This is a genomic window from Psychroflexus aestuariivivens, from assembly GCF_004010055.1.
In the GTDB taxonomy this organism is placed as follows: Bacteria; Bacteroidota; Bacteroidia; order Flavobacteriales; family Flavobacteriaceae; genus Psychroflexus; species Psychroflexus aestuariivivens.
This window is the reverse complement of record NZ_RQVT01000001.1, coordinates 1-115,343: the sequence shown is the minus strand read 5'-3', so window position 1 is coordinate 115,343 and position 115,343 is coordinate 1. Positions and strand designations below refer to the sequence as shown.

At 33.2% G+C, this 115,343-nt stretch carries 100 protein-coding genes and 1 other RNA gene (1 of these 101 running past the window's edge); 62 read left to right on the top strand and 39 right to left on the bottom strand.

The window, feature by feature from the left end; genetic code table 11:
- The 6 genes from EIG86_RS00495 to EIG86_RS00470 all read right to left on the bottom strand — a co-directional run.
- Positions 1-118, bottom strand: partial view of a hypothetical protein gene (locus EIG86_RS00495; RefSeq protein ID WP_127844198.1) — the start only. Its footprint begins 389 nt before the window's first position; the window shows 118 of its 507 coding nt (coding positions 1-118); the start codon lies at positions 116-118; the stop codon falls past the left edge of the window.
- A 20-nt stretch (positions 119-138) separates the two neighbouring features.
- Entirely contained in the window at positions 139-633 is a 495-nt protein-coding gene (locus tag EIG86_RS00490) for a GreA/GreB family elongation factor (protein ID WP_127844197.1), read from the bottom strand.
- 50 nt (positions 634-683) lie between these two features.
- Positions 684-2,789, bottom strand: a complete 2,106-nt coding sequence (gene recG / locus EIG86_RS00485; protein ID WP_127844196.1) for an ATP-dependent DNA helicase RecG — start codon at positions 2,787-2,789, stop codon at positions 684-686.
- A 105-nt stretch (positions 2,790-2,894) separates the two neighbouring features.
- Positions 2,895-4,181 carry an amidohydrolase family protein gene (locus EIG86_RS00480; RefSeq protein WP_127844195.1) on the bottom strand — a complete coding sequence of 429 codons (1,287 nt, stop codon included), beginning with the start codon at positions 4,179-4,181 and terminating at the stop codon, positions 2,895-2,897.
- 1 nt (position 4,182) lies between these two features.
- Positions 4,183-7,179 carry an amidohydrolase family protein gene (locus EIG86_RS00475; protein ID WP_127844194.1) on the bottom strand — a complete coding sequence of 999 codons (2,997 nt, stop codon included), beginning with the start codon at positions 7,177-7,179 and terminating at the stop codon, positions 4,183-4,185.
- Between the two features lie 15 nt (positions 7,180-7,194).
- Entirely contained in the window at positions 7,195-8,268 is a 1,074-nt protein-coding gene (locus EIG86_RS00470; protein ID WP_127844193.1) for a DUF3810 domain-containing protein, read from the bottom strand.
- A gap of 148 nt (positions 8,269-8,416) precedes the next feature.
- Between EIG86_RS00470 and purL the strand changes: the two genes are divergently transcribed.
- The 7 genes from purL (at position 8,417) to EIG86_RS00435 (ending at position 20,378) form a co-directional block, all read left to right on the top strand.
- Positions 8,417-12,070 (top strand): phosphoribosylformylglycinamidine synthase, encoded by a 3,654-nt coding sequence (gene purL, locus EIG86_RS00465; RefSeq protein WP_127844192.1) that lies wholly within the window; start codon positions 8,417-8,419, stop codon positions 12,068-12,070.
- A gap of 3 nt (positions 12,071-12,073) precedes the next feature.
- Positions 12,074-12,574, top strand: coding sequence for a cupin domain-containing protein (locus tag EIG86_RS00460; protein WP_127844191.1), 501 nt, complete (start codon positions 12,074-12,076; stop codon positions 12,572-12,574).
- A 107-nt stretch (positions 12,575-12,681) separates the two neighbouring features.
- On the top strand, positions 12,682-14,667 hold the full coding sequence (gene acs / locus EIG86_RS00455) for an acetate--CoA ligase (RefSeq protein WP_127844190.1): 1,986 nt from the start codon (positions 12,682-12,684) through the stop codon (positions 14,665-14,667).
- Between the two features lie 97 nt (positions 14,668-14,764).
- Positions 14,765-15,901 (top strand): hypothetical protein, encoded by a 1,137-nt coding sequence (locus EIG86_RS00450; RefSeq protein ID WP_127844189.1) that lies wholly within the window; start codon positions 14,765-14,767, stop codon positions 15,899-15,901.
- A gap of 30 nt (positions 15,902-15,931) precedes the next feature.
- Positions 15,932-17,539: a BCCT family transporter gene (locus EIG86_RS00445; RefSeq protein WP_127844188.1), complete on the top strand. Its 1,608-nt coding sequence runs from the start codon at positions 15,932-15,934 to the stop codon at positions 17,537-17,539.
- A 6-nt stretch (positions 17,540-17,545) separates the two neighbouring features.
- A complete protein-coding gene (locus EIG86_RS00440) occupies positions 17,546-18,415 on the top strand; it encodes a universal stress protein (RefSeq protein ID WP_127844187.1) in 870 nt (289 codons plus the stop codon).
- Positions 18,416-18,605: 190 nt separating this feature from the next.
- Entirely contained in the window at positions 18,606-20,378 is a 1,773-nt protein-coding gene (locus EIG86_RS00435) for an AMP-dependent synthetase/ligase (protein ID WP_127844186.1), read from the top strand.
- A 76-nt stretch (positions 20,379-20,454) separates the two neighbouring features.
- Here the strand turns inward: EIG86_RS00435 and EIG86_RS00430 are convergent, their stop codons facing one another.
- From EIG86_RS00430 to EIG86_RS00415, 4 genes are all read right to left on the bottom strand, one after another.
- Complete coding sequence (locus EIG86_RS00430) at positions 20,455-20,874, bottom strand: hypothetical protein (protein WP_240032144.1); 420 nt, start codon at positions 20,872-20,874, stop codon at positions 20,455-20,457.
- Between the two features lie 45 nt (positions 20,875-20,919).
- Complete coding sequence (gene hutH, locus EIG86_RS00425) at positions 20,920-22,410, bottom strand: histidine ammonia-lyase (RefSeq protein ID WP_127844184.1); 1,491 nt, start codon at positions 22,408-22,410, stop codon at positions 20,920-20,922.
- 33 nt (positions 22,411-22,443) lie between these two features.
- Positions 22,444-23,970, bottom strand: a complete 1,527-nt coding sequence (locus EIG86_RS00420; RefSeq protein ID WP_127844183.1) for an NAD(P)H-hydrate dehydratase — start codon at positions 23,968-23,970, stop codon at positions 22,444-22,446.
- A gap of 447 nt (positions 23,971-24,417) precedes the next feature.
- Positions 24,418-24,771: a 4Fe-4S dicluster domain-containing protein gene (locus tag EIG86_RS00415; protein WP_127844182.1), complete on the bottom strand. Its 354-nt coding sequence runs from the start codon at positions 24,769-24,771 to the stop codon at positions 24,418-24,420.
- A gap of 63 nt (positions 24,772-24,834) precedes the next feature.
- Between EIG86_RS00415 and EIG86_RS00410 the strand changes: the two genes are divergently transcribed.
- From EIG86_RS00410 to corA, 11 genes are all read left to right on the top strand, one after another.
- Positions 24,835-25,872, top strand: a complete 1,038-nt coding sequence (locus tag EIG86_RS00410; protein ID WP_127844181.1) for an acyl-CoA reductase — start codon at positions 24,835-24,837, stop codon at positions 25,870-25,872.
- An 11-nt stretch (positions 25,873-25,883) separates the two neighbouring features.
- A complete protein-coding gene (gene serC / locus EIG86_RS00405) occupies positions 25,884-26,954 on the top strand; it encodes a 3-phosphoserine/phosphohydroxythreonine transaminase (RefSeq protein ID WP_127844180.1) in 1,071 nt (356 codons plus the stop codon).
- Positions 26,955-26,965: 11 nt separating this feature from the next.
- A complete protein-coding gene (locus tag EIG86_RS00400; RefSeq protein WP_127844179.1) occupies positions 26,966-27,919 on the top strand; it encodes a D-2-hydroxyacid dehydrogenase in 954 nt (317 codons plus the stop codon).
- Positions 27,920-27,921: 2 nt separating this feature from the next.
- Positions 27,922-28,692, top strand: coding sequence for a septal ring lytic transglycosylase RlpA family protein (locus EIG86_RS00395; protein ID WP_127844178.1), 771 nt, complete (start codon positions 27,922-27,924; stop codon positions 28,690-28,692).
- A 13-nt stretch (positions 28,693-28,705) separates the two neighbouring features.
- Positions 28,706-29,113 carry a DUF6146 family protein gene (locus EIG86_RS00390; protein ID WP_127844177.1) on the top strand — a complete coding sequence of 136 codons (408 nt, stop codon included), beginning with the start codon at positions 28,706-28,708 and terminating at the stop codon, positions 29,111-29,113.
- Positions 29,114-29,132: 19 nt separating this feature from the next.
- Positions 29,133-29,456, top strand: coding sequence for a DUF6787 family protein (locus tag EIG86_RS00385; RefSeq protein ID WP_127844176.1), 324 nt, complete (start codon positions 29,133-29,135; stop codon positions 29,454-29,456).
- A gap of 62 nt (positions 29,457-29,518) precedes the next feature.
- The gene (locus tag EIG86_RS00380) at positions 29,519-29,830 is read left to right on the top strand and encodes a hypothetical protein (protein WP_127844175.1); all 312 of its coding nucleotides are present in this window, start codon (positions 29,519-29,521) and stop codon (positions 29,828-29,830) included.
- A gap of 50 nt (positions 29,831-29,880) precedes the next feature.
- Positions 29,881-32,292 (top strand): TonB-dependent receptor, encoded by a 2,412-nt coding sequence (locus tag EIG86_RS00375; protein WP_127844174.1) that lies wholly within the window; start codon positions 29,881-29,883, stop codon positions 32,290-32,292.
- Positions 32,293-32,309: 17 nt separating this feature from the next.
- On the top strand, positions 32,310-32,882 hold the full coding sequence (locus tag EIG86_RS00370; protein WP_127844173.1) for a type 1 periplasmic binding fold superfamily protein: 573 nt from the start codon (positions 32,310-32,312) through the stop codon (positions 32,880-32,882).
- A gap of 335 nt (positions 32,883-33,217) precedes the next feature.
- A complete protein-coding gene (locus tag EIG86_RS00365) occupies positions 33,218-33,622 on the top strand; it encodes a glyoxalase (protein WP_127844172.1) in 405 nt (134 codons plus the stop codon).
- Positions 33,615-34,712 carry a magnesium/cobalt transporter CorA gene (gene corA / locus EIG86_RS00360; protein ID WP_192901690.1) on the top strand — a complete coding sequence of 366 codons (1,098 nt, stop codon included), beginning with the start codon at positions 33,615-33,617 and terminating at the stop codon, positions 34,710-34,712. The genes EIG86_RS00365 and corA overlap by 8 nt, the downstream gene beginning before the upstream one ends.
- A gap of 5 nt (positions 34,713-34,717) precedes the next feature.
- Here the strand turns inward: corA and EIG86_RS00355 are convergent, their stop codons facing one another.
- Together EIG86_RS00355 and EIG86_RS00350 are read right to left on the bottom strand one after the other, a co-directional pair.
- Entirely contained in the window at positions 34,718-35,497 is a 780-nt protein-coding gene (locus tag EIG86_RS00355) for a tRNA pseudouridine synthase A (protein WP_127844170.1), read from the bottom strand.
- A gap of 13 nt (positions 35,498-35,510) precedes the next feature.
- Entirely contained in the window at positions 35,511-36,911 is a 1,401-nt protein-coding gene (locus EIG86_RS00350) for an alpha/beta hydrolase family protein (protein WP_127844169.1), read from the bottom strand.
- 253 nt (positions 36,912-37,164) lie between these two features.
- On the opposite strand from EIG86_RS00350, the gene EIG86_RS00345 reads away from it, so the two are divergent.
- The 12 genes from EIG86_RS00345 (at position 37,165) to EIG86_RS00290 (ending at position 54,509) form a co-directional block, all read left to right on the top strand.
- A complete protein-coding gene (locus EIG86_RS00345; protein ID WP_127844168.1) occupies positions 37,165-37,620 on the top strand; it encodes a MarR family winged helix-turn-helix transcriptional regulator in 456 nt (151 codons plus the stop codon).
- A gap of 9 nt (positions 37,621-37,629) precedes the next feature.
- Positions 37,630-40,035: a 3-hydroxyacyl-CoA dehydrogenase/enoyl-CoA hydratase family protein gene (locus tag EIG86_RS00340; RefSeq protein ID WP_127844167.1), complete on the top strand. Its 2,406-nt coding sequence runs from the start codon at positions 37,630-37,632 to the stop codon at positions 40,033-40,035.
- A gap of 43 nt (positions 40,036-40,078) precedes the next feature.
- Positions 40,079-40,432 carry a four helix bundle protein gene (locus tag EIG86_RS00335; RefSeq protein ID WP_127844166.1) on the top strand — a complete coding sequence of 118 codons (354 nt, stop codon included), beginning with the start codon at positions 40,079-40,081 and terminating at the stop codon, positions 40,430-40,432.
- A gap of 44 nt (positions 40,433-40,476) precedes the next feature.
- Positions 40,477-41,664, top strand: a complete 1,188-nt coding sequence (locus EIG86_RS00330; RefSeq protein ID WP_127844165.1) for an acetyl-CoA C-acyltransferase — start codon at positions 40,477-40,479, stop codon at positions 41,662-41,664.
- A 73-nt stretch (positions 41,665-41,737) separates the two neighbouring features.
- A complete protein-coding gene (locus tag EIG86_RS00325; RefSeq protein WP_127844164.1) occupies positions 41,738-42,052 on the top strand; it encodes a four helix bundle protein in 315 nt (104 codons plus the stop codon).
- 78 nt (positions 42,053-42,130) lie between these two features.
- The gene (locus EIG86_RS00320; protein WP_127844163.1) at positions 42,131-43,936 is read left to right on the top strand and encodes an acyl-CoA dehydrogenase family protein; all 1,806 of its coding nucleotides are present in this window, start codon (positions 42,131-42,133) and stop codon (positions 43,934-43,936) included.
- 81 nt (positions 43,937-44,017) lie between these two features.
- Positions 44,018-44,719 carry a hypothetical protein gene (locus EIG86_RS00315; protein ID WP_127844162.1) on the top strand — a complete coding sequence of 234 codons (702 nt, stop codon included), beginning with the start codon at positions 44,018-44,020 and terminating at the stop codon, positions 44,717-44,719.
- A gap of 145 nt (positions 44,720-44,864) precedes the next feature.
- Positions 44,865-47,705, top strand: a complete 2,841-nt coding sequence (gene uvrA, locus EIG86_RS00310) for an excinuclease ABC subunit UvrA (protein WP_127844161.1) — start codon at positions 44,865-44,867, stop codon at positions 47,703-47,705.
- A gap of 2 nt (positions 47,706-47,707) precedes the next feature.
- Positions 47,708-48,394, top strand: coding sequence for an LOG family protein (locus EIG86_RS00305; protein WP_127844160.1), 687 nt, complete (start codon positions 47,708-47,710; stop codon positions 48,392-48,394).
- Between the two features lie 7 nt (positions 48,395-48,401).
- A complete protein-coding gene (locus EIG86_RS00300; RefSeq protein ID WP_127844159.1) occupies positions 48,402-49,634 on the top strand; it encodes a T9SS type A sorting domain-containing protein in 1,233 nt (410 codons plus the stop codon).
- Complete coding sequence (locus EIG86_RS00295; RefSeq protein WP_240032143.1) at positions 49,631-52,438, top strand: gluzincin family metallopeptidase; 2,808 nt, start codon at positions 49,631-49,633, stop codon at positions 52,436-52,438. The genes EIG86_RS00300 and EIG86_RS00295 overlap by 4 nt, the downstream gene beginning before the upstream one ends.
- 277 nt (positions 52,439-52,715) lie before the next feature.
- A complete protein-coding gene (locus EIG86_RS00290; RefSeq protein WP_127844158.1) occupies positions 52,716-54,509 on the top strand; it encodes an SLC13 family permease in 1,794 nt (597 codons plus the stop codon).
- 199 nt (positions 54,510-54,708) lie between these two features.
- Here the strand turns inward: EIG86_RS00290 and EIG86_RS00285 are convergent, their stop codons facing one another.
- A complete protein-coding gene (locus EIG86_RS00285; protein WP_127844157.1) occupies positions 54,709-55,230 on the bottom strand; it encodes a hypothetical protein in 522 nt (173 codons plus the stop codon).
- A 326-nt stretch (positions 55,231-55,556) separates the two neighbouring features.
- Here EIG86_RS00285 and EIG86_RS00280 point away from each other — a divergent pair, with 326 nt between their 5' ends.
- The 3 genes from EIG86_RS00280 (at position 55,557) to EIG86_RS00270 (ending at position 61,415) form a co-directional block, all read left to right on the top strand.
- The gene (locus tag EIG86_RS00280) at positions 55,557-56,006 is read left to right on the top strand and encodes a hypothetical protein (protein WP_127844156.1); all 450 of its coding nucleotides are present in this window, start codon (positions 55,557-55,559) and stop codon (positions 56,004-56,006) included.
- Positions 56,007-56,639: 633 nt separating this feature from the next.
- Positions 56,640-59,702, top strand: coding sequence for a T9SS type A sorting domain-containing protein (locus EIG86_RS00275; RefSeq protein WP_240032142.1), 3,063 nt, complete (start codon positions 56,640-56,642; stop codon positions 59,700-59,702).
- Between the two features lie 132 nt (positions 59,703-59,834).
- A complete protein-coding gene (locus EIG86_RS00270) occupies positions 59,835-61,415 on the top strand; it encodes an NAD(P)/FAD-dependent oxidoreductase (protein WP_127844155.1) in 1,581 nt (526 codons plus the stop codon).
- 9 nt (positions 61,416-61,424) lie between these two features.
- Here EIG86_RS00270 and EIG86_RS00265 read toward each other — a convergent pair whose 3' ends face one another.
- Positions 61,425-62,237 (bottom strand): lysophospholipid acyltransferase family protein, encoded by an 813-nt coding sequence (locus tag EIG86_RS00265; protein ID WP_127844154.1) that lies wholly within the window; start codon positions 62,235-62,237, stop codon positions 61,425-61,427.
- Positions 62,238-62,272: 35 nt separating this feature from the next.
- Positions 62,273-62,914 carry an NUDIX hydrolase gene (locus tag EIG86_RS00260; protein ID WP_127844153.1) on the bottom strand — a complete coding sequence of 214 codons (642 nt, stop codon included), beginning with the start codon at positions 62,912-62,914 and terminating at the stop codon, positions 62,273-62,275.
- On the opposite strand from EIG86_RS00260, the gene EIG86_RS00255 reads away from it, so the two are divergent.
- Positions 62,902-63,621, top strand: coding sequence for a peptidylprolyl isomerase (locus EIG86_RS00255; RefSeq protein WP_127844152.1), 720 nt, complete (start codon positions 62,902-62,904; stop codon positions 63,619-63,621). The genes EIG86_RS00260 and EIG86_RS00255 overlap by 13 nt on opposite strands.
- On the opposite strand, the gene EIG86_RS00250 is transcribed toward EIG86_RS00255, so the two are convergent.
- On the bottom strand, positions 63,622-64,251 hold the full coding sequence (locus EIG86_RS00250; RefSeq protein ID WP_127844151.1) for a trimeric intracellular cation channel family protein: 630 nt from the start codon (positions 64,249-64,251) through the stop codon (positions 63,622-63,624). It abuts the gene before it with no gap.
- On the bottom strand, positions 64,251-64,964 hold the full coding sequence (locus EIG86_RS00245) for an RDD family protein (protein WP_127844150.1): 714 nt from the start codon (positions 64,962-64,964) through the stop codon (positions 64,251-64,253). The genes EIG86_RS00250 and EIG86_RS00245 overlap by 1 nt, the downstream gene beginning before the upstream one ends.
- Before the next feature lie 31 nt (positions 64,965-64,995).
- Between EIG86_RS00245 and EIG86_RS00240 the strand changes: the two genes are divergently transcribed.
- The 10 genes from EIG86_RS00240 (at position 64,996) to EIG86_RS00195 (ending at position 74,985) form a co-directional block, all read left to right on the top strand.
- Entirely contained in the window at positions 64,996-65,964 is a 969-nt protein-coding gene (locus tag EIG86_RS00240; RefSeq protein WP_127844149.1) for a stage II sporulation protein M, read from the top strand.
- Positions 65,945-66,826 carry a hypothetical protein gene (locus EIG86_RS00235; RefSeq protein WP_127844148.1) on the top strand — a complete coding sequence of 294 codons (882 nt, stop codon included), beginning with the start codon at positions 65,945-65,947 and terminating at the stop codon, positions 66,824-66,826. Before EIG86_RS00240 ends, EIG86_RS00235 begins: the two co-directional genes overlap by 20 nt.
- Before the next feature lie 5 nt (positions 66,827-66,831).
- Entirely contained in the window at positions 66,832-67,578 is a 747-nt protein-coding gene (locus EIG86_RS00230; RefSeq protein ID WP_127844147.1) for a hypothetical protein, read from the top strand.
- Complete coding sequence (locus tag EIG86_RS00225; protein WP_127844146.1) at positions 67,571-68,773, top strand: DUF4350 domain-containing protein; 1,203 nt, start codon at positions 67,571-67,573, stop codon at positions 68,771-68,773. The genes EIG86_RS00230 and EIG86_RS00225 overlap by 8 nt, the downstream gene beginning before the upstream one ends.
- Before the next feature lie 3 nt (positions 68,774-68,776).
- On the top strand, positions 68,777-69,769 hold the full coding sequence (locus EIG86_RS00220; protein WP_127844145.1) for an AAA family ATPase: 993 nt from the start codon (positions 68,777-68,779) through the stop codon (positions 69,767-69,769).
- A complete protein-coding gene (locus EIG86_RS00215; RefSeq protein WP_127844144.1) occupies positions 69,769-71,100 on the top strand; it encodes a DUF58 domain-containing protein in 1,332 nt (443 codons plus the stop codon). Before EIG86_RS00220 ends, EIG86_RS00215 begins: the two co-directional genes overlap by 1 nt.
- The gene (locus EIG86_RS00210; protein WP_127844143.1) at positions 71,100-71,690 is read left to right on the top strand and encodes a non-canonical purine NTP diphosphatase; all 591 of its coding nucleotides are present in this window, start codon (positions 71,100-71,102) and stop codon (positions 71,688-71,690) included. The genes EIG86_RS00215 and EIG86_RS00210 overlap by 1 nt, the downstream gene beginning before the upstream one ends.
- A 50-nt stretch (positions 71,691-71,740) precedes the next feature.
- Positions 71,741-73,477: a DEAD/DEAH box helicase gene (locus EIG86_RS00205; protein ID WP_127844142.1), complete on the top strand. Its 1,737-nt coding sequence runs from the start codon at positions 71,741-71,743 to the stop codon at positions 73,475-73,477.
- A gap of 61 nt (positions 73,478-73,538) precedes the next feature.
- Entirely contained in the window at positions 73,539-74,309 is a 771-nt protein-coding gene (locus tag EIG86_RS00200; RefSeq protein ID WP_127844141.1) for a carboxypeptidase-like regulatory domain-containing protein, read from the top strand.
- Position 74,310: 1 nt separating this feature from the next.
- Positions 74,311-74,985 carry an SIR2 family NAD-dependent protein deacylase gene (locus EIG86_RS00195; RefSeq protein WP_127844140.1) on the top strand — a complete coding sequence of 225 codons (675 nt, stop codon included), beginning with the start codon at positions 74,311-74,313 and terminating at the stop codon, positions 74,983-74,985.
- 128 nt (positions 74,986-75,113) lie between these two features.
- Here the strand turns inward: EIG86_RS00195 and EIG86_RS00190 are convergent, their stop codons facing one another.
- Positions 75,114-76,319: an NAD(P)-dependent oxidoreductase gene (locus EIG86_RS00190; protein WP_127844139.1), complete on the bottom strand. Its 1,206-nt coding sequence runs from the start codon at positions 76,317-76,319 to the stop codon at positions 75,114-75,116.
- A 317-nt stretch (positions 76,320-76,636) separates the two neighbouring features.
- Here EIG86_RS00190 and ssrA point away from each other — a divergent pair.
- Positions 76,637-77,038: a transfer-messenger RNA gene (gene ssrA / locus EIG86_RS00185) on the top strand.
- Between the two features lie 532 nt (positions 77,039-77,570).
- Here the strand turns inward: ssrA and EIG86_RS14150 are convergent.
- The 6 genes from EIG86_RS14150 to EIG86_RS00160 form a co-directional block, all read right to left on the bottom strand.
- Complete coding sequence (locus tag EIG86_RS14150) at positions 77,571-77,720, bottom strand: hypothetical protein (protein WP_192901689.1); 150 nt, start codon at positions 77,718-77,720, stop codon at positions 77,571-77,573.
- On the bottom strand, positions 77,720-78,403 hold the full coding sequence (locus EIG86_RS00180; RefSeq protein ID WP_127844138.1) for a hypothetical protein: 684 nt from the start codon (positions 78,401-78,403) through the stop codon (positions 77,720-77,722). Before EIG86_RS00180 ends, EIG86_RS14150 begins: the two co-directional genes overlap by 1 nt.
- Before the next feature lie 209 nt (positions 78,404-78,612).
- The gene (locus EIG86_RS00175; RefSeq protein ID WP_127844137.1) at positions 78,613-80,169 is read right to left on the bottom strand and encodes a DNA primase family protein; all 1,557 of its coding nucleotides are present in this window, start codon (positions 80,167-80,169) and stop codon (positions 78,613-78,615) included.
- 3 nt (positions 80,170-80,172) lie between these two features.
- Positions 80,173-80,475 carry a helix-turn-helix transcriptional regulator gene (locus EIG86_RS00170; protein ID WP_127844136.1) on the bottom strand — a complete coding sequence of 101 codons (303 nt, stop codon included), beginning with the start codon at positions 80,473-80,475 and terminating at the stop codon, positions 80,173-80,175.
- A 96-nt stretch (positions 80,476-80,571) separates the two neighbouring features.
- A complete protein-coding gene (locus EIG86_RS00165) occupies positions 80,572-81,459 on the bottom strand; it encodes a hypothetical protein (RefSeq protein WP_127844135.1) in 888 nt (295 codons plus the stop codon).
- A 56-nt stretch (positions 81,460-81,515) separates the two neighbouring features.
- The gene (locus EIG86_RS00160; RefSeq protein WP_127844134.1) at positions 81,516-82,832 is read right to left on the bottom strand and encodes a phage integrase SAM-like domain-containing protein; all 1,317 of its coding nucleotides are present in this window, start codon (positions 82,830-82,832) and stop codon (positions 81,516-81,518) included.
- Positions 82,833-83,361: 529 nt separating this feature from the next.
- Between EIG86_RS00160 and EIG86_RS00155 the strand changes: the two genes are divergently transcribed.
- Complete coding sequence (locus EIG86_RS00155; RefSeq protein ID WP_127844133.1) at positions 83,362-84,474, top strand: T9SS type A sorting domain-containing protein; 1,113 nt, start codon at positions 83,362-83,364, stop codon at positions 84,472-84,474.
- Positions 84,475-84,799: 325 nt separating this feature from the next.
- On the opposite strand, the gene EIG86_RS00150 is transcribed toward EIG86_RS00155, so the two are convergent.
- Positions 84,800-85,897 (bottom strand): serine hydrolase domain-containing protein, encoded by a 1,098-nt coding sequence (locus EIG86_RS00150; protein WP_127844132.1) that lies wholly within the window; start codon positions 85,895-85,897, stop codon positions 84,800-84,802.
- An 81-nt stretch (positions 85,898-85,978) separates the two neighbouring features.
- On the opposite strand from EIG86_RS00150, the gene EIG86_RS00145 reads away from it, so the two are divergent.
- The 3 genes from EIG86_RS00145 to EIG86_RS00135 all read left to right on the top strand — a co-directional run bounded on the left by EIG86_RS00145 (position 85,979) and on the right by EIG86_RS00135 (position 87,507).
- A complete protein-coding gene (locus EIG86_RS00145) occupies positions 85,979-86,371 on the top strand; it encodes a hypothetical protein (protein WP_205030446.1) in 393 nt (130 codons plus the stop codon).
- 234 nt (positions 86,372-86,605) lie between these two features.
- Positions 86,606-87,049 (top strand): SRPBCC family protein, encoded by a 444-nt coding sequence (locus tag EIG86_RS00140; RefSeq protein WP_127844131.1) that lies wholly within the window; start codon positions 86,606-86,608, stop codon positions 87,047-87,049.
- A 203-nt stretch (positions 87,050-87,252) separates the two neighbouring features.
- The gene (locus EIG86_RS00135; RefSeq protein ID WP_127844130.1) at positions 87,253-87,507 is read left to right on the top strand and encodes a PH domain-containing protein; all 255 of its coding nucleotides are present in this window, start codon (positions 87,253-87,255) and stop codon (positions 87,505-87,507) included.
- 2 nt (positions 87,508-87,509) lie between these two features.
- Here EIG86_RS00135 and EIG86_RS00130 read toward each other — a convergent pair whose 3' ends face one another.
- A complete protein-coding gene (locus tag EIG86_RS00130; RefSeq protein WP_127844129.1) occupies positions 87,510-88,862 on the bottom strand; it encodes a T9SS type A sorting domain-containing protein in 1,353 nt (450 codons plus the stop codon).
- A gap of 326 nt (positions 88,863-89,188) precedes the next feature.
- On the opposite strand from EIG86_RS00130, the gene EIG86_RS00125 reads away from it, so the two are divergent.
- Positions 89,189-89,608, top strand: a complete 420-nt coding sequence (locus tag EIG86_RS00125; RefSeq protein WP_127844128.1) for an ABA4-like family protein — start codon at positions 89,189-89,191, stop codon at positions 89,606-89,608.
- Positions 89,609-89,627: 19 nt separating this feature from the next.
- Here EIG86_RS00125 and EIG86_RS00120 read toward each other — a convergent pair whose 3' ends face one another.
- Both EIG86_RS00120 and EIG86_RS00115 read right to left on the bottom strand, forming a co-directional pair.
- Positions 89,628-89,822, bottom strand: coding sequence for a helix-turn-helix transcriptional regulator (locus tag EIG86_RS00120; protein WP_127844127.1), 195 nt, complete (start codon positions 89,820-89,822; stop codon positions 89,628-89,630).
- The gene (locus EIG86_RS00115; protein WP_192901688.1) at positions 89,819-90,208 is read right to left on the bottom strand and encodes a hypothetical protein; all 390 of its coding nucleotides are present in this window, start codon (positions 90,206-90,208) and stop codon (positions 89,819-89,821) included. The genes EIG86_RS00120 and EIG86_RS00115 overlap by 4 nt, the downstream gene beginning before the upstream one ends.
- A gap of 324 nt (positions 90,209-90,532) precedes the next feature.
- Between EIG86_RS00115 and EIG86_RS00110 the strand changes: the two genes are divergently transcribed.
- The 5 genes from EIG86_RS00110 to EIG86_RS00090 all read left to right on the top strand — a co-directional run bounded on the left by EIG86_RS00110 (position 90,533) and on the right by EIG86_RS00090 (position 97,954).
- The gene (locus EIG86_RS00110; protein WP_127844125.1) at positions 90,533-91,423 is read left to right on the top strand and encodes a DUF808 domain-containing protein; all 891 of its coding nucleotides are present in this window, start codon (positions 90,533-90,535) and stop codon (positions 91,421-91,423) included.
- 216 nt (positions 91,424-91,639) lie between these two features.
- Positions 91,640-92,836: a hypothetical protein gene (locus EIG86_RS00105; RefSeq protein ID WP_127844124.1), complete on the top strand. Its 1,197-nt coding sequence runs from the start codon at positions 91,640-91,642 to the stop codon at positions 92,834-92,836.
- A gap of 6 nt (positions 92,837-92,842) precedes the next feature.
- On the top strand, positions 92,843-93,415 hold the full coding sequence (locus EIG86_RS00100; RefSeq protein WP_127844123.1) for a condensin complex protein MksE: 573 nt from the start codon (positions 92,843-92,845) through the stop codon (positions 93,413-93,415).
- The gene (locus tag EIG86_RS00095; protein WP_127844122.1) at positions 93,399-97,106 is read left to right on the top strand and encodes an ATP-binding protein; all 3,708 of its coding nucleotides are present in this window, start codon (positions 93,399-93,401) and stop codon (positions 97,104-97,106) included. Before EIG86_RS00100 ends, EIG86_RS00095 begins: the two co-directional genes overlap by 17 nt.
- Entirely contained in the window at positions 97,106-97,954 is an 849-nt protein-coding gene (locus tag EIG86_RS00090) for a DUF7281 domain-containing protein (protein ID WP_127844121.1), read from the top strand. Before EIG86_RS00095 ends, EIG86_RS00090 begins: the two co-directional genes overlap by 1 nt.
- Positions 97,955-97,963: 9 nt before the next feature.
- On the opposite strand, the gene EIG86_RS00085 is transcribed toward EIG86_RS00090, so the two are convergent.
- Together EIG86_RS00085 and EIG86_RS00080 are read right to left on the bottom strand one after the other, a co-directional pair.
- On the bottom strand, positions 97,964-98,824 hold the full coding sequence (locus EIG86_RS00085; RefSeq protein ID WP_127844120.1) for an HIT family protein: 861 nt from the start codon (positions 98,822-98,824) through the stop codon (positions 97,964-97,966).
- Positions 98,825-98,828: 4 nt separating this feature from the next.
- Positions 98,829-99,866, bottom strand: a complete 1,038-nt coding sequence (locus tag EIG86_RS00080; RefSeq protein ID WP_157983089.1) for an HNH endonuclease domain-containing protein — start codon at positions 99,864-99,866, stop codon at positions 98,829-98,831.
- Positions 99,867-100,417: 551 nt separating this feature from the next.
- On the opposite strand from EIG86_RS00080, the gene EIG86_RS00075 reads away from it, so the two are divergent.
- Positions 100,418-100,798, top strand: a complete 381-nt coding sequence (locus EIG86_RS00075; protein ID WP_127844118.1) for an HU family DNA-binding protein — start codon at positions 100,418-100,420, stop codon at positions 100,796-100,798.
- Positions 100,799-101,633: 835 nt separating this feature from the next.
- On the opposite strand, the gene EIG86_RS00070 is transcribed toward EIG86_RS00075, so the two are convergent.
- From EIG86_RS00070 to EIG86_RS00060, 3 genes are read right to left on the bottom strand one after another with little or no spacing between them, the layout of a single operon-like run.
- Positions 101,634-103,958, bottom strand: a complete 2,325-nt coding sequence (locus EIG86_RS00070) for a DUF2309 domain-containing protein (RefSeq protein WP_127844117.1) — start codon at positions 103,956-103,958, stop codon at positions 101,634-101,636.
- Between the two features lie 5 nt (positions 103,959-103,963).
- On the bottom strand, positions 103,964-105,430 hold the full coding sequence (locus EIG86_RS00065; RefSeq protein WP_127844116.1) for a proton-conducting transporter transmembrane domain-containing protein: 1,467 nt from the start codon (positions 105,428-105,430) through the stop codon (positions 103,964-103,966).
- Between the two features lie 28 nt (positions 105,431-105,458).
- On the bottom strand, positions 105,459-105,767 hold the full coding sequence (locus EIG86_RS00060; protein WP_127844115.1) for a hypothetical protein: 309 nt from the start codon (positions 105,765-105,767) through the stop codon (positions 105,459-105,461).
- Between the two features lie 92 nt (positions 105,768-105,859).
- On the opposite strand from EIG86_RS00060, the gene EIG86_RS00055 reads away from it, so the two are divergent.
- The gene (locus EIG86_RS00055; RefSeq protein WP_127844114.1) at positions 105,860-106,777 is read left to right on the top strand and encodes a LysR substrate-binding domain-containing protein; all 918 of its coding nucleotides are present in this window, start codon (positions 105,860-105,862) and stop codon (positions 106,775-106,777) included.
- A 28-nt stretch (positions 106,778-106,805) separates the two neighbouring features.
- On the opposite strand, the gene EIG86_RS00050 is transcribed toward EIG86_RS00055, so the two are convergent.
- Positions 106,806-107,507 carry a flavodoxin family protein gene (locus EIG86_RS00050; protein ID WP_127844113.1) on the bottom strand — a complete coding sequence of 234 codons (702 nt, stop codon included), beginning with the start codon at positions 107,505-107,507 and terminating at the stop codon, positions 106,806-106,808.
- Positions 107,508-107,808: 301 nt separating this feature from the next.
- Here EIG86_RS00050 and EIG86_RS00045 point away from each other — a divergent pair, with 301 nt between their 5' ends.
- The 5 genes from EIG86_RS00045 to EIG86_RS00030 all read left to right on the top strand — a co-directional run bounded on the left by EIG86_RS00045 (position 107,809) and on the right by EIG86_RS00030 (position 110,735).
- A complete protein-coding gene (locus EIG86_RS00045; protein ID WP_127844112.1) occupies positions 107,809-108,096 on the top strand; it encodes a hypothetical protein in 288 nt (95 codons plus the stop codon).
- Between the two features lie 319 nt (positions 108,097-108,415).
- The gene (locus EIG86_RS14055) at positions 108,416-108,568 is read left to right on the top strand and encodes a hypothetical protein (protein WP_157983088.1); all 153 of its coding nucleotides are present in this window, start codon (positions 108,416-108,418) and stop codon (positions 108,566-108,568) included.
- A 244-nt stretch (positions 108,569-108,812) separates the two neighbouring features.
- Positions 108,813-109,418 (top strand): class I SAM-dependent methyltransferase, encoded by a 606-nt coding sequence (locus tag EIG86_RS00040; RefSeq protein WP_127844111.1) that lies wholly within the window; start codon positions 108,813-108,815, stop codon positions 109,416-109,418.
- 1 nt (position 109,419) lies between these two features.
- Entirely contained in the window at positions 109,420-110,115 is a 696-nt protein-coding gene (locus EIG86_RS00035) for an acetolactate decarboxylase (protein ID WP_127844110.1), read from the top strand.
- Complete coding sequence (locus EIG86_RS00030; RefSeq protein ID WP_127844109.1) at positions 110,112-110,735, top strand: class I SAM-dependent methyltransferase; 624 nt, start codon at positions 110,112-110,114, stop codon at positions 110,733-110,735. Before EIG86_RS00035 ends, EIG86_RS00030 begins: the two co-directional genes overlap by 4 nt.
- Before the next feature lie 88 nt (positions 110,736-110,823).
- Here the strand turns inward: EIG86_RS00030 and EIG86_RS00025 are convergent, their stop codons facing one another.
- The 5 genes from EIG86_RS00025 to EIG86_RS00005 form a co-directional block, all read right to left on the bottom strand.
- Positions 110,824-111,045, bottom strand: coding sequence for a hypothetical protein (locus EIG86_RS00025; protein ID WP_127844108.1), 222 nt, complete (start codon positions 111,043-111,045; stop codon positions 110,824-110,826).
- Positions 111,046-111,051: 6 nt separating this feature from the next.
- Positions 111,052-113,550, bottom strand: a complete 2,499-nt coding sequence (locus EIG86_RS00020) for a T9SS type A sorting domain-containing protein (protein ID WP_127844107.1) — start codon at positions 113,548-113,550, stop codon at positions 111,052-111,054.
- Between the two features lie 156 nt (positions 113,551-113,706).
- Positions 113,707-114,429 carry a hypothetical protein gene (locus tag EIG86_RS00015; RefSeq protein ID WP_127844106.1) on the bottom strand — a complete coding sequence of 241 codons (723 nt, stop codon included), beginning with the start codon at positions 114,427-114,429 and terminating at the stop codon, positions 113,707-113,709.
- A 445-nt stretch (positions 114,430-114,874) separates the two neighbouring features.
- The gene (locus EIG86_RS00010) at positions 114,875-115,090 is read right to left on the bottom strand and encodes a hypothetical protein (RefSeq protein ID WP_127844105.1); all 216 of its coding nucleotides are present in this window, start codon (positions 115,088-115,090) and stop codon (positions 114,875-114,877) included.
- A gap of 6 nt (positions 115,091-115,096) precedes the next feature.
- The coding region (locus tag EIG86_RS00005) for a T9SS type A sorting domain-containing protein (RefSeq protein ID WP_157983087.1) at positions 115,097-115,343 on the bottom strand (247 nt) is incomplete at its 5' end.

Here is a 115,343-nt window from a genome sequence, read left to right as displayed (position 1 = left end):
AGATAATTTTAAATCGTGTTTTAAATACTTTTCTACCTTTGGTTATAAACCCAATAATCAGATACAAAAAATATACAAGTATTAATACGTTTAAAATCGACCAAATTAAATGTATCATAGATTAAAATACTTTTGAACCTAATATTCTATCGCTAAAATTTCAATAGATTTTGTTTCAGTGCCGAGCGAAAATTCAAACGAGTTACCAACTTTATGACCTGTCATCGATTTTGCAATTGGTGAAGTAAAAGCGATTTTTTTCTGTTTGACATCAGCTTCATCCACGCCAACAATTTGAAATTCCTGTTTGTTAGCATTCATTCTAAAAGTCACTTTTGCACCGAATCTAACTTCATCTTGCGGTTGATCTTTCGGCTGAATAAGTTGCGCCGAGTTCAACCGATCTTGAAGTAATTTTAACTTGCCATCTATGACTGTCAGCGCTCTTCTTCGCTCAGTATCATCGTCAACATTCAACTCTGAACGCGATTGTTGAAGTTCAGTTTTTTCGTTCTCCAACATGTCTAAACCTTTAGGCGTAACATAATTAATTTGACCCTCAGGTAAAGCTGCTCTTGGCGGTATTATCGGCGCTTCTTCTTGATCACTTTCTTTTACAAAACCTCTGCTCATATTCTTTATTTACATAAAATCAAGATTTAATATAAGTAAAAATAAAGACATTAACTTATATAATTCCAAATTGTAGTGTCTTTAAACAGATTTCTGAAAGTGATGTTGATATTTTTGTGCTCTGGTAATTTGAAATTTGGATCGGCTTTAATGACGTGTTGTGCGTAACTTCTAGCGATTTTCAAAATCTGATTGTCTTTTACTAAATCTGCGATTTTCAAATCCAAAATGCCGCTTTGTTGAGTTCCCATTAAATTGCCTGGACCACGTAATTTCAAATCGACTTCTGCAATTTTAAAACCATCGTTGGTTGCCGTCATGGTTTCCATTCGGGTTCGGCCTTCGTTGCTTAATTTTTTGCCAGTGATAAGAATACAATAACTTTGTTCTGCGCCACGCCCTACTCGACCACGCAATTGGTGAAGCTGAGACAGGCCAAATCGTTCTGCACTTTCTATAATCATCAAACTGGCATTTGGCACATTTACACCGACTTCTATTACGGTTGTTGCTACCATAATTTGCGTTATCCCTTGGACAAATCTGTCCATTTCATAAGCTTTGTCTTCAGGTTTCATTTTGCCATGAACAATTGAAATTTGATATTTTGGTTTAGGAAATTCGCGTTCAATGCTGGCGTAACCGTCCATCAAATCTTTATAATCGAAATTGGCTGATTCTTCAATTAAAGGATAAACCACATAAACTTGTCGACCTTTTCCGATTTCATCTTTGATAAATCGAAACACTTTCAATCGGTTGCTATCGTAACGATGAACTGTCTTGACAGGTTTTCTACCGGGCGGCAATTCATCTATGACGGAAATATCTAAATCGCCATACAAACTCATAGCTAGAGTTCTTGGAATTGGCGTTGCCGTCATCACTAAAACATGTGGCGGTAATGTATTTTTCTTCCAAAGTTTGGCACGTTGAGCCACGCCAAAACGATGTTGTTCATCTATAACTGCAAACCCTAGATTTTTGAAAACGACTTTGTCTTCAATCAACGCATGTGTGCCAATCAATATATGGAGTTCTCCATTTTCTAATTTTTCATGTAAAATTTTACGATTTTTCTTTTTTGTAGAACCTGTTAAGAGAGCAACTTCAACATTCATGGCTTCACACAATTCTGAAATCCCTTCGTAATGTTGTGTTGCTAGAATTTCTGTTGGTGCCATCAAACAGGCCTGAAATCCGTTATCCAAAGCCATCAACATGCTCATCAATGCCACAATGGTTTTTCCTGAACCCACATCGCCTTGTAAAAGTCGATTCATTTGAGCATTACTACCCAAGTCTTTTCTAATTTCTTTCAGTACTTTTTTCTGCGCGTTAGTCAATTCAAACGGCAACACGTTTTTGTAGAAATCATTAAAATAATCGCCAACTTGTTCAAATCTAAAACCTTTAATTTTTGATTTATGAACTGCATTTTTTCGCAAAAGCTGAAGTTGAATGTAAAAAAACTCTTCAAATTTCAATCGAAATTGTGCTTTGGCTAAATTTTCTGAAGAAGTTGGAAAATGAATATTAAAAACAGATTCCGCTTTAGGCATCAGTTTCAAATCTGATATAATATTGTCGGATAACGTCTCATGAATTTGTTTGCCGTAAGATTTCAACAATTCAAAAACCAAACTACTCATCATTTTATTGGAAATGCCACGTTTGTTTAATTTTTCGGTTGAAGGATAAACTGGTTGCATTTTGACATTCGATTTTTGCTGATGTTCAGACAACAATTCAATATCTGGATGAGGCATAGAAAACGTGCCTTTGAAATAATTCAGCTTTCCAAAAATTACGTAAGGCACATTTGTTTTTAGATTTTCTAAAATCCACTTATGTCCGCGAAACCAAACCAACTCCATCGTTCCGGTATCGTCGTAAAACTCAGCAACCAAACGTTTTCCACGTTTCATCGGAACAGATTTTACACTGGAAATTTTACCTAAAATTTGAACTTCTGCACTATTGTTTTGTAAATCTTTAATCTTATAATATTGAGATTTATCAATATATCTAAACGGAAAAAATTCCAACAAGTCTTGAAATGTATGAATTTGCAACTCCGTTTTCAGCAAATCTGCACGTTGCGGACCGACACCTTTTAGGTAAACGATTGGAGTTTGAAGCGTTTTAGAATTCATGAAACGAATATAGTATAATTCAAAAAAAATTTACAAATCTTCCTTCTAAAAACGAAAAAAGCTGCTTCAAAATGAAACAGCTTTGATTAATTTTAAAATTAAAAATTAATCGTCGTATTTATCAGAATAACGTTGATACAATTCCGTTTGATGAGTTTCTAAACTGATGTTTCTACCTTGGATAAATGCTTGAATCAATTTGTTTGTTTTCATGTCTAAAGCATCGCCTTCACTGATAAATAACGTAGCATCTTTGCCCACTTCCAAACTTCCAATTTGATTGTCTACACCAAGAATTTTAGCTGTATTCAGCGTAATCATTTGCAAGGCAATTTCTTTATCTAAACCAAAAGCCGCAGCGGTTCCGGCATAAAATGGTAAATTTCTGGAATTCATACGTTCCATGCTTCCGCTGCCTTCCAAAGCGACCAAAACACCTGCATCATGAAGTATTTTGGGTAATTTGTATGGTAAATCGTAGTCATCGTCTTCAAAAGTTGGTGTAGAATGCACACGCTGAATCAATACTGAAATATTTTCGGATTTCAATAATTTGGCAAGTTTATGACTTTGATAAGCGCCGACAATCGTCAATTGATCAAAATTCATTTGTTTCTTAAAACTAATCACATCTTGAATTTCTTTTTCACCATCAACATGAACAAATAATGATTTAGAACCCTCAAAAAGGCCCTGCATGGCTTCAAATTCTAAATCTTTTTCATCTGAATTGTAGACTTTCGCATTTTGAAAATATGTAATCAGGTTTTCAACTTCTGAATCATATTTTTTATTTTGTTCAAAAGGACGTTCTGCATCATACCAACTGCCGCTTCTTTTGAAACTGCTTGGCCAATTCAAATGAATGCCATCGTCTTCCTTGATGATTGCATCTTCCCAGTTCCAAGCATCGAAATGAACAATGGAAGAGGTTCCTGAAATTCGTCCGCCACGAGGCGCGATTTGTCCCATCAACACCCCATTTGGTCGCATACTTTCTACAATTTTACTTTCTGTGTTATACGCAATGATACTTCTTACATGTGGTAACATTTTACCCAATTCATCTTCATCATCCGTAGCTTTTACCGCATCGATTTCAACTAAACCTAAAGTGGCATTTGGCGCAATGAAACCAGGATAAATGTGATTGTTTTCTGCTGAAATTTGTTTCCCTTTTGCCTGAGTTTTATCGGTTCCTACATAAGTAATTTTTCCATTATCAAAAACAATAACGGCATCTTCTATCACTTCGCCATTGCCAATGTGAGCCGTTCCACCTACAATTGAAATTGTTTCATTTTGCTCTGGAGCTGGCGTTTGTTGCGCCATTGTCGAAATTGAAATCAACAAGGCGATTAGAATCTGTATGGTATTTGAAAAATTTTTCATTTTATTCGTGTGTATGGTTGAGTTCATCTAAACTATCGCAATGCAAAAATTCTTTTTCTTTCTTTTTGATCGGTTGTGTTTTTAAACCTTTGTTTTTTGCTTTCATCATTTTGTTAATGAGAAAATTTCGCTCCTCTTTTATAGATTCCCTCATGGCTAAATCTTTCTCTAAATCGAAGTAAATTTGACCTTCAATCATAGTTTTTTCTGGTTTTGCATAAACTGAAAGCGGATGCACATTCCATAACACAAGATCGGCATCTTTACCTACTTTGATACTACCGACTCGATCTTCAATATGCAATAATTTGGCAGGGTTTAATGTTACAAATTTCCAAGCTTCATCTTCTGAAACATCACCATATTTAATGGTTTTGGCGGCTTCTTGATTCAATCTTCGAATCATTTCGCCATCATCACTATTTATCGCAACAGTGATTCCTTGATTGTGCATGATTGCCGCATTAAATGGAATTGCATCATTAACCTCGTATTTGTAAGCCCACCAATCGCTGAAGGTGGACGCGCCAGCGCCGTGTGCTTTCATTTTGTCAGCAACTTTATAACCTTCTAAAATGTGCGTAAACGTGTTGACTGTAAAACCAAATTGTTCAGCCACTTTCATCAACATATTGATTTCACTTTGAACGTAAGAATGACAACTGATAAAACGTTCGCCATTGATGATTTCCAGTAAAGTTTCCATTTCTTCGTCTTTACGGTATGTTTCACCAGAATTCTTTTTGTGTTCATATTCTTTGGCTCTTGTAAAATAATCTATAAACACCTGCTCTACGCCCATTCTACTTTGTGGAAAACGAGAATTTCCGCCCCAGTTGGACTGCTTCACATTTTCACCCAAAGCGAATTTGATGAATTTTGGAGAATTGTCGTAAATCATATCTTCAGCATCTTCGCCCCATTTTAATTTTAAAATGGCAGATTGACCACCAATTGGATTGGCAGAACCGTGTAGTAACTGAACGCTAGTCACACCACCAGCTAAAGCTCTATAAATGCTTATATCGTCGGGATTGACAGCGTCTTCCATTGTGACTTCCGCAGAAGAATTATGACCGCCTTCATTGACAGAACTAGCTGCAATATGTGAATGTTCATCCACGATTCCAGCTGTTAAATATTTACCTTCACCTTCAATGACTTCAGCGCGACGGTCGTTTAGGTTTCGATCGATTTTTTCGATTTTTCCGTCGATCACCAAAACATCCGTATTTTCTAAAGTTCCTTCGGATTCTCCAGTGATTACCGTGGCGTTTTTAATCAAAAGTCGATGGGATTCTTTGGTTTTATCTTTTAAACCATAAGCCATATTTGGATATCTGACGTTCAAAAGTTTTGCATCACTTTCATCCTCTTTTTCTTCATCTTTATCCTCATCTTTATCTTCACTTTCTTTATTTGTAGCTATAGTTGCTGTGAATTTAGTTTCATCGCCATTTGGTAAAATAGCTTTCCCTGAAATTGCTTTATTTGATGTGTCAATTTTAGAGGTCAGCAAAACATATTTGTCGCTGTCTTTGTCGGTTTCAGTGAGAATAAGGTTTAACCAGCCTTTTTCATAAGTTAATTTGCTGCCTAATTTCAAAGTGTCTTGCTTAACTTCAGCAGAATATTTTTCAGCTTCATTTTTGATGTTTAGTTCGTAGGTTTCACCTTCAAAAGTTAAGTTGTATTGACCTGAAATATCTATAACATCGATGTCTTCGAAAATATGGCGTTCACCTTGTACCCAATTTTCATAGATTTTGAAATCATCTTCAAATAAAGCTTTCGATGAGATGAAAAAGTTTGCTATTTTACCTTTTTCCAAAGTTCCGAGTTGGTCAGATTTACCGATAATTTCTGCAGGAACTTCGGTTAAAGCAGCTAAAGCTAAATTTTTATCCAAACCTAAATCGATAGATTTTCTAAGATTTTTCAAAAGTTCATCTGGAGACTCCAAACCTTTGCTTGTGAATGCAAAAGTAATGTCATTGTCAGCTAAAATCTTTGGATTAGCAGGTGCGTGATGCCAATGTCTCATCTCTGATAATGACAAGTAGTCTCTCAAATGCGGATTTTCTACATCGAAAGCCTCTGGAAAATCTAAAGGCAAAATGAATTTTGCTTTGGTATCTTTAATCTCTTGAACACGTTTATATTCATCTCCACTACCAATTATTGTGTATTGAACGCCAAACTGATCTCCAATTTTGTCAGCACGCAAAGCATTTAAATAATTATCAACATTAAAAATTTGTGGTAAATTTTTATTGCCAATAAAAGCTTCAATTGCTAAATCTTTGTTGTCAATCAAACCGTTTTGATAAGCTTCGGTATCCAAATAAAACTGTCTTAGCAAAGCTGTGAAACCCATAATAGAGCTTGGATAGGCTTGTCGAGATTGTTTGCTTTTGTCAAACGCAAAATATTGTGCAGAATGTTTAGACAGTAAATTTTCATTCACATTTTCACTTTCGTTCAATGCAAATAAAGCTGAAGTTCCTCTTACAAAGCCATCTGTAATGTGCGTGTTGACGACACCAAAACCTGATTTTCTTAGTTTTTCAGCTTCAGAATCATCGAATTCAAAATGAGAAATGGCGTTTTGGTCTGGTCTAACGTGGTCATTCCAATAATAACCTTTTCGGTTTGGATCGTATTGGGGTTGAGATTGTCTTGGTGCAGATTCAATCTTTTTGATTCCGAAATCAGAATAAACCTCGATAAATGATGGATAAATATGCTTTCCTTTAGCATCAATTTTAATTGTGTTTTCAGGTAATTTTACTGATTTCCCAACATCTATTATTTTACCATTTTTAAACAAAATCGTCGCATATTCAATAGTTTTTTTTGATGATACGTGAATCGTTGCCGAATGCAAAGCCACGAAATTTTCAGATTTGGTTTTTACCGCTTGACTATCGGGAAAATAGTCCTGAGAGGAGGCTAAAAAACCAATAAAAAATAATAAAATTAAAACATTGTGTTTCATTGAAATTGATTTTAGTTATTCAAAAATATTAAAGCTTTTATGGTAGTTCACAAGTAAAGCAACAACATAATTATAGCTATCCATACCTTTCGGTTGGTTGTTGATTTTTAGATAATTACCATACATCATTTCCATAAATAGTTCAATAGGACCACGATACTTATCCCAAAAACCCTGAACTTCTTTATAATTCTTCATTACCCCAGGATTCAATTCAGAAATTAGAACTTGAGATAATTCAGGGTCACTTTTATAAATATCAGTTAGACTATATTTTAAGGCAAAAGTTAAACCCGAATATCTCACATGTGGGTTTTTATCATGAATACTTAAAATTGACGCAATAAAATTGGCTTCATTTTCTTTGGAATAGCCTAATTGATGGCCGATTTCATGAGCAATCGATGTTGGTAATTTATAAGTTGGTATTTTGTAATTATACTGCGCTTCATTTGTAAATGGATTTACGTAACCACTGAATCCTGCATATGAAAGTGGTAAAGAAAATAATGAAGGCTTTACATTTTCTCTTTCATATTTGAAATGAAACTTTTCGTTTTCAAAATTTTGATAAGCATCAAAAACTAAATCTTGCAACTCTTTTTGTTTAAAATTGAAGTCGACTTTAGTTGAATCGTGACTAACTAATTTTCGATGTGCAATATTGGTTCTTTGAATCAATTCACATGTAAAATCTACCAATTCAGTTTTAGAATATTCTGTTCCAATCTTTAAATTTTTATGTAAAGGCAATCTATAGTAATTCAAACCCCAAAAGAAATGGAATAAGAAGTAAAATACAGACAAAAATGCCAATACTTCTAACAACTTGATTTTGAAATTTTTGAATTTATTTCGAAAAAGTTTGAAAATCCAGAATAAAATCCAAATAACTATAAAAGCGTATAATAAATCACCAAATGAAAATGGAATCCAGGACAGTAAGAAATGTTGAGTTTTGGAGATGACAAAAAACAGATTTTGGCTATAATATTGTTCAATAAATTTAGGAAATAATTTCAATATCGAAATCAACGCAATTTGGATAGGTAATAAAATAGCTAAAAATTTGAGTGTGAAATGTTTCAAAACTGAATTTAGTTAAAGTTGAAAACCAATGATAAATTGGAATTTTATTATTCATGAAAATTAAATTCAAACTTAACCAAAAATCTGAAATACTCATATATTTATCGTAATTTTGAAGGCGTCAAAACACAACTTAAATAACTCAGAAATGATTATCTTCTTCAAAACTGACTCGGCGCACTTTTATGCTGTTTCTTTGGACAAACGTCCTGATTATGAAACCATCAAAAAACTAAAATGGCTATTTGGCGATGCTACATTTGTAGATGAAAAACAAATCGATGGACATTTTATTGGGCCTCGTCGGGTAATGATTACACCCTGGAGTACAAATGCGGTAGAAATCACCCAAAACATGGGAGTTCCAGGGATTTCTAGAATTGAAGAGTTTCATGAAACCGATAAAAACTCATCAGATTTTGACAAAATGTTGTTTCAAAAATACGACGGCTTAGACCAGAATATTTTTCAAATTGACATTAAACCGGAACCCGTATTAGAAATCGATGATATTTCTGAATATAATGCGAAAGAAGGTTTAGCTCTAAATGTAGAAGAAGTAAAATATCTTGTGGATTTGTCCAACAAAATTGGTAGAAAACTAACTGATGCTGAAGTTTTTGGATTTTCTCAAGTCAATTCTGAACACTGTCGCCATAAAATTTTCAATGGCACTTTTATTATTGATGGACAAGAAAAAGAAGAATCATTGTTCAAAATGATTAAGAAAACTTCACAAAAAAACCCAAATTCGATTGTCTCTGCATACAAAGACAATGTGGCATTTATAGAAGGACCAAAAGTTGAACAATTTGCCCCAAAACGGGCTGATATTGCAGATTTTTATCAAAATTCTGAGTTTGAATCAGTCATCTCTTTAAAAGCTGAAACACACAATTTTCCCACTACAGTTGAACCATTCAACGGTGCAGCAACTGGAAGTGGCGGTGAAATTCGAGACAGATTAGCTGGCGGAAAGGGTTCACTTCCATTGGCAGGTTCAGCAGTTTACATGACTTCCTATTCTCGAATAAATAATCAAGATTGGGAGCAAAACATTCCGCCAAGACCTTGGCTTTACCAGACGCCTTTGGATATTTTAATCAAAGCTTCCAACGGCGCTTCCGATTTTGGTAATAAATTTGGACAACCGTTAATCACTGGTTCTGTGTTCACTTTTGAACATAAAGAACACGATAGAACTCTGGCCTACGATAAAGTTGTAATGTTGGCTGGTGGCGTTGGCTACGGTAAAAAATCGCAAGCTATTAAAGATTTGCCGAAAGAAAACGATGACATCATCATTCTTGGTGGCGACAATTATAGAATTGGAATGGGCGGCGCTGCCGTGTCTTCTGCAGATACAGGAGAATTCGAAAGTGGAATAGAATTGAATGCTGTTCAACGCTCCAATCCTGAAATGCAAAAAAGAGCGGCTAACGCTATTCGCGCCATGATAGAAGCTGATAAAAACCCTATTAATTCTATTCACGATCATGGAGCCGGCGGACATTTGAATTGTTTGAGTGAACTTGTTGAAGACACTGGCGGACATATTGATATTGACAAACTTCCTATTGGCGATCCTACGCTTTCTGCTAAAGAAATTATCGGCAACGAATCTCAAGAACGCATGGGTTTAGTGATGGGAGAAAAAGATGCAGATACACTTCAAAAAATTGCTGAAAGAGAGCGCGCTCCGATGTATCGTGTTGGAAAAGTTACCAATGATCATCAATTTGTCTTCAAAAATCAAAATACTGGAGAAACGCCATTAAATCTTCAACTCGATGATATGTTTGGCAGTTCGCCAAAAACAATCATGACCGATGAAAGTATTGAAAGAAACTACAGTAAAATAGAAATTGAAAAATCTAAAACTTACAATTACGTTGAGCAACTACTTCAATTGGAAGCTGTGGCAAGCAAAGATTGGTTGACGAACAAAGTTGACCGTTGCGTTAGCGGTCGCGTTGCCAAACAACAAACTTTGGGCGCGCTTCAAATTCCACTAAATAATTGTGGCGTTGTGGCTTTGGATTACAATGGCAAAGAAGGCGTTGCGACTTCAATCGGTCATGCACCAATTTCAGGTTTAATTGATCCAATCGCTGGCGCTAAAAATTCAATAGCTGAAGCTTTGACTAACATCATTTGGGCACCGTTGAAAGACGACTTAAAATCTGTCTCATTGTCTGCCAACTGGATGTGGCCTTGTAAGAATGAAGGCGAAGATGCCAGGCTTTATGAAGCTGTGAAAGCAGTTTCAGAATTTTCAATAAATTTAGGCATCAACGTTCCTACCGGAAAAGACTCTTTGTCGATGAAACAAAGATATAAAGATAAAGAAGTCATTTCTCCTGGAACAGTAATCATTTCTGCTGCAGGAAATTGCAATGATATTTCAAATGTAATAGAACCTGTTTTTCAATTGAATGCCGGACCAATTTACTACTTAGATTTTTCTGGCGATGATTTTAAACTTGGGGGTTCATCTTTTGCGCAAATTTTAAATAAAGTTGGTGAGAGTGCGCCAAGTATTAAAAATGACGACGCCTTCAAAAGTAAATTCAATGCGATTCAAAATTTGATAAAAGCAAATAAAATCGCTAGCGGACATGATATTTCTTCGGGTGGAATGATTACAGCTTTATTGGAATTGTGTTTTGCTGAAAACAATCTTGGTGCTGAAATCGATTTATCGAATCTAAATGAAACTGACCTATTTAAGATTTTATTTTCAGAAAACAGTGGTATTATTTTCCAAGGGAATTCCGAACTTTCAAAAGAATTAGAATCGCTGAATATCAAAGCAATTCAAATTGGAACAGTAACAAATTCAGGTGAATTGAAAATTCAGCATCAGCGACAAAAACTTCAATTCAATATTGATACTTATCGAGATTTCTGGCGAAAAACCTCTTATGAATTTGACAAGCACCAAAGTGGCGAAGAAAAAGCTAAAGAACGCTTTGAAAATTTCAAAAACAACGGACTGAATTTCAAATTTCCTGAACATTTTGACGGAAAATTGAAACTTGACCATTCACCAAAAATAAAAGCAGCAATCATTCGTGAAAAAGGATCGAATAGCGAGCGAGAAATGGCTAGAGCCATGCATTTAGCTGGTTTTGATGTTAAAGATATTCACATGACAGATTTAATGTCTGGACGAGAAAATCTGGAAGATGTCCAATTTATTGCAGCAGTTGGTGGATTTTCAAATTCAGATGTTTTGGGAAGTGCGAAAGGCTGGGCTGGCGCTTTTAAATATAATGAGAACGCAAATTTGGCGCTTAAAAATTTCTTCAACAGGGAAGACACCTTGTCTTTAGGCGTTTGTAATGGTTGTCAACTTTTTGTGGAATTGGGTTTAATCACGCCAGAACACGATGAAAAGCCAAAAATGCTTCATAACGATTCTGGAAAATTCGAATGTCAATTTACAGCAATCGATATTCAAAAATCGAATGCGGTGATGTTGAAAAATTTGGAAGGCAGCCGACTCGGCATTTGGGCAGCGCACGGTGAAGGTAAATTCAACTTACCGAAAACTGAATCTGAATATAACATTCCAGGCAAATATTTCAGAGAAGAATTTCCTTGCAATCCGAATGGTTCAGATTATAACGCCGCTATGCTTTGCGATGATTCTGGTAGACATTTGGTAATGATGCCACACTTGGAACGTTCGACGTTTCCTTGGAATTGGGCGTATTATCCAAAAGATCGACAAGATGAAGTTTCACCTTGGTTGGAAGCTTTCAAAAACGCAAAAACTTGGTTGAACAAAAATATTTAAGCAATGACTAAAGCTGAAATTATAAGCAAATTGAAGTTAGAAAAACATCCAGAAGGTGGCTATTTCAAAGAAACATACAGAAGCGCATTAACTGCTGAAAGTGCGCTTCTTCCCTCCTATTTTGATGGTTCGCGGAGTTTTTCAACTTGCATTTATTTTATGCTGACTTCCGATTCTTTTTCTGCATTTCATCGGGTGAATCAAGATGAAATTTGGCATTTCTACACCGGACAAACCATCCTTTTACACATGATTTCTGAAAATGGTGATTATTCAAAAGTGAAAATCGGTAATCGTTTTGATCAAGGTGAAATTCCACAGTTTGTGGTTCCAGCAAAAGTTTGGTTTTCTGCTGAAATTATCTCTTCTGAAGGTTTTGCTTTGGTAGGTTGTACGGTTTCACCAGGGTTCGATTTTAAAGATTTTGAACTGGCCAATCGAAAGGATTTAGTGAAAAAATTTCCAAATCATAAAGACATTATTTCGAAATTGACAAGAGTTTAGTGTTTATAAGAGGATTATGATTTCTTAAAGTTTATAACTGAGATATTTTAGACTTTGGAAATGGTTTTTTTTGTATTTTTCAAAACAAACTAAAAAATCATTTTCAAATGAGTTCAAAATCTTATTCAGAAGCCCACGAAAAGGAAGTCGCAGAATATTTAAAAAAAATCACTCACTCTTACTACAATATCAATTCATTACCAGAATATTTTGATATTTATAGAATTTCCAAAAATGATCCAGATGATTTTTGGAATACTATTGCTGAAAATAATTTTGAATGGCGCCAAAAATGGGATAATGTCATGTCTTGGGATAAAGAGAATGTTGACATCAAATGGTTTGAAAATGCAAAACTAAACATAACAGAAAATTGTATAGATCGGCATTTAGAAAAATTAGGCCATCAAAACGCTATAATTTGGGAACCTAATGATCCCGAAGAAGAGACGCAGTACATTAGTTATAATGATTTGCACAAGCGCGTCAACAAAATGGCAAATGTTTTGAAAAATCACGGTATTCAAAAAGGCGATCGCGTTTGTGTGTATTTACCAATGATACCAGAATTGACAATTACAGTTTTAGCTTGTGCAAGAATCGGTGCTATACATTCTGTAGTATTTGCAGGATTTTCAGCTTCAGCATTAGCTTCACGAATAAATGATGCTGAATGCAAAATGTTAGTTACAGCAGACGGAGGATTCAGAGGTGGTAAAACTATTGATTTGAAATCTATTGCAGATGAAGCTCTAAAAGAAACACCAAGTATAGAAAATGTTTTAGTTGCCAAACGAACACAATCTGACATTAATTTTGAAATCAATAGAGATGTTTGGCTTCATGAAGTTTTAGGTCAAGCTTCAGAAGAATGTTCTGCTGAAGTTATGGATGCTGAAGATCCTCTATTTATTTTATATACTTCTGGTTCTACCGGCAAACCGAAAGGCATGGTTCACACAAGTGCTGGCTATATGGTTTATACTGCATATACATTCAAAAATATCTTTCAATATCGACCAAAAGATGTGTATTGGTGTACGGCAGATATTGGTTGGATTACTGGACATTCCTATATTGTTTACGGTCCACTTTTAAACGGAGCAACAACTCTAATGTTTGAAGGCGTGCCATCTTATCCCGATTTTGGAAGATTTTGGGAGATTGTAGAAAAACATAAAGTCAATCAATTTTACACTGCGCCAACCGCAATTCGAGCACTTGCAAAACAATCTATAGATTTTGTAAATAAATACGATTTATCTTCATTAAAAGTTTTAGGAACTGTTGGTGAACCGATTAATGAAGAAGCTTGGAATTGGTATAATGATAATATTGGCAAAAAACAATGTCCAATTGTAGATACGTGGTGGCAAACTGAAACTGGAGGAATCATGATTTCTCCAATTCCTTTTGTAACACCAACCAAACCAACTTATGCAACGCTTCCGTTTCCTGGAATTCAAGCTTGTTTAATGGATGAAGAAGGCAACGAATTGGAAGGTTATCCTGCAAATGGCAGATTATGTATCAAGCATCCTTGGCCAAGTATTGCTAGAACAGTTTATGGCGACCATGAACGTTACAAAAACACCTATTTTTCTACATATAAAGATAAATATTTTACTGGGGATGGCGCTCTGAAAGATGAAGTCGGCTATTACAGAATAACTGGTCGCGTGGACGATGTTGTAATCGTGTCTGGTCATAATCTTGGTACTGCTCCAATTGAAGATGCCATAAATGAACATCCTGCTGTAGCAGAATCTGCTATTGTTGGTTTCCCACATGAAGTCAAAGGTAATGCTTTGGCTGGTTTTATTATTCTGAAAGAAGAAGGAGAAACTAGAAAACATGATAATGTCCGCAAAGAAATCAATCAACTGATTTCTAGTAAAATTGGTCCAATTGCAAAATTAGATCGCATTCACTTTGTGTCTGGATTACCAAAAACACGAAGTGGCAAAATTATGAGACGAATTTTAAGGAAAGTCTCTTCACAAGAATTTGACCAGCTTGGAGACACATCTACCTTACTCGATCCCGAAATTGTTGATGAAGTCATTGATAAAGTGAAATCTGCTTTAAAGTAAAAAGTTAAATTATTAGAAAATGAAAATCCAAATAGAAGTTTTTCTATTTGGATTTTTTATTTAATTTTAGAAATAATAAAATTGAAAACTCTCAGAAATGAAAGAAAAATTTTTATTTTTCATCTTAATCCCTATTTTTAATTTTGCTCAAGATAAACCTATTGTTGATGTAGGAGGCGCATTACGTTACAATTATTTAATGAGTTCGTGGAATTCAGAGCAAAAAGATATCGGCGGAGATTTTGTATATGACTTTTTCAGAATTAATGCAGAAGCAAAATATAAAAATGTTTATTTAAATGCTGAGTATAGAGAATATTCTAGCGCTTTTGGTGGTGGATTTATGAAGCAAGGCTGGTTAGGCTATTCTATTAATGAACAAGAAGATGTTCATCTAGGTTTAACCCAAGTTCCGTTTGGAATTCAAACTTATAATTCTCACAATTGGTTTTTTAACTTGACGTATTATGTTGGTTTAGAAGATGACCATGATTTAGGTGTGAAATACATGAATATCGGTAATAAATTTGAATATCAATTGGCATTTTTCAAAAACTCAGAATTATTAGATTTGGGCGGTTCAAATGAAGTCAGCACCAATAGGTATGCCTATGATATTGTTGGAACTAATAAAGAAATCAATCAAGTCAATGGTAAATTTGTTTACAAAACTGGCGAGAAATTCAATCATCGGTTAGGTTTATCAGCACAATATGGCGGCTTGTATAATATTGAAACCAAGCAAACAGGAAATCATCATGCGCTGGCGCTTCATCACGAAATTTTCTATAAACGATGGAATCTTAAAACCGAATTGATTTCAGCACGTCATAACCCAAAAAATCCTGAAGGTGAACGTCGAGATGTTGTCAGAATGGGCGCTTACGGATTTCCTTATGATATCGCTTCAGATTTTGAAATGTACACAGCAGCAATTTCTTATGGCCTGCCCGTTGAAATAGGACCGATAAGCAAACTTACATTTTACAATGACTTTGGTTATATGGATAAAAAAGCAACTGGTTTCAAAAATTCTGCAATGAATGTGACAGGCGTTTTAGTTACAGCTGGCGATGTTTATATTTATATAGATTATGCAGCTGGGTATAATCATTCCTGGTTTGGAGGAGATTTTACCAACGAATTGGGTGAAGGAAACCCAAACTTAGATTGGGAAGCTAGATTCAATATCAATTTTGGATATTATTTTCTAACGGACAACAAATCCCGATAATTTTTTTTAATTTTCTAAAAACTAAATTTTATGTCTCAGAAAGTTACTAGAAGTGATGAAAAAAAATCCATTTTTGGGTTAGAAGTGAATGGTCCTGTTTTTTTCACTTCAACTATTTTAATTGTTCTAGGAATTATACTAACTCTAGTTTTCGAGGACTCTGCCAAAGATTTTTTTAATGAAACACAAAATCAAATTGCCGAATGGGGCGGTTGGTTTTTTGTGTTAAGCGTCAATGTTTTTTTAATTTTTGTGCTTTTCGTTGCCTTTAGTAAATTTGGTAAAATACGATTAGGCGGAAAAGATGCTGAGCCAGAATTCAAAACTGTTTCTTGGTTTTCGATGCTTTTTAGCGCTGGTATGGGTATTGGACTTTTGTTTTGGAGTATAGCCGAACCAATTACACATTTTGCCACTCCGCCAAGTGCAGATGCAAACACAATTGAAGCTGCCAAAGAAGCTATGAATTTCACTTTTTTACATTGGGGATTTCACGCTTGGGGCATTTATGCTTTAGTAGGCTTGGCTTTGGCATTTTTCACTTATTCCAGAGGCTTGCCATTAACTATTAGAAGTGTGTTTTATCCCTTTTTTGGTGATAAAATTTATGGAATTCTAGGAGATATTATCGATATTTTTGCAGTTTTAGCCACTTTATTTGGCTTGGCAACTTCACTTGGACTTGGTGTACAACAAGTTGCAGCAGGTTTGGAACACGTTTTTGAAATTAGCGGCGGTAAAACTACACAAGTTTTGTTGATCGGGGGAATTACTCTTGTCGCAACTATTTCTGTGGTTTTGGGGGTTGATAAAGGCGTAAAAGTTTTGAGTGAGTGGAATATTCGCATTGCTGTGGTACTTTTGGTTTTGGTTTTAATTCTAGGACCAACTCTTTTTATTTTTGAAAGCTATCTTGAAAATGTTGGGAATTACTTTAGTAGTGTTGTTGAAATTTCTACTTGGAATGAAAGTTTCACGGGTGGAGATTGGCAGAACGATTGGACATTATTTTACTGGGGTTGGTGGATTGCTTGGTCTCCTTTTGTAGGAACTTTTATAGCTAGAGTGTCCAAAGGTCGAACTGTAAAAGAATTTATTCTTGGCGTTTTGGTAGTGCCGAGTTTAATTACATTTTTTTGGATAACTGCCTTTGGAAGCTCAGCATTAGATTTGGTGATGAATGGAAACGATACAATTATGCAGGCTGTAGATGATGATGTCGCTACTGCCCTATTTGTGTTTTTCGAAGATTTTCCTTTAGCAACAGTTTTGAATATTGTAGGCATTATATTAATTATTGGATTTTTCATCACATCTTCAGATTCAGGATCACTCGTTATTGATAGTTTAACCTCCGGAGGGAAAATTGAAGCGCCCGTTGGTCAACGTATTTTTTGGGCTGTAACAGAAGGTGCTGTAGCTGCAGTTTTACTTATCGGTGGTGGTTTAGGTGCTTTACAAACCGCTTCAATAGCAACTGGATTGCCATTTGCACTAATTTTGTTGATTATGTGTTATTCGCTATATAAAGGATTAAGTGATGAAGTGAAAAAACATGAAAAGAAAAAAGAAACTCAACAAAAAGAGGATTACGAAAAAATTGTAGGTAAAATTATTCAGAAAAGAAATAAAAAATAAAATATTATGAGTGTTGTAAATAAAATTCTTGTCGGTTTAGACTTGTCCAGTATCGATGTTAAGTTGATTCAATACACAGCTTATTTTGCTGAAATTATGGATGTTGAAAAAGTTTATTTTGTTCATAACATCAAGAAATATGAAATTTCTGAAATGCTGGAAAAAGAAATTGAAGATGTTGATTTAGAACAAGTTATTTCAGAAGAAATCCAAGAAATTGTAGAAGAAAATTTCAAAAAAGAAATTGAGTGGGAAGTCCTTATTTCTGACGACCCTTATACAGAATCTTTGATGAGTTATATCGTCAACAAATATGAAATAGATTTACTTGTTTTAGGAAATAAAAATAACGATGAAGGTTCAGGAATATTAGCTTTTAAACTTATAAGAACTTTGAAATGCCAATTTTTATGGATTCCTGAAAATGTAAAATATAAACTCGATAAAATTTGGATTGGGACTGATTTTTCAAACGCTTCAAAAAAATGCTTTAGCTTTAGTAGCTTGCTTCAATCCAAGAAAAATATTGAAGTTGAAGCTGTTCACGTTTACAGCTTGCCAGTTCACTTTTCACCTTACATCAATGACTCCAAAATTGAGCCTAAAGTCGAAAAGTATATTGATAAAAAATTTGACCAATTCTTCGATAAATTGAATTATAAAGGTGCTCTTAAATATCACAAAATATCTGGACGTGAAGCCAATGTTGCTAGCAAAATAAAAAAAGAAGCTTATAAAAATGATGTAGATTTACTAATTGTAGCAGATAAAGGTTCTAATACATTTTCAACTTTAACCTTAGGTAGTGTCACCGAAGATTTATTCAATCGTGAGTTAAAAATCCCGCTTTTGGTTGTCAAAGAAAGTCTAAATTAAAAGTAAAATATCTGATTTTGGCTATTTAATTTTGAAAAAATGATAGTTGGAATTTTTCACAAAAATGCTGAGATTTAGTAAACTAATAATGAAAACATTGTCTTATTAACAAATTGAAAAATATAGAATGATATTTCATTAGAATTTTATCAAATTTATTTATATTTTGCAGTGTTTTAAATTTGAAGCTATGAAAACGATTAAGCGTTTATTTGACTTTCCATATTACCAATTAGAAAAATTTAATCTTGAAGAGGCACTAGTTACCAAATACGATGGTAAATGGGTTTCTACCTCTACCAAAAGCTATGTTGAAAAATTGAACAAAATAAGTCGTGGCTTACTTCAACTAGGCGTTCAACCCAACGACAAAGTCGCTCTGATTTCTACTAATAATAGAACAGAATGGAACATTATGGATGTTGGAATTATGCAACTTGGTGCACAAGATGTCCCAATTTATCCTACCATTTCAGAAGAAGACTACGCGTACGTATTAAATCATAGTGAATCCAAATTTTGCTTTGTTTCAGACAAAGAAGTCTATGACAAAGTCATCGCAATTAAAGCTCAAGTTTCAAGCTTGAAAGAAGTTTATACTTTTGATGAAATTGAAGGTGCAAAAAACTGGTCAGAAGTACTTCAACTTGGTGAAGACGACAGCAATCAATCTGAAGTTGAAGCTATTATGGAGAAAGTCACAGAAGATGATTTAGCGACTTTAATTTACACTTCAGGTACAACAGGTCGTCCAAAAGGTGTAATGCTTTCTCATAAAAATATTGCAAGTAATGCTATCAATAGTGCGACAAGATTGCCTTTAGACGAAGGCAGCGCCAAGTCTTTAAGTTTTCTTCCTGTTTGTCATGTTTATGAACGTATGCTACAATATATGTATCAATATAGTGGCGTCAGCATTTATTTTGCTGAATCTATAGAAACTATTAGTGATAATTTAAAGGAAGTAAAACCTGATGTCATGTCTGCAGTTCCAAGACTTTTAGAAAAAGTTTATGACAAAATTATTGGCAAAGGTGCTGATTTAACTGGCGTCAAGAAAAAACTGTTTTATTGGGCAGTTGAATTAGGTTTAAAATATGAGCCATACGGTCAAAATGGTTGGTGGTACGAAACCAGATTGAAACTAGCAAGAAAACTGATTTTTAGCAAATGGCAAGAAGCTTTAGGCGGAAATTTAAGCGTAATTGCTTCAGGAAGTGCTGCATTGCAACCACGACTTGCTAGAGTTTTCAATGCAGCAGGAATGGGTGTTATGGAAGGTTATGGTTTAACTGAAACTTCACCGGTTGTTGCTGTTAATGACATGCGAGACGGTGGCTTCAAAATTGGTACTGTTGGTCGACCGATTCCTGAAACTGAAGTGAAAATTGCAGAAGATGGTGAAATATTAGTCAAAGGACCACAAGTTATGATTGGTTATTATAAAGATAAAGCCAAAACAGACGAGGTACTTAAAAACGGCTATTTTCATACTGGTGATATTGGTGAAATTGATAAAGACGGATTTTTAAAAATCACTGATCGTAAGAAAGAAATGTTCAAGACTTCAGGAGGCAAATACATCGCTCCTCAAATTATAGAAAATACTATGAAACAGTCTCGATTTATCGAGCAAATTATGGTAATTGGCGAAGGTCAAAGAATGCCAGCCGCTTTAATTCAACCTAACTTTGAATTTATCCGAGATTGGGCACAGCGAAAACATATGAAAGTTGGAAATACCGACGCTGAAATTTCAGAAAATGAAGAAGTGATCAAAAGAATTCAGGAGGAAGTTGATTTCCACAATGAAAAGTTTGGTAAGTGGGAAAAAATCAAAAAATTTGAACTTACACCTGAAATCTGGAGTATAGAAGAAGAACACCTTACACCAACTATGAAACTCAAAAGAAGAGTTATAAAAGAGAAATATAAAAAATTGTACGATAAAATATACAATTAAACTTAAATTTTAAACATATAAAAAACCTCATAATTTTTAAAAAATTATGAGGTTTTTTATGCTATATTTTTTATCTCTACTTCATCGAAATCTCTTCAGAAGACAAAATAACCTGACTTCCTGGTTCATTATTAGAAGATGAATTTTCTGCCGTTATCAAAATTCGCTTTGGTTTGTAAGGGGAAACTGTTTTCAAACTTCCACTCCTAGTTCCAGAGAACATTCCTTTTGAAATCTCTAAACGTCCTAAATTTTTTGTTCCTCTTTCGGTTTCAACCCAAACTACATACATTTCTTTTGGTGGTTCTAGACGATCTGGTGAAGTCAAATTCTTAACTTTCAAATCGATTTCATAATTATCATTATTATCAGTTTTTATTTTGGCTTCTACCTCTGCACCTGGTACGACATTGGAAACTGGAAAAGCAACTTTTTGGGCACATGCCATCATTAAAAAAACACTCACTAAAACTAAACCTAATTTTGAATATTTCATTATCATAAATTTTTTCACGAAAATAGAATTATTTAATAGAAATAATTAAAATTTATGATTATTTAAGAAAATTATTGATTTTTCTATTTCATCTGACATGATTTTATCTTCTTTCACTACAGGCACAACTTTTCTAAATTTTGAAAGGATATTTTCAACTTGAGTTGAACTTTTTAAGGGATGTCTGAAGTGCAGAGCTTGTGATGCATTAAAAATTTCAATAGCAAGAATGCGTTCCAAATTATCTAAAACACGAACCAGTTTTGTTGCAGAATTTGCACCCATACTCACGTGATCTTCTTGGCCGTTAGAAGATACAATAGAATCTACGCTTGCCGGTGTGCAGAGTTGCTTGTTTTGGCTTACAATACTGGCAGCCGTGTACTGTGGAATCATAAATCCGCTATTTAGACCAGGAGAATCAACCAAAAAATCGGGCAAACCCCTCAAACCAGAGACAAGTTGATATGTTCGTCTTTCAGAAATATTGCCGAGTTCACTCAAAGCAATTGCCATAAAATCCAAGGCTAAAGCCATAGGCTGCCCGTGAAAATTTCCTCCAGAAATCACTTTATCTTCATCAACAAATACATTTGGATTGTCAGTGACACTGTTTATTTCAGTTTTTACAGTTTGAAAAACATAGTGTAAGGCATCTTTACTAGCGCCATGAACTTGAGGTACACAACGGAAAGAATATGGATCTTGAACATTGGTTTTATGTCTTTTAGCAATCTCACTGTCATCTAAAATTTCCAAAATCCGTTGCGCAGTCTTTATTTGTCCACGGTGAGGGCGCACATCGTGTACCAACTCATCGTAAGGCGACATATTGCAATCAAATGCATCGATAGAAATGGCCGAAATAAAATCTGCTTGACTAGACAATCGTTTGGTTTTCAAAATTGAAAACACTCCGTGAGCACTCATAAACTGAGTTCCATTCAACAATGCTAAACCTTCTTTAGATTGAAGTTGAATCGGTTTCCAATTGAACTCATTCAAAACTGCTTCTGCAGATTTTTCTTCACCTTTATATATCACTTTACCTTTACCAATAAGTGGCAGAGACAAATGAGCTAAAGGCGCTAAATCGCCAGATGCGCCAAGGGAGCCTTGTTCAAAAATAACTGGTAGAATATCCTTATTAAAAAAATCTATCAGACGTTGAACCAATGCAACACTCACACCAGAATTGCCATAACTTAGGGACTGTATTTTTAGCAAAAGCATTAGTTTCACTATAATCGGACGAACGCGCTCACCTGTTCCACAAGCGTGAGACATGACTAAATTTTCTTGCAACTGTGTTAACTGGTCTTCAGCAATTTTGATATTACAAAGTGAACCAAATCCAGTATTGACACCATAAATAGGCTTGTCTCTGTCTTGCTGTTTTTGATCTAAATAGTGTCTCGCTTTATTGATTTTACTTTCGGCTTCTTCGCTTAAAGCCAAATGATAATTTTCGTCTAAAATTTTTTCTATAGTTTCAAAATCTAAAACTGAACTATCTATATAATGGATTTTACTCATAATTGTGACATTTTTAAAGTGTCACAAAATTAGTTATTTTTTTACATTTGTTCGGGGCTTTATTTCCGAAAATGCCAATCCAAAATAATCTATGAGATCCGAAGCCACCAAACTTTCTTCTGAAGTTACTCGCGCTGCCAAATTTCCAGCTAAACCATGAAGATACATTCCTAAAACTGCTGCGGATTTTGGTTCATAATTTTGTGCCAACAAACTTGTGATAAGTCCCATTAGCACATCGCCACTTCCAGCAGTAGCCATTCCTGAATTTCCTGTAGAATTCACGAAAACTTCATCTCCATTTACACAAATTGAAAATGAATCTTTAGCTAAGATAATAAGTTGAAATTTCTTTGAAAAAGATTTGATTTTTTCAATTTTATCAAAATCATCTGACCAATTTCCAATCAATCTTTTCAATTCTCCAGGATGTGGAGTCAAGATAGAATTTTTTGGAATTAGCTGAAGTAAACTCTCATTTTCTGAAATTAAATTTAAAGCATCTGCATCAATGACCATTGGTTTTTTTGAATTTTCCAACCAAAATTTTAAGGCAGTTTCAGCTTCTGATTCCATGGAAATACCAACCCCAATTCCAATAGCATTTGGTTCAAAATCCAAATTTTTTTCTGAAATAAAGTCTTCAGATTCGTGAGGAACAAGCATTACTTCTGGTCTATGGTTGATCATATTTTGGTGTCCGATTTTCGGCATCAACACACTGGTTTTGCCGACTCCAGAACGCATACATGAACTTGCTGATAAAATAACACTTCCTAACATATATCGGCTTCCACCAATAATTAAAGCGTGACCAAAAGTTCCTTTATGTGAAAATCGAGATCTTTTCTGAACATAAGTTGAAGCTAAATTTTGGTTTAAATACTCCACTTTTGCTTCAATTGAATCAATGGTTTCTTGGTCAAGACCAATGTCAATAATTTCAAGTTTACCAACATTAAAACCCACTTGTGGCAAGAAAAACGGCAGTTTTGGCAATTGAAAAGTTAATGTAAGATCTGCATTGAAAATCTCTTCATCTTCTTTGGGAATTCGATCTAAATACACGCCACTTGGCACATCTATAGCAATCCTAAAAGTTTGACTTTGATTGATTTCTTTAATCAATTTCTGAACAAAATCTGGCATTGGGCGATTTAAGCCAAATCCAAAAATGGAATCTATGCAAAAATCATTTGGGTTGAGTTCTATTTGAAAATTTTCATCTGAAACAGAGATAATTTCTAGCTTTGTTTTTGATTCTAAGCGTTCAAAATTTTTAGCATTATCATCAGATTTTGAGTCGGCGTATTCTACCAAATAGACTTTGACATTATTATTTTCTTGGGTTAGAAAATAAGCAATTGCCAATCCGTCGCCACCATTATTACCAATTCCAGCAAAAATATGAATGCATTGCTGCTTAGAAGAAGTGTAGGATTTCATTGATTCAAAAGCCTTTTTAGCAGCACGTTCCATCAAATCCCATGACGATATATTTTGCTTTTTAATTGTATTTTCATCGACTTCAGCCAATTCTTTTGCGTTCAGAATTTTCATTGTTAAGATTTTTAATTAAAAATTAGTTTAATAAAAATATTTTAAGTTTTCTGATATTCAAATAAATAAAGTTCAATTGATTTTTAGAATTCTAATAAATATATAGAATTTATAAAACTATTCAAAAACCATTTCTTCAAAATCTTGAACAGTTTAAAATTGAATCAGCTGATTTTTTTTAAAACGCATTTAAAAGTAAACTCAATCAAATTCTAAAAAAAGCCTAGAAATTCTTTAAGTTGAAAAGATACTTGATTTAAGGTTTTAAACAAAAATATAGAACTTTAAAATGAATTTGATAATACAACCAGTTTACCCCAATTTAATTGGCAAACATATAAGACTGAAATCCGTGAAAGATAAATTCAAAAAAAATAACGAAGTACAAAATCTTCGTTATTTTTAAAATTTAATATTGGTAAATAAGTTTCAATTGCTTCTGAAACTTTAGTCTTCTTTATGCATAAAAGATTGTTTTCCTAGGAGTTCTTCTTCAGTTTCTTCATGCTCTTCGTCTGGAACGCAACAATCTACAGGGCAAACTGCAGCACATTGTGGTTCTTCATGAAAACCCATGCATTCTGTACATTTGTCGGCAACAATGTAGTATAACTCGTCGCTCAATGGTTCTTGTGCTTCTTCAGAATTTGCCTCCTTGCCATTCGGCAACACGATATCACCTTCTAGATCGGTGCCATCTGCATAACGCCAATCGTCTGCACCTTCATAGATAGCAGTGTTTGGACATTCAGGTTCACAAGCACCACAATTGATACATTCGTCTGTTATTTTTATAGCCATTTTTTATTTTATTTGTGTAAGTTTGTTTAAAAATAGCAACACTTAAACGCTTAACCAAATCTTATGACTTTAGATGCGCGTATCGATGCTTTTTCTGAACTTGGTTCACTGTTACAAAATTACTTAGAATCTTCTGACCAGACGGCTAATTTTTCACAAAAATTAATTAATAAAATTCGCCAAGCTGAAATTCAAAATGCTTGGTTTACGCCAAGTCAAGTCAATCACGCGATTACAGCTTGGGCTGAAATTTTGAATTCTCAAAATTTAAAAAATTGGACTAGCGTTTACGATTTCCAAGTTAAAAGCCCTAAAAATGTGGCGATTATTATGGCTGGAAATATTCCTTTGGTTGGGTTTCACGATTTTTTATCAGTTTTGATTTCTGGTCATAAAGTATTGGCAAAATTATCTTCGAATGATAAAGTTTTACTCCCTTTTTTAGCCGAAACTTTAATAGATATTCAACCTGAATTCAAAGATCGCATCCGTTTTACTGAAAACAAATTGGAAAATTTCGATGCAGTTATTGCTACAGGCAGCAACAATACAGCTAGATATTTTGAATATTATTTTAAAAATAAACCCAGTATCATTCGGAAAAACAGAAACTCTGTGGCGGTTTTGTCCGGAAATGAATCAGAAAGTGAACTAAAAACTTTCGGTGAAGATATATTTAGGTATTTTGGTTTAGGTTGTCGAAATGTCTCAAAATTGTTTGTGCCCGAAAACTACAAATTTGATACCTTTTTCGAATCAATTTTCGAATATAAAACTTATATTGACCATCATAAATATGCCAATAATTATGATTATAACAAAGCGGTGTATTTGATGAGCAGTGTAAAATTATTAGATAACAATTTTCTTATTTTGAAAGAAGATTCAAGCTACGCCTCGCCTATTGGTTGTTTATTTTACGAAACCTATAAAAACGAGGAGCAACTTCAAAATAAATTAGAATCTGACAAAAATAAAATTCAATGTAAAGTTGGACATTTTGACTTTACAGAAACTGATTTTGGAGAAAGCCAAAATCCTAGTTTATCAGACTATGCCGATGGCGTAGATACTTTAAAATTTTTATTAGCATTGAACTAAACCAAAATAATATGTCAAGAAAACACAATTTTAGCGCTGGTCCATGTATTTTACCTAGCGAAGTTTTTGAAAAAGCATCTCAATCTGTTATCGATTTAGACAATTCTGGTCTATCGATTCTAGAAATTTCTCACCGAAGTCCAGCTTTTGTCGAAATTATGGAAAAAGCCAGGCAATTGGCTCTAAAACATTTAGGATTAGAAAACCAAGGTTACCAAGCTTTGTTTTTGCAAGGTGGAGCCAGCATGCAATTTATCATGAATGCTTTCAACCTTTTGGAAAATAAAGCAGCATATTTGGATACAGGCTCTTGGTCGACAAAAGCCATTAAAGAAGCTAGAATCCTTGGTGATGTTGAAGTTGTAGCCAGTTCAAAAGATAAAAACTTTAATTTTATTCCTAAAGACTTTACAGTGCCTTCTGATGCTGATTATTTCCATTGTACCAGCAACAATACTATTTTTGGAACACAGATGAAATCTTTTCCAGACACTGGAAATGTTCCAATGATTTGCGACATGAGTAGCGATATTTTTTCACGTCAAATGGATTTTTCTAAATTCGATTTAATTTACGCTGGCGCTCAGAAAAATATGGGTCCTGCTGGCGCAACTTTGGTCGTTGTTAAAGAAGATATTCTCGGTAAAGTTTCTCGCCAAATACCATCTATGCTGAACTACCAAACAATGATTAGCAAAGACAGTATGTTCAATACGCCACCGGTATTTTCGGTTTACGTTTCTATGCTAACTTTAGAATGGTTGGAAAGAAATGGTGGTATTTCTGCAATAGAAAAGAAAAATCAAGCCAAAGCAGATTTAATTTACAGTGAAATTGACAGAAATCCATTATTTAAAGGATTTGCAGAACAAGAAGACCGTTCAATGATGAATGCGACTTTCACACTGAATGAAGAATCCTTGAAAGATAAATTTGACTCGCTATGGAAAGCTGCAGAAATCAATGGTGTGAGCGGTCACAGAAGTGTTGGCGGCTATCGCGCATCAATGTATAACGCATTGCCACTAGAAAGCGTTCAGGTTTTGGTCAATGTAATGAAGGAATTAGAAAATCAAGCTTAAAATAATTTAAAATGAAAATATTAGCAAACGACGGTGTTTCTGAGAGTGGTGTGAAAAAACTTAAGGATGCCGGACATGAAGTCATCGAAAAAAAAGTAGCTCAAGAGCAACTCATCGACTATATCAACGAAAATGAAATTAATGTCATCTTGGTTCGTAGCGCCACCAAAGTCAGAAAAGATATTATTGATGCCTGCGATAGTTTGAAAATTATTGGACGCGGTGGTGTTGGTCTGGATAACATAGATGTGGATTATGCCCAGTCAAAAGGCATAAAAGTCATAAATACACCAGCCGCATCTTCAGAAAGTGTTGCGGAATTGGTTTTAGCCCATATTTTCAGTGGTGTGCGTTTTCTGAAAGATGCCAATCGCGAAATGCCTTTGGAAGGAGACAAAAAATTTAAAGTTTTGAAAAAAGCTTATGCTAAAGGTTCTGAATTGAAAGGCAAGACTTTAGGAATCATCGGTTTTGGCAGAATTGGTCAGGAATTAGCCAAAAAAGCAATTGGTTTGGGCATGAAAGTAAAAGCTTTCGACGTTCAAGAATTTTCAGTAGACCTACAATTGGATTTCTATGATGGACAAAGTTTGACTTTTTCGATTTCTACTGAAAAAATGGACTCAGTTTTAGCAGAATCCGATTTCATAAGTGTTCACGTTCCAGCTCAAAAAGAATATATCATTGGCAAAAAAGAGATTGAAAAAATGAAAACTTCAGCTGCAATTATAAATACTGCCAGAGGTGGCGTTATTGATGAAGTTGCCCTTGTTGAAGCTTTAGATGAAAACAAATTGTCTTTCGCAGCTTTAGATGTTTTCGAAAACGAACCTGAACCGCCTGTTCAATTATTGATGAATCAAAAATTATCTTTAAGTCCACACATTGGTGGCGCGACGGTTGAGGCTCAAGATCGAATCGGAGTAGAATTGGCAGACCAAATCATCAGCATCTCAAACTCATAATTATGAAATCTTTGTTTTCAATTCTTATTTTATTGATTTGTTTTTCTTCAATGAGTCAAACTCAAAGTGGGAAAGCTTCTTTTTACGCCGACAAATTTGAAGGTCGTGAAACCGCAAGCGGAGAAATATATCGCCATGCTGAAGCAACCGCCGCTCACAGGAAACTGCCTTTCAACACAAAAGTAAAAGTTACCAATTTAAATAATAATCGAAGTACAATTGTAAGAATAAACGACCGCGGACCTTTTATTCGCGGTCGTATTATCGATTTATCAAAATCTGTTGCAGAAGAACTCGGCGCTTTAGAATCTGGTATTATTGAAGTTACAATTGAAGTGCTTGGTAAAGACAGCGATTTAAATCAAGTTGAAATCCAAAAACCCGAAAAGGAACTTCCTGTTGAAAAAAGTAATCGGAAAGTTACTGAGATTGCTCAACCTGAAAATGTAAATAATCAGCTTCAAAAAAAATCGAGTCAAGCGCCAGTAATTAAAGAATTATATAAATTAAACATCGAAAAAATTGAACCAGATTTTTATGGTGTTCAGATTGGAAGTTTTAGAGAAAACTCAAACCTGCTTAGGTTGGCTAGCAATCTAAAAATCAGTTATGATGAAACTGCAATAATTCAAATCAAAGAATTAAACGACAGTAAATTATACACTTTAATTTTGGGACAATTCAAAAATAGAACAGCAGCAGAAAAATTCTTATCAAAAATTGATAAAAAATATCCTGACGCTTTCGTCATCACATTGAAAGATAAGGAGTAATTCAAATGAAAGTATGAAATTCATTTATATCATTATACTAGCCGTTTTGTTGCATAGCTGTTCGGCTACAAAAGAAAATTCCAATGAAAATTCTTCAATTTCAAAATCTGCTGAAGACACTATTCGTATCGCGAATGATTCATTAGAATATGAAATTATTATTGTGGAGCCTGGTTTCAATGCTTGGCTGCAAACCCAAAGACCAAGAGGTTATTATTCTCAAAGTTTTTTGGAATTGAAAAATAAATTTTACGTTACAGAGTTCAATTCCAGAGTTAATTCTTCCATAGATTGGGATCCAAATTTGTACAGTTGGCGCATAGATTACAACCCAAGAATAGATTATGGTTACGAAGTAAATTACCTTTTGTATCACTATTTTTTATTTTTTGAAGAGAAATACAATCAAAATTTACTTTAAAGATTGTAATTTTGCATTTATGAAAAAATTAAAAGAACGCTGGGACATAGACTCCAACTTTCAATTGGTTATCATTTTTATTGTTTTTTCCATCACTGGCTCCTTGTCGGCTTATTTGGCTAAACCCGTTTTAGAACTTTTAAATTTATCAAGAACTGCGTTTCCTGAACATTTTTTTGGTGGTTTCGTATATTATTCCCTTCGTATTTTACTAATTTTTCCTATTTATCAGGTTTTATTAGTTTTAATTGGAACTTTATTTGGTCAACATAAATTCTTCTGGAATTTTGAAAAAAAGATGCTATCTAGGCTTGGACTTGGATTCTTATTTTCTAAATCCTAGATTTTAACACTTTCAACTTTTCTTCAAATGTTTTTATTACATTCGCAAAAAAATAGTAAACATTGAAAATTAAACAAATACTAAGCCTATTTTTAATCATGTTATTGACATCTACTTTTGTCAATACACATGCGCTTAGTCACTTGTTTGATCAAGACGAAGTTTCAGATATTGAAAATTGTGAATTTTGCGATGAATATGTTGTAAATCACAAACAAGATTTCGATTTTGACTTCACTCCTACTTATCCTAAATTTGAAATAACCGAAATTTCAAAAACTGTAACTCTTCAGTTTATTTCAACCTCAGTACTCTTCAATTCTAAGCCAAAAGGCAAATTTTACAACAAGCCTCCACCGACTTTAGAAGTCTAAATTCAATCAATTCTTTCAAAATTATTTTTACTTTTTTCAATTAAACATTTATGTTTCAAATGAGAATTTTGGTGTTTTGCCTAATGGCATTCACAAGTTTTACATATTCACAAAACTGTTCACTAAACATTAGTGGACAAGTCATTGATTTGCATGACAATTCCCCATTATTTGGTGCTGTTGTTCAAATTGAATCTCTAAATAAAGTTGTCTACACCAACGAAAAGGGCCATTACAAAATCGAGGATATTTGTGAAGGTCTTTTGGAAATTAAAGTATCTCATCCTTTTTGTGAACCAAAAACTAAAAGTTTAAATCTAAAATCGAATACGGAAATAAACTTCAGGTTAGAACATCATTTAGAAGAATTGAATGAGGTTTTGCTAAAAGGAAAACTTTACAATAACGAAAATAACTCTTCAATATCAAATCAAATCAAAACTGAAACGCTTGAAGAATTTAGTAACGCTTCACTTGGAGATGCGCTAAAAAACATCAGTGGCGTTTCCAGTTTGAACACCGGAAATGCTATTGTAAAACCGATAATTCAGGGTTTGCATAGCTCACGGGTTTTGGTGATTAATGACAATGTTAGACTTCACGATCAACAATGGGGCGTAGATCACGCACCAAATGTGGACATAAATTCTGCTGCAAATATTACTGTAATAAAAGGTGCATCTGCACTAAAATATGGCGGCGACGCTGTTGGCGGGACTATTGTTGTTGAACCAAAAAAGGCACCTATTAAAGACACTTTAATCGGCAAAACAATTGTAACTGGAGCAACAAATGGCCGTGGTGGAACTTTAGCTTCAAACTTAATAAAAGCTTATAACAATGGTTTCAATTATAGAATTCAAGGCAGTTTGAAGCGTTTGGGCGACTTTAAATCTCCAGATTATCAATTGAGCAATACTGGTTCACGAGCCAATAATTTATCGCTTGGTTTAGGTCTTAATAAAATAGATTACGGAATTGATTTCAGTTACAAATTGACGGATTCAGAAATTGGTATTTTGCGTGCTTCGCATATTGGAAATACCAGAGATTTGGTAAATGCTATTAATCGACAAACACCCTCTTTTGTTGATGATTTTTCATACGATATCAACAATCCAAAACAAAAAGTAACACATCAAATCTATAAATTGAAAGCTTTCAAAAAACTGAAAAATATCGGAGAATTGAGCCTGCAATATGCGTTTCAAAATAACAGAAGAAAAGAATTTGACGTTCGTCGTGGTGGCAGAAGTGATTTAGCAGCTTTGGATTTAGAATTAAAAACACATACAATATTAGCAGAATTGGAATGGGATCAAACAGAAAACTTTGATTCGAATTTTGGTGTTGAATTCAATGCGCAAAACAATTTTCCTAATCCAAGAACTGGCGTCCGCAGATTGATTCCAGATTATGAAATGCTCAGTTTTGGCACTTATGCAACGAGTCTATTTCAACTTTCTGATACTTGGGAATTCGACGCTGGTATTCGTTACGATTTCAGTAGAATCGATGCTGTGAAATATTATATCACAAGTCGATGGGAAGATCTGAATTATGATGAAACATTTCCACAATTTGAAGTGGAATATATTGGCAATCAAATTGAGACTAATCCAAAATTCGATTATCATAATTTTTCAGCCACATTTGGTGCTACACACCAATTATCTGAACAAATGAAACTGATTATGAATCTGAGTTCTGCTAGTCGTGCTCCCAATCCTTCGGAATTGTTTAGCGACGGATTGCACCACAGTATTTCCAGCATTGAGCGTGGTGACTTGAGCCTAAGTCCTGAACAATCATATAAATTTGGCGTAGGTTTTCAAGGCAGTTATAAAAATTTTGGTTTCAATTTTCAGCCGTATGCAAATTTCATCAATAATTATATTTTGATGCAACCTGAAGACATTGAAAGAACAATTCGAGGCGCATTTCCTGTTTATCAGTATTCTCAAACCAATGCCAGACTTTTAGGATTTGACTTAACTGCAAATTATAAATTTCAAAAACTTGATTTCAGAACGAATTTGGCTTATATCCATGGTGAAGATATGAGCAATAATGAAGCATTGATTGATATGCCTCCAACTAATTGGTCAAATACTGTCAGGTATGAGTTTGATAAGTTTCAGAATTTATATTTAGAATTGAACAGTCAATTTGTTTTTAAACAAAATCGATTTCCAAATAACAATTTTGAAGTAGAGATTCTCAACACAGAAACTGGCACTTTTGAAGATGTTTTGGTTGACATTAGCACGCCTCCAGAAGCCTATCATTTGTTGAATTTTTCAAGTGGAATGGATTTCAAACTAGACAAAACTAAATTCAATATTAATCTAAGAATCAACAATTTATTCAATACAAATTATAGAAATTATTTAAATAGACAAAGGTATTATGCAGATGAAATTGGTACGAATGTCATGTTACAACTGAAAGTAAATTATTAATCTAAAAATTATTCAAAATGAAAACAATCAAATTATTTAGTTTAAGCTTAATTGCAGCAATTACACTGAACTCATGTTCAGATGACGATAGCTCTCCAGAGCCTATCATTGAGCAAGAAGTTATCACAACAATTAATATCGAGTTAGAAGATGTCGATAATCCTACAAATACAGCGACTTTTTTGTGGAGCGATTCAGATGGTGATGGTCTGGAAGACCTAGTAAATGTAGACAATTTGACTGCAAATACGACTTATTCTGGAGCGATTACTTTCCTAAACGAGTTGGAAAATCCAGCTGAAGATATTACCCAAGAAATCTTGGCTGAGGATGAGGAACACCAAATCTTTTATATTCCAAATACGACTTTAGATTTAACCACATCTTACGACGATGTTGATAATGTCGGCAATCCTGTTGGTTTAGATTTCACACTTACCACTGGAGACGCTAGCAATGGTGTCTTGACTGTGTTTTTAATACACGAAGGAAACAAATTTGCTGAAGGCGCTAGTGAAGGTGTCTTAACTGATGGCGTTGGTGGCGAAACAGATATTGAAGTCAATTTTGATGTAAATATCGAAGACTAAATTTTGTAACGTCGTCCAATTTCAGCATAAAAATAGCTGTCCGAAATGTTGTATTTAATTTAAAGTCTACCTAGAAATTAGAGCTTTAAATCACTGTAAAACATGAAGTGGACAGCTTTTTTATTTTGCTAATTTAAGTAAAATTGATGATTTCAGATTGTATCGATTACAACATTCAATTTATTATATATTTTGAATTTATTTTTAACAGAAGAAAAACTTCGAATATTTAATTTGTAAAAAATATCACGATCACATAAGTAAAGCCTAGTTTTTCTTTTTATAAATATAAAATTGACTTTGCAAAAGAATTCTTACTTTAGACAAAAAAAGTTATGAATGCTAGAGATGAGCAATTGAAGTCCATCAGACCTGAAATTCCAAATGCTGAAATCAAATCAAGGACTGCTGAAATGGAACGGTTTCAAAATCTAACATTGAGGCCAATTGCAAAATTTCAAAACGACATTTTGCTATCCATTTTTTCGAATTATATAGAAAAATACAAGAATATATTTCATAAACTAGGTCAAAACGAAAAACTGAATTATATTGAAAATAGTTTGAAAAAAGATAGTAAGTTTAAAAATCTAATTCGTGGTATTTTCATCGCTCATTTCACTTCAGAAGAATATAAATTTTACAGTGAAAACATATCTTCTGCGAATAAAAGAATTGTAAATTTAGTTAAAGAACGACTGCAAAGTCAAATGCAATATTTTGAATCAGAACATGCGTAAAAAACTTCCAAATTTAAAATACCCGAAACGCTTAAAAATAAAAAAGCATAAAATCCAGAACCAAATTCCTGGACAAATCACATTCATTGGTGAAAAAACCACAGATGTTACTGAAATTGATGTGATTAGCTATAATGTTGATAGAGTAAAATATCATTACAATTGTACAGTTGACAAAGTGGTTGAATTGGTAACTCACGAAAAAGACTTTAAGCACTGGATCAACTTTTCTGGACTTCATGACGTTGAAAAACTTGGCAATCTTGGAAAGTCGCTCGACATTCACCCTTTGGTTTTAGAAGATATTGCAAACACAAAGCAGCGCCCAAAACTTGATGAGTTTGACGATTATTTGTTCATGGCTTTGAAAATGTTGTACTATACAACAGAAAATATCTTTGTAAAAGAGCATTTTGGAATTATATTACATGATTCTTATATAATTACTTTTCAACAACATAAAGACGATGTATTAAATTTTGTCCGTGAACGCGTTCAGAATAAAAAAGGGAGAATCCGAACACATAACACAGATTACTTGTTTTTCGCCATCGTAGATGCAGTCATTGACAATTATTACAACATTACTGAAACCGTTGAAGAAAAAACTGAATTCTTAGAAGATAAAATTTTATCAGACGCCAATAATGCAAGTTCAACAGAAATTCAATTGTTAAAACGCGAAATTCTAAGTATCAGAAAATCTGTAGCACCAACTAAAGAGTTGATTAACAGATTGCAGAATTCTAAACACAAATTATTTGATAAATCGACGAGGTTTTATCTAGCAGATTTATACGACCACATTTTACAAGTCACTGAAAATGTAGATATTTATAGAGAAATCACTTGGGGACTTTTGGACATGTATATGAGTAGCATCAGTAATAAGATGAACGAAGTTATGAAAGTACTCACAATTATGTCTACTATTTTTATTCCGTTGACCTTTATCGTTGGAGTTTACGGGATGAATTTTGAATATATGCCTGAATTAGAGGCTAAATCTGGGTATTTTATAGTTTGGGTTGTGATGATTACAATAACTATTTTACTTATATTTTATTTTAAAAAGAAAAAATGGTTTTGAAATTATTATAGTTCAACTTTATTTAGAATCAAACCAGAAGCTTGCGCAATATGTTCAAGTTTTATTCGGTTTTTGCCATTTATAGTTTGTTTCAAAAAATCCAAATCTATTTTGTGACGACCTAAATCAATTAGTGCGCCCATCATCAAGCGAATTTGTTGGCGTTTGAATCCTTCACCTACTACACGTAGGACAAAACTTTGCACTGGAAAGAAATTGGCTGTATAAATGTCGTTTTCTTTGAGTTCACAACTTACAATTTCTCCATCAGTTATAGTTCCAGAGTTTGGTCGAAAAGTGAAGGAATAAAAATCATGTTCACCTTCAAAATACTTCGCTCCTATCATCATTAATTCAATGTCTAAATCTTCCTGAATATTTACCATAAATGGCGCACAAAATGGATGCATTTTTTCTTTTATGGTAAAAAAATATAAATATTCTTTCAATTTAGGATGTTGAATGATATTGAAATCTGCACTGGTTTCTTCAATTTCTAAAGCCCGAATATCTGGCGGTAAATTCTTGTTGAATTCAGGGAAAAAAGAATCGATTTCCAAAGCATCTTCATAAATAAATAATTCGGCATAAGTTTGATTGACGGAAACCATCGCATCTGTTCGACCTGCAGCAATAACTTTAAAACGTTTGCCTTCCAATACATAATTCAATGTTTTGTTCAACATGTGTTCCACCGTTAAAACATCAGGTTGCTTTTGCCAGCCATGATATCTGAAACCTAAATATTGAAGTTTAATGAGGTAATAAAAACGTTTGTACTGCATAGAAAGTCAAAAATTATTTCACCTGAATCAAAATCCATTCTGAAATATCTTCTAAAACATAAGGCGCAATGGTTTGTTCAATTTTTGCATATTCCGATGGCGCACCCGTTTTACTTTCTTGAAAAAGGTGGTTCAAATTCGGATATTCTATCGTTGTAATATTTTGATTACCGCCAGTTTTCAAAGATTTTTCAATCGCTTGTAAATTTTCTTTTGGGGGCACTTGCAAATCTTTTTCACCATTTATAGCCAAAACAGGACAGTTAACCTTTTGTAATATATCTGCTGGATTTGTGTTTATAAAAGTCTGAAACCAAGGCGTAGCAATTTGAGAAACCACCAGATCAATATATTCTTCATCTGTCATATTAGATGGTTTTTGCGGATCTGGATTTTCTTTTAAAGCCTTTTGATAAAAACTTTTCAACTTTGATTTTGCTTTAGTTATATTTTCCGAATTAGATAAAATCTTATAAGCTTGTTTATTGTTTTCAACACTATTTTCAATTTGAATTTCACTTAAACCTGAGACTTCACCAATAAGCTTTTGCTGTAAATAAAGCAATTCATCGCCGGGAATTCCCGTGCCAGCCATCAACACAATAAATGCAACAGCTGAATTATCCCTAGCAACTATTGGAGCAATTAAGCCACCTTCGCTGTGACCGATTATTCCAATATTTTCAGAATCAATGTTTTTATGAGATTTTAAAAATTCTACAGCAGCTTCTGCATCTTTAGCAAAATCTAAGGTAGTTGCTGAACCAAAATCACCTTCAGATTCAGCAAAACCACGATCATCGTAACGCAAAACTGCAATGCCCTGACGAGTTAAATAATCTGATAACACGAGAAAAGGTTTATGACCTAAGATGGATTCGTTTCTATCTTGAGGACCACTGCCAGAAATTAATACCACTGCAGGAAATTTCTCGGTTTGGTTTGGTAAAGTCAATGTTCCTGCAAGCTTTATTTTAGCGTTTTTATTTTTGAATTTGACCGTTTCAGAATGATATGGAAAAGGTTCTTCTGGCTCTTGTGGTCTTTTCAACTCAGATTTTTGAATTTTATTTTTGGTTAAATTCATTTTGAAAACCATGCCATTTTGAGAAAAATTTCCTTCAACATCTCCTGTATCATTTAGCACTCCAATATATTCAATACCTGCATTTTTAACTTTCAATGTTAGAGTATCGTTTTTAAATTCAGTAGATGTTACTGGAATTCCAGAGACATTTTGATCCGGACTATCCATTATGGACGCAAGACCTTCTTCGGTGTTTTCAATATGAAAAACCAACCTCATTTTCATGCCTTGCACGTCCAAAACACCATTCCAATCTCCAGTAATATTTTGTCCAAATGTTGCTAGACCTGAAATCGCGACTAAATAAGTTAAGAATATTTTTTTCATTTCAATTGTAAATTACAGAAGCTCCAAATTTAATTAAAGCATTTCTTATTTTGAACAAAGTCAATATTTATTTAAAATATCAAAATCATTAACTTTTACAAGTTCTTAAAAAATACTATTAAAAACTGACTAAATCTCTTGATATCAATGAATTTGTTAGGGAATATTTAAATGAATATTAAATTTTGAAAATAATTCAATTTTACTATGCATGCATAGTATATTTTATTACATTTGAAATATAAATTTCGTCATGAAAGAAAAAACAATAGATTATATTTTAAGGTCAACTTGGATTGCAGTTGCGAAAATGTACAATGAAGAAGCTGCAAAAAAAGATAGTACGATGGCTACTGGTTTTGCTTTGCTAAGTATTGATCCTGAAACTGGTACACCTTCTACGGCTTTAGGACCTAAAATGGGTGTAGAATCTACCAGCGTTTCCAGAACCTTAAAAAACATGGAGGACAAAGGATTAATTCGACGTGAAAGGAATCCAAAAGATGGAAGAAGCGTCCTTATTCATCTCACAGAATTTGGTAGGGAAATGCGAGAATATTCTAAAAGTGTCGTCCTTACATTCGACAACAAAGTAAAAGAAAATATCAATTCTAAAGATCTTGAAACCTTCATTAGAGTGGCGGAAACCATTTCAGATATGATTTCAGAAAAAACAATTTTTAACGAAAAATCTTACACAAATCGATAATCTAAGCATATGAAAAGAAGAATCAAAAAAGTAGCAGTCATTGGTTCAGGTATTATGGGAAGTGGCATTGCTTGCCATTTTGCCAACATAGGTGTAGAAGTTATACTTCTTGACATCGTTCCAAAAGAACCTAATGACAAAGAAAAAAAACAAGGCAAAACCTTGGAAGATCCTTCGGTTAGAAACCGAATTGTTAATGATGCTTTACAAAATTCATTAAAGTCTAACCCTTCGCCGATTTATCATAAAGATTTTGCAAAACGCATTGAAACTGGAAATTTAGAAGATGATATTTCTAAAGTTGCAGATGTCGATTGGATTATTGAAGTCGTTGTGGAAAGACTAGATATCAAAAAACAAGTCTTTGAAAATTTAGAAAAACACCGCAAAAAAGGAACGCTGATTTCTTCCAACACTTCTGGTATTCCTATTAAATTTATGACTGAAGGTCGCAGTGACGATTTCAAAAAACATTTCTGCGGAACGCATTTCTTCAATCCGCCGAGATATTTGAAACTTTTGGAAATTATCCCAGGTCCTGATACTTCAACTGAAGTTTTAGAATTTTTGAATGATTATGGTGAAAAATTCTTAGGAAAAACTACAGTCGTTGCCAAAGATACCCCAGCTTTTATCGGAAATCGAGTTGGTATTTTTAGCATCATGAGCTTGTTCCATATGGTTAAAGATATGGATATGACGATTGAAGAAGTTGACAAATTAACCGGTCCGGTAATCGGTCGTCCAAAATCGGCAACTTTTAGAACAGTTGATGTTGTTGGATTAGACACTTTAGTTCATGTAGCCAATGGTTTATATGAAAATGTTCCCAACGATGAACGTCACAACTTGTTCAAACTTCCAGATTTCATAGAGTCTATGATGGAAAATGAATGGTATGGAAGCAAAACAGGACAAGGTTTTTATAAAAAAATTAAAAACGATGATGGTTCAAGCGAAATCAAATCACTGGATTTAAATTCATTAGAATACAGAGAAAAAAAATCTGCCAAATTTGACACTTTAGAAAAAACAAAATCTGTTGATGTAGTTGCAGATCGTTTTCCTATTTTAATTGAAGGCAAAGATAAAGCTGGTGAATTTTACAGAAAAAATTTCGCTGCACTTTTCGCTTATGTGCAAAACAGAATACCAGAAATCACAGATTCACTTTACAAAATCGATGATGCTATGAAAGCTGGTTTTGGCTGGCAACATGGACCATTTCAAATTTGGGATGCCATTGGTTTAGAAAAAGGAATCCAGTTGATGAAAGACGAAGGTTTTGAAATTTCAGATTGGGTGAAAAAACTATCCGAGTCCGATCAAAAATCTTTCTACCACGTTAAATCTGGTAAAACTTATTTTTACGATATCGACAAATCAGCCCATGAAAAAATTCCTGGTCAAGATGCCTTTATCATTTTAGATAATATCCGAGAAAGCAATGAAGTTTTCAAAAACAAAGATCTTGTCGCTGAAGATTTAGGCGACGGTATTTTGAATATTGAATTCCGAAGTAAAATGAATTCTATCGGTGGCGATGTACTGAACGGCATTAACACAGCGATGGATATTGCAGAAAAAGATTTTAATGGCGTCGTTATTTCGAATACCGGCGATAATTTTTCTGTAGGTGCCAATATCGGAATGATTTTCATGTTCGCTGTTGAACAAGAATATGAAGAATTGAATGGCGCCATCAAATATTTTCAGGATACAATGATGAGAATGCGCTACTCCTCTATTCCAACGGTTGCTGCTCCACATCAACTGGCACTTGGCGGCGGTTGCGAATTGTCTATGCATGCCGATAAAATTGTTGCTCACGCCGAAACTTATATCGGTTTAGTTGAATTTGGTGTTGGCGTAATTCCTGGTGGCGGTGGTTCTAAAGAAATGACACGTAGAGCTGCAAAAACCTTCCAAAAAGATGATGTTGAATTGAATAGATTAAGAGAAAACTTCTTGACTATAGGAATGGCTAAAGTTGCCAAATCTGCTCATGAAGCTTACGATTTGAATATTTTGGAACGCGGCAAAGACATTGTTGTGGTGAGTCGAGACCGACAACTTGCCATCGCAAAACAACACGCCCAATTGATGTCAGAAAACGGATATTCTCAGCCTGTAAAAACCAACGATATCAAAGTGCTTGGTCGTCAAGCTTTAGGTGCATTTTTGGTTGGAACAGACCAAATGAAAGCAGGAAATTACATCAGTGAGCACGATCAGAAAATTGCCAACAAATTGGCTTACGTCATGTCTGGCGGTGATTTATCTGAAGCCAGTTATGTTTCTGAACAGTATCTTTTAGATCTTGAACGCGAAGCTTTCTTATCACTTTGCGGTGAAAAGAAAACTCTAGAACGTCTTCAACACATGATTAAGAAAGGGAAACCGCTTAGAAATTAGAAAGTAGATTTGAGATATTAGATATTAGACAAAATCTTTTGCGATGCATAATTATAAGGAACTGAAAATTTGGCAGAAATCTATTGATTTAGTTGAAAACGTATTCCAACTAATTGCTGATTTTCCTAACTCTGAAAAGTATGGCTTAGTAGATCAAATTAAAAGAAGTGCTATTTCAGTTCCTTCAAATATTGCGGAAGGTGCTGGAAGGAATAGCAACAAAGATTTTGGAAGATTTTTATCGATTTCTAAAGGATCTTTAAATGAACTTAATACTCAACTTATTATTAGTAATCGCTTAAATTTTATTAGCAACGATAAACTCAATAAGTTAGAGAAGGATATTAATGAAATACACAAAATGATTTATAAATTTAATCAAGGCTTAGAAAAATAAGAATCATTAATCTTATATCTAAGTTCTAAAATCTAAAATCCAATATGAAAACAGCATACATAGTAAAAGGATACAGAACAGCAGTAGGAAAAGCTCCAAAAGGTGTTTTTCGGTTTAAGCGTCCAGACAATTTAGCGGCGGAAACCATCAATTATATGATGGGACAACTACCCGAATTTGACAAATCACGTATCGATGATGTGATGGTTGGAAACGCCATGCCAGAAGCAGAACAAGGCTTAAATGTCGGTCGATTGGTTTCACTGATGGGTTTAAAAACTGAAGAAGTTCCTGGCGTAACCGTCAATCGTTATTGCGCATCTGGAATAGAAACCATCGCCATGGCGAGTGCAAAAATTCAAAGTGGCATGGCCAATTGCATCATTGCTGGTGGTGCAGAGAGTATGAGTTACATTCCAATGGGAGGTTACAAACCTGTCCCAAATTATAACGCTGCCAAAGCTGGTAACGAAAGTTATTATTGGGGAATGGGTCTCACAGCAGAAGCTGTAGCAAAGCAATATGAAATTTCAGCAAAAGATCAAAATGAATTTGCTTACAATTCTCATCAAAAAGCGATTAAAGCTCAAAAAGAAAATCGATTTCAAGACCAAATCGTACCGATAGATGTAGAAGAAGTTTTTGTTAATTCTAAAGACAAAAAAGAATCAAAAACTTATACAGTTAATCAAGATCAAGGTCCAAGAGCAGATACTTCAGAAGAAGTATTGAATAAACTCAGACCTGTTTTTGCTGAAGGTGGAAGTGTAACAGCTGGAAATTCATCTCAGATGAGCGATGGCGCAGCCTTTGTTATGGTAATGAGCGAAGAAATGGTCAAAGAACTTAATCTTGAACCAGTAGCTAGAATGGTAAGTTATGCAACTGTTGGTGTAGAACCGAGAATTATGGGAATTGGTCCAGTAAAAGCAATTCCAAAAGCATTGAAACAAGCTGGACTCAAATTGAATGACATCGAACTTATTGAACTTAATGAAGCTTTTGCTTCTCAATCTTTGGCTGTCGCTAGAGAGTTAGGCATCAATCAAGATATTTTGAATGTAAATGGTGGTGCTATTGCTTTAGGTCACCCATTAGGTTGTACTGGAGCCAAACTTTCAGTTCAGATTTTTGATGAAATGAAAAAGAGAAACCTAAAAGATAAATATTCTATGGTCACTATGTGCGTAGGAACTGGACAGGGAGCAGCTGGGATTTATGAGGTGTTTTAGTAGTAACTAGAGCAAAGAGTCAGGAGTCAGGAGTCAGGAGTCAGGAATTAAGAGTAATAATTATGAAAATTCAATGCATAACTTCAAAAAATTAAAAATCTGGCAGGAAAGTAAAGACTTAGTAAAAGAAATTTATGCTTTAACTAGGACTTTCCCTGATTTTGAAAAATTTGGTTTAGTATCTCAAATGAATAGATGTTCAGTTTCGATTCCTTCAAATATTTCAGAAGGAACGAGTAAAAGTACAAATAAACATTTCAATTCTTATTTGGAAAATAGTTTAGGTTCTGCTTTTGAATTAGAAACTCAATTAATTGTTGCTTTTGATCAAAATTATCTGAATGAGGAAAAATTTATAGAATTAGAAACTAAAATTATTTACATATAAAAAATAATATCAAGATTCAAATCTGGACTTAAGTTATAGTCATGGTTCTTGCATCTTGATTCATATAATCTAAAACAAATGGAAACAAATAAAAAAGACGACATGATCCGTGGAGGTCAGTTCATCGTTAAAGAAACAAAAGCAGAAGACATTTTCACACCTGAAGATTTTTCTGAAGAACAAATTATGATGCGCGATTCTGTCAAAGAATTCGTAGATCGAGAAATATGGGCAAAGAAAGAAGAATTCGAAAAGAAAAATTATGCTTTAACTGAAGAAGTGATGCGTAAAGCAGGAAAGCAAGGATTTCTTGGCGTTGCAGTTCCTGAAGAATATGAAGGCATGGGGATGGATTTCGTTTCTACCATGTTGGTTTGCGATTATATTTCAGGAGCAACAGGATCTTTCAGTACGGCTTTTGGAGCGCATACAGGCATTGGCACTTTGCCGATAACACTTTATGGTACTGAAGAACAAAAGCAAAAATACATTCCAAAACTTGCTAGTGGCGAGTGGTTTGGTGCTTATTGCTTAACAGAACCTGGCGCTGGATCTGATGCAAATTCTGGTAAAACAAAAGCTGTTTTGTCTGAAGACGGTTCACATTACAAAATTACTGGGCAAAAAATGTGGATTTCAAACGCAGGTTTCTGTGATATATTTATTGTATTTGCCAGAATCGAGGACGATAAAAATATTACGGGCTTTATTGTTGAAAAAGACCTCACAAATGGAATTACTTTAGGAGACGAAGAGAAGAAACTTGGAATTCACTCCTCCTCTACTCGACAAGTATTTTTTGAAGAAACCAAAGTTCCTGCAGAAAATCTACTTGGTGAACGAAACGGAGGTTTCAAAATTGCGATGAATGCATTGAATGTTGGTCGTATAAAGCTTGCTGCTGCTTGTCTAGATGCTCAACGACGCGTGATCGATTCTGCAGTAAGATATGCTAACGATCGAGTTCAATTCAAAACACCAATCTCAAAGTTTGGTGCTATTCGCTCCAAAATAGCAGAAATGTCTACAGCAGCTTATGTCGGCGAATCGGCGTCTTATCGTGCTGCAAAAAATATTGAAGATAGAATTAATTTCAGAAAAGAAAGTGGAAACTCTCATCAAGAGGCAGAACTCAAAGGCGTAGAAGAATTTGCCATTGAATGTTCAATTCTTAAAGTTGCAGTTTCTGAAGATATTCAGGAATGTTCTGATGAAGGCATCCAGATTTATGGCGGAATGGGCTTTTCTGCCGATACACCAATGGAATCGGCTTGGAGAGATGCTAGAATCGCTAGAATTTATGAAGGCACCAATGAAATCAATAGAATGTTAGCTGTTGGTATGCTTGTAAAAAAAGCCATGAAAGGTCACGTCGATTTACTTGGCCCAGCCAAAGAAGTTGAAGATGAATTGACCGGAATTCCTTCTTTTGACACGCCAGATTATTCCGAACTTTTAGCTGAAGAAAAAGCCATGCTCAGAAAGTTGAAAAAAGCTTTCTTGATGGTTGCTGGAAGTGCAGCACAAAAATATGGCGAAGAACTTGAAGAACATCAGCAGCTATTGTTAGCTTCAGCCGATATTTTAATTGAAATATATATGGCAGAATCAGCTATTCTTCGTGCTGAGAAAAATGCCAAAAGATTTGGTGAGGACAAACAAAAAGAGCAAATCGCTATGTCAAAACTGAATTTATATCATGCTGTAGATAAAATCAATCAAAAAGGAAAAGAAGCAATTGTTTCTTTTGCCGAAGGTGATGAACAAAAAATGATGCTAATGGGCTTGAAACGCTATACAAAATATGATAATTACCCAAATGTGGTAGAACTCAGAAATACCATAGCAAACAAAGTTACAGAAGAGAATACTTATCCATTTTAAGTATAATTTAGGTTGAGAAAAATCCGTAGCATTTATTATATTGCTACGGATTTTTTGTTTTTAAAATAAATCTTTCAAAATATGAAAACTACCTTTTTACTTTTAACGCTTCTAGTTTATTCTCTTACTTTTTCTCAAAACCTTACTGGTGCATGGCAAAAAGTAGATAACTCTAAATTTAAAACCATCAAATTATACAGCAATCATTATTTTACTTCGGCAACTTATGATGAATCAGACGGAGAATTCATCGAAGCTTCTGCTGGCACATTCACCAAAAACGATTTCGATTATATAGAAAATATTGAAACCCATTCAGAGTCAACTTCACTCGCTGGAACTTATATCAATTTCAACTATGAAATTAAAAATGATACTTTAAAAATAAAAGACAAAAACTCTCGACATGAGGAAACTTGGGTGAAAATTGATGAAGCAAAAAAAGAACATGTAACTTGTTATAGAATTCATGAAGTATTTAGAGATTCAAAATGGCAAACTATAGGTTACAAACCACGAAAAACCATAAAAATGCTGAGTGATAATTACTATCAAGTGATTGCTATCAATTCTCAAACCGGTGAATTTTTTGGTTCAAGTGGCGGAAAATGGACTTCTTTAGACGATAAACATCAAGAACACATCAAATTCTTTTCAAAAAATCAATCTATGACTGGAGTCACTTTAGAATTCAGAAAAAATATCGAAGGTGATATTTGGCACCATGATGGTAAAAGCTCTAAAGGCGAATACATTCAAGAAAGATGGATCAAGTATAAATAAATTTTCATCTATTTTTTGATTTAAAAAAATTACATCCTATCGCGTTTTCTATTAAGCTTCATCTCTGCTTAAACAAACTCCAAGCAAATTATATAATGAGTGAAAATCTCATTTTCTTTACCTAAATTTGCAAGCTGAAATTGCTATGAAAAAAAACGAAGAATACATTAAAGTTCTGGGAGCTCGCGTCCATAATTTAAAAAATATTGACGTCAGGATTCCTAGAAATAAGCTTGTTGTTATCACTGGTTTATCTGGCTCAGGAAAATCTTCTTTGGCTTTCGACACCATTTATGCTGAAGGCCAAAGACGCTATATCGAAACTTTCTCTGCTTACGCCAGACAATTTTTAGGTGGATTGGAACGTCCAGATGTCGATAAAATTGAAGGCTTATCCCCTGTCATTGCTATTGAACAAAAAACAACTTCTAAAAGTCCGCGAAGTACCGTTGGTACAATTACAGAAGTTTACGATTTTATCAGATTGATGTTTGCAAGAATTGGCACGGCTTTCAGCTACAAAACTGGAGAAAAAATGGTCAGTTATAGCGATAGTCAAATTCAATCTAAAATAATTAATGAGTTTGAAAATCGAAAAGTCAATATTTTAGCTCCGATTGTCAGGTCCAGAAAAGGTCATTATCGAGAATTGTTTGAACAAATCGCCAAACAAGGTTTTGTGAAAGTTAGAGTTGACGGTGAAATTCGTGATATTGAAAAAGGAATGAAAATCGATCGTTACAAAATCCATGACATTGAAATTGTCATCGATCGGTTAAAAATTACACAAGACAAAAACACACATAAACGCTTAGAAGAAAGCATTGACACTGCAATGAAACATGGTGACAATGTGTTGATGATTTTGGATCATGAATCAGATCAACCTAAATTTTTTAGTCGAAATTTAATGTGTCCAACTACTGGAATTTCATACCCAAATCCAGAACCCAATAACTTTTCATTTAACTCGCCAAAAGGTGCTTGTCCAAAATGCAATGGACTTGGTGAAGTTTACGAAATCAATGTGGATCGTATAATTCCAGACCTCTCACTTTCAATAAAATCTGGCGGTCTAGAACCTCACGGCAAGGAAAAGAAAAATAACTGGGTTTTCAAGCAATTACGTGCCATTGCAGAACATTTTGAATTTGACTTGAATGATCCGATAGAATCCATTCCAAAAGAAGCGATGGATGTAATTTTATATGGCGGTAATGCTAGTTTCAAAAAATTTAGTGAAACATCTAAAGTCAGTAAAAGTTTCAGCTATAATTTTGAAGGCGTAGCAGAATTTATTTCAACGACATTTCACCAGAAAGAATCTTCTGCATCTTTAAAACGTTGGGCTAAAAAATATATGGACAAAAAGCCTTGCGAAACTTGCCAAGGCAGTCGCCTGAACAAAGAAGCTTTGTACTACAAAGTCGATGAAAGTAGTATTGCCGACATCATCAATATGGATATTGATGAATTGCTAACATTCTTTGAAAATCTTACCAAAAGATTGTCGAAAAACGAGCAAAAAATCGGAGAAGAAATCATCAAAGAAATAAAAACACGTTTGTCCTTTTTAGCAGACGTAGGATTGAATTATTTGAATCTGAATCGAGGTTCCAAAACGCTTTCAGGTGGTGAAGCACAACGAATTCGATTAGCAACACAAATCGGTTCTCAATTGGTTGGTGTCCTATATATTTTAGACGAACCAAGCATTGGTTTGCACCAAAGAGACAACGAAAAGCTAATCAATTCCTTGATATCACTGCGTGACGTAGGCAATTCTATTATCGTAGTTGAACACGACAAAGACATGATTGAACGCGCTGACCACGTGATTGATATCGGTCCTTTTGCTGGAAAAAACGGTGGAAAAATCATTAGTGAAGGAAAACCTAAAGATATTCTGAAACATCAAACATTGACTGCAGATTATCTTTCAGGGAAAAAAACCATAGCGATTCCAAAGAAAAGACGGAAAGGTAACGGCAAGCATTTGCATTTACTTGGAGCAAGTGGAAATAATTTAAAAGAGGTTTCCATTAAAATTCCTTTGGGTAAATTAGTTGTTGTCACAGGCGTTTCTGGTAGTGGAAAATCTACACTTATAAATAAAACTTTGTATCCGATATTAAACAATCATTTTTTCAACGGTGTTAAAGAACCTTTGCCATACAAAGGTATTCGAGGTTTAAAACATTTAGACAAAGTCATCGACATCAACCAATCACCAATTGGTCGTACCCCAAGATCGAATCCAGCGACATACACTGGCGTTTTTGGAGAAATCAGAACTTTGTTTACCAAAACTCCAGAAGCACAGATTCGTGGTTACAAACCTGGTAGATTCAGTTTCAATGTAAAAGGTGGACGTTGCGAAACTTGTGGTGGCGCTGGATTGAGAGTTATAGAAATGAATTTTCTGCCAGATGTTCATGTCGAATGCGAAACTTGTATGGGAAAACGATTTAACAGGGAAACTTTAGAAATTCGATACAAAGGAAAATCCATCAGTGATGTTTTGGAAATGACAATCGATGAAGCGACAAGTTTCTTTGAACCGATCCCGAAAATTTATAGAAAACTGAAAACCATTCAAGATGTTGGTTTGGGCTACATCACTCTTGGGCAGCAAAGCACGACATTGTCAGGTGGTGAAGCTCAGCGCATAAAACTCGCCACAGAATTATCGAAAATCAGTACTGGAAATACGTTTTATATTTTAGATGAACCTACAACTGGACTCCATTTTGAAGACATCAATGTTTTGATGGGCGTTTTAGAAAAACTGGTTGAAAAAGGTAACACCGTTATGATTATTGAACATAATATGGACGTCATCAAACTTGCTGATTATATTTTCGATATTGGTTACGAAGGTGGTAAAAAAGGCGGACAGCTTGTTGCCAAAGGTACACCAGAAAAAGTAGCTAAAGATGAAAAAAGTTATACTGCAAAATTTTTACAAAAAGAATTAAACTTATAAAAATGACAGAAAAACACAATAAAAACTGGAATGAAATCAAAACCAACGACTCTTGGGCGCTTTTTAAAATTATGAGCGAATTTGTTGATGGTTATGAACGCTTGAGCCAAATCGGACCTTGCGTTTCTATTTTTGGATCTGCTAGAATGAACCCGGGCGACAAATTTTATGAATTGGCTGTGAAAGTTGCTAATAAAATTGTAGATCAAGGTTATGGTATCATTACAGGTGGCGGACCAGGCATCATGGAAGCTGGAAACAAAGGTGCAAATATTGGAGGTGGAACCTCTGTTGGATTGAATATTGAATTGCCATTTGAGCAGCATGACAATCCGTATATAGATCGTGACAAAAATTTGAATTTCGATTACTTTTTTGTCAGAAAAGTTATGTTTGTGAAATATTCCCAAGGTTTTGTGGTTATGCCTGGTGGATTTGGTACTTTAGATGAATTATTTGAAGCCATTACACTTATTCAAACTGGAAAAATTGATAAGTTTCCTATAATTTTAGTAGGAAAAAAATATTGGACTGGATTATTGGATTGGATCATTGCGACGATGAGTGAAAAATTTGGAACCGTCAATTCAGATGATTTGAAATTAATTGAGCTTGTTGATAATGAAGATGAAGTGATTGAAATTTTAGATAAATTCTACAATCAATTTGATTTAAGTCCAAATTTTTAATCCCTGAATGAAAAAATTCTTATTTTTTATTGCCTTTTTGTGTTTTGGTATTCAAATGTCTTTTGGACAGACGAATATCAAAACTATGTTTTATAATTTACTCAACTTCTCCACTGCTCCACCAGAAAACAGAGCAGAAATCCTAAATGATATTTTGGCCAATTACGAGCCTGATATTTTTATGGTTTGTGAGCTAGAACTTCCCCAGGATGGAGGCGAAATATTGACAAATTCATTTAATTATACAACTGCAAATATTCAGTCTGTTCCATTTCAATTCAATACTTCGGGAATTTCAACAATTCATCAATTGGTTTATTATGATGCCGATAAGTTGACTTTTGTAGATTCTGAAATCATCCAAACCAATATTAGAGATATTAACCATTATCAATTTCAATTGAATACAAATTCAGAGACGATTTTGGATGTTTTTGTAGCGCATTTCAAAGCCGCTCAGGGTTTTTCAAATGAACAACAACGCTTGTTTGAAGCCAATCAATTTATAAACTATGTTGAGACTTTACCAGCAGATTCTAATATTATTTTTGGAGGAGACTTCAATTTGTATTCAGCACTAGAACCGGCTTTTCAGGTGATTACCTCAGGCACTGAAGATATTAATTTTCTTGACCCAATCGATGAAATTGGTGCTTGGAATAACAATTCGCAATTTGCCCAAGTCCACACGCAAAGTACAAGAAGTAGCAATGATGATTTTGATGATTTTGGTGCTGGTGGCGGTTTGGATGATCGTTTTGATTTTATTTTTATTTCAGATAATCTCAAAAATCAGAATAACCCAATTCGATATGTCGAAAATTCTTATGCGGCATTTGGCAACAATGGCAATTGCTTCAATGATAATATAAGTGACAATGATTGTTATGGTGCATACAACCAAAATTTGAGAAATTTACTCTATCTTATGAGTGATCACTTGCCAGTAGTAATGTCTTTAGAAATCGATGAAAATTTTCTAAAATCAAAAGATTTTGACATAGAAGATTTAATTTCATTTTCGAATGGAAATATCGTTCAGGATATTTTAGCTTTGAACTTCAATACCAATGTTCAGAATAAAAAATTTAGCATTTATAATGCTTTAGGACAAGAAATTCACCAAAGTAGCGTTATAGCAAAACATGTAGAAGTTGATGTTTCAGAATACTCCGTTGGGGTATATTTTCTGAAACTTGAAGGAGTAAATCACGCATTAAAATTCTTAAAATCAAATTGATAAAATATTTAGTTGTTATAGCTTGTTGTTGTTTTAGTATGTTGGGTTTCGCTCAACATGATATTTCAGCCGAAATAAAAGCTACCGAAAATTTGAAAAGCCTGGAGGTTTCACAAAATATTGTGTTCAAAAACAATACTGAAACTGCATTAAGCGAAGTTTATCTATACGACTGGATTAATGCTTTCTCAGATAAAAATAGTCCACTCGGAAAAAGATATGCTCAGGAATACGTGAGAAAATTTCACTTTGCTACAGATCAGGAACGTGGTGGAACGACTATAGAAAAGCTAAATATTAACGGCATTCAATCCAACTGGAGTCGTGTTGAAAACCAACCAGATATTATTAAAGTTGAATTGAAAAAAAAATTGGAACCAGGTGAATCTATCGTATTAAATTTAGATTATAAACTCATAATTCCTGATGCAAAATTTACTGGATTTGGATGGCTACAACGTGAATTAATTCTAAAAGAATGGTTGATTAAGCCAGCAATTTACAAAGAAGATTGGATTATTTACAGTCATAAAAATTTGAATGATTTCCCTTTTCAAAAACTAAATTATGATCTGAAAATTTCTGTACCAAACCAATACAAAGTAACTTCTACTTTAATGCAAAGTGAAGTTGAGTCGCAAGCATTTGATTATAAAACCTTTAGATTACAAGCGGATAATCACATTGGTTCTGATTTGTACGTGACTAGAATTGAGAAATTTAAAACCACCAAAACAGATTTGGTTGATGTGAAATCCAGTATGATTTCTGAAGGTTTACGCCCTGAGATAGAAGCTTTAATCACAGATAGGATTGTATTTTTTCTAAAAGAGGAAATGGGTGATTTCAGTTTTGAAGAAATTTTAATTTCTGAAGAGGATTACCTGAATTCTCCTGTGTATGGTTTGAATCAATTACCGGATTTCATTCGGCCTTTTCCCGACGGATTTCAGTTTGATATCAAACTTTTAAAAACAACGGCAGATCAATTTTTAAGAAAATCATTACTAATTAACACACGCGAAAATCAATGGTTTTTGGATGCTATCTTAGTAAAAATCATGATGGATTATGTCGAAAAATATTATCCTGAAGTCAAACTTTTAGGAAGTTTCGCAGATTTTTATGGTGTAAAATGGTTTCATGCAGCAGAGTTAAAATTCAATGATCGCTACCAGTTTATTCATGAAACGATGATTCGACAGAATTTGGGTCAACCTGTAGATTTCCCACAAGACAGTTTGTTGAAGTTCAATCAAAAATTATCAAACCCCTATAAAGGTGGCATCGGTTTTAAATATTTGGAAGATTATCTTGGAAAAAATGTTGTTGATGAAAGTTTAAAAATTTATTTTGAAACTTATCATGCAAAATTTTCTGATCCTAAAGATTTTTTCGAAATTCTTCAAAAACAAAGTCAAAAAGAAATCAGTTGGTTTACCGAAAATTATCTCGGTAGCAAAAAAGATATTGATTTTACAATTGATTACATCAAAACTGATGATGATTCCATTTCTGTGAGAATTTTAAACAAAACTCAAAATGCAATGCCCGTTGCTGTTTATCAAATTAAAGATAAAATTGTGTTGTCTAAAACTTGGGTAGATGCATTTGAAAAAGATACAATAGTCAAACTTAAAGATTTGGATAGCGATCGGTTAGCTGTAAATTATGAACAGATTATTCCGGAGTTCAATCAAAGAAATAATTTCAAAAGTCGAGGGAAAATACTAAACAAACCACTTCAGTTTAGAATAATTGATGATATTGAAGATCCAAAATACAACCAATTGTTTTTAATTCCTGAATTCACATACAACCTGTATGATGGTATTGCTCTTGGTCCAAAATTTTATAATAGTTCAATTTTACCAAAGCAATTTGAATACAAAATGACACCAAAATATGGATTAAGAAGTCAGACTTTGGTTGGTGATGGTTCTGTGAGTTACACACATTTTTATAAGAATGAAGAGATGTTTGCATTAAGTTACGGCTTAAGTGGATCTCGATATTCTTATGATGAAGATTTGTTTTACAACAGATATTCTGGATATTTAAGTATGACTTATCGTCCTGAAGATTTGCGAGATAATCGAAGACATGGTTTAAGTTTAAGGACGGTAAACGTTGATCAAGATGAAAGTCCTTTGGTGGAAACAGATGAACCGAATTACAATATTTTCAATATCCGTTATACTTTTCAGAATAAAAATTTAGACCGTTTTTTTACAACATATTTAGACTACCAAATTGCAAAAAAATTCAGTAAAGTCTCTGGAACTATGCATTTCAGAAAACTTTTCAACAACAACCGGCAAATAAATATGCGTATTTTTGCAGGTTTATTTTTGTATAATGACACTCAAGATTCAAATTATTTTAGTTATGCTTTAGATCGTCCTACAGATTACTTATTCGATTATAATTATTATGGAAGAAGCGAATCTAGTGGTCTATTTAGTCAGCAATTTATTATGGCAGAAGGTGGCTTTAAGTCGCAATTTGACCAAAGATTTGCAGATGAATGGCTTTTATCGACCAATGTGAGTACGACGATATGGAACTGGATTTTTGCTTATGGAGATGCTGGCGTTTTCAGCAACAGCTCGACAAGTCCGCAATTTGTTTATGATTCTGGAATAAGATTGAATTTTGTTGAAGATTATTTTGAACTATATTTCCCTATGTATTCTAGTAATGGCTGGGAATTCGGCAACGGAAATTATGATGAAAAAATAAGATTTGTCGTGACTTTGGATATTTCAACGCTCTTGAAGTTATTCAAGCGCAAGTGGTATTAAAATTTGAAATTTAATTTAATAACTATAAATTTTTCATCTCGGGAATTATCAATTTTTATTAGATAAAAACTCAAAAACCTACTTTTTTCTGTTTGTATTTGTGATTTTTTTACAATAAAATCAGTAAAATATTTTTTTTCAAAGCTTAATCAATAACTTATACTTTTGAAAAGTTTATAAAAAACTTTTATCTTTAAAAAGTCACAGAAAATAACGCTTGAAAAGTTGAAACACTTATTGAACATAAGTTTCAGATGCTAAAAATTTAAAATAAATAATGACGGTAGACGTGATTATAACCTTGTGCGTAATTGCTGGAGCAATGGTTCTCTTTGCTACCGAAGTTATTCGTGTAGATTTGGTAGCACTTCTAATTATAGTTGCTTTAGTGATAACAGGTGTAATAACCCCACAGCAAGGCGTCGAAGGTTTTAGTAACAATGCGACTATCACGGTAGCTTTTATGTTTGCCCTGAGTGCCGCGATGCTTCAAACTGGTGCATTACAATTTCTGGCACAAAAATTATCTAAAGTATTTGAGAATAATTTCAATCAGGGAATGATTTTAATGATGATTCTCATCGCCGTAATATCTGCTTTTATTAATAATACTCCAGTTGTCGCTGTTTTTATTCCGGTAGTCATAAAGATTGCTAATTCTTCTGGTTATCCGCCTAACAAGCTACTTATCCCTTTGTCTTTTGCTTCCATCTTTGGTGGGACTTGCACTTTGGTGGGAACTTCAACAAATATTTTGGTCAGCGGCATTGCTGAAAAAGAAAATCTGGAGCCTATTTCTATGTTTCAACTTACTCCAATAGGACTAATATTTCTTGTTGTAGGCATACTTTACATGTTATTTATAGGAATACGCTTAATCCCAAAGAAAAAAGAAGAGAAAAACCTGAGTGAGAAATTTGGAATGAAAGATTATCTGACTGAAATAAAACTAGCAGAATTAAAAGATAACGAAAAAGAAGGGAAACCTGAGATTTCTGAATTGATAAAAATGAATCTAGATAGCTTAGAAGTAAGCCGAGGTGATAAAAACTTTTCTCTACCTTCAAAAGAGATGCAACTTCAGGAAGGTGATATTATAAAGGTAAGATGCTCAGGTGATAAAATAAAAAAACTGAAAAAATGGGCAGAAAAAAATGATTACTTTAAAATTGATATTACTAACGTAGAAGAGGAAATGAAAAACTCTTCTCTCATGGAACTAATCATTGTTGCAAATTCGCCGCTGGCAGGAAAAAAACTGGGTGATACCAACTTCAAAGGTCGTTTCAGAGCTATTCCATTAGCTGTGAGACAACGCAAAGGAGTAACTAATGAAAATCTTTCTGATATCAAACTTAAGGCTGGTGATGTTATTCTGGCTGAAGTTAGGAATAGTTTTAAAGAAAATATCGAGGAAATGGCTAAAGAAGCTGAAGCACCTCTTGCTATTCTTTCTGAAGACAAAATCGTTTCTTTCAATAAAAGGAACTTTTATATAGTTTTAGCAGTAATAATTGGAGTTATTGGTTCTGCAAGCCTTGGTTTCTTAGACATAATGACAGCAGCAATTGCGGGAGTTTCAATGCTAGTATTACTAGGAATTCTTAATATGAAAAAACTTTATAAAGCAATTGATTGGAAAGTGATTTTTCTTCTAGCAGGAGCTCTGAGTTTAGGAACTGCAATGGCTAATTCTGGGCTAGATCAACTTATAGCTGAAAGTATGTTTCAGCGTCTAGATCTTTGGGGACCTATCGCAGTGTTGTCAGGCTTATATTTACTTACTTCATTGCTTACTGAACTTATGACTAATAACGCTGCTGCAGCCCTTTTAGCTCCAATAGCTATTGCTACTGCTAATAGTCTTGACTTAAGTCCTATTCCTTTTCTTATGGCAATTGCTTTTGCAGGTTCAGCCAGTTTTATGACACCTGTAGGCTATCAAACCAACACAATGGTTTATAGTGCTGGTAAATACAATTTTAAGGATTTTCTTAAAGTTGGGACAATACTCAATATTATATTCTGGATTATAGCAACCTTTATGATTCCAGTTTTCTACGGATTTTAATGTTTAGATTTCATTAATATAAATCATTATGAAGCTGAGTTCTATTAAATAAATTCAGGTTATTCGTATAGATGTTTTAAATTGAGTAAAGCATTAATCAATGTTTCGAAGAAGATTAAAGTTTGTCAGGGGCAAATTCAGAATAAAAAAAGGTATGTTTAACATACCTTTTTCATAGATTTAAAAATGTTATTTATTATCAGATTTCTTCCTTCGCCGAAGAATGAGCTTCTATCATCTGGTCATGTTCGTTTCTCAACATTTCATGTTCTTCTTTCATTTTTTGGTGCTTTTCCTTCATTTGTTTTTGTTCTTCTAAAATATTATCAAACTCAAATTCAAAGGTTTCCAATTCGACTTCTTCAGAGGCATGTTTTTCTATCAATTTATCATGTTTCTTAAGTAGGTCTTCGTGGAACTGGATTGTTTTATAATGCTGAACAAGAATATTCTGGTGCTTATCTCTCAAAGCTGAATGGATGCTATCCATCTCTGGCATATCTGAATAATTATCAGATTTTTCCTTCATAAATTCATGCATCTCTTCCATTTTTTTATAGGTTTCTTTCATAAAATCCTGATTTCCCATCAATTCTTCGTGTTCAGTCACCATTGCTTTATATTCTTCACTTTCCACTGGGTTGCTGTCACAGGCAATAAAAATAAAAGCTAATAAGCTCATAGCCAGAGTCAATACATTTTTTGTTGGTAGATTTTTCATGATTTTTGTTTTTTAATTGAACTTTAATTTAAATAATTTTTTTTTGAATTTGAAATTATGTTAAAAAATAATCAACTTCTTCGAGTCAAGCCAAGAAGAATTCTATTGAATAATCACTATTAAACTGAATGGCGCAATAGGATGAAAAATTTACTTTGGCCTCTCTTACTTATTCTACTTTTTTAATTTCATTTATCAAATTTGAAGTCAATTTAAAAATTCTGAAATGTTACCAGAAGAATTTCAGAATTATTTTATTGAAACGAAATTCTAATTTTGTATGTAGTATCTTATATTGAGCCGAATTTGATACTTAAATCTATCCCATGAATCTTAAAGTTAGTTTACATCAGCAGTGCGTCCAACTCCTAGAAAATCGTAGGAAAATCATTCAAAATCAGATGGCTGATATTCAAAACAGTCTAACTTCTGAAACTAAAAGCAGTGCTGGTGATAAGCATGAAACAGGTCGGGCAATGCTTCAGATAGAACTTGAGAAAACAGGAAAGCAACTGGCAGAAATCGATAAATTGAGAACGACACTTTCCAAAATTAATACCGAAGAAAGACTAGGTAAAGTAGGTCTTGGGAGTTTGGTGTTTACTTCCAAAGCTCATTATTTTATAGCGGTGAGTCTTGGTGCTTTGCAAGCTGACGGAAAAACTGTTTATGCCATTTCTATAGGTACGCCAATTGGTCAATTATTAATTGGTAAATGCGTGGGAGACAATGTTACCTTCAATGGAAATTCCTTTGTAATAGAAAAAGTAATTTGAAATTGACAAAAATGATTTAGGCTATTGTTGTATTTCATATTTTCTGATAGTTAGCAATTCGACAGGTAATCCAGTCATTTTTAGAAAAACATATGTAGCTCTTCTGTCATAGCTTTTGATTCGTATTTTTTTACCTTTATAGCTAATAATCTGTTTCGATTATTTATATCTTAGTTTTCTACCAACTCATTACCTACCTGTAAAACAGTCCCTTAAAGAATTTCAAGTTTTAAGTTCTGATTATTTACACAATATTTCCACTAGAATCTCTTAAGTCGATTGTTTAGTTATAATTCATTTTCGAACAGTAATTTTCAAAATAGAAAATGAAATCCAGTATTAAATAAAGTGAAATATAAATATATCTAATAAGTTTTGAGATTTGAGATTCGATTAACTTATAGTACATAATTATTGTTATAATATTCTTACAAAAGTGATGTAATACTGATTTCTAAAAGCAAAGCAGTCGTAGTATTTGAGTATTTAAGTTATTAGAAAACAATATTATCCTTCCAACCAAATTTTAGCAATAATTAAGAAACTAAATAGCAATATAAGTGAAACTCGAGCAAAATATAAAATTAATTACTGAGCATGCATAATATTTTTGTATCAAAATTCAGAATTATCATGAAATATTTATTTTTATCTATTCTATTTTTTGTTTTCAATTTCACAATTGCTCAAGATTTACCTTCAGATTGTAATTGTGATTATGTTTTAGACAGTCCAAACGACAATTGGCCTAACGGTGCTTTGAACAACAAAACAATTTGTTTGGCTGGTAACTTCACTTATAATGCAAGTTGGAAAAACGTTGGCAACAACTCAACTTTATGTATTGGTGAAGGTGTGACTTTTAATTCTCAAGGTCTCAACTGGCCTAATAGTGGGAATGGTATTAAAATAAATAACTACGGTACTTTCAACCATGGAAACAATGTCACAATTAAAATTAAGAATAATTCAGTAATAAATAATTATGGTACGCTTACAGCGGTTGTAAAATTTCAAAATGGAATTTTACATTCTTATGATGGTGCAACAACCAATCTAATTGGTGGAGATACAAATTTTGATAGTGGTTTGATAAATGTTTATGATGGAAGTGTTTTAACAGTTGACAATAGCAGTTGGGAAAAACAAATGGGAAGTAATTTCACTTTGAATAATGAAGGAACCACAACTTTTGAAGGCAACTTAGCTAATTCTTTTGGCTCTATTAATTCTAGCGGTGAAATAAACTTCAATCAAATATTTAGAAATGATGCTTATTCTAATATTTCAGGTGTTTTAAATATATCAGGAGACTTAGAAAGTAACTCTAGTAATGCAACATTAACCATAGAAAATAATTTTACTGTTGGTGGTAATTTAAATGTTTGGAATGGAATAATCACTGCAAATGGTGGTTTTGAAATTTCTGGAAGTACACAAATAAATTCAACAGGAACAATTCAGTTTGGTGAAGAAATAATTTTCAATAATCTAACAAACCATGCTGGACTAATCGAATCTAATTCAGGTTGTAATACAATAACTTTGAATGGCAACGTAAACGGTTGGGGCGGTCAAATTACAGCCAACGGTGAAAGCGGTATTTCAATTCCAAATTTTTCACAAATTCCATCCAATTGGGTGCTTAACGGAACAATAGGTACTGACGAATGCGCTTCTGAGCCAACAGTTTGGATTGGTGTTGTTTCTTCGGATGCTGAAAATGTTAATAACTGGAGTAACGGTTTTCCAACAAAAGACATTGATGTAACTATAAATATTACTCCAAACGATCCTGTTTTTTCAGAAGATGTTGAAATGAAAGACCTAATCATAGTTAGTGGCGCTAGCGTTTCACAGACTAATGAGTCACTAATAGAGGTTTATGGAAATTTTGAAAATAATGGTTTTTATAATCCTGGAAACTCTACTTTAGCTTTCAAAGGATCACAAAATCAAAACTTTTCAACATTAAACAAAACAATACTTTACAACCTATCAATCGATAATGGTAATAATCTTAACCTTGTTTCTGGTAATATAGACATCTTTAATTCTCTAAATTTAGTTAGTGGTAATTTAGTTACAAACTACGATTATAGTGATCCAATCAATAATTTGGTGACTTTTAAGTCAAATTCAAATACTACCGCTATTATTAGTGAAATTGAAAACGGAAATACTATAGTTGGTGATGTTATGATTGAGCGCTATATTCCATTGAATAATAGAGCGTTTAGATATATGACAACATCTGTCAACACAACGACGTCTATCAACGAAAACTGGCAAGAAGGTGTGAATAACACAGTCAATGATTTTAGTCTAAACCAAAACCCAAAACCTGGATATGGAACGCATATCACAGGAAGTGTAAACGGACAAAACGGATTTGATGCTACACTTACAGGAAATCCTTCATTATTTACTTGGAATGCGCAAAACGGTTCTTGGACGACTATCAACAGTACTATCAACAACACTTTAGAAGCTGGAAAAGCTTATGGTATTTTAATTAGAGGCGACAGAAGTACAAATGTTTGGTCTAATAATACTGCGATGGGAAGTCCGACAAGATTACGTTCTCTTGGAACTGTTTTGACTGGAGATGTAAATATAGATGATGATCTTAATCCAAATCCTGATGGTTTTTCATTGATTGGTAATCCATACCAAGCTGAAGTTGATATGAAAGAAACTTTGGCTAACAGTTCAAACAATTTGAATAAGAATTTTTACTACGCCTACAATCCGAATTTAGGAAATAGAGGTGGATATGTTACTGTAGATTTAGATGCTGAGCCTGTTCAATATATTCCTAACAATCCAGATAATAATAACATTACAGGTGATGGAAAATATAGATTTTTACAACCAAATCAAGCTGGATTTGTTCAAACTTCTAGAACAATTCAACCTGGTGAAGTTCCTACTCTAACTTTCAAAGAATCATTTAAAACTAGTCAAACCTTAACAAATCAAGTCTTTAGTGTGAATTCAAATTCTAAAGTTGACTTGAGCATCATCAAAAATTCAAACAATGAATTAATGGACGGTGTGCGTTTTAAGTTTGGTGCAATGTTCGATGCTGAAGTTGGTAATGACGATGCCCTTAAATTTTGGAATGATGATGAAACCATTGGTATTGAATCCAACGGAAGTTATTTGGCTATTGAAAAAAGACCTTTTCCAGAAGACAACCAAATGTTTGGTTTTTGGATTGGCAACTACAGAGATTCAGATTATACCATGAAAGTTGAAGTTGAAGATATGCCAAATTATAATATTTATCTTAGAGATACATACACAAACGTCGACCATGAACTGAACGATGGTGTAAATAATATTCCTTTTACAATTGATTCTTCAATTCCAGGATCTGTAAATTATGACCGTTTTAAAGTTGTTTTTGAACAAACAACTTTATCTGAAGGCGATTTTGAATTGAATGATAATGACTTTAGCCTCTTCCCTAACCCATCTACAAACGGTTATTTTACTATCAAAGGTAGAATTTTAGGAAGCAGCGAAACTAAAGTTGAAATTTTCAATAGCATTGGTCAATCTGTAAAATCAATTGAATCTGATTTTCAAGAAGAAATAAAAGTTAATACCTATGAGTTGAATTCTGGAGTTTATTTCGTGAAAATAAACAGCGATGGCCAACAAGTGACTAAAAAAGTAATTATAAAATAAGTCTTTATATTTAAGTTTAGGTTTAGGCTTAAAAAGCTGTCTTTTGAAAAGACAGCTTTTTTTTTTGAATGAATGTGAAGCATTCTATATTCAAAATGAAATTTAATTATCTTTGCATGTTATATTTTTTCAATGAATACACTCCCAACTATAAATCTACGTGTAACTCCAGAAACTGCAAATAAAGACGAATTATTAAAATCTGCTTTATCAAAAGAACTCAAGATACATAAAGATGAAATTCATAAATTTAAAATCATCAAACGTTCAATTGATGCACGTCATCGGAATATTATTTTTCAATTAAAAATAGCTTATGAATTAAAGGGAAGCTCTATAATTTGGCCAAAAATTGAAGAAAAACCTTACCAAAAAGTTGATGACAATTCATCTAAAACAATTGTAGTTGGAAGCGGTCCAGCTGGACTCTTTGCAGCTCTAAAATTGCTCAGTTTAGGAATTAAACCTATTGTTATTGAACGTGGCAAAGATGTACGTTCTAGACGAATTGATTTGGCAAAAATCAATAAAGAACATATCGTAAATCCAGAATCGAACTACTGCTTTGGAGAAGGCGGAGCTGGCACATATTCCGATGGGAAATTATATACAAGATCAGGTAGAAAAAAACATATCAATTCAATTTTAGAAACTTTTGTTCAGCATGGCGCGGATGAAGACATCTTAATTGATGCACATCCTCACATTGGCACAAATAAGCTACCAAAAATAATCGCTAATATGAGAGATACTCTAATCAGTTTTGGTGGTGAGATTCATTTCAATACCAAACTGACTGATTTTATTATAGAAAACCAAAAAATAAAAGGAGTAACTGTTAATAGTGAAAATCAAATATTCGCAGATCACGTGATTTTGGCAACAGGTCATTCTGCTCGAGATATTTATTATTTACTTCATAAAAGAAATATTAAAATTGAATCTAAAACTTTTGCGTTGGGCGTTCGGGTTGAACATCCGCAGCAATTAATAGACCAGATTCAATATAAAACTGAAAATAGACCCGAATATTTACCGCCAGCAGCTTACAGCCTTGTTGAACAAGTCGACGGCAAAGGCGTGTATTCATTTTGTATGTGTCCAGGCGGAATTATTGCGCCTTGTGCAACTACACCAGGAGAAGTTGTGACGAATGGATGGTCGCCTTCCAAAAGAAACAATCCATTTGCAAATTCTGGCATTGTAGTGACCATAGATGACGAAAACTTGAAAGATTTTGAAAAATTTGGTCCTTTAAAAGGTTTAAAATTTCAAGAATATATTGAAAAAATATGCTGGGAAAAAGCAGGTCGAACACAAAAAGCACCAGCACAAGCTCTATCAGATTTTATTAGACAGCGGAAGTCAGATTACTTACCAAAATGCTCCTATCAACCTGGAGTGACTTCTGTAGAAATGGACGATATTTTTCCTAAAGCTATAGTCAATCGCTTAAGACAAGGATTTATTGCTTTTTCTAAAAAGATGAAAGGTTTTGATCATCCTGAAGCTATAATTTTAGCAACAGAATCTAGAACATCATCACCAGTTAGAATTCCTAGAGATACAGAAAGTCTTGAACACCCGGAAATCAAAGGTTTGTTTCCTTGTGGTGAAGGTGCTGGTTTTGCAGGAGGAATTATATCTGCTGCTATCGATGGTGAAAAATGCGCTGAAAAAGTAATGCAAAATGTAAAACAAACTAAATTCTAATTTAGAAAATTATTCATTTTTTGCACTGTATCGACGTTTTTCATTCAACTCTTCCTCTGCTTTTATTTCAGATTCAGGAATCACTTTTAAGAATGAAGGGTGTTGTTCTATCGCATATTCTATTTTTTCAATAATGCTCTCCACAGATTCATTTTCATAATCAATTTTAAGTGGATCCTTAATAATCATTGATTGAAGTATATTGCGCTTTTTGATGCGAATTCCCTTTTTGTCAAAAGATCGTCTAAAACCATCTATCACAATAGGAATAACGATAGGTTTATATTTTTTAATAATAAATGCTGTTCCTTTACGAATGGGTTTCCATGGTTTTGTCGTTCCTTGTGGAAAAGTAATGACCCAACCATCGTCCAAGGCTTTGCCAATATTAGAAATATCACTCATTTTCACTTGTCGATTTACAGATTGCCCTGCTGCTCTCCAAGTTCTATCTATACTTACAGAACCGGCATAAGCTAAAAGTTTTGGTAAGAAACCACCTTTCATTGTTTCCTTGGCAGCAACATAATAAATATTAAGTTTTGGATCCCATAAATAACCTACATTTTGTATGTTGTCTACTCTTCCGCTCAAACTTGCGTTGAAGACGTGGTACATTGCTACAACATCTGCAAAATAGGTTTGATGGTTCGAGACAAATAAAACATTTGTATCTGGCAAATCTTTAATGATTTCTGAACCTTCAATTTGTAAATCGTTAAACCCACGGTAACGCCTATGGGTTAAAGCCCCCATAATTCTTATCAGCCATTTTTTTAGAATTAAATAATGACCAAATGGATTTTTTTTGAACAAGCCCATGAATTAAAAATTGAGAGCACAAATATACATTTTTTCTAAATTTCGTCCAGCCGATTAAATATTTCACGTATTTCACTTAAAATCATTGCAGTAGCTCCCCAAACAATTTTTCCATCGAAATTGAATGCTGGTACTTCGATCTGTTTTGAATAGGAAGCATTTATCATTTCTTGCTTTATTTTAGATTTGTCTAAGCAATCTGACAGTGGAATTTCTAATAGACTTTCGACTTCCGATTCTTGCAAAATAAATTTCGGCGAATAGTCCACATAACCCAAAAAAGGATGCACCAAAAAATTTGACGGCGGAATATACAAATCGGTTAAAGCCCGAATAGGTTCAATTTTTTCAGCACTTACACCGATTTCTTCTTCAGTTTCTCTCAGTGCTGTTTCCAAGAAATTTTCATCCTCAGGCTCTACACGACCGCCAGGAAATCCAATTTGGTTAGAATGCACACCCTTATAGGTTTTTCTTAAAATGAAAGCCATATATGCGATGCCTTTTTTAGGATAAAGTAAAGCTAAAACTCCTGCTTCATTTGGATTATTATTTGGTTTGATATTTTTTAACTCATTTTGCCTAAACATTGGCGCCATTTGGTATTGAAATTCTTCTCCAGGCAACGCATTTTTTTTTACTTTTGAAACCAAATTTAAAAAAGATGAAAACTCCATATTTTATTATTAGCTTAATATTTATTTTCATGCTTAGCGCATGTCAATCAGACAAAGATAAAACTTCAAACGGAAGTCAAAATGGAAGATTTACAAAAAAAGATATTGATGTTAAAATTCCTTCAAATGGAAAAACCGATACTGATTTAAGTAAAATTAAAACACTCAAGCAAGAAGAATTAATTCCATTTTTGAGACAATATGGAGTTGATAACACTGAAACTATTGTTACCGTTTCTACAAAGTTTGGCGACTTCAAAATGCAACTTTTTGCTGGACCAAAATTACATCGAGCGAATTTCGTAAGGTTGGCTAAATTGGGATATTTTGACACTACAGTTTTTCACAGAGTTTCTGAAGATTTTGTAATTCAAGGCGGCAATAGCGATAGACAAGCTACGCATGATTTTAGAGAAGCTGTTGGTGATTATTTGATTCCAAACGAATTCAAAAGCATACATAGACATAATTATGGTGCGGTTTCTGCGGCAAAATATACTGAACAAAATGTTAGCAATGCGTCCTCCCCTTTTGAGTTTTTTATAGTAACTGCAAAACAAGGCGCTCACCATTTGGATGAGGATCATACCGTTTTCGGTCGTGTTACTGAAGGAATGGATGTGGTTGAAAAAATTGACGCTGTAAAGACTGATGACAGTGAATGGCCTTTGTCTAATATTGAAATGGAAGTAACTGTAAGTCGTTAATTACCAATAATCCTCGATGTTTTCGTCTTTTTTATAAATTGTTGGCAAGGAAATTTTGAAAATTACCGCGGCTAAGCGTACAAGAATTACAACCAAACCAGACAATAAAAAAATTAATCCTTCAGGGAAATTAAGTTTCAGCATTACAAAGTAACTTAAACCTCCTAAAATACAAGCTGTGGCATAAATTTCTTTTTTGAAAATCTCAGGAATTTCGTTGCATAATATATCCCGAATAACGCCGCCAAAACAGGCACTTATCGTACCAATAGCTACGCAAATTATTGGTGGCAATCCTGCTGAAATCCCTTTTTCTACACCAACAACTGTATATAATCCTATACCCAAAGTATCAAACAGAAAAAGTGATTTGCGTAAATAAGACAACTTTTTCCTGAAAATAACAGCTAAAATTGCGGTTACAATAATTACATAAACATAGGTCATTTCTCGCATCCACATCACTTGATTACCTATAAGAACATCACGAATAGTACCGCCACCAATAGAAGTTACAAATGCTATAATCAAAATTCCGAAAGCGTCCATTCGCTTTCTTAATGAAGTCAATACACCTGAGATGGAAAATGCGATAACACCTAAAATATCGAGCAATAATGTAAAATCCATCAGTTTTGTGTGTAAAAAGTGTAATCTTTCAATATTATTTCAATAAATATAATTGGCTTCTCTTTAGGTTCAACATTCATGGTTGATGCAACTTTTTGGCTCAATTTGACAATTATGTTATGTTCTCCACGCCTTTTAGCACCATCGTAAATCGATTTTATTTTTCTAATATCTTTATCTTCAAAAACTGTGACCTGAGGATATTGTGGAGAGTAATTTTCTGACAACTCCAAATTTGGGGTTTGCCATAAACTGGTTTTACGTTTTTCTGAAATCACCGTAGTTTTGGCTGCAAGATCTCCTAAGCGTTGACCTTTACCGTTTAGTAAAATTACAGCTATAGCAATACCACCACTAGCGAGATTGATGTCAATAAAACGCAACAACCAACGTAATAAATAGCCTGAAAAAACAGGAGGTGTTCCATCCAAATTGGTCACGCGAATTTTTAAAGCTGTTTTTCCTGGACTCTGTCCATTCATGAAAGTTTCAAAAAGTAGATGGTATAAAAAGGGAGGTAAACCAATAACTAAAATTGAAGCATAATTCTCAAAAGGATTGCCAATTAACGATGAAGCTATTAGACTTGTGACTATTGCGTAAGCAAAAATAATCAGTAAATCTATAATATAAGCTAAAATTCTGTCCCATACGGTAGCTACATTTTGTTGAATCTTTACATTTTGTGCGGTTTCTATTTGAAAATTACTCATGAATTGCTTTTCTTTGGCTAAATTTATAAAAATGCGAGAAGCGGCTTTTGTCAAGCAAAATAAAGATAATTGGTTAAGATTTGAAAATATTCTTCAAAATAATATTCAAGTCTCTCCAGATGAGATTTCAAAATTGTACATTATGATGACTGAAGATCTCAATTATGCACAAACATTTTATCAAGGAAGCCAGACTCATCAGTATCTGAATGAACTTTCGGTATTGGCTCACCAGAAAATTTACAAAACAAAGAAAGAGTCAAAAAATCGGTTTATTAAATTTTATACCAAAGAATTTCCCTTATTTTTCTATCAATATCAAAAACAACTCTTGCTTGCGTTTGGTGTGTTTCTTCTTTTTAGTATCGTTGGCGCATATTCTGCCTCAAACGATGCTTCTTTTGTCAGATTGATTCTAGGCGATGCATATGTCAATTCTACAATAGATAACATCAACAAGGGCGATCCAATGGCAGTTTACAAAGACGCCAATCAAACTGATATGTTTTTGGGAATTACAGTAAATAATATCAAAGTCTCTCTTTTTGCATTTGTTGCTGGAATTATATTTGGACTAGGAACTGTTTTTATTGTTATTCAAAATGCCGTTATGCTAGGTTCATTTCAGTATTTTTTCTACGATCAAGGTTTACTTTGGGAATCAGCGAGGACAATCTGGATTCATGGAACCATAGAAATCTCTGTAATTATTGTGGCGGCTTGTGCCGGACTTGTTCTTGGAAAAGGCATTTTATTTCCGGGAACTTATACAAGATTGCAATCTTTTGCAAAAAGCGCAAAAGACGGTTTGAAAATTGTGATTAGTACAATCCCTTTCTTTATAATTGCAGGATTTTTGGAAGGTTTTGTAACTCGACTTACCAATATGCCAGATTGGTTGGCAATTTTAATTATTTCATCGTCTTTGGCGCTAATTCTATATTATTACGTTATTTTACCAATTCTTATCCACAAAAAACATGAACAACAACTACATTAAATTCAAACAAAAAAGAGATTTAGGCGCTACAATTTCAGATACTTTTGCTTTTATTAGAAATGAATATAAAGCAATATTCCGCCTTTATTTCAGGCATGTTGGTGTTGTACTTTTGCTTTTGGTCGCTGCAAGCACTTACTACCAATACCAGAGTTTAAATATAACAACTGGTTCACAATTTGGAAACTCCTCTTTCCTAAGCGAACTTCTTCCTAACTTGGGAATTGCTTTCATAGCAATGATTGTTTTGAGTATTGTTTACTATAGCTTAACGATTTGTACGATATCTGGATTGATAAAAAGTTATGTGAATAATCAAGGTGAAATTAATGAAGATGAAGTTCGAGACCTTGTCAACCAAAAGTTTCTTAAAATGAGTGGTGTGATTGTCCTCATCGGAATCATTTTAATAGTTGCCTTTATGCTTTGTTTTTTACCTGGAATTTATCTTATGGTGCCTTTCAGCTTAGTAGTTTATGTCATGATTTTCCAAAATAAGGGATTTTCTGATGCAGTTACTGAATCTTTTAAATTGATCAAAGACAATTGGTGGATTACATTTGCTACCATTTTAGTTATAGGTATTTTAATATCTGTCATCAGTTCTGTATTTCAACTTCCTGCCGTTATTCTTACGGCTATGGAAACCTTCACAAAATTACAAAGTGAAGACCCATCAACTGTGTTAGTGGATTTAAGTTCAAATGCACTTTATATTGTGTTTAATGTAATCGGTAATTTGGCGCAATATATTTTAGGTTTAGTTACAATTATCGCATTGAGTTTTATATATTTTAACTTAAATGAAATTCATAACAAAACTGGTACTTTGGAAGACATCGATCAGATAGGAAATGCTTAAATAATATGCCAAAATTTATTTTGTTTGTTTTACTTCTAAGTCTTGGTTTTGGTTTTGCTCAAAATCAAAATTCTTATGATGAACTCAAAGTTGATGACACCGCTTTCAATCCTGTGGAATTCGATTCTGAACTCATAGAAGAATTCCAAAACGATAGTGATTACGAATATTACAGACCAGTTGAAGTCTCACCATTTCAAGATTTTATGGACTGGCTAAACATGCAATACACAAAATTTATGGATTGGCTGTTTAGTGATTTGGAAGGTGCTTCTATTTGGAATTATTTAGGCTTAATCATCAAAATAATATCCATTTTAGGTTTGGTTTTTCTTGTTGTTTGGTTGTTCAACCGCTTCAACCCTGGACAAAAATTGACCAAGAGTTCAGATTCACCTGAAGTAGATTTAACGGAAGAGGAAGAATTGATTTATCGCAAAAATTTGCAAGAGCTGATTCAGGAGGCTATTCAAAATCAAAATTATCGTTTGGCGACTCGATATTACTATTTGTTGATTTTGAAAAATTTAAAAAACAAAAAACTTGTTGATTATCAATTTCAAAAAACCAACACAGAATACATCCAAGAGTTGAAAAACCAGAGTTTTAGCAAAGAATTTGAAGCCATAACACGGTATTATGATTTTATATGGTATGGAGATTTTCAGCTAAATGAATCGATTTTCAATAAAATAAAATTGCAATTCGAAGAACTGAATTCAAGCGTAAAACAGCAATCAAAATATGAATAAAACCAAAAAAATATTGCTGTACGGAGTTTTGGCTCTCATCGCTTTTACTATGTTTTTGGAAGTTATAAGAGAGGAACCAATAGATTGGACGCCAAGCTACGTATCTTCAGATTCAAGACCACTGGGTAGCGAAATATTTTTTGAAAACCTTTCAGAAAAAGCCAAACAAATCATTAATCGAAGCCGACCGCCTTTTGAAGAATTTAATGAAGGCAATATTGAAAACGGCACTTACTTTTTTCTAAATAATTACGTCAACCTTTCAAAAGAAGAAACCGATCAAATTTTCGACTGGGTAAGTCAGGGCAACAACGTATTTTTCGCTTCTGCTGGTATTCCACAAAAGATTTTAGACACTTTGGATTTGAATATAACGTTTCATGTCAGCAATTCAAAAATCACTTACAAACCAGCTTTCAATTTGCTGAATGAAAGTTTAAGACTAAAAACACCTAAAGTTTCTCCAGAGAAATATGAATATTTATATTTTAAAAAAATTGATACTTTAGAAACGATAGTTTTGGGAGTTGCAAGTGTTTGGGATGACGACCAAATTGAGTCTGATTCTGAAAACATAAATTTTATTAAGATTCCGTGGGGCGATGGTCAAATATTGATTCATCTGGCTCCGCAAGTTTTCACCAATTATTTTATGATTGGTGATGAAAATCACGAGTACGTCTCCCGAATCCTAAATTATATCGACCTTTCGGAACCGATTTATTGGGATAAATATTATAAACTCGGTAAAAAAGGAATTTCCAGTCCACTATACTATTTGTTGTCTAATATATATTTGAAATGGGCCTATTACATGATTTTAATCGCTTCTTTATTTTATATAATTTTTAGCGGAAAAAGAAAGCAGAAGCCAATTAAAATTATCCCACCTGTAAGCAATAAAACTTACGAATTCACCCAAACTATAGCAGGAATGCACTTGGAGAAAAAAGACCATAAAGAAATGGCTAATAAAATTATTAAGTTATTTTTAGAGAAAATTCGACATAAATATCAGTTGAATACCCAAGAATTGAACATTGATTTTATAAAAAATTTGGCACATAAAACCGGTATCGACTTTAAGGTTTTAAAAGATGTTTTTCAATATATCAGTGAAATTCAAAATCGAAATACTATTTCAGAAGAAGAGCTTAAAACATTAAATAATAAAATTTCAGAACTCAATATTTAGATCATGGAAAACGAACAAAACGATAACTTGGAATTTAACAATAGAATTCCACTAGAAGAACTCAGAACTTCTGTAGAAGCAATCAAAACAGAATTGGCTAAAGTTATTGTAGGTCAAGAAGAATTCGTCAAATTACTTATCGTTGGCTTGCTAACAGACGGACATGTGCTAATTGAAGGCGTTCCTGGAATTGCTAAAACTATAACATCCAAGCTTTTTGCGAAATCGATAAACACAGAGTTCAATAGAATTCAATTTACACCAGATTTAATGCCAAGCGACGTTTTGGGAACCTCTATTTTGAAAGGTGATAAAACTGGTTTTGAATTCAAAAAAGGTCCGATTTTTTCAAATATTGTGCTTATTGATGAAATCAACCGATCGCCAGCTAAAACTCAAGCAGCATTGTTTGAAGTTATGGAAGAAAAACAAATCACGATGGACAGCATTCAGTACGATATGCCGCCACCTTTTATGGTTATTGCCACGCAAAACCCTATTGAACAAGAAGGTACTTATGCCCTACCTGAAGCACAATTGGATCGCTTTTTATTCAAAATAAAAATTGATTATCCAAATTTGGATCAGGAAATAGATATTCTGAAAACACATCATAAAAGAAAATCAAACAAAGCCATAGATCAAATTCAACCTGTCATGAATCCCGAAACTTTACTAAAGTTTAGAGATCAAATTCATGAGATTGTTGTGGAAGATAAAATCTTCAATTACATCGCTGAAATCGTGAACCAAACCAGAAATCATCCGCATTTGATTCTTGGAGGTTCGCCAAGAGCATCGTTGTCAATATTGAAAACTTCCAAAGCTTTTGCAGCAATTAATGGTCGAGATTTTGTAACACCAGAAGATGTGAAAGCTTCATTAATGCCAGTTTTAAACCATAGAATTATTTTGTCTCCAGAAAAAGAAATGGAAGGCACAACACCAGAACAAGTCATCGATATGATTATAAAATCAGTAGAAATTCCTAGATAGTGGTTCATTTTTTTAAATCTTTATATTTCGGTCAGAATTTTTACGCCTCGCTATTTGGCTTTGCAGTGCTATTTTTGCTGTCATTTTGGTTTCCGACTTTATTTAGCATCACTTGGCTTATTCTCATCGTCTTTTTGTTTGTTCTCGCTTTAGAATTTGTTCGGCTTTATGGTAAAAAGAATTTTTCAGCAGAACGCATTTTACCTGAAAAATTTTCCAACAGCGATGCCAATCAAGTTGTTGTCAACTGTATCAATTCTTATAAATTTCCTATTGAAGTTGAAATTATTGATGAAATTCCAGAACAGTTCCAAAAACGGGATTTTCATAAGGTTTTAAATTTGAAAGCAAATGAAAAAAACGCATTCACATACACATTAACACCTTTGAAACGTGGCGTTTACATTTTTGGATATCTTAACTGTTTCATCAGTACGAAATTTCAACTGGTGAAAAGGCGATATCGATTTGATCTTGAAAAGTCTGTAAAAGTCTATCCATCTTACATTCAAATGCGAGCTTTAGACTTTCTGGCAATAGATCAGAAAATGGGCAATTTTGGAATGAAAAAAATCCGAAAAATTGGTCACACAATGGAGTTCGAGCAAATTAAAGATTATGTGATTGGCGATGACATCAGAACCATAAACTGGAAAGCTACAGCCAAGCATGACAGTTTGATGGTGAACCAATATCAAGACGAAAAATCACAACCAATTTACAATATTATAGATGTAGGTCGCGTCATGAAAATGCCTTTTGAAGGCTTGTCTTTACTAGATTATTCTATTAATGCAAGTTTAGCTTTCAGTAATATTGCATTGAAGAAAAATGACAAAGTTGGCATGTTAACTTTTGCAGAAAAAGTGTCTAATTTTTTACCAGCAAGCACTAAAAAAACACATTTAAACTCAATTCTGGAAACACTTTATAATATAGAAACCGATTATTTGGTGTCAGATTTCAATCGACTGTATGCGCACAGCAAACGCAAAATCACGCAACGAAGCTTGTTTATAATTTACACAAATTTTGAACACATCACTAGTTTGAAACGGCAACTCCCCTATCTTAGAGCACTTTCTAAGAAGCATTTGGTTGTGGTTGTTTTCTTTGAAAATACTGAGTTAGACGAATTGGTAAATCTAAATACTGAAAATACTACGGAAATCTATGAAAAAACAATTGCGCAAGAATTTGTATATGACAAAAGGCTTATGGTCAAAGAACTAGAGCGTAATGGAATTCAAACCGTACTGACAAAACCTAAAGAATTATCGGTAAATACCATCAATAAATATTTAGAAATTAAAGCTAAAGGACTTTTATAATGAAATTGATTTTTGCAACACACAATCCCAATAAAGTTGAAGAAATTCGACAAATAATGCCTAGTTATATACAGTTATTATCGCTTTCTGACATAGATTTTCACGAGGAAATCGAGGAAACTGGTAACACTATAGAAGACAACGCAAAAATAAAAGCTGAAGTTATTTCTAAAAAATTTGAAATTCCATGTTTTGCAGACGATACCGGTTTGGAAGTTGATGCGCTGAATGGCGAACCTGGCGTAAAATCTGCAAGATATGCTGGCGAAGAGAAAAATGATTCTGCAAATAGAAAAAAACTTTTAGAAAATTTAAAAGATAAAACCCAGCGTAGCGCAAGATTTAAAACCGTCATAAGTTATATTGATGGAAAATTAGAAAAAACTTTTACAGGTATTTGCGAAGGTGAAATCACAGAAAAACCTTCTGGCAATGGCGGTTTTGGGTACGATCCAATTTTCAAACCAAGTTCAAAAAATCAAACTTTTGCTGAAATGTCTGCCGAAGAAAAGAACAGCATTAGTCATCGTGCTTTAGCCTTTCAAAAAATGTTGGAATTCCTTAGAAATCAAAATAAAAGCAATTCATAAGTCTTATCAAAATAGGAATGCGTACCTTTGCACCTATTTTTAAATTACTTATGAATACATTTGAATCATTAGGCTTAAGCCCTGAAATCTTGAGAGCAATCGAAGATTTAGGATTTGAGTCCCCGAGTGAAGTTCAGGAAAAAACCATTCCTATTTTACTCGAAGAGCCAACCGATATGGTTGCGCTGGCCCAAACAGGTACAGGAAAAACAGCCGCATTTGGATTTCCTTTAATTCAGAATATAAACCTTAATTCTAAGAAAACACAAGGTTTAATTCTTTCTCCGACCAGAGAGTTGTGTATGCAAATTACCAACGAGTTGAAACAGTACGCAAAATACTATCAAAACTTAAATACTGTTGCGGTTTATGGTGGTGCTAGTATTACCGACCAAGCCAAGCAAATAAAGCGTGGGGCACAAATAATTGTCGCAACACCAGGTAGAATGAAAGACATGATCAAGCGAAATATCATCGATATTTCAAATATTGATATTTGTATCTTGGATGAAGCTGATGAAATGCTGAATATGGGTTTCTTTGAAGATATCAAAGAAATACTTTCACATTCTCCTGCGGAAAAGCATACTTGGTTATTTAGTGCAACAATGCCTAAAGAAGTATCTGTTATCGCTAAAAAATTCATGAAACAACCGAAAGAAATTACGGTTGGTCAGAAGAACGTATCTACAAAAACTGTAAGTCACGAATATTTTATCGTTGGTGGCAGAGATCGTTATAACGCCGTAAAACGCGTGGTAGATGCAAACCCAGATATTTATGCTGTCATTTTCTGTAGAACGAAAAGAGATACACAAAAAGTAGCAGAAAAATTAATCGAAGACGGTTACAGCGCATCAGCTTTGCATGGCGATTTAAGTCAAGCGCAAAGAGATATGGTAATGAATAGTTTCAGAAAGAAACAAATTCAAATGCTAGTAGCTACAGACGTTGCTGCTCGTGGTATCGACGTAGATGACATCACACACGTGATCAATTACCAACTGCCAGACGAAATTGAAACTTACACGCACCGTAGCGGAAGAACTGGCCGTGCTGGAAAAGAAGGTAAATCTTTAGTAATTGTGACTAAAAGTGAAGTTAGAAAAATTCGTCAAGTTGAAAAAATAATTGGTCAAAAATTCACTCAAGAAGAATTACCATCTGGAGATGAAATTTGCAAACGTCAGTTATTTCACCTTGCAGATGAAATAAAAAGTACAGAAATCAATCATGAGATCGATGCTTTTATTCCAGATTTGGAAGCTCAATTTGAAAACTTAAGCAAAGAGGATATTATCAAAAAATTCTTTTCTGTAGAATTTACGAGATTTCATAATTATTATAAAAACGCACCAAAAATCACTCAGCATTCAGCAGACAGCTCGTTTTCTGGACGTGATTATGGAGATGAAACAAGGTTTTTCATCAATATTGGTGAAAAAGACGGTTTCAATTGGATGTCTTTAAAAGATTTCTTGAAAGAACAACTGAATCTAGACCGTGATGGTGTCGCCAAAGTTGATGTGAAAAATACATTTTCATTTTTCAACGTGCCAACTGAGCAAGTCGAAAAAGTTCAACAAACTTTTGAAACTTTTCAATTGCAAGGCAGACATGTCAATGTTGAAATTACCAACGATCAAAAAAGTGGCGGTGGCGGTCGCAAAAGCCGTAAACCACGCAAGAAATTCGATGGTGATAAATCCAAAGGCGGTTTTAAAGGCAAAAGGTCTGGAAAATCTAGTGTAAAAAGCTCCTTTGAACGCAGAAGAAATAAGCGTTAATTTTATTAATATTACAATAAATTAATTTCAGCTTCGAATTAAATTTCTACTTTTATAAAATATGATTAATAAAAGTATTTTAAGCCTCATATTCATTCTTACAACTTTGGTGGGTTTCAGCCAAGAGAAATCTCTGGAAACCATCAAAGGTGTAGTTGTGAATGCTGCTAATGACAAACCATTAGAGAATGTCAACATCATCAACATCAACACTGTAAAAGGTTCTGCAACCAATGCTGAAGGGGAATTTCGACTGAAAGCTAGAGTAAGTGACACAATTCATTTATCATATCTTGGTTACAAACCCATACAAGTTAAAATTACCGAAGATTGGCTGAAATTTGGTGACGTCAAAATTAAAATGACAGAATCTGCCATTGCTTTAGAAGAAGTTGAATTGAAAGAAGTCCAATTGACTGGTTATTTAGAAATAGATGCCAAAAATATTCCTATTTATGATAATTACCGCTACAGCATTTCTGGGTTGAATTATGCTTATGAAGGTGGCGATTATCAAAAAAGTTCGATTTCACAGGTATTGCAATCTATATCGAATCCAGCAGATTTACTTTACAAAACTTTCGGTCGCAAGGAACAGCAAATGAAACGGATGCGAAAAATGAAAGCTGACGATCAAATTCGAGATATTCTACGTGATAAATACGATCGTGAAACCCTGTCCGCAGTTTTGCAAATCAGCAAACCAGATATTGATGAGATTTTAGAAAAATGCAACTACTCTATCGATTTTATTTCATCTGCCAATGATCTTCAAATTTTGGATGCAATCAGCGGTTGTTATGAAGAATATAGAGCTATAAATAGAGATTAGAATGAAACATATCACCATACTTTCCGGAGCTGGAGTTAGCGCCGAAAGTGGTGTTAAAACTTTTCGTGACCACGATGGATTGTGGGAAGGTCATAATGTAATGCAAGTTGCTACACCTGAAGGATTTAGAGAAAACCCTGATTTAGTTCTAGACTTCTATAATAAAAGACGCCAACAACTCAAACAAGTTGAACCCAATCTTGCACATCGGCGTTTAGTTGATTTAGAAAAACAGTATAAAGTGGATATCATCACACAAAATGTGGATGATTTACACGAAAAAGCTGGCAGTCAAAATGTGACTCATCTTCATGGTGAACTTATGAAAGTCGAATGCACAGGTCAAGAAAAACAAATCTTGGATTGGGAAGAAGATATTAATGTTGGCGATACTTGCGACAGAAATCACCAACTAAGACCACATGTGGTTTGGTTTGGAGAAGCAGTACCAATGATGGATAAAGCTATGGAAATTATCAGCCAAACAGATATTATAATTATTATTGGCACTTCTATGCAAGTTTATCCAGCTGCTGGATTAATAGATTTTGCACCTGAACATACACCGATATATTTTATCGATCCACAACCTAATATTTCGCCAAGTGCAGATATTAAAATTTACTCTGAAAACGCCAGTAGCGGCGTTGATAAAGTAGTTAGCGAGCTTTTGTAATTTTTCTTAAAATTTACTAGCTTTAAAATTCTATAAAAAAGCAGAATTTCTAAAATTAGAAATTCTGCTTTTTTATATCAAAATACTAGATTATTGCTTGAGTTTTATTTAAAAAAAACAAATCAATATTATTCTTTGTCTTCTACGAAATCTTGTAAATACGAATATCTTTCAGTCAATTTTCCATTTTCTGTCATTTTAGCTCTGGCTAAAATTCCATCAGCATCACCATCGAAAAATGCTGGAATCACATGCTTGGCAAACATATCTCCAAAACCTTCGCTGGCATCTTTTGGTAATTCGCATGGCAAATTATCTACTGCCATTATTGTGATTGCATTTTTAGCATCGTATGCAACTTCAGACTCGGTTTGTGGATCGTACCCGTAAAATGGATCTGCTATGGTTGACGGCCTGATTGTTGAAGCTACTGGACCATCGATATCACAGCTAATATCTGCCACTAGATTTATTTTGAAATCAGGATGTTTAGCATCTTCTCTTGTAAACAAATAAGGTGCGCCATCTCCATAAAAATGTCCAGCAATAAAGAAATCTGTTGTTTTTGAAAATTTCATAAAATCAGACTCATACGGTGTTGGATTTTTGAAAAATTCGGATTTTATGCCAGCTTTTCCATCTTTGCGTTTATTGTAATCAATCACATCAATTTTACAGTAGACTGGTTCATCAAAATCTTTAGATAAATAATCCTTGGCACTAACATGTTTGATTTCAAGATGATCCAAAATTTCTTGTGCACCATTTGCTACTTTACCTTTTCCAGTTAAACAAATTTTGATTTTTGGAATATCTATTTTGTCTAATTCTTCTCTCACGGCTTTCAAATCTGGTAAATTTTCAACTTTTGGCAGGTTAAATAAGTTGTCTCGTAATCCCAAAGCGCGAAAACCGTTGTAGGCACCAACTAATCCGGCATAACGACCGAAACCAATTAGTCGGGCTCCATTAGCTTTAGTGATGACTTCATGGTCGTAGAGTTCTATATTTTTATCCAAAATTGCTTTTAGCAAATCACGATTATAAGTTTGTTTTTTAATGGTATGTGAAAAGAAAAAATATTTTTTATCGGGAATCAAGGCTTCAATCGGCACTTCTTTAACGCCAAGCATCAAATCGCATTCTGTTAGGTGATTTGAAACTTCCAGCCCAGCATCTCGGTAAGCTTGGTCAGAAAAGACACGAATGTCTGAAGGTTCCACCACAAATGCCAAATCTTTAAATTGATTTTGAACTGATTTTGCTTTGCTTGGCGAAAACACAACGCGTCTGTCTGGTGGTGTTTTTCGCTCTTTGATGATGCCTATTTTCATAAAGTCAAATTTTGTGATTATTTTAGTCTCAAATATAGTATTATTATCTATTTTTGCAGCCCGATTTTATTGAAGATGAAGTTTCAATTTAATTTCTTTCTTTAATTTTGTCGGTAATTTTGCGTTAGGGATTGAAGTGGCATCCTTTTTGAGGTTTTATAAATGGCGCAAAAAGATAGAGCGGAAAGCCCGACCGCATGGAATACGATAGTAAATTCCATGGGGTAACGCCCAAAACATTCTGAAACTTTTGGTTTTGGATTTGTTCTTTGAAATGTTGTATTTTTTTGCTTACGACATTTGATATTTTTTCAAATGGGGTCGACTTGGTTTTGACAGCAAGACCAATTGAATGGTAAGCACGCCGAGCGCTGGGATATAGCTCGTAAATCTCATATTTCACACTTTTTTAAACGGCGAAGATAACTACGCCTTAGCTGCATAATCCGAAACATAGTAGGATATGCTTAACCGTTACAAGGTAACGGGCTAAGATGTCTCGCAAACGCCCTGATTTACGGCGTTTGCACCAGAGGCACCGATAAAGTAAATATAGCTGAAGCAGGGCCTTGATGCTTTAGTGAAATTTAAGTGAGGATAAGGACAAAGTAGGTGGTTTTCAGCCAGCTTTGTCTCGACAATTCAAGAGAAAACTAAGCGTGTAGAAAACTATTGAATTGCTTGTTTGGACGGGAGTTCGAGTCTCCCCGACTCCACAATTAAAAACCTTAGTATGTTTATATTCAACGTATTAAGGTTTTATTATTTTAAAAGTTGCGCTATTTTTGTGTTATCGCTCTATTTTGTTATTTATAATGTTTATAAATTAGGTGATTGTTAAAGAATAAAAAGTTTTTCAAACGCTTCTCATTTTTCCCATTCTTCCAATCTATGATTAAAATTTTGTATTTATTAAATTAACTGAATATATAATTTGAATATTGATTAATGAAGGCATAATATCTAATTACCTTTTTAATTCATTGGTTAATAATTAAATTTCAATTTTAATAAGGTCTTTAATTACTTTGGTGCTGAATGATTGTATTTGTTATGCAATGAGAGTACAATTTAAAAAAGGTACTTTAAAAAGTTTTAAAATCTGAGTAGCAATACTTTTACGACTGCGTTTTGTGTGTAATCTGCTAAAATTTCAACCCTGTTACATTTTTATGTATAAAAGTTAAACAAAACAATAAAAAACCCCGCCATTGCTAGCGAGGTTTCTCAAATACAACACATAACACTAATTTACTGCTTCATAATTGTGTAAATATAGCCAGATTCATCAATAGCTAAATTATTGGTTATTTTCCAATCTTTAGCCAGTAACTCATTTATTTTATTCTCGAGTTCTGAATTATTGTGCGCTCTTAAAATTTTGACTTTCTTAGTTTTCATTATAATCTGCTTTTTAGAATTTCGTTAAAATCAAAACTAAAAGTTTTCAAATCAATACTAAGATCACTTAGATAAACGGCAATATGTGGCTTTACTTTCTCATAAGTTAATCCAAGCTTTCGAGAGGTGTTTATAAAATCTGAAACATCTTGCATCAAATCAATTTGATTTCTATTAAGTGCGTGGACTTCAAACGGTTTTTTTGGTATGTTAATAATCGCTTTATTGCCTTTGAAACTCAAAACCTTATCAATTGTATATCTACGCTTTACTGGTGCGCTATTCATTGCTTTAGCAAAAGATATATTTCTAGTTTGATTTGTTTCTGCTTTAGTGAAAAATAAATCGTTGACCTCGTAAAGTTCAAAGCAAAAGTTTTTTCTTTTTTCGTGTTCACTTTGCAACTCTTCCAGCTTTGTTGTGTCAAGTTCTCTAAGATCTAAGTATTTCTCATACGATAATTTTTTAAAAACAGGGTCTTTAATTTTTGAGTGTTCGCTTTTGTGATACTCATCAAAAAGAGTGATAAAGTCGCCATTGATTAAATTTTCTGCTTTATAGCCTTTTACGTCCAGTTTTAAAAGTTCATTGGCTGCATCTGTGTAGATTTTAGCAATATTTGAAATCATTTTTATTTGATTATCATATCTGCTTTGATCGAATTTTAAATATAATTTACTCATAATTTTAGGTATTTGTTAAGCAGCAAATGTTTATTTCTTAATTGCTGCTATTCTGTTATTAAATTGCTTTTTTGACTTTTTGTTGAAAACGTAAGTCTTTATGGTGCATTTGGATTGCAAGGCAACATTTTAAAAGTCAATAATATGTAGGTACAAATTCCAAAAATGGTTTTATTGATCTTCAGTTTCATTTGATTGTATTTCCTTCGTTAATCAACTGAGTCAACTTCTATAAAAGCATTTTTAACCTTATAGACCTTGTCAATGGTATAGCCTTTGTTTTGCAAACTCTCTTCCAATTTGCTTCTGTTATTTGTCTTATAACCACTAGCAATACAAAACGCTCTGTATCTATCGTAAAGCTCTTTTATTTTGATACCATTTAGGCTTTTTTTGGCGTTGGCTTCATTTAGATACATTGCCACGCTATCGCTATGGGTTCTATATTGTGCGACAATTTTATCTGAAGACTCGCAAGGTGAAAATGATTTGTTTTTTATTAATCTTTCAAAACCTTGCATTACCCAATTAAAAACGCCACTTAACTCATTTTCGATTATTTTTTTAGCTAGCTCATTATCTTGCTTATCCTGTGGGATAACCTTATCAAAATGAATAATTAAAAAGCGTCTAAAAAAACCGTCTGTATCTTCAGTATCCTTTGGCAATACGTTGGCGTTAAACATTAATTTAGCATAGTTATAAACTTGAAACGGCTTACCGTAAATCTCTCTCGCTGGTATTGGCTCACCACTTGCCATTTGTTTTAAAAAGTCTGGGTTTGTCCTGCTACTTATCTCACTAGAATAATTGAGTAGTTTATTTTCAATCTCAGCTCTAGTGTAACCACTTTTATCTGATAATGATTCTAGGCTAAAATTTGTAATATTTTCAGCTCCTAATAATTTTTGAACAATATCAAATACCACACTTTTGCCGTTCGCTCCAACTCCATAGAGTAACAAAAGTTTTTCGAGTTTTAAAATATCTTTTTTGATAAAAACCGATGCTATAAATTCAGCTAAAACATTTTGCTTTTGCTTATCTGTTAAAACTTCATCTATGAATTTGTCAAATAATGGTGATTTGCTTTCTGGATTGTAGTCAAATTTCAATACATAAGTTAAGTTGTCAACTGGTGAGTGCGATTCTAATTTTTTGGTCTTAAAATTATAAGTGCCATTTTGAAAGTTTATCAAAATAGCATTTTGATTTTCTTTGTTTTCAAAATCTCGTGAAGACTCACTTTTAAACTGGTTTTCTAATTCATCAACAAACTTAAAATGCTTTGCTAAGTATTTTGTAGCCCCCAGTTTGATAACAAATTTTTTAATGAAATTGCGAAATTCCTTAGAGTCAATTTCATTCCAATGAGAAGTAAGGTAGCAATAAATTTTACCATTACTAGCGCATAAAAAATTTATACTATTGTGAGAAGTCAATTTGATTAAAACATCTATTGTTTCAACTATTATTGTGTTTCGTGATGCGCTTTTTTTACGTTTTAATACTGCATCAATGTTTGCAATCTTCTCTGAAAGCTTAGTTTTTTCCTCATCACTAAGTTTTGAATTGTAAAGCTTTTTTTCAGAAGATTCTAACTTGTTTTTTAAACCTTGTTTCTCTCTAGCTAAAAAATCAACAGGCTTTGCTTTTGTTAAAAGATACTCGGCTAACTCGTTAAAAGTGTTACATTTGTAAAGAAAACCATCTAAAAGACCTTGCCCACTAGCTCCATAGTCGGGCATTTTTTTTACCTCAGCCATAACCTACAAATTTTTAGTTTGTAAAGCTTCTACAACTTCATTCCAGTTATAATAACGTCTAGCTCCGATACCTTTACTAACTAGGTAGCCTTTGTTTTCATAATTCCATAAAGTAGTACGGCTAATTTGAAGACGTTTACAAACCTCATCTGGTGTTATTAAATCGTCTTTTGGTGATTGGTTGTTGATTCCTTCGAGCTTGTCCAAAAGTGTAGCTTCTAGCTTGTCAATCCTTTTTAAAGAAGGCTCAATAATTGAGCTTACTAACTCCTTTAATGGATTGTTTTTTTCTTTTACATCTGTCATAATAATTAAATTTAGATTAATTGCCTGACAAATGTATTTAATTGGTTTACAGTTATTTAAGATACTAGTATATACTAGTATAAAGTTTAAAATAGGTTAATTCTCGTTTACTTTGATATTGTATTTTTCAATGATATTGGTTAATGGTTTGTATTCGATGCATTCATTTGTAGCAAAGTTTTTTTGTGCTGGATTGCGTCTTATAGTTGGTGTTATTGCATTAGAATAATTAGTCCCTATAAACGATTCGATAGTTTCAGCCGTTTTTTTCGCATTTAGTCCATTATCGTTATAAATATTCAGTAAATCACCAGTTAGGTACATAAATGTAATTCGATACTTTGCATCGAGCTTCATAAGCTCATCAAAGGCTGCATCTGGTATTTGCTGTTTAAATAACTTTTGATATTCAGCATATTCTTTACTGCTACCTTTAGGATTGTGTTTTGCTTTCACCTCATCAATGGCTTTTAATATTCTTTTTTCTGCATCTGTAATTAGTAACCTTCCATCTGGTTTTGCTTTTGGTTCTAATTCAAAATCAAACGCATCATTTCGCTCAATACGTTTTTTATCGGTTTCGTTAAATACATCTACATCATAATAAAGCGTATAAAGATATTTGAGTCTGTTTATAACATTAGTAAATCTTTTACTAGTCATTGGTACTGTTTTGATAAAATCAATTAAGCCGTTAACTAGCTCATCTAATTCAATTTTAAAAGATTGTTTTTCTATATCATTCATTTTATTGAAATCGTGAGCTTTAAAAATATCATATAATTGTTTCAAATCACCATAAGGTGTATTCTCATAAACTGGCGGAAACTTTTTAACTATACTAAGGTAGTTTTGATATATCTCATTTTCTTTTTTGCTTAGTTTCTCATCAAACTTGACTTTGTTTTTAATTTTTTCAAGTTGTTCAGCTTTTTGGTTTATCTCGCTATTATTCAATTGTTTATTGCTTTTTTCTTTAGTCATTATCTTTTGTTTTTGGAAAAATGGGAAAAATTGGAACGGTTTATAAAACTTTTTATTTACTCAAAATAATTGTGTGCATCTTTAGCTAGGTCTTTACTACCTTTTTGAATATAATTTAAAAACTGTGCTTCGGTGCTGTGGTTTGTAATTCCTATTAAATAAGTTGTTGGTACTTTACCATAATGATTAGTAGCAAAGGAACGCCTACCAATATGCGAGCTGATAAATTCGTATTTTGGTGCTGAGGTTATAACATCTCTATAATGATGCTTTTGTGGTTTTACTCCATCTGGTGCTATACTTATTCTCTTTTTGCCAGTCATAACCTCGTCAATCTCGCAAAGTCTGCAAACTTCTTTTATGTAATCGTTATATTTTTGGTCTGATATTGGTCTAGGAAAATTGCCACCTCTTTTGTTTAGGACTTCATTAACTTGTTTTAATACTGGTATCGTTGTAAGGTTGCTAGTCTTTTGCTGCTTAAACTCTAAATACTTTTTATTGTCTTCTATTCTAATATTTTTACTAGTAAATTTCATAAAGTCAGAAACTCGTTGACCAGTGAAACAACTTATAATGAGCCAATCTCTGGCATTATCTAAATAATCTTTATCAAAGTGTTTGTTTTTAATAGTTTCTAGCTCATCAAAGCTTAAATAAGGATGCTCAACATCTTCTCTGTTAAACTTCAATTTCTCGAGTTGTTTGTGAGTCTTTAAACCGTTGTATCTAGCGTGAAAGCAAACCGTTTTAATTAAAACTAATTCTCTTTGTTTGGTGTTATTTGAGTACTGGTTGAGGTCGCAAAACTCATTGAATTGATTTTTAAAATTTTCGTTTATATTTTCAATTTTCAAAGTAGTATTAAAGTGTTTTTCTAATCGGTTTAGCTTTGACTGGATAACCTTATATTTTTTTATTGAAGACTCTTTTATATCACCTTTTTTACTTTTGATATAAACATCAAAATAATCAACAAGATTAGTTGGTAGCTGTATGGTATCATTCTCATCACTAGGCTTGTAATATTTATCAACAATATTTTTAAGCCAATCTTTATTTTTTGCTACCGTTTCAATATTGGTATTATCAAACTCATCTAAGATATAATATTTAAGGTCTGCAATTTCACTATCTAATCTAGGCTTTATTATTTTTTCGTGTAACATATCTTTAAGCTCACCTTTAATTAGCTTGTCAAATATCTTAGCTGCGTTTAGTTTAAAATTATCTTTTATCTCATCTTTTGTATAAACTGTGATTTCACTTTTTGCAAACAGTCTGTATTGTTTACCATTGTGCGAAAAATTTAATTTTACTGTTATTGGTTCATTCTGCTTTCGTGAGCGATACAAAAATTTTATAGTAGCCATATCATTATTTGTTTAGCACAAACTTAATTAAAGTTGTGCTATTTTTGTGCTATATGGTTAAATCTATTTTAATGTATCTTTATATAAGTGAAACGATTATATTTATAAAATACTGTTTATCAATATTTTGTATTTTAATTAGTTTTACCTGTTTTCAAGTGTTTTAATATTAAGTACTCTCCCCGACTCCACAATTAACCCTCATATACCCAGTGTATATGGGGGTTTTCTTTTTTAGGTGACAATTTATGCTGACTTTTAATTAATGTTATTTTTTAATTGTAGAATTGTTTTAAATAATAAATTTTCAAGTTAAATAATTATCTGATTTTGTAGAGGTATTATTTTATTGAAAAGGTTGTAAACTATTAAAATGAAAAATGCAAATAAAAAATTATCACAACATCCTGCGCAATTAATTCATTGGTTCTAGACAACTTATGGATTTTTTATTTGATTTTTTTTTATAACTTTAAGCTTAAACACATATAATCATACACAATAATGCTGTGTAGTAAATATAGAGGCCATGAAAAAAATAACTTTATTAGTCTTTTTTATTTTAGTAAATTTCAACTTAACTGCCCAAATAACCGATGTCGAGGAAAAATTTACTTTACCAGAAAATTTAAATGAATCATCTGGAGCTATTTTCTTTAATGACAGACTTATAACTCATAATGATTCAGGAAATCAAAATGAACTTTACGAGTTAGATACAATTTCCGGAGCTGTGACCAGAATTATTACAATCGATAATGCCACAAATGTAGACTGGGAAGATCTTACACAAGATGATACATCGATTTATGTGGCAGATATTGGAAATAATAATGGAAATAGAACGGATTTAAAAATTTATAAAATTAATAAAAGTGACTACCTAAACTCGACCAATGTAACATCGGAAATTATAAACTTTAACTACTCGGATCAGACAGACTTTACACCTAGTCCTAATAATACTGAATGGGATTCGGAAGCAATAGTTTCTTTTGATACAGATTTAATCTTATTGACTAAAAATTGGGTAACTGGGATTACAAAAGCTTACCCAATTCCAAAAGATAGTGGAACTTATTCAGTAAATCCATTGCCGACTACCTTAGATAGTGGTGGGTTAATCACTGGCTCCACTTACAACCAATTAACAGGGAAATTATATTCAGTAGGTTATGATTTTACACTTCAACCCTTTATTTGGATTAGCGAAAACTTTACAGAAAATGATGTCTTTTCAGGTACTAATACGCAAATTTCACTGTCGAGCTTAGGCTTTGAACAAATAGAAGCAATTACAAATATAGGAGCCAACAGATATTTAATGACATCAGAATCTTTTGATATTCCTCCTTTTGCAGATGATGCAAAATTGATATCATTTTCTACAAATGATGATTTGTTATCTATTGAAGATTTATCTATTAATCGGGTTAGTTTATATCCAAATCCTGTAAAGGACATATTAATTATCGATGGGGTGGAATTCGTTTCTGTAGAAATCTATGATACAAATGCTAGACTTATTTATCATAGCGATAGCCAAAAAGTGGATATTTCTCATCTGAATAAAGGTGTTTATTTAGTCAAGGTTAACTTCAATGATTATACCTATCATGTCCAAAAAATCATTAAAGATTGATTGATTTTATTGTGTACAAATTATCAAAGATTTCAAATTTTTGGTATTGATTAAATTAATATAACTTACTCAGGATTTGAATAAATAAGATGAAGCGAGTATTCAGAATGAATCTTTGTTAAATCTATTGATTTTGAAGTCTGTCTTAACACTTAAATTTACTTACTAATCAGAAGAAAAATCGAATATTGTTATTTGATTGGATTCAAGTGATGTCTTTGGTAATTCTGCATGATTACAAAAATACTAAAGTCTTCGCCTAAAAGCGAGGGATTTTCCCCAAGCTGAAGCATTAAGTCAATTTAATACTTCTTCGAGAGTTGCATTATTCAAATATCAAATTGATTTTATTCCACATTTCATTATGAAAAATTATCGGCAACAGACCTCCATCTGAAGCTTCACCCATTCTTACAACCACTATATTTTGGCTTGGTAAAATCTCAACGAACTGTCCATTTTTTCCCATTCCTGCAATTAAATCACTTGGTGCAGCTTCAGATAATGATGTGTTGAAAGATGTTGGAATAGATGGAAAAATGATTGAAGATTTTCCATTCAGCCACCAAAGATATCCGTAAGAAGGATTTAGATTTTGAGATGAGCTAGTCATTTGTGAGAAATAATTTTCATTGGAAATAATAGCCTGGTCATTCCATTTTCCGTTGTTAAGAATTAGAAGTCCAAATCTAGCCATGTCTCTTGCACTACTCCAATATACTTTATTGTATCCCTGAGTTATCCACTGACCGTTCATCCCTATTTTGGATTCAATTTTTTGGTTGGTATAGTCGTTATAATCCAAACCTGTTGCATTTTCTATAACTTTTTCAAGTAACGTATATGGGGCGTTGTGATAAAACCACTGATTTCCAGCATCCACCTTATAATTGAGGCAAGACGGATTGGTGCAATCTAAATTCGGCACTTCATAATCCAGTCCCGTTGTCATGGTAAGTTGATTTTTTATGGTGATTAAGTTTTCCTGATCTGACGTCAAACTTGTCCAACCTTCACCTAAATAATCTGATGTTCGATTCTCGATATCCAAATATCCGTCTTGCTGTGCTATGCCCACCAAAGTACTCGTAAGCGTTTTCCCTGCTGAAGCCCAGTACCATTTTGTATCTTCAGTAAATGTTGCTGTTCCCGTAATATTAGTTCCAAAATATTCTTCTATAACTATTTTCCCGTCTTTTAGAATTATGAATGCTCTCGTATTGCTAGCTTCCAGAAAATCTTTTAGGTTGTTTATTTCCGAAGTATCCCAACCCAATTCCTCTGGAGTTAGACGAGACCAATCATTCGATGTGTTTGGTGGAAAATACAAACTGCTATTTTGCAGATTGCCATTATCATCGTCACTTTTGCTGCAAGACGACATCAATAATATTATTGAAATAAGTGAGTATAAATATTTCATTTTTATAAAATTATACTTCAAATTTAATCATTAGCTTTAAATTTATTTATCTTAATGAAATTACATTAATAATATTCAAAAATGATTAAAAAAATAGGATTCCTTCACAGTTTACTTGTTTTGCTATTTGTGGGTTTTGCTTCAAATTCAGGAAACTTTGACGTCAAAAATGCAAATCCAACAAATCATAAATCTATTGCTGAAGTTAATATCGCCCCAAATTCTTTTGAAAACTGCGAGTTTGAAGGCATAAAGCTGCATGGCAAAGTACAGTTTGTCGATAATTTTCCAGATTTCAAAATTCAATATGTGAAACATTTCCCAGATCTGAATGTAAAATTCGTGGACAATTTCCCTAATGACTGCGGTGAGTGGCAGGTCGTCGATCAATTTCCAGATTTCAAAGTTCAAGTGGTAGAGCATTTTCCTGATTTGAAAGTCAAAAAAGTAAAGCACTTCCCAGGCATGGAGTGATTTCAAATTATCAAACCTGCATAGTTTACAAAATTTTTAAATTTACCATCTCAACAGTTTAGCAACTTTTAAATACTAACAAAGCCATTCATAATAAGTTAGAAATTCTCAATACTTTTAAAATGCTTATTCAGGGGGTTTCAACCTATTGTATTTTTTTTCAATAGATTTGACTGCCTTTGTTTCATTATAAATTCATACTATATTTGAATTTATACATTTCAAAAATTGATTATGAAAAAAACAGACCAAAATATTGTTGTTGAAGCCAGTTATGATACATCAATTTCTCAGGTCTGGAGTGCTTTAACAGAGCCACATCAAATGCGGAAATGGTTTTTTGAAAATATAAAAGATTTCAAAGCTAAAGAAGATTTTGAAACGAGTTTTGTAGTCACAAATGAAGGACGAGTTTTTCCACACCTATGGAAAGTCACTGAAGTTTTACCGCAGAAACGATTAACACTCAATTGGAAATACGGCAATTACGCGGGAGATTCCGAAGTTATTTTTGAATTAATTCAACACAATGAGATTGTGAAATTAAAATTGACTCATCATGTTTTAGAATCTTTCCCAGAGAATGTGCCTGAGTTTAGCAGAAGCAATTGTGAAGCGGGTTGGAAATATTTTATCCAACAAAATTTGAAACAATATTTAGAAAAGCAAAGTAATTAAAATAAATTATGTTTTTTGAAAGCAGAAAAGATTGGTTTTTCAAATTATTGATCATTGTATTTATCTTACTATTTTTAAGTGCTTTTACCCTGCAATTATATTTAGGTGGTTGGGAATACAAGCTAGAATTTTTGATAACTGATGTTTCGCTTTTTGCGATTTTATTATGCCTACTCTAATTCTATTTTGAAACGAATTACGAGTTGACAGCAACTGAGCTAAAATACAAATCGGGTTTTATAAGCGGTTGTATTTCAATTGATGAAATCCGAGAAATAATTGTTGGTAAAACACTTTGGGTTGGCCTCAGACCAGCTACAGCCAGACACGGACTCATTGTTAAATATCAAAAATATGAACAAATCTACATTACACCACTAACTAATGAAAAATTTATTGACACCATCCTAAAACTAAATCCAGAAATTAAGATTGTAGAATCAACAGATAAGCAATGATTTTAGTGTTTAATAATTTTTTGGTGTTGAATTTTATGTTCGGTTTGGATTTTTAGAATATATGTTCCTTTTGCTAATTCTGACAAGTCAATTTCTCCTGGCAAGTCGATTTCAAAATGACTCAAGCCTTTTCCGTTCAAATCGTAAAGACTGAGTTTTGCTTGTTTTTGAATTTGACAATTGATTTGCAATACATCCGACGTTGGATTTGGATAAATTTCAATATTGAATTTAGTTGATTCCTCTAGGTTCAAAATCGTGTTGTTTTGGTATGCCAAAGTCCCGCCTGCAGATTCCCAAATAAATTCATCCAGACCATCATTATTTAGGTCAGCTACATGAACTTCTTGCACAAATAATGCAGACTGATCATCCAAAATCAAATCTTGATTAAAACTGTAATTACTGTCATTCTGCAGTAAATGTGGTTGACCATTGTAACCTAAATAAATGTCAGGCAAATCATCGCCATTTTGGTCTATGCTGCGAATGGCTTTCACTGAATTACTAGAAATTTGAGCAATATTCGAATGTAAAGTAAATGTAGACGTTGTAGCCGATTCGTTTTCAAAAAGAAGCAATTCGCTATTGGCATCCAAAAATACCAAATCTTCTAAGCCATCATTATTAAAATCAATTTTTTGCAAACTAGAGATGGTATGAATACTTGATGTTTTCATGGTTTCTGGCGTGAAATTGGCATTACCATCATTTGTATAAACCACAAGCCCTAAAGTTTCCGCAGTAATGACATCCATATGACCATCGCCATTCACATCCATTTTCACCAAATCAAAACACTCCAAAATATTAGGTGATTCTGCTGTGGTCAAAATTGGATTTTTGGTAAACTCAGCGTTGCCATTATTTTCATAAACCGCAATAGCATGCTGATGTATCACTACAAAATCCACAAAACCATCAGCATTGAAATCGTCTACAACTATAGATTTACCAAAGCTGCCTTCACTACCCAAAACAACAGGATTGCTAAACCCATTTACATCATTCATATATAAAACAATCTCTCCGCCAGTTTCTGAAATTGCAACCACATCCAAAAAACCATTGTCATCAAAATCACCATAATTGACAAAAACAGGGTCATTCAGATTATTTTCTATCACAACTCTGGAAAAGTTTCCTGTCCCTTGATTGTAATACACATTAATTTGGTCTTTATTGCCAGCTCTACTCAAAAGTAAATCCACCAAATCGTCATTATTGAAATCCGCAGAACTGATATTGGTCACAGCACCAGTTTCTTCACTGTCGTCTATAATTAGAACTTCGCTGAATTGCGCTTTTACATTTAAAGTGAATAAAACCAAACTTAAAAAATATAAATATTTCATACTAAATAACTTTAAATCAAATATATAAATTAAAAATTGGAAATCATGACCAATATATTTCAACAGAAATAAAGTTTAATTTGAACTGATCATTATTCAGTTAATCAAAAATAAAGATGCCGAATATTGTGCGACTGATTCAACTCAACCTAAATAAATTCAATAAAAATTTCTGAATACATAGGATTTCAATCTGAAAAATTCAATTTAAACTAAAACCACAGAACAAAAACATTCACATATTAATTCAAATTCACCAGATCTGAAAAGTCATTCTACAGAAAACCAAAATAATTAGTAAATTTAAATTCAAAATTAAATTACTCATGACTGCATCAATCGTATTTCAAATCGTTAACACCATCGTTATTCCTGCCTGGCTGATTCTTATTTTCTTTCCTGGCAAATCCTGGAGAAATCCCGTTATTTATTGTTTTTCTATGGCTATGGCCGTGGTGTATTTGGTTTATGTCATCCAAGGTTTTGGAGATATGGACATGGAATCTTTTAGCAAACTCGAAGGCATAAAAGCCATGTTTTCCTCCGATGAAGCCGTCTTGACAGGCTGGGTTCATTATCTTGTGTTTGACTTGTTGGTCGGCAACTGGATTCTGAATCAGTCTCGGAAGCATGGCCTCAATCATTTTCTGATCATTCCTTGTCTATTGCTTTGCTTTATGTTTGGTCCCGTTGGCTTTTTGCTGTATTCCATACTCAAAGTGAGCAAAACAAAAAAACTAGCCTAAATTTTTATACAACTCAACCTTATTTTTCATAAATAAAAATAGTTTCAATATCTGTTTCGAAAAGTCTGGCCAGCTTTATGGCAAGCACCAAACTGGGATCGAACTTTCCCTTTTCTATGGCATTGATCGTTTGCCGCGAGACCTCAACCGCTTTTGCCAGTTGGTCTTGCGTATAATCGTGTTCTGCACGCAAAACTTTCAGTTTATTTTTCATGCGTAACGATTTCTATTGATTAACAAAGCAATAAAGTAAGTGATGCCCATAAAACCAACAAGCAAACTGATTTCTGCATCCATAGGAATTAGGTTTGTCGTGTCCATGACACTGTAAGTGATGCCAAAAATAACTGTTAAACCTAAAGTAATTCCCAGAGCTTCCAGTTGAATTTTTCGTTGCAATTCGTCCAAACTATTAAAATAGTTACGGTTAGCAATAATCATGGCAATGCCATTAGCAAAATTGGTCGCCACGGCGAGAATAGTGAGCAATTGGTGGTCATCCCAAATAAATTTTGGTCCAAAAGTCGCAAAGGCTAACGAAGCCACCCAAGACCACGTCCAGCCAGCCAATTTCAATACTTTTTTCTTTTCTGCTGTCATTTTATAAGTAATTAAGATTATACATTATGTAAATAAAACTTTACAAATATAATTCAAAAAATTAGAATGTCAAGTTTATTTTACATTATTTGAAAATGAATCTTATGTTTTACAAAAAGAGCAGCCATGAATCTAAGGAAATTCAAGCATTTCCTCCTATCTCAGAATATTCAAATTGAAATTCAAAAAGCTATTCTATATGATTTAGTCGAACTTTAGAAATGAAGATAATGAAAGCTCGCTTATTTTTTTCTGAATAACACCAAATGAAATAGAAAAAAAAGTATTTTCGGCGATTCTATTCATATATAAAACTAAAGATTTATGGCTTCTGGATTTTTTGCAATTTTGGATGATATCGCTGCACTTATGGACGATGTTGCTGTAATGAGTAAGGTGGCTGCTAAAAAAACCGCAGGTATTCTTGGCGATGACTTGGCTGTGAATGCCGAAAAAGCTTCTGGCTTTGTATCTTCCAGAGAAATACCGGTGTTGTGGTCTATTACAAAAGGCTCCTTACTCAATAAATTAATTATACTGCCCGTTGCTTTTTTGTTGAGTGCTTTTCTGCCTGTTGCCGTCACCATAATATTGGTTTTAGGTGGCTTGTATCTTGCTTATGAAGGCGCAGAAAAAATCTATCATTTCTTTGTGCCCTATCCAGATTCTAAAAAAGAAGAACTCAAAAACACGCAAACAGAAAGTGAAATCATCGCTTTAGAAAAAGAACGCATCAATTCTGCTATTTTAACTGATTTCATTTTGTCTGTTGAGATTGTAATTATTGCGCTCGGCACAGTTTCCGATAAAGGTTTAAGTATACAGATTCCTGTGGTCACCATTATTGCGTTGATTGCTACTGTTGGCGTATACGGCATCGTTGCTTTAATCGTTAGAATGGATGATACTGGAGTCAAATTGATCAATCAAAGTTCAAATGAAAATAGTTTTAAAGCCAAACTTGGCCACGTTTTAGTAAATGCGCTACCCAAAGTCATCAAAAGTTTATCGGTCATTGGTACTTTGGCTTTATTGCTGGTTTCCGGCGGTATTTTCTCTCATAATGTTGATGTTTTTCATGGTCTTTTTCCTGTCCTGCCTGCTATAGTAACAGAATTTATTCTTGGTTTAGGGATTGGTTTTATTTGCCTCTTGTTGGTTAAATTAGTTCTAAAACTTAAAAACAATTTATCCCCAGATAAAACCAAAGACTAAATCTAAGTTTTAGCTTTTCTACGGATGCCCCTAAGTGAGCTTTGTTTTGTATTGTTTTAATAGAAATGTCCCTGATGTGGACATGATTTTGGTTTTTGGTTTTTCCATTGCCAGTCTTAATCGATTTGACTGGCATAAAACGAGCCTAAATGTCCCTACTCAAAAATAAAATTGTATTTTTAAAAACAAAAAAGGTGATACTTACTTAAACAAAACATGAACACTTTTAACGACATAAAAGAATTAGTTACCGCTTTGAAAAGAGAGGAAAAACTAATATCTGAAATGTTTAGCAAAAGGAAATCCATTGATTACAAATTGAGTGATGCTTTAGAACTTGTTGATTATGAAGAAAGTCGTATTGACTTATTAATTCAAAAATCTGTCATAAGAGAAAATGGAGGTTTTTTGGAACTTGATGGGCAATTTTTAGAGTTTTTTGAACAAGTGTTATTTGTTAGCGAAGAAATCAACCTTTCATATATTGACGAAAATATAAAAAGTATAAAAGAAAACATTGTTTACTTTTTAAATGAACATAGCGAAACGAAAAGATATACCTACTTACGATTTATAAAAAAAACGTTTCGCAATATGGGGCTTATCACACTTAGAAGTGTAGTAGATTTAAGACGTAATATCGAAAATACTTTTAAGAATGAATCGAACTATAAAAACAAACAATTAAAACTAGAAAATCTTGATGAGAAAAGAACAGTAATTATAAACTTGATACATCAGACATTGTCACTTATTAATGAGGAAGAACTCACTTTTTTCAATAGAGCTTTAGATGAAGAGTTAGGTAGAATTATTGTTGAACTAAAAAGTCAGTTAGGAGAATGCTCACACAACCTAATTGAAATAGAAAAACAGATAATTGATTATCTAAATCAAATAAAACAACAAGGAAGGTTTTTAGAAAAACTACGAAAACTTAAATACTTAAAAGACAATTTTACAATTGAAGCTGAAACTGACATCAAACAAATAATTTCAAACAAAAATCAAGTCATTTTTGAAGCAAGAACTAATCAATCCATAAACTTATCTATTGACTTTCTTAGAGAGGACGAGCGAGCTTTTGATACTATTAAAAGAATTGCTAGAAATTATAGAAATAGATTACTTTTCAAGCAAGACATAGCAGAAAGTATTTCTAATGACTATCTTCAAAATAATATTGAAGAAGAAATAATGGTAAATCTAGAAGAAGTAAGGAATCGTTTCATTGCCACCAGTGACAATTTATTCAATTTCATTTTAAACTATGATTTTATGAAAGACATAGATTTTAACGAAAGAGTCACGATTTTTTGTCAAATTATTTCTCAGTATGAAGAAGAATTACAAATACAAGATAATTACCAAACTGCCAATGGTATTGAATATGCCATGGTATTTTCAAAATAAATTTTAATGTATCCAAAGTACACATCAGAAATATTTAACGTACTTCGCAAAGGAGAATTTATCTGTTCAAACAGCCCTAAAGACGACATTAAAAAACTCTACAGAGTTTTAGAAGATGAAGAAACGTTTGAAGATTTATACGAATATTTTTATCAAATTAATTATATATTAGAGCAAGGCAACGAATATTTTTATTTTAGTCGTATAGAAAACAATGCAGACCTAGACAGAAAACTAGAAAAAGCGTTTAATTGGATTGATATCCTAGACTTTTTTAAAACTTTCGACACCTCTTTTGACGTAGGCTTTAGATTTTCAGCATCAGACATTGTAAATCAACTAAAAAACAACGCTGATTTAAAAACCAAATTGGAAAAGCTAAAAAGAGTAAGTGGAGATAAAAAGACAAATTCTGAACGGATAAAAAAAATCATTGAAAAGCTAGAAAAAGATAATTTCATAACCTTAGAAAATGAAATAACTGAGACATACAAAGTACTTACCTCTTTTAATTATTTAAAAGATATTATAACAACTATTAATATTCCTGAAGAAATAGAAAATGAGATACCTGAATAAAATAGTTTTTATAAATAGTGCATCTGTACAATATGCCGAAATCGAATTAGATGGAAATGTTCACTTAATTGGAACACAAGGCGTAGGAAAAAGCACGCTACTTCGTGCTATATTATTTTTTTACAATGCCAATAAAACCAAACTAGGAATTCCGAAACAAAAGAAAGGATTTGACGATTACTACTTCCAATATCAGAACTCTTACATTGTTTATGAAATACTAAAAGAGAATATACCATTTTGTGTTTTAGCCTACAAAGTAAATGGGAAAGTTGCATTTCGTTTTTTTAACTCTGCATACAAAAGAGAATTATTTATAGACAAGGATAACAGAGCTTTTGAAAGCTGGGACAACATCAGAAATGCGTTTGGAAGAGAAATTTATTATACAAACCTCATAAAAGGCTATGACGAGTATCGCAGAATTATTTATGGAGATAATAGCGGTTTAAAACCTGAGTTCAAAAAGTATGCACTAGCAGAAAGTAAGCAGTATCAAAATATACCAAGAACTATTCAAAATGTACTTCTAAACACTAACCTTGAAGCACAATTTATTAAAGATACTATCATAAATTCTTTAAATGATGAGGAATTTGTAATAGATATTGAGAATTATGCCAAAAATCATTTACGTGATTTTGAAACACAAATCAACGATATTAAAATATGGTTTAAAGAAAACCGAAAAGGACAAATTATAGTAAAGAAACAAGCTGATAGAATTATTGATAGATACAGAGTTTACAATTTTCTTAACATAGAAAAAAAAGATCTAACTTTTGCATTAGCTGCTAGAATAAACTTTATCGAAAACGAAAAACCTATTTTAAATTCTAGTTATTCTAAAGAAGTTAACGAATTAAATGTTCTTTCAAAAAAAAGAGAAAACTTACTAAAAACACATAAAAGAAGAGAGCAAGATATTGTTTCTGATATAAAACTAATATCTACAAGGCTATCAGAAGCTAAGCAAAAACAAGAGGAATACGAAAATCAAAACATTAAAAAACTAATTTCAAAAGTTTCTAATAAAGACGCTTTAACTGTTGAGCAAAGAACTTTAGGAGACGAAAAAAATCTGCTTACCTCTAAATTTGCGCAAATTAGTCAAAAATTTGAAGCTCTTATTAAACAAATCCAGAACCAACAGCAAGAGTTTACAAATACACGGAACGCTGATATTCTTAATATAAAAAGTGATTTTGGAGAACATAAATCTTCAGTATTTGACAAGTACCAAAAATTAATTACTCATATCAATGATGAAAATAAAGATGAAATAGACAAGGCAATCATTGATTTAGATAATGTAAAAGAGAATGAAAATAGTTTAAAAAGAAAGAAATCAGAATTAAAACATAGAACCTTTTTTTTAACAGAAATTGAGAAATGTAAAGACAATGGAAAAACACTTAGTAACAAAATCTCAAACTCGAAAAACAGCATTCTAAATGCAACAAACGAAACAAAAACAATTCGCAAAGAATGGGAATTAGAAACAAAAGAAGAAGAAAGACACTTTAGCTCTTCCGTTGAAAAAGAAAATGAAAAAAGTAAAAAACTAACATTAAAAATTGAGAACATTGAAAACAAAATTCAACAAAGCAAATCTTCTCTTTATGGCTGGTTAAACGATAACATTAATAATTGGCAAAATACCATAGGAAAAGTGATTGATGAAGACAATGTACTCTTCAACACAGAATTGAATCCTAAATTGATAGATACTAATTCCTCTACTCTATTTGGTATAGAGCTAAACTTAAATACATTAAAAAACAGGATTAAATCAGTAAAAGAATACCAGCAAGAAATTGAGGTTTATAAAGGTGAGATTAATAAAATCCAAAATGCTATTCAACAGCTTAATACGAATAAAGAAAGTAGCTTGAGTAAGCTAAAAATTAAATTTGGTAAAAAACTAAAAACCCTTAATGAGGCTATTGCAGAAAACGAATATACCATTTCTCAAAACAAAGCGAAGTTTAAAAAGAATAAGATTGATTTAGAGGAATGGATTTTAAAAGCAAAATCAGAAAAAGAAGCTGTTTTTCAAAAATTAGAAGATGATTTAAATGATATTGCATCAAAGAAATTAAAAGCTGAAGAAATCTTAGAAAAGATTAAGAAAGGAATAAAACGAAAAAAAAGTTTAAAAGAAAAAGAGAGAGATACCGAAATTAAAGTTTTAGAAGAAACTAAGAACAAGGAAATTTCTGAAATAAACACTGCTATCTCAAAAGCAAAATCAGCATCTGATAAAAGGATTCAAGAATTAAAAAAAGAGCAGAATTCTGAATTAGAAAACAAAGGAGCTGATACAAAAAGACTTACTCTAATTGATGACAGATTAAACCAAATTACAATAGACCTTGATTACATAAAGGAAAATGAAACTATTGTTATAGAGTACAATAAAGACAAAAGAGAACTATTTGACAAAGTGCCTCAATTAAAAGTTGACAAGGCAAGTTTAGAGAAAAAGCAAACTTCAATAATTAGTGAACATAAAATGGAGTTGAATAAAATCAACACAAAATATGCAAAACAAGAAGAATTTGTTAAATCCATACAAATCAAAATAAATGAATTTGATAGTGACTTGAAAGAACTTGAAAGTTTTAAGCTTTCAGATGCATTTTTAAGCGTCAAAAACTATTATGATGACCCTAAACCTAATGTTGATTTTGATAATCAAAAGAAAGGCACGGCTATCATTACTGAAATCAACAGCAAATACTACAAAGGAATCGAAACTTTTAAAGAGCTACAACAATCCGTTAATGCTTTCACAGGTAATTTTGATGAACAGAATGTTTTTAAGTTTAAAGTAAAACTAAACGAAGATTCAGAGTTCCTAAATTTTGCATTTGAGCTTAAAGAATTTATTGAAGAAGATAAAATTAAAGAATATGAAAAACGTGTAAATGATAGGTTTGCGCACATTATTCACTTAATTGGTAGAGAAACCACAGAACTAAACTCAAAACAGGGCGAAATTGAAAAAATAATTAAAAAAATAAATGATGATTTTCTTGGCAAAAATTTCATTGAAGCCATCAAAACAATGGAAATAAGAACGCTAGAAAGTTCAAACCCTATTGTAAGACTATTGATTAAAATAAAAGAGTTTAACGATGAAAATAGTCTTGTTTTAGGAAAATCAAATCTTTTTACATCTTCAGAAAGTAACACGAAAAATCAAAAAGCGGTTGACTTGCTCAAACAACTGGTAAAAGAGTTGGACAAATCAAAAAACAAGAATTTAACGCTATCAGAATCTTTTGATCTACAATTTAGAATTATAGAGAATGACAACGACTCTGGTTGGGTAGAAAAGCTTTCTAATGTAGGTAGTAATGGTACAGATATTTTGGTTAAAGCTATGATTAATATCTCGTTGTTGAATGTTTTTAAAATTGATGCTTCAAAGAAATTTAAGGACTTTAAGCTACATTGTATGATGGACGAAATAGGCACACTTCATCCTACTAATCAAAAAGGAATTTTAAGGTTTGCCAATGAAAGAAACATTTTACTCATCAATGGTTCGCCAACAAGTCAAAATGCTACCGACTATAAATATACCTATAAACTAGCAAAAGAACAATCTAAAACCAATTCAAAAAAATACATCACTAAGATTAATAGATTGATTAAAAAAGTAGATAACAGAGTTCTTAATTAATGAAGTTAAACTTAAAAATAGCAAAAGTATTAGTACAACTAATCAATGGTGAATCAATTCCAAATAGTTCGGCTAAAGGAAGATTAATAGATGATTTAGTTGCTGAGAATATTATTTACAGAAAAGGGAAGCATAAAAAATCATTAGAATTAATAAATGAAAAAGGTTTACATATCTACCTAGCAAATCAATTACAGATTAATGATTTGAATGATTACATTATTTTAAAAGAGAATCCAAATTCTACTCGTGCCGAATCAACTAAAATAACCACAGACTCTAAGGTTTCAAAGGAGAGAGCATTTAAAGGTTTTTTAGTCAATAGTTATAATTCTATAACGGCTGAATTAAACAACAATACCATAATTATTAATCCTCAAAAAGGAAGTTTTATTTTTATTTATGATTATGAATCTTTCAAAATACCAAAAGAGATAACAGTTGTTGGAGTTGAGAACACAAAAAATTTTAGTCAGATTCACAAACAGAAATACTTGTTCAAAAACATTAATCCCTTATTTATATCACGTTATCCTCAAAATCAAAATAAGGACTTTATAAAATGGATGAATTCTATACCAAATAATTATTTACACTTTGGAGATTTTGATTTTGCAGGTATAGGAATTTATCTAAATGAATATAAAAAACATTTACAAGAAAAGGCAACTTTTTATATTCCTGAAAACATAGAAAGTGATTTGAAAAAAGGAAATAGAGAAAGATTCAATATCCAAAAACCAAACTTAGAAATAAAAGAAATTCAAGAACCTGAACTTTTAACCTTAATAATGATGATCAACACAGAAAAGAAAGGACTTGATCAGGAATTTTACATAATAGGATAATGCAATCCATCAGTACTCCTTCTTCCCAGGAATAACTCCTCTCACACCACCACGCGGATTTTCAACGTCATTTTTATATCTTGGAATAATGTGGATATGGCAATGGAAAATAGTTTGACCAGCAGCTTCGTCAACATTGATGCCGATATTGAATCCATCGGGATTGAATTCTTTTTGTAGGTCTGCTTTAATCAGGTTTACCAAAAACCAGCAAGCCGATTGCTCTCTAAAACTCAATTCAAAATAACTGGAAACCTGTCGTTTTGGAATTACAAGCGTATGACCTTCAGAAACGGGAAATTTATCTCGAAAAGCAAAACAACTCGCCAATTCGCCAACTTGTTCTTTAGGTTCTAGCTTTTCAAAAAATGGACTGACTTCAGATTTATTTTGATTTAAAAAACTATAATGTTGATATTCATAAATTTCAACATTGTCATTTCTAAAAATGCTTTTAAAAGGAAGAATCACATTGGTCTGATAGGTTTTAACTTTATGGATGAAATGTGTTCTAAAACTTGCTTTCTTAATATCTCTCCTTACGCTAAAATAGGCTTTTCCACCAAACTTAAGTAAACTAGAAATTTGATATAAAACTTTTGCTTGATCTTGGTTTTGCAGAACATTCAACACATAATGACATAAAATCGTGTCGTATTTTTGCTTTGGATAATTAGGTTGATAATGTGGGTCATAACCTTCTACTTCAAATCCTTTGACTTTTAATTCTTCAACATCTTTACCGTAACCACAGCCAAAATCTAATACGTTACCTTCAATTAAGTTTTCACCAAGCAAAAATTTCGTCGGAAAGGACATCTTTTCTCTTTCCTTGGCGGTGCGGTGTGAGTTAATGTTTTGATTAGCCATATACTTATTCTAAAAATTCAAAACCATTGTTATGAGCCACAGTTATTAAAGGACTTATAATATCCTTAAACTTTATAAAATCAATATGTCTTTGATCATTAAAATCTGGAAAAACAGACAAATATTCTTCTTTATATTTTTTGGGCATAGATTCACCAAACATTTCAATAGCATCTTTTTGTAAGCTATAGAAATCCTTAAAATGTTTTTTAATTGATGGAAGCTTATTGTTTTTAGACGTATTAAAACTTGAATTAATAGGAACTAGATTCCAAATTAAATCGTGAGAAACAAAGGAATAGGGTACAAAATGATCAACATGATAGTTGTTAATGTCTAAGATTTCATTAGTAAAAATACATTTAGTATTTGGTTTTTGCTCCAAATACACATTCCAAAACTTCTGTCGTTGTTTTGTGAGCGTTTTTCGTTTAGCTTGTTTTATGAGCTTATTAATAACATCAGGTGTATTTGGATTTCTAGCTTGAATAAACAAAGCTAAATTCCAATAAATAAAGTCCTTGATGATTTTTGCATTCAATCTAATGTAATCATACCAATTCTGATTAACTATGATATGAGTTTTAAATAACTGGTAAATTGAATTGTCATAATCTCGTTGTGAAGCTTCGTAAACCGCAGATTTAGTCCCTTTATACCAAGGACTTAAGAATTTATGAGGAACGTTTTTATCTAGATGATAAAGCTTTTTTAAAATGCTAGACTCCTTAGTATTTAGCAATCGTTTTCTTATTTCTTTTTTATCATCGTTTATTGTTATTGATGTAGAATTAAAAAAGTCATTGATTAATTCAGAAATATAATCTTGACTTCCAAAAGATAGCTTGAAATACTTTACAGGATACCAAGCATTTGCAATCATTCTGGCAAAAATATTTTCCTTTTTAATCTCTTTTGAACCTAATTCAATTTCTTCAACTATACTTAAAAACCAGTAAAACTTATAGGTTGCTGATGTGTAATTAAATACACTTGCTAAAGCATTATTATTAATGTCTGGAGAAAAAGGAAGTTGGTTCATTAAAACTAGATTTGAGTAACTTGAATCAATACTACAATTAAATCGCCTAAAACTACTCATAATTTTTACGATTGTCAATACCTAATTACAAATCGAGAAGAAATGCTAATTTAAAACTTTCATTCGATGTTGAAAGTTTGGTGAAATTTGTTGGCAATAACTAAGTTTGGGAATTTTGAATATGGTTTTCAATCTGAACAAATCGGGTTGTCTGTTAATAATACAAACGACAAATGCAAAAATAAAATCATATGCTGTTGATTTTTTAGAAAATTGACTGATATTCATAATTATTGAGCAACTCAAAATAGAATTATTGAATAATTTTTAATTAAAAAATGTTAAATTTTTCATTTTTTATGTATTTCTAATTTTGTAAAGCCTTGAATGGTGGGCAACACACGAAATTGTGGAAAACTATGTGGATAACTTTATATCAAATCTGAGAATAAATACTTAAAAAGATTTTAGTTTTGTTAAAGCGATAGCAAGAATTGTTATCATCTTAACCAGTTATCCAAAATTAAACGGATAGCATAAATTTTTTTAACATGGTTGAAATAACACCACAAGAGAGAAAAAATCCTCTCGATCCAGAAGCGCCGAGCAAATTTTATGCTCAGGTCATTGCAAGCGGAAGTACCGACTTAAACCGCTTGGCACACCTCATCTCTAACCAGTCCACAGTCAGGAAAGCAGATTGTATGGCTGTTTTGGAGGCTTTGGTGCACAACATTTCAGACGAATTGTCTGAAGGACGTTCAGTAAAACTTGGTGATTTCGGAATTTTCAGTATTGGTGTAAGATCCAATGGTGAAGAAACACCGGAAGAAGTGAATGCCAACACGGTCAAAAAAGCGCATTTGAACTTTAGACCAGGCAAAGGCTTTCATCCTTTACTGAGGAATGCTAAATTCAAATTAGTCAGCTAGTTGTTAGACGCTTGAATTATTACTTGATTCCTTTGCTTATCTACCTAATAAGCAGAGGAATCTTTTTTTTTACCAAATTTCTCTCTAAAAAACACTAAGCAAACTTTCCATAAGTCTAAAAGATTTTCCCATATCTTTAAGTATAAACTGAATACGTCTTAGCATCGTTGATTTTATTCTAAGTGATTTTAAATTTCGATATTTAAACCATTTACATCTTTTAATTCTGTTCCTAGATATTTTCATTTTTATGATTTTACCTTCCTGAATTGAATGAAAAGCAAGTTTTGATAACGAAATGATTATAATTTTAAACTCAAATTTGAATATTTAAATTTTCAAAATATTGTTTTTCAGATATTTAAAAAATAAGTCTATTGATTAAAAGGCATAAAAAAAGCTCAAAAATGCAGCTAGTTGTTAGATTTTTGAGCTATTAATTGATTCCCGAATTCACCTAAAATTCGTAATAATGCCATAAATATAGTAGTATTTGCTCTATTTGCGCAAATAAAAGTCATTAAATTTTTAAATTTTTTCAATTTAAAACGCTATAAGTCCCGAATTTACTAAGCTCAAACACTTCTAAAATTTTCAGCATTTGGCTTCCAAGGAAAACTGTTTTATAAAATCCAATTCTGATTAATTGGCTAACTTGGGTACATTTAAATGGTTGTAATTCGTGTATGATGTAACTCGCTAAATGCTAGAACTCCTAAACTTTTAGTCATAAAAAACCCAAAAGTCTAATTTTAATAGCTTTTGGGTTTGGGAATGAAATTCACAATACTGACTTTATTTGTGAAATTTTAGCTTTCAGTATTTAGTTAAAGTTTTAAGCCATAACTGCTTCAGCATACTTTGTTTTAGTTATGCTTTCCCAGGCCGAGTGTCCCACATATTTTTCAACTTGATTCTCTCGCTCAGGATCGATGACCAATAGATGAATCCATTGGTTGTCTAGCAGTTCCTTAATTTTCTCATTATCAGAAATCAGACTATTCAATCTTGATTTTGGTGCATGAATAAATACGGATAAACGCTGTGGTTGGTGGTAATTCTCTTCATCCGTCAGCTTGACCGATTGTAGTGGTAAACCAGATTTTAAATCACCGCCATTGCCTTGCACCACTCCGAATTTACCGACAATATTATGAGTGATTTTGGAACCGCTACCATACATATTGTTATCAACCGTAGAAAAATAATAGTGGTTGTTGATCCATTGTGTAACTACCATTGGACCATTTAGAATAGCATTGAGCGCACTACCATCTTTGTCTTTTTCCCAGTCATAAGAATGAAGGAAACATTGACCGTCTAAATTGCTGTCTTTAGTCAGATTTCTATCGCCAATGATAAATCCTGCATTTTTGGCCAAACCCCACTCTGGTCTGGTTTCCGACCAGTCTGTAGATTTCTTATAAGCTTGATTTACGCTGTCCTCCTGCCCTAGCCTTTCTGATGTTGCACTAATTTGCGCTTTTGCTAAATCTTTTTTCAGCAGTCGAATCTGATCTTTAAATTCTTCTGGCGCTTCTGCATCGAATAACTCAATCTCATCGGTAGTGGTATTATGCTCTGCTCCTAAAAATAAAGTGTCTTCAGGAACCAAAATACCGTGCTTTTCCTTAAGCGCAAGTCGAACCTCTTTAGAATTTGCAAGTTTAGCAATCATTCTTGCATTATGCCGCCCTGGACTAGCTGCGCAAGCGCCACAATCCAGACTCGAGGCAAAAGGATTGTTGGCGGTGTGGCTGCCGTGTCCTGCAAAAACAATAAGTGGTGCAAAAGTTTTCCAGCCGGTCAAATCGAAGGCAGATTTTACAATTTGGGTCTGTTCATCTACGCTTAAATGGCTTTGGTCGCTAACTTTGTGCATTTGCGTTTCGCAGATACTTTCAACAGAGTTTGAAGCCGAATTTTTGTTCTTCTTAGGTTTTCCAAAAGTTCGATACAACAATTGGTAAGCATAAGCAAGTCCAGCACCTTCCACAAATCCAAAAGCCGATGGCAGAATATTTTTCATTCGCTTTAGAAAATAGCCTTTGAATTCTGATTTCTTATGTTTTGTTTCTAAGTCTTGAAAACTTTGGGTGTGAGCTGAAGTATTTTGTTCTGTAACTTTAAAAGCAGATGACAAAATTGGCGGACATGATTTTCTAGTCAAACCTGTAAATGCAGCTTCGTAGTCCATTGCTATACCAAAAAAACCAGCATAACCATAGGTTTCATAATTGCCTTTAGATTCAATATTTCTTCGGATAAGCTCGGAACGGGTATCGATACAAAACACCAATTGTGCGTCTGGTTTAGCAGTTTTGTCCTGAGTTTGGCCTTTCAAATTGAGTTTTTGAAGCATATGTTTTTGCCAATGGTTTTCTACTTCAGCTAAGCACTGCTGTAGTATATTTAGCAATTGCTGCTGCGATTGAGAAGGCTTGACGTTGGCTTTGACTTCGGAACCCAAAAACTTGGTAATTAGCAGTCTTACCGCCAAATAATCTTCAAGTTCCAATGGGAAGTTTTCTTGCCAATCCGTTTGGTTGTCTTTTCGATATTTTATGTAACCCACCCAACCTGGCAAGGCGGCAAAATGGTTTTCGAAACATTGCAGTTGTTCAGCCTCGCTAAGATGCGCAGTTAGTTGATGAATGGCATCTAAGCTGGATTTTGGCAGTTTTTCACCCTTAGGAAAGGCTAGGTTCTGATCATATTTTGCTAAACTTTTCCAAGCCTGATAAAATCCTTGTTTTTTATCTGGCATTTGCCAATCTGCCAAGCCTTCATCTAAAAAGACACTTAACCATTTGACCAATATTTGATCGACTTCGTGGTTAGGATTTAACTGTGAATTGTTTTGAAAGGTGTTCAATGCGCTAAGGAAATCCTTTACTTCTCCTTGAAAGTCATGTTCGTTTAGAATATCTTGAACTTGTTTTTCACTTAAAAAATCTTGTTCCATCATGTGTTTGAAAAACGAAACTTCAGGATAAGCTATGCTTCCAGTTTTGGTAAAGACTCGAAAACAAGCCTCTTTAAACGGCAACGATTCGTAGCCTGATAATGGGTTTGAAGTTACAAAAGCGTAAAGCGGCCAGGTTGTTCCAACCACTTTAGCAGAGGTTTGGATATTCTTTGAAATTGCTTGCAAATCCATACTATTTATTTTTTAAATTTTAAAACTGTGTGTTTATGTGGCTGTGTCAAATTCAGAAGTTTCACGTATAACCAAGGTGTTTTTCTGTAAATCCCAAGTTTCATCAGGAAAAAACCTAGTAGAAACAGCATACCAAAAGCGATTTCAATAGCCGTGAGTTTTTGAGGCACAATGGCATAATTCAATTCAATCAATAATAAACTCACGGCATTATAAATCAATGCATACATTCCAATACCAATTATAAATAATGCCGCAGAAAGCATCAGACGCTGTCCATAACTGTAAATTTTAGCTTTGATAATGTTATAGGTCGCTTGTCCAACGGTAATGGCAATAATCAGAGTTAGGAATATACTGCTATCGGTTAGCGAAGTTTTATTGGTGAGTAGCATAAATAAACCTGCACCTAACACGCCAAAAATAAGAACTATAAATGCTTGTAAAGCTTTAATTTTAATTTTGAGAGCTTGTTCTGGAGAACGCATTTCAACTTCCTCGCCTGAAGATAAAAACAAATAAGCTTTGTAAAACCCGTGCAATATAAGGTGAACAATCGCCGCATTGAAAAATCCTAGTCCACACTGCATTACCATAAAACCCATTTGTGCAATTGTGGAACAGGCCAATTTATGCTTTACATTGACCTGAAGTAGTTTTACAAATTGTGCAAAAATTGCGGTAAATCCTCCCAGAATAAATAATAAAGTTAATGTGTTTGAGGCGATTAAGACCGAAGCAAAAATTGTAAACAGTATGCCTGCACCATTAATAAATCCGGCATGCATCAATGCTGAAGCTGGTGTAGGTGCCGTCATTGCAGATAATAACCAACGGTGAAATGGAAAAAGTGCAGATTGTATAAGTCCGGCTAAGATTAGCAAAAGTGCAGCTGAAAGCAATACTGAATAAGGTAAGCTTGAAAGGTTTTCAAAAATAACATTCAAAAACAAAGCATCGCTGTAGTAAGCTAGCAAACCTAAGCTTAGACTTAAAAGTAAGCTACTTGCTACAAAAAATCGAAGCGCGTAATTTGAAGCAGCACGAGCTTCGCCCCAATCAGAATTTACACCGATGAGTTTCGACATAAATAAGCCCATAAAAAACCAACTGGCGATGACTAAGCCAACATGATTCGAAATTACAAAAAGTAAAACCGAAGAAATGAATCCCAAACTGTATAGTGAAAATACTTTTTGAAACTTGAATCCCTGTAAATAGCGTTTGGCGTAAGTGCTAATCAGTGCGCCAAAGAAACTTACAGTGGAAAAGATTGCTAGACTTAAGCCATTAATTCTGAAGTAAGTTCCTAGAGTCCAAGTGGTGGCATCTTCCACAAAATAAATTCCGATGCCGCCAATACTGATGAAGAAAAAAATCCACAAAATCGGATTGATCAATCTTGAAATCCAGGGAATATCTGTCTTTACATTCTGCGATTTGTTGTGTTGTAATGCTATGGTTGAGTTCATATCTCTGATTTTTAGGTCTATCCAATATTTATTCGATGATTTCAATTTTCAGAACACCGTCGATTTTCAATTTTGTTTGGTTAGAACTAAGACTTCTAATCATATCCTGAAATTTTTCCTTTTCAGCTTTCAACTGCTCTACCCTATTGTTTATGGGTTTTTTATCTATTTGGTGGTTACTTTCCCAAAATTGCATCCCTTCAATTCGGTGGTAATTGATTTTTTGATCAATCAAGGCAGATACAATGTCCATGGCTTGAGATTTGGTGAACTCCCCATCGACGAGGTTAATTTCTTTAGTGTCAATTGCTTTTGTAGTTGTGTTTTTAGTTTCCATTTTTAATTTTATTTTGTTTATAAGTGCAAATATTATAATTTTGATTCATAAATTTTTATTTATATATTTAATCACATACATTAATAATATTTATGAATTACACTTTGCATCAGCTTAAAGTATTTCTTAAGATCTCTCAAAATCAAAGTATTACAAAGACATCGGAAGATTTACATTTGAGTCAGCCAGCGATTTCTATTCAATTGAAAAATTTTCAAGATCAATTTTCAATTCCATTAACGGAACAAGTAGGCAGAAGGATTTATATCACCGATTTCGGAAGAGATATCGCCAAAACAGCAGAAAATATTTTGAATGAAGTAGAATCTATCAATTATAAAACCAATGCTTATAATGGACTAATGACCGGTCGTTTAAATTTTTCTATTGCCTCTACCGGAAAATATGTTATGCCTTATTTTGTATCTAAATTCATTCAGACTTACAAAGCTGTAGATCTCACTATTGATGTTACGAATAAAACACAAGTGGTAAGAAGTTTAGAAAACAATGAGATAGATTTTGCTCTGGTTTCAGTTTTACCAGATAAGTTGAAAATCAATACGATAGATTTATTACCGAATCAGTTGTATTTGGTCGGTTCCAAAAACTCTGGAATAAATTTGTCTTCGATTAAAAAATTAAACAAACTTCCATTGATTTATAGAGAACCTGGCTCTGCCACCCGAAGAGCCATGGAAGATTTTATTGCTTCAAAGAAAATTACAACCTATAAAAAAATAGAATTAACATCCAATGAAGCAGTTAAACAAGCGGTTATTTCTGGACTTGGGTTTTCTGTTATGCCGCTGATTGGGATAAAGAATGAACTCAAAAACCAGGATTTAGAGATCATTCCGATCAAAGGCTTACCAATAACAACGAATTGGCAGTTGGTGTGGCTTCAATCTAAACAGCTTTCCCCTGTTGCTAAAACTTTTCTAAAATATATAGAAAGCAATAAATCGCAAATAAAAGATGCACATTTTGACTGGATCAATCAACACTAAGTTCTAAATTGAAATTTGGAGTAACCAGTTATCTGTATTCTGGATTTTGAAAACTCCACCGCTTGCCATTGTCCCAATCTTCGCGTGAATTGCCGTAAGCTGGATAACCATCATGATCTTTAAGCATTTTTGCCAAATGCATTAAATTATAACTCATAAAAGTTGTGTTTCGGTTGGTGAAATTATTGTCTTTGGCATTGGCTTCCTCATCCAAATAACTCGGTCCAGGACCAACTTCGCCAATCCAACCCGCATCAGCCTGCGGCGGAATACTGTAACCCAAATGCTGAAGCGCATACAAGGTACTCATTGCGCAATGCTTAACGCCATCTTCATTTCCAGTAATGATACAACCACCGACTTTACCGTAATACACATACTGACCTTTTTCATTTTGATGACCACTCAAGGCATACAATCTTTCTATCAACAGAGAAGCTACAGAAGAACGCTCTCCCAACCAAATTGGTGTGCCAATCACCAGAATATCAGCCTCTAAAATAGATTTGGATATTTCTGGCCAGTCATCCTTTTGGTCGCTGTGTTTGGTCATATCTGGTTGAACGCCAAAAGCAATGTCATGATCTACAAATCGGATATGTTTTACAGAAACGCCTTCTTTCTTCATAATGTCGGCGGAAACATCAATCAAACCACGTGTATTACTGATTTCAGGTGATTTTTTAAGCGTGCAGTTTACAAAAACTGCCTTGAGTCCTTCAAATTTCATATTATTTATTTTAAAGATTCTAAAATTTATTTAAATAGCTCTCAAACTGATTTTGAGTTTGTTCAAGATGGCATAAAAATTACTGTATTCATATTTTATTTAATCTAAATGCAATGCATTGAACATTAATTCGTTTCTAATGAAATAAACTTACGAAAATTCTATTTTAAAAAATACAATATCTGTCTTTCAATTTAATATTTGTTTAACCAAACAAGAAACTAATCCATAAATTATAGCCAAAGAAATTGGAAGAATAAAATATGGAATTAATTTTGCCGTTGAAAAGAAAAGAAGGACAATGAATGAAGGTTATGATATGCTAGACTTACCCAATTTTACAAGTGCAGGCACTTCACAAATGCAAATACAAATTGAAAGAGAATCCATTTCTATTGAAAATATTGAACTGATTGACAATGACTTTGAAGAAAGCGATATAGGTAGGCTTTATTTTGCTAAACCTGAGCAGTTCATTAAAATTCAAAAAATTAGCAAAGGAGAAACTTTTGTATTTTACTGTATTTTAGATAATGATGGTAAAATTGATAGATTGAAATTTGACCATCAAGGCATGTTGATTTCTTAATATTTTGAATATTATCTGATTAAATTTCTGAACAAAGATCAAAATCACAATCCGTTAGCATAATAATTATTTGAATTTTTAACTGAATTAATTTCCTATCAATTCAAAGTAAAATTCTTTAGAAATGTTTAATAAATCTTAACCATTAAATTTTTCAAAGTTTCCCATATCAATATTTATGATGCGTTAGCATTTAATTGAATATATTTTTGATACTGATTAGTTACAATTTCGGTTTATATTCCCGAAAAGCACTCGTTAGTAAATTTTTATTCCTACAAACAGATATTCGATATTCTAAGTAAAGGCGATTTTGGAAATGAAATTTGTTTTAGCTTGTCTAGAATTGCCACTGATGGCAACGTTTGATATCGGTAATACAATATTTATAGAAGGTGGCGCTAACGCCTCTTACCTACTCGATACCAATATCTCTGGTGAAGATTTTGCTGGCAATTCTTTTGCAGATTAAATTGGCAAAGACAATTTTAAAGATTTTGACTACAGTTTAGCCGTTGGTGCCAATGTAAATCTTTTACATTAAGTGATTGTTGCTAGATACAACTACGGTTTGCAAGATATTGTCAATAGTAACCTTATTTCAGCTGCATTTGGTGATGTAAGAAACTCCAATTTATATGTGTTTTTTTTAGGCTCTAGTAACAAATATCACATAAAAATCTATTGAATTTCATTTATTTTACATTAAAAAAGAAATGTCAGAATTCTGGAATGAACGCTTTAGTCAAAATGAATATGTGTATGGCGAAATGCCCAATGCTTTTTTTGCTGAACAATTAGACCAAATCAAACCTGTTGGCAAACTTTTGTTACCACTGGAAGGAGAAGGTAGAAATGCCGTATTTGCTGCAAAACAAGGCTGGTTTGTTGATGCTTTTGACGCTTCCACAGAAGGTCGAAAAAAAGCACGACTATTGGCTTCACAACAAAATGTAAAGATCAATTATGACATTGCCGCAGCTGAAAACTATCTCGCTAAAAGCAATACTTACGATGCTGTGGCTTTAATATATTCACATTTGAATCAAAACATCAGAACTCAGTTTCATCATGAAATTATAAAATCCTTGAAGACCGGGGGTACTTTGATAGTTGAAGCTTTTCATCCTAATCAATTGTTGGACAATTATACCTCTGGTGGTCCAAAATCTTTAGATATGCTTTATACTCCAGAACTTCTGGAACAAGATTTTGCTGGACTTGATATTTTGAATTCCAGAACAGAAAAAATTATGCTCTCTGAAGGCGAACACCATCAAGGTGAAGCTTTTGTCACTAGATTTGTCGCTAAAAAACTTTAATATGAAATCACTGAATTCGTTTATCGTTCTATTATTTTGCTTTATTTCAACATTTGCTCAGGTTGAGTCTGCTGGAAAAGCCATGTATGTCATGAAAGGCATCAGTTTAGAGAACCACATTGACTTTGACAGTATTCCGAAAACAAATTTATATGGCGTGGCTACTGCTGAAAATCTACAAGGTGAAATCACTATTTTCAATGGAAAAATTCTTCATTCTTCTATTGAAAATGACGAAATAAAAACCCAAATTCTAGCAATAACAAAATCCCCATTTGCTGCTTATACTAAAGTTGACCAATGGATTTCAACAGAAGTTGATGTGAATATATCTTCGTTATCCGAATTTGAAAAAGTAATAGCAACCACGGCGGAGAATTTAAATTTAGATTTGAACACCGCCTTTGCTTTCAAAGTTGAAGCTGAAATTTCTGATTTGAAATTTCATATCATTCAAAAAGATTTGACCCAAAAATCACATTCACACCAAACACATAAAGACTCTAAACATATTTTCGAAAGACAAAATCAAAATTCAGTTTTATTAGGGTTTTATTCACAAAATCATCAAGGTGTATTTACGCATAAAGGTAGTTTTATTCATGTGCATTATATAGATAAAAACCAAGAAGAAACTGGACATTTAGACGATATTGAACAAAAAGGAAAAATCAAAATTTATTTTCAAAAATTATGACCAAACAATCAGACTCCGAATATTGGAACAATATTTATGAAACCAAAGTTGAAAACGAAGTCGGTTGGTACCAAGAACAACCTTCGCAATCGCTAAACTTCATCGAAGCAGCACAACTTTCAAAAGACGCTAAAATTATTGATGTTGGTGGCGGACACAGCTTTTTAGTAGATCATTTACTGGAACTTGGTTACCATAACCTTAGCGTTTTGGATATTTCTGAAGCTGCACTTTCAAAAACAAAAAAACGTTTGGGTGAACGTGCTAAATATGTGAATTGGATTGTGAGTGACATTACAAATTTCAAAACTTCAGAGAAATTTGATTTATGGCACGACCGGGCTGCATTTCATTTTTTGATCAATGCAAAAGACCAAAAAACCTATAAAAATTTAGTCAAGACTCATCTGAATTCAAATGCACAACTTATCATCGGTACATTTTCAAAATCCGGACCAAACCGCTGTAGTGGTTTACCTGTAAGTCAATATGATTTGGAAAATTTAGAGACTTTTTTCGCTCCAGAGTTTCGTATCGAAAGCGGTACAAATTTCAATCATATTACTCCAAGCGGTGGCAAACAGCATTATAGTTTTGCTAGACTTGTAAAGGTTGATTGATATTACATAAGAAATGTTTTTCTACAAAAAAAGCCCGAACACTGAGATTGTTCGGGCTTTAGTGGTGCTAATTCACATAAAAAATTAATTATTTATTCTTCCGTAGTTTTTTTATGCCTAAAAATCCACCGACAACTAAACCAAGCGCGACAAGACCGCTGATTGGCAACTCAGCATCTTCCACAGAAGAATCGAAACCAGGTGGCAATTGCGCATAACTTACAAAACTAACAAAGCTAAGCACAAGCCATATCATGTATGGCTTGACTTGCTTTGGCTTGTTTTGATGGTTGCTATTATTGTTTGTCATTTTTATTTATTTTATGATTAATTTCTCTCTATAAATTTGTTCACCTTGGATGAATTCTACAATGTAAATTCCTGATGATATTCCATCAGTTTGAATTTGCAATCTGTCCTGATCAGCTTTTACAGCTCTGGTCAATACAACCTGACCTGAAATATTGTAAAGCTTTAAATTTGCATTTTCTCCTGATAATTGACCGCTTTGAATTGTAAATTGCTGATTGGTCACAGGATTTGGATATACACTGAAATTTTCAAAGTTTTCATCTGAAATACTCAAAGTTGTGTTTTCTACACTGATACTGAATCTGTTCATTGACAGACTTTCAGGAATAGAAGCATCAACCGAAAATTCGATATAATTCAAACCATTTTCCAATAGTGTTTGTGAATCGGTGTAGTTGTCTTTCAAATACACACTGGTATTTTCATCAAAATCAGATAAGTCGGCTTCAAAAGTATAATTTGTATGATTATAATTATAAACAGCTAGACCTAACTCATCAGTCGTTTCAGGCAATTGACGATTTTCAATACTTAAGAAATTATTATTTTCTAATCGCGCCAGGTTTTCAGATGGATTGCCCATTTTTGGTGCATCTTCGTGTGTAACAGCATTACTTGCATTAGCATTGAAACGAATACCGATGGCATCGTATGCAATCTCGCCATTTTGAAGACTCTGACTTTCATAAAGTCTTAAATTCAATTTAGGCTCATTATTCTGAGAAAACACTGTATTGCTAACTTCATTCACATTTTTACTTGCTTCAGTAAATGTCATAGAAGCTGAACCATTCGCTAGAGTTTTAACAAAAGCTGCTTGACCAGGTTGCAAATATTGATTAGCCAATGAGGTAGAAGGATTTGATCCATCGCTTAAATCTACGACAACATAAGCCCCATCATCATTCACATTAGGATCCCAAACCCAGTAAAATCCAGATTCTACATTACTATAAGTTAAGCTACTCATATCCACAGTCGCTTGATAAGGATTACTAATAAAACTGAATTCATTAGCGGTTTCGCTTAAATTATCAATAAGAACATCGCCAACTTTTAAAGATCCACTCGCTCTTAGGCTTGTTTCACTTTGGGCAGAATTATCTGTTAAGTCAATATTTCTGTCACCTCTTACATATAGGCGATAAGCTTTTCCTGCAACCAAATTTGTTGCATTTGTATTGCTTATAGCCGACCAAGTTTGGTTAGCATTATTGAATTCAAATAAAGATGCATTTCCAGTGGCTGTCGCATCAAAGCCATTGTCACCAGAAACACTTCCTGTAATATGAGTTCCGTAACCTTCTGGTGAATTACCGCTTTCTTGCCAGTTGTTGTAAATGCTGGATTCAGAATCTAAAGCTGCTGAAATGAATCTAAAACTTCTATTGGCTGGAATATATCGCTCAACTGTAAATAAACCAGTTCCTGAAATAGTTCCATTTAATTCTGCTAATTGTCCAAATGAATTGGTCTCACTTTTAAAAACAATAGTTCCGTTATTGCTTATCGAAGAATTTACAAATAAAGTGTTGGAAACATTTACAGTCGCACCAGTATTTACTGTAAGATTGTTTGCACTAATAGCTTGATTGAAATCTACACTACCGTTAGTAACTACAATCTCATCAGCAATGGTTGAAACACCAAAAGGAATTTCTGGAGTCCAAGTTCCATTATTGAATGTGAAAGTTTCTGAACCAACTTCTGACTCTTTACCAAAGTAAATGTTATCAACAAAGACTTCTAAAGTTCCAGCAGGTGTTCCCGATAAAATGAGTTGCTGTAGTGAATTTCTAACTGTTAGCAGATTTGCAGCGTTAGTAACCATACTTGGGTCTGCAAAATCCTCTAAAGGAATTTCTAAGCTTTCCCATTGGTTTTGAGGAATATTAAAGGCCAGTTCACCTTCAACGCTGCTACCCAAATCGACCAATTTTACTCTAAAAACTGTGGCGTTAGGTGACCAAACATCTAAATGAATATAATCCATTTCAGAAGCGTCAATAGGATTGGCAACAGTTTCGATACCAATAAAATTTAAATTATAATATCGTTTGGTTGGGTTTCCATCAATTTGTAAATCTTCCAATTGTCCACTAGACCAAGGCGTTAACCAAGTATCAACACTAACGTCTGTGTAAGCATCACTGTACATACTAATAACGTTTGTACCATCTTCTGTTGGCGTAGGTGCTGCTTCTGTAGGTTCAGAATCCACTGGACCAGTTGATCCACCGCCAGTAACTACGGATACTTCAGTCGGTTCTGAAAATAAACTTGCCGATGAATTGTATTGGTATAACCAAAAGGTGTATTCTACGCCTGGGTCTAAACCAGAAATTACAAAACCAAAAGCTGCATTTCCTCCGCCATCGCCAGCTGTATCTCCAAAATTGTATTCAGTAGCTGTCAACGGATCCGATACATTAGCAGAACTCAGGGCATAAAACAGTCGGTATTCAATATTTGGGTCTGCTGAATTATTTGGACCACAAGCCAAAAAGGCTTCACCTGAATTAACTGTATTATTGTTTGCAACAAATCCTACTGCTGGATTTGGAGCCGTCCCTCCAGAACCATCACTAATAACTACATTATCTTGTGTTGGTTCGGAATATTCTTCAGTTACTGTATTATACTGGTACAGCCAGAAGGTTTACTCTACCCCTTGAGTTAAACCAGAAATATCAAAGTCAAAAGCTGCATTTCCGCTACCGTCACCAGCAGTAGTCCCAAATGTATATTCAATAGCTGTTAACGGATCAGATATATTGGCAGAACTTAGAGCATAAAACAACCGATATTCAATATCACCATCTGCAACATCATTGACTCCACAAGATAAGGAGGCTTCTCCTACATCACCTTGACTAACATTGAAACCTGTAGCTGAATCTGGAACAGTACTTGACGACCCGCCTCCTGTGACCACGCTAACTTCATTTGGTTCGGAAAATAAACTAGTTGAAGAATTGTATTGGTATAACCAAAAGGTGTATTCCACGCCAGGATCTAAACCAGAAATTACAAAACCGAAAGCACTCGTCCCTCCGCCATCTCCAGCAGTATCTCCAAAATTGTATTCTGTCGCTGAAAGTGGATCTGCAACATTAGCAGAAGTCAGTGCATAAAACAGTCGGTATTCAATATTTGCGTCTCCAACATTATTGGGACCACAAGCCAAAAAAGCTTCACCTGAGTTAACAGGATTACCTCCAATATTATCGAATGCTACAAATCCAACCGGAGTTGGTGGACTTTCTTGAAAAATGCTTGTTACAAAATTATCAGCAAACGAGTATGTTTCATAATGAGCAGTCTTGTTATTAGAAAAACAAACTGAACAAATTAGAATAAGTAAAATAGTGGTTTTTTTCATAAGATTTATAGTTATATGATTCACCTAAACTTACTTTAAATATATCATAACACTTAAAATAACTTGTTATTAAAACTATACAAAATAAATTTTTAATTCTATGATTTATATTTAACTTATAAAAGCCCATATAAATTAGGCATATCATAAAAAATAAATGTAAAAATTATTAAAGTAATAATATCAAATGAAGTGGTAATGTATAGGCATATTTAAAAGATAGAGCATAAAAAACATAATTATTTTATTCATTTTATAAATTTTACCCTCTAAAAAAAACAATCTCATAACTTTAGTATTATAAAATCATTAAATTATCAATTTGAAACTTTGTGAATCATTTAGTATTTTAAGGCAAATTCTATATAAATTTTACTAAATATTTTTTGAAATAAAAAACCCTCAACAAAATGTTGAGGATTTAGCAAATAAATTGGTAGTTAATCTACTTTCTTTGGTTTATTGATTTTACGCCTAAAACTCCACCAACAATTAATCCAAGCGCGACAAGTCCGCTGATTGGTAGTTCGGCATCTTCCACTGAAGAATCGAATCCTGGTGGTAATTGTGCGTAACTCATGCAGGTCACAAAGCTAAGCACAAGCCATATCATGTATGGCTTGACTTGCTTTGGTTGGTTTTTATGATTACTATTTTTCATGATTGTTTATTTTAAAATTAACTTCTCTTTGTAAGACTGTTTGCCATGGGTCAACTCAAGAATATAAACACCTGATGACAATTGATTGGTCTCTACATTTAAAGCTCCATTGCTGTTTACTTTCAATCTTTGTGACATCACAACTTGACCTGAAATATTGAATAATTTCAAATCTACATCTTGACCAGCTAAATGAGTCGTTTGAATTGTAAACTCTTGGTTGGTCACAGGATTTGGATACACACTGAATCCT

Bases quoted from the DNA above. Each gene is read 5' to 3' on its own strand.
- EIG86_RS00490 (WP_127844197.1), bottom strand. From the start codon at position 633: ATGAGCAGAGGTTTTGTAAAAGAAAGTGATCAAGAAGAAGCGCCGATA.
- serC (WP_127844180.1), top strand. From the start codon at position 25,884: ATGTCAAGAAAACACAATTTTAGCGCTGGTCCATGTATTTTACCTAGC.
- EIG86_RS00180 (WP_127844138.1), bottom strand. From the start codon at position 78,403: ATGAGTAAATTATATTTAAAATTCGATCAAAGCAGATATGATAATCAA.
- EIG86_RS00410 (WP_127844181.1), top strand. From the start codon at position 24,835: ATGACTTTAGATGCGCGTATCGATGCTTTTTCTGAACTTGGTTCACTG.
- EIG86_RS00150 (WP_127844132.1), bottom strand. From the start codon at position 85,897: ATGAAATATTTATACTCACTTATTTCAATAATATTATTGATGTCGTCT.
- EIG86_RS00070 (WP_127844117.1), bottom strand. From the start codon at position 103,958: ATGGATTTGCAAGCAATTTCAAAGAATATCCAAACCTCTGCTAAAGTG.
- EIG86_RS00285 (WP_127844157.1), bottom strand. From the start codon at position 55,230: ATGAAAAATCTACCAACAAAAAATGTATTGACTCTGGCTATGAGCTTA.
- EIG86_RS00050 (WP_127844113.1), bottom strand. From the start codon at position 107,507: ATGAAATTTGAAGGACTCAAGGCAGTTTTTGTAAACTGCACGCTTAAA.
- EIG86_RS00175 (WP_127844137.1), bottom strand. From the start codon at position 80,169: ATGGCTGAGGTAAAAAAAATGCCCGACTATGGAGCTAGTGGGCAAGGT.
- uvrA (WP_127844161.1), top strand. From the start codon at position 44,865: ATGAAAAAAAACGAAGAATACATTAAAGTTCTGGGAGCTCGCGTCCAT.
- EIG86_RS00450 (WP_127844189.1), top strand. From the start codon at position 14,765: ATGAAAGAAAAATTTTTATTTTTCATCTTAATCCCTATTTTTAATTTT.
- EIG86_RS00155 (WP_127844133.1), top strand. From the start codon at position 83,362: ATGAAAAAAATAACTTTATTAGTCTTTTTTATTTTAGTAAATTTCAAC.
- EIG86_RS00010 (WP_127844105.1), bottom strand. From the start codon at position 115,090: ATGAAAAATAGTAATCATAAAAACCAACCAAAGCAAGTCAAGCCATAC.
- EIG86_RS00260 (WP_127844153.1), bottom strand. From the start codon at position 62,914: ATGGAGTTTTCATCTTTTTTAAATTTGGTTTCAAAAGTAAAAAAAAAT.
- acs (WP_127844190.1), top strand. From the start codon at position 12,682: ATGAGTTCAAAATCTTATTCAGAAGCCCACGAAAAGGAAGTCGCAGAA.
- EIG86_RS00475 (WP_127844194.1), bottom strand. From the start codon at position 7,179: ATGAAACACAATGTTTTAATTTTATTATTTTTTATTGGTTTTTTAGCC.
- EIG86_RS00340 (WP_127844167.1), top strand. From the start codon at position 37,630: ATGAAAAGAAGAATCAAAAAAGTAGCAGTCATTGGTTCAGGTATTATG.
- purL (WP_127844192.1), top strand. From the start codon at position 8,417: ATGATTATCTTCTTCAAAACTGACTCGGCGCACTTTTATGCTGTTTCT.
- EIG86_RS00365 (WP_127844172.1), top strand. From the start codon at position 33,218: ATGAATGCTAGAGATGAGCAATTGAAGTCCATCAGACCTGAAATTCCA.
- EIG86_RS00145 (WP_205030446.1), top strand. From the start codon at position 85,979: ATGATTAAAAAAATAGGATTCCTTCACAGTTTACTTGTTTTGCTATTT.
- EIG86_RS00095 (WP_127844122.1), top strand. From the start codon at position 93,399: ATGAGATACCTGAATAAAATAGTTTTTATAAATAGTGCATCTGTACAA.
- EIG86_RS00035 (WP_127844110.1), top strand. From the start codon at position 109,420: ATGAAATCACTGAATTCGTTTATCGTTCTATTATTTTGCTTTATTTCA.
- EIG86_RS00435 (WP_127844186.1), top strand. From the start codon at position 18,606: ATGAAAACGATTAAGCGTTTATTTGACTTTCCATATTACCAATTAGAA.
- recG (WP_127844196.1), bottom strand. From the start codon at position 2,789: ATGAATTCTAAAACGCTTCAAACTCCAATCGTTTACCTAAAAGGTGTC.
- EIG86_RS00130 (WP_127844129.1), bottom strand. From the start codon at position 88,862: ATGAAATATTTATATTTTTTAAGTTTGGTTTTATTCACTTTAAATGTA.
- EIG86_RS00075 (WP_127844118.1), top strand. From the start codon at position 100,418: ATGGTTGAAATAACACCACAAGAGAGAAAAAATCCTCTCGATCCAGAA.
- EIG86_RS00275 (WP_240032142.1), top strand. From the start codon at position 56,640: ATGAAATATTTATTTTTATCTATTCTATTTTTTGTTTTCAATTTCACA.
- EIG86_RS00345 (WP_127844168.1), top strand. From the start codon at position 37,165: ATGAAAGAAAAAACAATAGATTATATTTTAAGGTCAACTTGGATTGCA.
- corA (WP_192901690.1), top strand. From the start codon at position 33,615: ATGCGTAAAAAACTTCCAAATTTAAAATACCCGAAACGCTTAAAAATA.
- EIG86_RS00430 (WP_240032144.1), bottom strand. From the start codon at position 20,874: ATGAAATATTCAAAATTAGGTTTAGTTTTAGTGAGTGTTTTTTTAATG.
- EIG86_RS00025 (WP_127844108.1), bottom strand. From the start codon at position 111,045: ATGACAAACAATAATAGCAACCATCAAAACAAGCCAAAGCAAGTCAAG.
- EIG86_RS00210 (WP_127844143.1), top strand. From the start codon at position 71,100: ATGAAATTGATTTTTGCAACACACAATCCCAATAAAGTTGAAGAAATT.
- EIG86_RS00290 (WP_127844158.1), top strand. From the start codon at position 52,716: ATGACGGTAGACGTGATTATAACCTTGTGCGTAATTGCTGGAGCAATG.
- EIG86_RS00125 (WP_127844128.1), top strand. From the start codon at position 89,189: ATGACTGCATCAATCGTATTTCAAATCGTTAACACCATCGTTATTCCT.
- EIG86_RS14055 (WP_157983088.1), top strand. From the start codon at position 108,416: ATGAAATTTGTTTTAGCTTGTCTAGAATTGCCACTGATGGCAACGTTT.
- EIG86_RS00390 (WP_127844177.1), top strand. From the start codon at position 28,706: ATGAAATTCATTTATATCATTATACTAGCCGTTTTGTTGCATAGCTGT.
- EIG86_RS00015 (WP_127844106.1), bottom strand. From the start codon at position 114,429: ATGAAAAAAACCACTATTTTACTTATTCTAATTTGTTCAGTTTGTTTT.
- EIG86_RS00375 (WP_127844174.1), top strand. From the start codon at position 29,881: ATGTTTCAAATGAGAATTTTGGTGTTTTGCCTAATGGCATTCACAAGT.
- EIG86_RS00190 (WP_127844139.1), bottom strand. From the start codon at position 76,319: ATGAAAATAGGCATCATCAAAGAGCGAAAAACACCACCAGACAGACGC.
- EIG86_RS00385 (WP_127844176.1), top strand. From the start codon at position 29,133: ATGAAAAAATTAAAAGAACGCTGGGACATAGACTCCAACTTTCAATTG.
- EIG86_RS00170 (WP_127844136.1), bottom strand. From the start codon at position 80,475: ATGACAGATGTAAAAGAAAAAAACAATCCATTAAAGGAGTTAGTAAGC.
- EIG86_RS00080 (WP_157983089.1), bottom strand. From the start codon at position 99,866: ATGAACCAACTTCCTTTTTCTCCAGACATTAATAATAATGCTTTAGCA.
- EIG86_RS00400 (WP_127844179.1), top strand. From the start codon at position 26,966: ATGAAAATATTAGCAAACGACGGTGTTTCTGAGAGTGGTGTGAAAAAA.
- EIG86_RS00205 (WP_127844142.1), top strand. From the start codon at position 71,741: ATGAATACATTTGAATCATTAGGCTTAAGCCCTGAAATCTTGAGAGCA.
- EIG86_RS00330 (WP_127844165.1), top strand. From the start codon at position 40,477: ATGAAAACAGCATACATAGTAAAAGGATACAGAACAGCAGTAGGAAAA.
- EIG86_RS00065 (WP_127844116.1), bottom strand. From the start codon at position 105,430: ATGAACTCAACCATAGCATTACAACACAACAAATCGCAGAATGTAAAG.
- EIG86_RS00320 (WP_127844163.1), top strand. From the start codon at position 42,131: ATGGAAACAAATAAAAAAGACGACATGATCCGTGGAGGTCAGTTCATC.
- EIG86_RS00105 (WP_127844124.1), top strand. From the start codon at position 91,640: ATGAACACTTTTAACGACATAAAAGAATTAGTTACCGCTTTGAAAAGA.
- EIG86_RS00280 (WP_127844156.1), top strand. From the start codon at position 55,557: ATGAATCTTAAAGTTAGTTTACATCAGCAGTGCGTCCAACTCCTAGAA.
- EIG86_RS00370 (WP_127844173.1), top strand. From the start codon at position 32,310: ATGAAAACAATCAAATTATTTAGTTTAAGCTTAATTGCAGCAATTACA.
- EIG86_RS00480 (WP_127844195.1), bottom strand. From the start codon at position 4,181: ATGAAAAATTTTTCAAATACCATACAGATTCTAATCGCCTTGTTGATT.
- EIG86_RS00265 (WP_127844154.1), bottom strand. From the start codon at position 62,237: ATGGGCTTGTTCAAAAAAAATCCATTTGGTCATTATTTAATTCTAAAA.
- EIG86_RS00195 (WP_127844140.1), top strand. From the start codon at position 74,311: ATGAAACATATCACCATACTTTCCGGAGCTGGAGTTAGCGCCGAAAGT.
- hutH (WP_127844184.1), bottom strand. From the start codon at position 22,410: ATGAGTAAAATCCATTATATAGATAGTTCAGTTTTAGATTTTGAAACT.
- EIG86_RS00140 (WP_127844131.1), top strand. From the start codon at position 86,606: ATGAAAAAAACAGACCAAAATATTGTTGTTGAAGCCAGTTATGATACA.
- EIG86_RS00120 (WP_127844127.1), bottom strand. From the start codon at position 89,822: ATGAAAAATAAACTGAAAGTTTTGCGTGCAGAACACGATTATACGCAA.
- EIG86_RS00235 (WP_127844148.1), top strand. From the start codon at position 65,945: ATGAACAACAACTACATTAAATTCAAACAAAAAAGAGATTTAGGCGCT.
- EIG86_RS00245 (WP_127844150.1), bottom strand. From the start codon at position 64,964: ATGAGTAATTTTCAAATAGAAACCGCACAAAATGTAAAGATTCAACAA.
- EIG86_RS00255 (WP_127844152.1), top strand. From the start codon at position 62,902: ATGAAAACTCCATATTTTATTATTAGCTTAATATTTATTTTCATGCTT.
- EIG86_RS00045 (WP_127844112.1), top strand. From the start codon at position 107,809: ATGAATGAAGGTTATGATATGCTAGACTTACCCAATTTTACAAGTGCA.
- EIG86_RS00060 (WP_127844115.1), bottom strand. From the start codon at position 105,767: ATGGAAACTAAAAACACAACTACAAAAGCAATTGACACTAAAGAAATT.
- EIG86_RS00440 (WP_127844187.1), top strand. From the start codon at position 17,546: ATGAGTGTTGTAAATAAAATTCTTGTCGGTTTAGACTTGTCCAGTATC.
- EIG86_RS00090 (WP_127844121.1), top strand. From the start codon at position 97,106: ATGAAGTTAAACTTAAAAATAGCAAAAGTATTAGTACAACTAATCAAT.
- EIG86_RS00085 (WP_127844120.1), bottom strand. From the start codon at position 98,824: ATGGCTAATCAAAACATTAACTCACACCGCACCGCCAAGGAAAGAGAA.
- EIG86_RS00250 (WP_127844151.1), bottom strand. From the start codon at position 64,251: ATGGATTTTACATTATTGCTCGATATTTTAGGTGTTATCGCATTTTCC.
- EIG86_RS00300 (WP_127844159.1), top strand. From the start codon at position 48,402: ATGAAAAAATTCTTATTTTTTATTGCCTTTTTGTGTTTTGGTATTCAA.
- EIG86_RS00030 (WP_127844109.1), top strand. From the start codon at position 110,112: ATGACCAAACAATCAGACTCCGAATATTGGAACAATATTTATGAAACC.
- EIG86_RS00350 (WP_127844169.1), bottom strand. From the start codon at position 36,911: ATGAAAAAAATATTCTTAACTTATTTAGTCGCGATTTCAGGTCTAGCA.
- EIG86_RS00445 (WP_127844188.1), top strand. From the start codon at position 15,932: ATGTCTCAGAAAGTTACTAGAAGTGATGAAAAAAAATCCATTTTTGGG.
- EIG86_RS00200 (WP_127844141.1), top strand. From the start codon at position 73,539: ATGATTAATAAAAGTATTTTAAGCCTCATATTCATTCTTACAACTTTG.
- EIG86_RS00305 (WP_127844160.1), top strand. From the start codon at position 47,708: ATGACAGAAAAACACAATAAAAACTGGAATGAAATCAAAACCAACGAC.
- EIG86_RS00110 (WP_127844125.1), top strand. From the start codon at position 90,533: ATGGCTTCTGGATTTTTTGCAATTTTGGATGATATCGCTGCACTTATG.
- EIG86_RS00270 (WP_127844155.1), top strand. From the start codon at position 59,835: ATGAATACACTCCCAACTATAAATCTACGTGTAACTCCAGAAACTGCA.
- EIG86_RS00325 (WP_127844164.1), top strand. From the start codon at position 41,738: ATGCATAACTTCAAAAAATTAAAAATCTGGCAGGAAAGTAAAGACTTA.
- EIG86_RS00240 (WP_127844149.1), top strand. From the start codon at position 64,996: ATGCGAGAAGCGGCTTTTGTCAAGCAAAATAAAGATAATTGGTTAAGA.
- EIG86_RS00115 (WP_192901688.1), bottom strand. From the start codon at position 90,208: ATGACAGCAGAAAAGAAAAAAGTATTGAAATTGGCTGGCTGGACGTGG.
- EIG86_RS00055 (WP_127844114.1), top strand. From the start codon at position 105,860: ATGAATTACACTTTGCATCAGCTTAAAGTATTTCTTAAGATCTCTCAA.
- EIG86_RS00160 (WP_127844134.1), bottom strand. From the start codon at position 82,832: ATGGCTACTATAAAATTTTTGTATCGCTCACGAAAGCAGAATGAACCA.
- EIG86_RS00225 (WP_127844146.1), top strand. From the start codon at position 67,571: ATGAATAAAACCAAAAAAATATTGCTGTACGGAGTTTTGGCTCTCATC.
- EIG86_RS00100 (WP_127844123.1), top strand. From the start codon at position 92,843: ATGTATCCAAAGTACACATCAGAAATATTTAACGTACTTCGCAAAGGA.
- EIG86_RS00395 (WP_127844178.1), top strand. From the start codon at position 27,922: ATGAAATCTTTGTTTTCAATTCTTATTTTATTGATTTGTTTTTCTTCA.
- EIG86_RS00230 (WP_127844147.1), top strand. From the start codon at position 66,832: ATGCCAAAATTTATTTTGTTTGTTTTACTTCTAAGTCTTGGTTTTGGT.
- EIG86_RS00040 (WP_127844111.1), top strand. From the start codon at position 108,813: ATGTCAGAATTCTGGAATGAACGCTTTAGTCAAAATGAATATGTGTAT.
- EIG86_RS00460 (WP_127844191.1), top strand. From the start codon at position 12,074: ATGACTAAAGCTGAAATTATAAGCAAATTGAAGTTAGAAAAACATCCA.
- EIG86_RS00420 (WP_127844183.1), bottom strand. From the start codon at position 23,970: ATGAAAATTCTGAACGCAAAAGAATTGGCTGAAGTCGATGAAAATACA.
- EIG86_RS00415 (WP_127844182.1), bottom strand. From the start codon at position 24,771: ATGGCTATAAAAATAACAGACGAATGTATCAATTGTGGTGCTTGTGAA.
- EIG86_RS00335 (WP_127844166.1), top strand. From the start codon at position 40,079: ATGCATAATTATAAGGAACTGAAAATTTGGCAGAAATCTATTGATTTA.
- EIG86_RS00355 (WP_127844170.1), bottom strand. From the start codon at position 35,497: ATGCAGTACAAACGTTTTTATTACCTCATTAAACTTCAATATTTAGGT.
- EIG86_RS00315 (WP_127844162.1), top strand. From the start codon at position 44,018: ATGAAAACTACCTTTTTACTTTTAACGCTTCTAGTTTATTCTCTTACT.
- EIG86_RS00220 (WP_127844145.1), top strand. From the start codon at position 68,777: ATGGAAAACGAACAAAACGATAACTTGGAATTTAACAATAGAATTCCA.
- EIG86_RS00165 (WP_127844135.1), bottom strand. From the start codon at position 81,459: ATGACTAAAGAAAAAAGCAATAAACAATTGAATAATAGCGAGATAAAC.
- EIG86_RS14150 (WP_192901689.1), bottom strand. From the start codon at position 77,720: ATGAAAACTAAGAAAGTCAAAATTTTAAGAGCGCACAATAATTCAGAA.